Origin of the sequence: Neisseria zoodegmatis (genome assembly GCF_900187305.1) — a bacterium.
In the GTDB taxonomy this organism is placed as follows: Bacteria; Pseudomonadota; Gammaproteobacteria; order Burkholderiales; family Neisseriaceae; genus Neisseria; species Neisseria zoodegmatis.
Genome location: NZ_LT906434.1, coordinates 285382 through 400724, shown reverse-complemented (window position 1 = coordinate 400724; position 115343 = coordinate 285382). Strand labels below are relative to the sequence as shown.

The 115343-nt window shown below is 51.3% G+C and carries 99 protein-coding genes, 4 tRNA genes, 3 rRNA genes, 1 other RNA gene and 1 pseudogene (2 of these 108 only partly in view); 48 read left to right on the top strand and 60 right to left on the bottom strand.

Features of this window, described 5'->3' with window-relative positions:
- The 18 genes from murC to mraZ form a co-directional block, all read right to left on the bottom strand.
- Window positions 1-129, bottom strand: partial view of a UDP-N-acetylmuramate--L-alanine ligase gene (murC, locus tag CKV66_RS01945; RefSeq protein ID WP_085363944.1) — the beginning only. Its footprint begins 1272 nt before the window's first position; only the first 129 of its 1401 coding nucleotides appear in the window; its start codon is at window positions 127-129; the stop codon falls past the left edge of the window.
- A 237-nt stretch (window positions 130-366) separates the two neighbouring features.
- Window positions 367-1434, bottom strand: coding sequence for an undecaprenyldiphospho-muramoylpentapeptide beta-N-acetylglucosaminyltransferase (murG, locus tag CKV66_RS01940; RefSeq protein WP_085363943.1), 1068 nt, complete (start codon window positions 1432-1434; stop codon window positions 367-369).
- A 5-nt stretch (window positions 1435-1439) separates the two neighbouring features.
- Entirely contained in the window at window positions 1440-2600 is a 1161-nt protein-coding gene (ftsW, locus tag CKV66_RS01935) for a putative lipid II flippase FtsW (RefSeq protein ID WP_085363942.1), read from the bottom strand.
- A gap of 136 nt (window positions 2601-2736) precedes the next feature.
- Window positions 2737-3327: a L,D-transpeptidase family protein gene (locus tag CKV66_RS01930; protein ID WP_085363941.1), complete on the bottom strand. Its 591-nt coding sequence runs from the start codon at window positions 3325-3327 to the stop codon at window positions 2737-2739.
- Window positions 3311-3766, bottom strand: coding sequence for a hypothetical protein (locus CKV66_RS01925; protein WP_085363940.1), 456 nt, complete (start codon window positions 3764-3766; stop codon window positions 3311-3313). The genes CKV66_RS01930 and CKV66_RS01925 overlap by 17 nt, the downstream gene beginning before the upstream one ends.
- A gap of 176 nt (window positions 3767-3942) precedes the next feature.
- Window positions 3943-5280 carry a UDP-N-acetylmuramoyl-L-alanine--D-glutamate ligase gene (murD, locus tag CKV66_RS01920; RefSeq protein WP_085363939.1) on the bottom strand — a complete coding sequence of 446 codons (1338 nt, stop codon included), beginning with the start codon at window positions 5278-5280 and terminating at the stop codon, window positions 3943-3945.
- Between the two features lie 149 nt (window positions 5281-5429).
- Complete coding sequence (locus CKV66_RS01915) at window positions 5430-5927, bottom strand: group II truncated hemoglobin (protein WP_085363938.1); 498 nt, start codon at window positions 5925-5927, stop codon at window positions 5430-5432.
- A 16-nt stretch (window positions 5928-5943) separates the two neighbouring features.
- Window positions 5944-7026: a phospho-N-acetylmuramoyl-pentapeptide-transferase gene (gene mraY / locus CKV66_RS01910; RefSeq protein ID WP_085363937.1), complete on the bottom strand. Its 1083-nt coding sequence runs from the start codon at window positions 7024-7026 to the stop codon at window positions 5944-5946.
- Between the two features lie 124 nt (window positions 7027-7150).
- Complete coding sequence (locus CKV66_RS01905; protein ID WP_085363936.1) at window positions 7151-8011, bottom strand: hypothetical protein; 861 nt, start codon at window positions 8009-8011, stop codon at window positions 7151-7153.
- A 56-nt stretch (window positions 8012-8067) separates the two neighbouring features.
- Window positions 8068-8259 carry a hypothetical protein gene (locus tag CKV66_RS01900; protein WP_085363935.1) on the bottom strand — a complete coding sequence of 64 codons (192 nt, stop codon included), beginning with the start codon at window positions 8257-8259 and terminating at the stop codon, window positions 8068-8070.
- 22 nt (window positions 8260-8281) lie between these two features.
- Entirely contained in the window at window positions 8282-9646 is a 1365-nt protein-coding gene (locus tag CKV66_RS01895) for a UDP-N-acetylmuramoyl-tripeptide--D-alanyl-D-alanine ligase (protein ID WP_085363934.1), read from the bottom strand.
- Between the two features lie 174 nt (window positions 9647-9820).
- Window positions 9821-10762, bottom strand: a complete 942-nt coding sequence (locus tag CKV66_RS01890) for an Abi family protein (protein WP_085363933.1) — start codon at window positions 10760-10762, stop codon at window positions 9821-9823.
- Window positions 10763-10831: 69 nt separating this feature from the next.
- The gene (locus CKV66_RS01885) at window positions 10832-11350 is read right to left on the bottom strand and encodes a M23 family metallopeptidase (RefSeq protein WP_197697459.1); all 519 of its coding nucleotides are present in this window, start codon (window positions 11348-11350) and stop codon (window positions 10832-10834) included.
- A gap of 89 nt (window positions 11351-11439) precedes the next feature.
- Complete coding sequence (locus tag CKV66_RS01880) at window positions 11440-12915, bottom strand: UDP-N-acetylmuramoyl-L-alanyl-D-glutamate--2,6-diaminopimelate ligase (protein WP_085363932.1); 1476 nt, start codon at window positions 12913-12915, stop codon at window positions 11440-11442.
- A gap of 12 nt (window positions 12916-12927) precedes the next feature.
- The gene (locus tag CKV66_RS01875; RefSeq protein ID WP_085363931.1) at window positions 12928-14679 is read right to left on the bottom strand and encodes a peptidoglycan D,D-transpeptidase FtsI family protein; all 1752 of its coding nucleotides are present in this window, start codon (window positions 14677-14679) and stop codon (window positions 12928-12930) included.
- 43 nt (window positions 14680-14722) lie between these two features.
- A complete protein-coding gene (ftsL, locus tag CKV66_RS01870; RefSeq protein ID WP_085355564.1) occupies window positions 14723-14983 on the bottom strand; it encodes a cell division protein FtsL in 261 nt (86 codons plus the stop codon).
- Window positions 14984-15019: 36 nt separating this feature from the next.
- Window positions 15020-15982 carry a 16S rRNA (cytosine(1402)-N(4))-methyltransferase RsmH gene (gene rsmH, locus CKV66_RS01865; RefSeq protein ID WP_095197898.1) on the bottom strand — a complete coding sequence of 321 codons (963 nt, stop codon included), beginning with the start codon at window positions 15980-15982 and terminating at the stop codon, window positions 15020-15022.
- Window positions 15983-15984: 2 nt separating this feature from the next.
- Window positions 15985-16440 (bottom strand): division/cell wall cluster transcriptional repressor MraZ, encoded by a 456-nt coding sequence (mraZ, locus tag CKV66_RS01860; RefSeq protein ID WP_085363929.1) that lies wholly within the window; start codon window positions 16438-16440, stop codon window positions 15985-15987.
- 320 nt (window positions 16441-16760) lie between these two features.
- Between mraZ and CKV66_RS01855 the strand changes: the two genes are divergently transcribed.
- From CKV66_RS01855 to CKV66_RS01845, 3 genes are all read left to right on the top strand, one after another.
- Window positions 16761-17909: a class I SAM-dependent methyltransferase gene (locus CKV66_RS01855; protein WP_085363928.1), complete on the top strand. Its 1149-nt coding sequence runs from the start codon at window positions 16761-16763 to the stop codon at window positions 17907-17909.
- A gap of 192 nt (window positions 17910-18101) precedes the next feature.
- Window positions 18102-18178: transfer RNA gene (locus CKV66_RS01850), tRNA-Met, on the top strand.
- A gap of 6 nt (window positions 18179-18184) precedes the next feature.
- Window positions 18185-18260, top strand: a tRNA-Ala gene (locus CKV66_RS01845).
- Window positions 18261-18398: 138 nt separating this feature from the next.
- On the opposite strand, the gene CKV66_RS01840 is transcribed toward CKV66_RS01845, so the two are convergent.
- Window positions 18399-19016: an RDD family protein gene (locus CKV66_RS01840; protein ID WP_157739137.1), complete on the bottom strand. Its 618-nt coding sequence runs from the start codon at window positions 19014-19016 to the stop codon at window positions 18399-18401.
- Window positions 19017-19254: 238 nt separating this feature from the next.
- Between CKV66_RS01840 and asd the strand changes: the two genes are divergently transcribed.
- Window positions 19255-20373 (top strand): aspartate-semialdehyde dehydrogenase, encoded by a 1119-nt coding sequence (gene asd, locus CKV66_RS01835; protein ID WP_085363926.1) that lies wholly within the window; start codon window positions 19255-19257, stop codon window positions 20371-20373.
- A 478-nt stretch (window positions 20374-20851) separates the two neighbouring features.
- Here the strand turns inward: asd and carB are convergent, their stop codons facing one another.
- The 3 genes from carB to CKV66_RS01820 all read right to left on the bottom strand — a co-directional run bounded on the left by carB (window position 20852) and on the right by CKV66_RS01820 (window position 26096).
- Window positions 20852-24061 carry a carbamoyl-phosphate synthase large subunit gene (gene carB / locus CKV66_RS01830; RefSeq protein WP_085363925.1) on the bottom strand — a complete coding sequence of 1070 codons (3210 nt, stop codon included), beginning with the start codon at window positions 24059-24061 and terminating at the stop codon, window positions 20852-20854.
- A 10-nt stretch (window positions 24062-24071) separates the two neighbouring features.
- The gene (locus CKV66_RS01825) at window positions 24072-24557 is read right to left on the bottom strand and encodes a hypothetical protein (protein ID WP_085363924.1); all 486 of its coding nucleotides are present in this window, start codon (window positions 24555-24557) and stop codon (window positions 24072-24074) included.
- Window positions 24558-25253: 696 nt separating this feature from the next.
- Window positions 25254-26096, bottom strand: coding sequence for a PhzF family phenazine biosynthesis protein (locus tag CKV66_RS01820; protein WP_085363923.1), 843 nt, complete (start codon window positions 26094-26096; stop codon window positions 25254-25256).
- A 316-nt stretch (window positions 26097-26412) separates the two neighbouring features.
- Here CKV66_RS01820 and CKV66_RS01815 point away from each other — a divergent pair, with 316 nt between their 5' ends.
- Window positions 26413-27732 (top strand): M16 family metallopeptidase, encoded by a 1320-nt coding sequence (locus CKV66_RS01815; RefSeq protein WP_085363922.1) that lies wholly within the window; start codon window positions 26413-26415, stop codon window positions 27730-27732.
- A 418-nt stretch (window positions 27733-28150) separates the two neighbouring features.
- On the opposite strand, the gene CKV66_RS01810 is transcribed toward CKV66_RS01815, so the two are convergent.
- From CKV66_RS01810 to CKV66_RS01770, 8 genes are all read right to left on the bottom strand, one after another.
- A complete protein-coding gene (locus CKV66_RS01810) occupies window positions 28151-28462 on the bottom strand; it encodes a ComEA family DNA-binding protein (protein ID WP_095197819.1) in 312 nt (103 codons plus the stop codon).
- Between the two features lie 362 nt (window positions 28463-28824).
- Window positions 28825-28937, bottom strand: a 5S ribosomal RNA gene (gene rrf / locus CKV66_RS01805).
- A 138-nt stretch (window positions 28938-29075) separates the two neighbouring features.
- Window positions 29076-31962: ribosomal RNA gene (locus CKV66_RS01800) — 23S ribosomal RNA — on the bottom strand.
- A gap of 328 nt (window positions 31963-32290) precedes the next feature.
- A tRNA-Ala gene (locus tag CKV66_RS01795) sits at window positions 32291-32366 on the bottom strand.
- A 49-nt stretch (window positions 32367-32415) separates the two neighbouring features.
- Window positions 32416-32492: transfer RNA gene (locus CKV66_RS01790), tRNA-Ile, on the bottom strand.
- Between the two features lie 171 nt (window positions 32493-32663).
- Window positions 32664-34204, bottom strand: a 16S ribosomal RNA gene (locus CKV66_RS01785).
- The 16S, 23S and 5S rRNA genes sit together here with 2 tRNA genes alongside, the layout of an rRNA operon.
- A 409-nt stretch (window positions 34205-34613) precedes the next feature.
- Window positions 34614-34940, bottom strand: coding sequence for an FKBP-type peptidyl-prolyl cis-trans isomerase (locus CKV66_RS01775; RefSeq protein WP_085364323.1), 327 nt, complete (start codon window positions 34938-34940; stop codon window positions 34614-34616).
- A 105-nt stretch (window positions 34941-35045) separates the two neighbouring features.
- Window positions 35046-35279, bottom strand: a complete 234-nt coding sequence (locus CKV66_RS01770; protein ID WP_085364324.1) for a DUF2061 domain-containing protein — start codon at window positions 35277-35279, stop codon at window positions 35046-35048.
- A gap of 151 nt (window positions 35280-35430) precedes the next feature.
- Between CKV66_RS01770 and CKV66_RS01765 the strand changes: the two genes are divergently transcribed.
- Window positions 35431-36381 (top strand): D-2-hydroxyacid dehydrogenase, encoded by a 951-nt coding sequence (locus CKV66_RS01765; RefSeq protein WP_085364325.1) that lies wholly within the window; start codon window positions 35431-35433, stop codon window positions 36379-36381.
- Window positions 36382-36473: 92 nt separating this feature from the next.
- Here the strand turns inward: CKV66_RS01765 and CKV66_RS01760 are convergent, their stop codons facing one another.
- The 4 genes from CKV66_RS01760 to CKV66_RS01740 form a co-directional block, all read right to left on the bottom strand.
- Window positions 36474-37454 carry a glycosyltransferase gene (locus tag CKV66_RS01760; protein ID WP_085364326.1) on the bottom strand — a complete coding sequence of 327 codons (981 nt, stop codon included), beginning with the start codon at window positions 37452-37454 and terminating at the stop codon, window positions 36474-36476.
- Window positions 37455-37706: 252 nt separating this feature from the next.
- On the bottom strand, window positions 37707-40286 hold the full coding sequence (mutS, locus tag CKV66_RS01755) for a DNA mismatch repair protein MutS (protein WP_085364327.1): 2580 nt from the start codon (window positions 40284-40286) through the stop codon (window positions 37707-37709).
- A 419-nt stretch (window positions 40287-40705) separates the two neighbouring features.
- Window positions 40706-43192 carry a pilus assembly protein gene (locus CKV66_RS01745; RefSeq protein WP_158087796.1) on the bottom strand — a complete coding sequence of 829 codons (2487 nt, stop codon included), beginning with the start codon at window positions 43190-43192 and terminating at the stop codon, window positions 40706-40708.
- A 1370-nt stretch (window positions 43193-44562) separates the two neighbouring features.
- The gene (locus CKV66_RS01740) at window positions 44563-48507 is read right to left on the bottom strand and encodes a pilus assembly protein (RefSeq protein WP_085364329.1); all 3945 of its coding nucleotides are present in this window, start codon (window positions 48505-48507) and stop codon (window positions 44563-44565) included.
- Window positions 48508-48687: 180 nt separating this feature from the next.
- Here CKV66_RS01740 and CKV66_RS12420 point away from each other — a divergent pair, with 180 nt between their 5' ends.
- Complete coding sequence (locus tag CKV66_RS12420; protein ID WP_231990531.1) at window positions 48688-48876, top strand: lipoprotein signal peptidase; 189 nt, start codon at window positions 48688-48690, stop codon at window positions 48874-48876.
- Between the two features lie 48 nt (window positions 48877-48924).
- Here CKV66_RS12420 and rnpB read toward each other — a convergent pair.
- From rnpB to rsgA, 3 genes are all read right to left on the bottom strand, one after another.
- Window positions 48925-49285: RNase P RNA component class A (gene rnpB, locus CKV66_RS01730), an RNA gene on the bottom strand.
- 81 nt (window positions 49286-49366) lie between these two features.
- Window positions 49367-50104, bottom strand: a complete 738-nt coding sequence (truC, locus tag CKV66_RS01725; RefSeq protein ID WP_085364331.1) for a tRNA pseudouridine(65) synthase TruC — start codon at window positions 50102-50104, stop codon at window positions 49367-49369.
- Between the two features lie 118 nt (window positions 50105-50222).
- Entirely contained in the window at window positions 50223-51089 is an 867-nt protein-coding gene (gene rsgA, locus CKV66_RS01720) for a ribosome small subunit-dependent GTPase A (protein WP_085364332.1), read from the bottom strand.
- A gap of 233 nt (window positions 51090-51322) precedes the next feature.
- Between rsgA and CKV66_RS01715 the strand changes: the two genes are divergently transcribed.
- A complete protein-coding gene (locus CKV66_RS01715; protein ID WP_085364333.1) occupies window positions 51323-52639 on the top strand; it encodes an MFS transporter in 1317 nt (438 codons plus the stop codon).
- Window positions 52640-52811: 172 nt separating this feature from the next.
- On the opposite strand, the gene dksA is transcribed toward CKV66_RS01715, so the two are convergent.
- The 3 genes from dksA to proC all read right to left on the bottom strand — a co-directional run bounded on the left by dksA (window position 52812) and on the right by proC (window position 54786).
- Window positions 52812-53228: an RNA polymerase-binding protein DksA gene (gene dksA, locus CKV66_RS01710; protein ID WP_085364334.1), complete on the bottom strand. Its 417-nt coding sequence runs from the start codon at window positions 53226-53228 to the stop codon at window positions 52812-52814.
- Between the two features lie 201 nt (window positions 53229-53429).
- A complete protein-coding gene (locus CKV66_RS01705) occupies window positions 53430-53987 on the bottom strand; it encodes a YggT family protein (RefSeq protein WP_085355595.1) in 558 nt (185 codons plus the stop codon).
- A gap of 1 nt (window position 53988) precedes the next feature.
- Window positions 53989-54786, bottom strand: a complete 798-nt coding sequence (proC, locus tag CKV66_RS01700) for a pyrroline-5-carboxylate reductase (protein ID WP_085364335.1) — start codon at window positions 54784-54786, stop codon at window positions 53989-53991.
- 250 nt (window positions 54787-55036) lie between these two features.
- Between proC and CKV66_RS01695 the strand changes: the two genes are divergently transcribed.
- Window positions 55037-56899, top strand: a complete 1863-nt coding sequence (locus CKV66_RS01695; RefSeq protein ID WP_085364336.1) for a ribonuclease catalytic domain-containing protein — start codon at window positions 55037-55039, stop codon at window positions 56897-56899.
- Between the two features lie 101 nt (window positions 56900-57000).
- Here the strand turns inward: CKV66_RS01695 and efeB are convergent, their stop codons facing one another.
- From efeB to CKV66_RS01670, 5 genes are all read right to left on the bottom strand, one after another.
- On the bottom strand, window positions 57001-58278 hold the full coding sequence (gene efeB / locus CKV66_RS01690; RefSeq protein WP_085364337.1) for an iron uptake transporter deferrochelatase/peroxidase subunit: 1278 nt from the start codon (window positions 58276-58278) through the stop codon (window positions 57001-57003).
- A 72-nt stretch (window positions 58279-58350) separates the two neighbouring features.
- Window positions 58351-59520, bottom strand: a complete 1170-nt coding sequence (gene efeO / locus CKV66_RS01685) for an iron uptake system protein EfeO (protein WP_085364338.1) — start codon at window positions 59518-59520, stop codon at window positions 58351-58353.
- Window positions 59521-59534: 14 nt separating this feature from the next.
- The gene (gene efeU / locus CKV66_RS01680) at window positions 59535-60371 is read right to left on the bottom strand and encodes an iron uptake transporter permease EfeU (protein WP_085364339.1); all 837 of its coding nucleotides are present in this window, start codon (window positions 60369-60371) and stop codon (window positions 59535-59537) included.
- A 246-nt stretch (window positions 60372-60617) separates the two neighbouring features.
- Window positions 60618-61847, bottom strand: a complete 1230-nt coding sequence (locus CKV66_RS01675; protein ID WP_085364340.1) for a PilT/PilU family type 4a pilus ATPase — start codon at window positions 61845-61847, stop codon at window positions 60618-60620.
- A 32-nt stretch (window positions 61848-61879) separates the two neighbouring features.
- A complete protein-coding gene (locus CKV66_RS01670; RefSeq protein WP_085364341.1) occupies window positions 61880-62920 on the bottom strand; it encodes a type IV pilus twitching motility protein PilT in 1041 nt (346 codons plus the stop codon).
- Between the two features lie 166 nt (window positions 62921-63086).
- On the opposite strand from CKV66_RS01670, the gene CKV66_RS01665 reads away from it, so the two are divergent.
- Complete coding sequence (locus CKV66_RS01665; protein WP_085364342.1) at window positions 63087-63785, top strand: YggS family pyridoxal phosphate-dependent enzyme; 699 nt, start codon at window positions 63087-63089, stop codon at window positions 63783-63785.
- 152 nt (window positions 63786-63937) lie between these two features.
- Here the strand turns inward: CKV66_RS01665 and CKV66_RS01660 are convergent, their stop codons facing one another.
- Window positions 63938-64231, bottom strand: a complete 294-nt coding sequence (locus CKV66_RS01660) for a hypothetical protein (protein ID WP_085364343.1) — start codon at window positions 64229-64231, stop codon at window positions 63938-63940.
- A gap of 129 nt (window positions 64232-64360) precedes the next feature.
- Between CKV66_RS01660 and CKV66_RS01655 the strand changes: the two genes are divergently transcribed.
- Together CKV66_RS01655 and CKV66_RS01650 are read left to right on the top strand one after the other, a co-directional pair.
- Complete coding sequence (locus tag CKV66_RS01655; RefSeq protein ID WP_085364344.1) at window positions 64361-64783, top strand: CopD family protein; 423 nt, start codon at window positions 64361-64363, stop codon at window positions 64781-64783.
- Between the two features lie 13 nt (window positions 64784-64796).
- Complete coding sequence (locus CKV66_RS01650) at window positions 64797-65261, top strand: CYTH domain-containing protein (RefSeq protein ID WP_085364345.1); 465 nt, start codon at window positions 64797-64799, stop codon at window positions 65259-65261.
- A 94-nt stretch (window positions 65262-65355) separates the two neighbouring features.
- Here CKV66_RS01650 and CKV66_RS01645 read toward each other — a convergent pair whose 3' ends face one another.
- Both CKV66_RS01645 and CKV66_RS01640 read right to left on the bottom strand, forming a co-directional pair.
- Complete coding sequence (locus tag CKV66_RS01645) at window positions 65356-65610, bottom strand: hypothetical protein (RefSeq protein WP_085364346.1); 255 nt, start codon at window positions 65608-65610, stop codon at window positions 65356-65358.
- Window positions 65611-65847: 237 nt separating this feature from the next.
- Window positions 65848-66738 carry a DegV family protein gene (locus CKV66_RS01640; RefSeq protein ID WP_157739136.1) on the bottom strand — a complete coding sequence of 297 codons (891 nt, stop codon included), beginning with the start codon at window positions 66736-66738 and terminating at the stop codon, window positions 65848-65850.
- A 317-nt stretch (window positions 66739-67055) separates the two neighbouring features.
- Between CKV66_RS01640 and CKV66_RS01635 the strand changes: the two genes are divergently transcribed.
- The 5 genes and pseudogenes from CKV66_RS01635 to CKV66_RS12780 all read left to right on the top strand — a co-directional run.
- A complete protein-coding gene (locus CKV66_RS01635) occupies window positions 67056-67577 on the top strand; it encodes a dihydrofolate reductase (protein WP_085364348.1) in 522 nt (173 codons plus the stop codon).
- Between the two features lie 150 nt (window positions 67578-67727).
- On the top strand, window positions 67728-67922 hold the full coding sequence (locus tag CKV66_RS01630) for a YgaP family membrane protein (RefSeq protein ID WP_085364349.1): 195 nt from the start codon (window positions 67728-67730) through the stop codon (window positions 67920-67922).
- A gap of 81 nt (window positions 67923-68003) precedes the next feature.
- Window positions 68004-68528 carry a rhodanese family protein gene (locus CKV66_RS01625; RefSeq protein ID WP_085364350.1) on the top strand — a complete coding sequence of 175 codons (525 nt, stop codon included), beginning with the start codon at window positions 68004-68006 and terminating at the stop codon, window positions 68526-68528.
- Between the two features lie 119 nt (window positions 68529-68647).
- Window positions 68648-68962, top strand: a complete 315-nt coding sequence (locus CKV66_RS01620) for an ArsR/SmtB family transcription factor (protein WP_085364351.1) — start codon at window positions 68648-68650, stop codon at window positions 68960-68962.
- A gap of 76 nt (window positions 68963-69038) precedes the next feature.
- A pseudogene (locus CKV66_RS12780) lies at window positions 69039-69173 on the top strand (lipoprotein signal peptidase); the annotation flags it as partial.
- Window positions 69174-69194: 21 nt separating this feature from the next.
- Here CKV66_RS12780 and lpxC read toward each other — a convergent pair.
- On the bottom strand, window positions 69195-70112 hold the full coding sequence (gene lpxC / locus CKV66_RS01610; RefSeq protein WP_085364352.1) for a UDP-3-O-acyl-N-acetylglucosamine deacetylase: 918 nt from the start codon (window positions 70110-70112) through the stop codon (window positions 69195-69197).
- A gap of 509 nt (window positions 70113-70621) precedes the next feature.
- On the opposite strand from lpxC, the gene gap reads away from it, so the two are divergent.
- The 4 genes from gap (at window position 70622) to fghA (ending at window position 74997) form a co-directional block, all read left to right on the top strand.
- Entirely contained in the window at window positions 70622-71626 is a 1005-nt protein-coding gene (gene gap / locus CKV66_RS01605; protein WP_085364353.1) for a type I glyceraldehyde-3-phosphate dehydrogenase, read from the top strand.
- Between the two features lie 351 nt (window positions 71627-71977).
- Window positions 71978-73240, top strand: a complete 1263-nt coding sequence (locus tag CKV66_RS01600; RefSeq protein ID WP_085364359.1) for a M48 family metallopeptidase — start codon at window positions 71978-71980, stop codon at window positions 73238-73240.
- A gap of 120 nt (window positions 73241-73360) precedes the next feature.
- Window positions 73361-74089, top strand: coding sequence for an LOG family protein (locus CKV66_RS01595; RefSeq protein ID WP_085364354.1), 729 nt, complete (start codon window positions 73361-73363; stop codon window positions 74087-74089).
- A gap of 68 nt (window positions 74090-74157) precedes the next feature.
- Window positions 74158-74997 carry an S-formylglutathione hydrolase gene (gene fghA, locus CKV66_RS01590; RefSeq protein WP_085364355.1) on the top strand — a complete coding sequence of 280 codons (840 nt, stop codon included), beginning with the start codon at window positions 74158-74160 and terminating at the stop codon, window positions 74995-74997.
- Between the two features lie 578 nt (window positions 74998-75575).
- On the opposite strand, the gene gnd is transcribed toward fghA, so the two are convergent.
- On the bottom strand, window positions 75576-77024 hold the full coding sequence (gene gnd, locus CKV66_RS01585) for a decarboxylating NADP(+)-dependent phosphogluconate dehydrogenase (protein WP_085364356.1): 1449 nt from the start codon (window positions 77022-77024) through the stop codon (window positions 75576-75578).
- A 411-nt stretch (window positions 77025-77435) separates the two neighbouring features.
- On the opposite strand from gnd, the gene ggt reads away from it, so the two are divergent.
- Complete coding sequence (ggt, locus tag CKV66_RS01580; RefSeq protein ID WP_085364357.1) at window positions 77436-79205, top strand: gamma-glutamyltransferase; 1770 nt, start codon at window positions 77436-77438, stop codon at window positions 79203-79205.
- 288 nt (window positions 79206-79493) lie between these two features.
- On the top strand, window positions 79494-80051 hold the full coding sequence (locus CKV66_RS01575; protein ID WP_085364358.1) for a LysM peptidoglycan-binding domain-containing protein: 558 nt from the start codon (window positions 79494-79496) through the stop codon (window positions 80049-80051).
- 12 nt (window positions 80052-80063) lie between these two features.
- On the opposite strand, the gene CKV66_RS01570 is transcribed toward CKV66_RS01575, so the two are convergent.
- The gene (locus CKV66_RS01570) at window positions 80064-80729 is read right to left on the bottom strand and encodes an IS1595 family transposase (RefSeq protein ID WP_085363631.1); all 666 of its coding nucleotides are present in this window, start codon (window positions 80727-80729) and stop codon (window positions 80064-80066) included.
- Window positions 80730-80786: 57 nt separating this feature from the next.
- Between CKV66_RS01570 and CKV66_RS01565 the strand changes: the two genes are divergently transcribed.
- On the top strand, window positions 80787-81065 hold the full coding sequence (locus CKV66_RS01565) for a hypothetical protein (protein WP_231990507.1): 279 nt from the start codon (window positions 80787-80789) through the stop codon (window positions 81063-81065).
- Window positions 81066-81433: 368 nt separating this feature from the next.
- Here CKV66_RS01565 and CKV66_RS01560 read toward each other — a convergent pair whose 3' ends face one another.
- Together CKV66_RS01560 and CKV66_RS01555 are read right to left on the bottom strand one after the other, a co-directional pair.
- Complete coding sequence (locus tag CKV66_RS01560) at window positions 81434-81940, bottom strand: hypothetical protein (RefSeq protein WP_408633891.1); 507 nt, start codon at window positions 81938-81940, stop codon at window positions 81434-81436.
- Window positions 81941-82028: 88 nt separating this feature from the next.
- On the bottom strand, window positions 82029-82499 hold the full coding sequence (locus tag CKV66_RS01555) for a GNAT family N-acetyltransferase (protein ID WP_085364516.1): 471 nt from the start codon (window positions 82497-82499) through the stop codon (window positions 82029-82031).
- A gap of 166 nt (window positions 82500-82665) precedes the next feature.
- Here CKV66_RS01555 and CKV66_RS01550 point away from each other — a divergent pair, with 166 nt between their 5' ends.
- The 5 genes from CKV66_RS01550 (at window position 82666) to CKV66_RS01530 (ending at window position 88013) form a co-directional block, all read left to right on the top strand.
- A complete protein-coding gene (locus CKV66_RS01550) occupies window positions 82666-83841 on the top strand; it encodes a phosphoglycerate kinase (RefSeq protein WP_085364504.1) in 1176 nt (391 codons plus the stop codon).
- Window positions 83842-84015: 174 nt separating this feature from the next.
- Window positions 84016-84492: a hypothetical protein gene (locus tag CKV66_RS01545; RefSeq protein WP_085364505.1), complete on the top strand. Its 477-nt coding sequence runs from the start codon at window positions 84016-84018 to the stop codon at window positions 84490-84492.
- A 107-nt stretch (window positions 84493-84599) separates the two neighbouring features.
- Window positions 84600-86729, top strand: a complete 2130-nt coding sequence (dinG, locus tag CKV66_RS01540) for an ATP-dependent DNA helicase DinG (protein WP_085364506.1) — start codon at window positions 84600-84602, stop codon at window positions 86727-86729.
- Window positions 86730-86902: 173 nt separating this feature from the next.
- Window positions 86903-87133 carry an exodeoxyribonuclease VII small subunit gene (locus CKV66_RS01535; protein ID WP_054599513.1) on the top strand — a complete coding sequence of 77 codons (231 nt, stop codon included), beginning with the start codon at window positions 86903-86905 and terminating at the stop codon, window positions 87131-87133.
- Window positions 87117-88013 carry a polyprenyl synthetase family protein gene (locus tag CKV66_RS01530; RefSeq protein WP_085364507.1) on the top strand — a complete coding sequence of 299 codons (897 nt, stop codon included), beginning with the start codon at window positions 87117-87119 and terminating at the stop codon, window positions 88011-88013. The genes CKV66_RS01535 and CKV66_RS01530 overlap by 17 nt, the downstream gene beginning before the upstream one ends.
- 245 nt (window positions 88014-88258) lie before the next feature.
- Here the strand turns inward: CKV66_RS01530 and mltA are convergent, their stop codons facing one another.
- Together mltA and CKV66_RS01515 are read right to left on the bottom strand one after the other, a co-directional pair.
- On the bottom strand, window positions 88259-89599 hold the full coding sequence (mltA, locus tag CKV66_RS01525; RefSeq protein ID WP_085364508.1) for a murein transglycosylase A: 1341 nt from the start codon (window positions 89597-89599) through the stop codon (window positions 88259-88261).
- 347 nt (window positions 89600-89946) lie between these two features.
- Entirely contained in the window at window positions 89947-90276 is a 330-nt protein-coding gene (locus tag CKV66_RS01515) for a zinc ribbon domain-containing protein YjdM (RefSeq protein ID WP_085364517.1), read from the bottom strand.
- 226 nt (window positions 90277-90502) lie between these two features.
- Here CKV66_RS01515 and mnmE point away from each other — a divergent pair, with 226 nt between their 5' ends.
- Window positions 90503-91894, top strand: coding sequence for a tRNA uridine-5-carboxymethylaminomethyl(34) synthesis GTPase MnmE (gene mnmE, locus CKV66_RS01510; RefSeq protein WP_085364510.1), 1392 nt, complete (start codon window positions 90503-90505; stop codon window positions 91892-91894).
- A 362-nt stretch (window positions 91895-92256) separates the two neighbouring features.
- On the opposite strand, the gene CKV66_RS01500 is transcribed toward mnmE, so the two are convergent.
- Entirely contained in the window at window positions 92257-93279 is a 1023-nt protein-coding gene (locus CKV66_RS01500; RefSeq protein ID WP_197697458.1) for an NADP-dependent oxidoreductase, read from the bottom strand.
- 485 nt (window positions 93280-93764) lie between these two features.
- On the opposite strand from CKV66_RS01500, the gene CKV66_RS01495 reads away from it, so the two are divergent.
- The 9 genes from CKV66_RS01495 to murA all read left to right on the top strand — a co-directional run bounded on the left by CKV66_RS01495 (window position 93765) and on the right by murA (window position 104784).
- On the top strand, window positions 93765-94934 hold the full coding sequence (locus CKV66_RS01495) for a benzoate/H(+) symporter BenE family transporter (protein WP_085364512.1): 1170 nt from the start codon (window positions 93765-93767) through the stop codon (window positions 94932-94934).
- 246 nt (window positions 94935-95180) lie between these two features.
- On the top strand, window positions 95181-95900 hold the full coding sequence (locus CKV66_RS01490; RefSeq protein ID WP_085364513.1) for an S-methyl-5'-thioinosine phosphorylase: 720 nt from the start codon (window positions 95181-95183) through the stop codon (window positions 95898-95900).
- A gap of 69 nt (window positions 95901-95969) precedes the next feature.
- Window positions 95970-96551: a molybdopterin adenylyltransferase gene (mog, locus tag CKV66_RS01485; protein WP_085364514.1), complete on the top strand. Its 582-nt coding sequence runs from the start codon at window positions 95970-95972 to the stop codon at window positions 96549-96551.
- Between the two features lie 136 nt (window positions 96552-96687).
- Window positions 96688-99156, top strand: a complete 2469-nt coding sequence (locus CKV66_RS01480) for a type VI secretion system Vgr family protein (RefSeq protein ID WP_095197816.1) — start codon at window positions 96688-96690, stop codon at window positions 99154-99156.
- Window positions 99157-99392: 236 nt separating this feature from the next.
- Window positions 99393-100835: a T6SS phospholipase effector Tle1-like catalytic domain-containing protein gene (locus CKV66_RS01470; RefSeq protein ID WP_085364547.1), complete on the top strand. Its 1443-nt coding sequence runs from the start codon at window positions 99393-99395 to the stop codon at window positions 100833-100835.
- A 5-nt stretch (window positions 100836-100840) separates the two neighbouring features.
- A complete protein-coding gene (locus tag CKV66_RS01465; RefSeq protein WP_231990505.1) occupies window positions 100841-102100 on the top strand; it encodes a DUF2931 family protein in 1260 nt (419 codons plus the stop codon).
- A 227-nt stretch (window positions 102101-102327) separates the two neighbouring features.
- A complete protein-coding gene (locus CKV66_RS01460) occupies window positions 102328-102828 on the top strand; it encodes a hypothetical protein (RefSeq protein WP_095197814.1) in 501 nt (166 codons plus the stop codon).
- Window positions 102821-103228 carry a hypothetical protein gene (locus tag CKV66_RS01455; RefSeq protein WP_095197813.1) on the top strand — a complete coding sequence of 136 codons (408 nt, stop codon included), beginning with the start codon at window positions 102821-102823 and terminating at the stop codon, window positions 103226-103228. Before CKV66_RS01460 ends, CKV66_RS01455 begins: the two co-directional genes overlap by 8 nt.
- Window positions 103229-103533: 305 nt before the next feature.
- Complete coding sequence (gene murA / locus CKV66_RS01450) at window positions 103534-104784, top strand: UDP-N-acetylglucosamine 1-carboxyvinyltransferase (RefSeq protein WP_085364485.1); 1251 nt, start codon at window positions 103534-103536, stop codon at window positions 104782-104784.
- Between the two features lie 239 nt (window positions 104785-105023).
- On the opposite strand, the gene CKV66_RS01445 is transcribed toward murA, so the two are convergent.
- Both CKV66_RS01445 and arsC read right to left on the bottom strand, forming a co-directional pair.
- Window positions 105024-105683, bottom strand: a complete 660-nt coding sequence (locus tag CKV66_RS01445; RefSeq protein ID WP_085364484.1) for a YdcF family protein — start codon at window positions 105681-105683, stop codon at window positions 105024-105026.
- A 51-nt stretch (window positions 105684-105734) separates the two neighbouring features.
- Entirely contained in the window at window positions 105735-106091 is a 357-nt protein-coding gene (arsC, locus tag CKV66_RS01440) for an arsenate reductase (glutaredoxin) (RefSeq protein ID WP_085364483.1), read from the bottom strand.
- Between the two features lie 121 nt (window positions 106092-106212).
- Here arsC and CKV66_RS01435 point away from each other — a divergent pair, with 121 nt between their 5' ends.
- Window positions 106213-106695, top strand: coding sequence for a TlpA disulfide reductase family protein (locus tag CKV66_RS01435; RefSeq protein ID WP_085364482.1), 483 nt, complete (start codon window positions 106213-106215; stop codon window positions 106693-106695).
- A gap of 118 nt (window positions 106696-106813) precedes the next feature.
- Here CKV66_RS01435 and tsaA read toward each other — a convergent pair whose 3' ends face one another.
- Window positions 106814-107488: a tRNA (N6-threonylcarbamoyladenosine(37)-N6)-methyltransferase TrmO gene (gene tsaA, locus CKV66_RS01430; RefSeq protein WP_085364481.1), complete on the bottom strand. Its 675-nt coding sequence runs from the start codon at window positions 107486-107488 to the stop codon at window positions 106814-106816.
- A 107-nt stretch (window positions 107489-107595) separates the two neighbouring features.
- Here tsaA and CKV66_RS01425 point away from each other — a divergent pair, with 107 nt between their 5' ends.
- The 8 genes from CKV66_RS01425 (at window position 107596) to CKV66_RS01390 (ending at window position 115182) form a co-directional block, all read left to right on the top strand.
- On the top strand, window positions 107596-108231 hold the full coding sequence (locus CKV66_RS01425; protein ID WP_085364480.1) for a nicotinamidase: 636 nt from the start codon (window positions 107596-107598) through the stop codon (window positions 108229-108231).
- A gap of 59 nt (window positions 108232-108290) precedes the next feature.
- Window positions 108291-109265: a lipopolysaccharide heptosyltransferase I gene (waaC, locus tag CKV66_RS01420; RefSeq protein WP_085364479.1), complete on the top strand. Its 975-nt coding sequence runs from the start codon at window positions 108291-108293 to the stop codon at window positions 109263-109265.
- Between the two features lie 257 nt (window positions 109266-109522).
- A complete protein-coding gene (locus CKV66_RS01415) occupies window positions 109523-110272 on the top strand; it encodes an electron transfer flavoprotein subunit beta/FixA family protein (protein ID WP_085364478.1) in 750 nt (249 codons plus the stop codon).
- 13 nt (window positions 110273-110285) lie between these two features.
- Window positions 110286-111218: an electron transfer flavoprotein subunit alpha/FixB family protein gene (locus CKV66_RS01410; RefSeq protein ID WP_085364477.1), complete on the top strand. Its 933-nt coding sequence runs from the start codon at window positions 110286-110288 to the stop codon at window positions 111216-111218.
- Window positions 111219-111282: 64 nt separating this feature from the next.
- The gene (locus CKV66_RS01405; RefSeq protein WP_085364476.1) at window positions 111283-112335 is read left to right on the top strand and encodes a threonine aldolase family protein; all 1053 of its coding nucleotides are present in this window, start codon (window positions 111283-111285) and stop codon (window positions 112333-112335) included.
- Between the two features lies 1 nt (window position 112336).
- Entirely contained in the window at window positions 112337-112960 is a 624-nt protein-coding gene (locus tag CKV66_RS01400; RefSeq protein ID WP_085364475.1) for an IMPACT family protein, read from the top strand.
- 220 nt (window positions 112961-113180) lie between these two features.
- Window positions 113181-114452 (top strand): phosphoribosylamine--glycine ligase, encoded by a 1272-nt coding sequence (purD, locus tag CKV66_RS01395; RefSeq protein WP_085364474.1) that lies wholly within the window; start codon window positions 113181-113183, stop codon window positions 114450-114452.
- Window positions 114453-114612: 160 nt separating this feature from the next.
- On the top strand, window positions 114613-115182 hold the full coding sequence (locus CKV66_RS01390; RefSeq protein ID WP_085364473.1) for an L-threonylcarbamoyladenylate synthase: 570 nt from the start codon (window positions 114613-114615) through the stop codon (window positions 115180-115182).
- Between the two features lie 88 nt (window positions 115183-115270).
- On the opposite strand, the gene CKV66_RS01385 is transcribed toward CKV66_RS01390, so the two are convergent.
- Window positions 115271-115343, bottom strand: the 3' end of a protein-coding gene (locus tag CKV66_RS01385; protein ID WP_085364472.1) for a TerC family protein. Its footprint extends 905 nt past the window's final position; 73 of the gene's 978 nt are visible here — the last part of the coding sequence; its start codon lies beyond the right edge, outside the window — the gene reads right to left on this strand; the stop codon is at window positions 115271-115273.

The window sequence follows — 115343 nt, the reverse complement described above, 5'->3', positions numbered from 1 at the left end:
CGTTACCGCACTTTGCGCCTGATCGGAACCGGATACGTTAAAACCCAGATTGTGCAGCACTTCGGCAATCCCGCTCATACCCGAACCGCCGATACCCACAAAATGAATATTGTTAACTCTGTTTTTCATGTTGTTGTTATTCCTGAATTTTACATACCGTTTCAGACGGCCTTGCTATTTTATCCCCTGCTTTTCGGCGATGCGGATGCAAGTGTCGTTTTACACGGGAATAAAAAGTTATCATTTTAATGGCCTGCGGCCCGAGAAGCTATGGGTTTAATGTAAAAGGCTGTTCAGGTTGTTTGAAAATATGCAGAAATTTTTTTCAGACGGCCTCAAGAGCAACCACAGGCCGTCTGAAATGAATTACATGGTGGTGGCGATGGCGGTAACGGCCACATCGTCGGCACTGTGCGGCATGGCCAAAGTGCGCGCGTTTTTCGCCCACTCGAGGCAGCGGTCTCTATCCAACGCCCACAATACTTCGGCCAACTTTTCGGCAGTCAGTTGCGACTGCGGAAGCAGCAAACCGGCATCGGCTTTTACCATAAAGCGGGCGTTGGCGGTTTGGTGGTCGTCAACGGCATGTGGATACGGCACCAGCAGCGCGCCCACGCCTGCTGCGGTCAGCTCGGCAATGGTCAGCGCACCGGCACGGCAAATCACCACATCGGCATGTTGGTAAGCGGCAACCATATCGTCGATAAATTCCACGCACTTGGCTTTTACGTTCAGCAAATCGTAATCGCTTTGCAGGCTGCCGAGTTTGCCGCGACCGGCTTGATGATAAATCTGCGGGCGTTCGTTTTCGGTAAGCAGAGCCAAAGCGCGCGGCACGGTTTGGTTCAATACGTCTGCGCCCAAGCTGCCGCCCATTACCAATACTTTCAGACGGCCTTCCCTGCCGGCAAAGCGTTGGGCGGGTTCGGGCAGATTGGCGATGTCTGCACGCACGGGATTGCCGACCAAACCGTCGGGATTGTCAAATGCTTTGGGAAAAGCATACAGCACGCGGCGCGCCCAGCGGGAAAGCTGTTTGTTGGCCAAACCGGCCACGGCGTTTTGCTCGTGAATCACTACGGGAATGCCAGCCAGCTTTGCCGCCACACCGCCGGGGAAAGTTACAAACCCGCCGAAACCGATCACGCAATCGACGCGGTGTTTCTTGATGATTCTCAACGCATCCTGCACGGTTTGAAACAAAGTAAACGGCAGCATCAGTTTGCGCTTGAGGCCGTTGCCGCGCACGCCTTTAATGGCCAGCGTTTCAAGGCGGATATTGTGTTTCGGCACAATCCGCTCTTCCATAGAATCGCGGCTGCCCAGCCAAATCACATGGTGCCCGCGCGAGCGCAGCGATTCCGCCACCGCCAGCGCGGGGAAAATGTGGCCTCCCGTGCCACCTGCCATCAACATAAAGGTTTTTGTTTTCATCGTTTTTACCCCTCGACTTTATAACCGCGCATTTTCAGGCGGTTTTCATAATCCACTCTCAGCAACAGTGCCATACAGGCCAGCATAATGATGACGGCCGAACCGCCGTAAGACATCAGCGGCAAGGTCAGGCCTTTGGTCGGCAGCAGGCCGATGTTCACGCCGATATTGAAAAAGCTTTGAATACCCAACCAGATGCCGATGCCTTTGGCAACGTAAGCACCGAAAAACAGCTCCAAATCGCGCGCCTGCTTGCCGATGGAAAACGCCCGCCACACCAGCCACGCATAGCAGAAAATCAGCACGAAAATGCCGACAAAACCGAACTCTTCGCCAATCACGGCCAAAATAAAGTCGGTATGCGCTTCGGGCAGATAAAAGCGTTTTTCCAAACTCGCGCCCAAACCGACGCCGAACCACTCACCTCGGGCAATCGCCATCAGCGAATGGGTCAACTGGTAGCCTTTGCCGAGCGGGTCTTCCCACGGATTCAGAAACGCCGCCACCCGCGCCATACGGTACGGCGCAACGGCAATCAGCGCCACCATGCTCGCCAAACCGATGCCCACCATCATCATGAACCAGCGCCACGGCAAGCCGGCCAGAAACAGCAACCCCATTGCCACGGCAGTCACCACCACAAACGAACCGAAGTCCGGCTCCAGCATAATCAAGCCCAAGCCGATACCCACCGGCACGGCGGAAAAACCCACTTTCTTAAACTGCTTGAGAATTTCGGCACGACGGGTAAAGAAGCTCGACAGATACAGAATCACCGCCATTTTGAAAATCTCAGTCGGCTGCAGGTTGAACGGCCCCAAATGAATCCAGCGTTTCGCGCCGTTGATTTCGCGCCCCACCACCAGCACGGCCACCAGCAAAACCAAGCTGCCGAGCAGGATAAACGGCGTCATCTTTTTCCAAGTTTTCAGCGGGATTTTCGCCACGGCCAACGCCACGCCTGCGCCTATGCCTAAAAATATGGCTTGGCGGCCGAGATAAAACCATTTGTCGCCGCCGTCGTGCGCGGCATAGGCAATCGAGGCGGAGTAAATCATCATCAGGCTGAACGCCGTCATCAATACCACCATCCACAGCAGCGAATGGTCGAATTTCTGCCCGCTGCGCAGAATTTTACGGTCGAGAATTTTGGATTCGGTAATCATATTGCTTGAATCGTTTCTGTTCTGGATTTAAATATTTCAGACGGCCTCAAACACATCAGGCCGTCTGAACAGATGGCGTCAGCCCCTTATTTCGTTTTTAAAACATTTCCCCCGCACACCGGCAACGCACCGCCGCTTATGGGCGGATGTCGATGGGCGCATTGTAAACCACGCTGCGGTAGAGTTCGTCCACCTCATCATCGGTAACCGCGATGCAGCCGTTGGTCCAGTCGCGCCGCAAATGGTGTCTGCCTATGGCGCCTTTACCGTTGGGCAGGCCGTGGATTTTAATCAGCCCGCCCGACTCTTTGCCCTGTGAGGCGGCGTAAGCTTTATCGGTGGCATTCGGATAAGAGACGCCCAGATTTTTATGATAGCCGCTGTTCGGATTTCGTTCGTTTATCCGGTAAAGACCTTCGGGCGTTTTGCCGTCGCCTTCAAACTGCTTGTGGCCGACGGGATTAAAACCCAGCGACACCGGATAAATTTTCAGCAACTCTTCCCCGTGATACGCCCACATCTGGCGCTTGGCCTTATAAACCACCAAACGGTCGATCACAGCCGAAGCCGGAAGCGGCTCCGAATTACCCACCTTCGGCTTGGCCTCGGCCTCGCCTTCCAGCACGGCGGGCGGCAGCGGTTTCAGCCAGAATAAAAAGACTGCGGCGATGGCAGCCACAAACAACATTCCTAAACAAAGCAGCGTTTTTTTAATTTTTTGACTCATAATTTGGCATTTCAGTAAATACGAGTGTGTGTTTAGGCAGAAAAGCTGAAAGTACCGCTGCACTTAATAAACCTGCCAGACCCAAAACTATCACTCCATAAGAACCAAAAAAGAGCCGACCAAACACCAGCGACACCAATCCCCCAAACAATGCCATTAATAGGCTGCCTTTTCTGCCACGGTGTAACCGAAACGTATAAACCATAAACCACGTCAACAAAGATGGGATAAAGCCGATAATCCAACCTAATATTAAAATATAGACAACAGAAAAATCGAACCATTCCTTATACGAACCCAGCCCAACTATGCTGATTACCAACATAACACCTATTGCACCTATGGGGCCGCCAAACAAGCACATCGGCCATAGCAAAGGCAGATAATTCAACTTATCCGGCACTATTTCTTGATGATCTTGACGACTTGCCTGCTCCACCCGTTTTCCTTTCTGATTAAACCGCTCGAAACCGAGCCGGGATATTCATTATGGGCAAAGCAAGACAGCTCATCATTAGCGTTCAGATAAGCGGTGCGATTTCGGCGCAGGCAAGCACTTTTCCGTACTGCACGTTTTTTCAGACGGCCTCAAACCATCAGGCCGTCTGAAAAACCTCACAACGCCTCAAACGCCTCCACAAACACCTGCGCCCGATGCGCGTAGCCTTTGAACATATCGAAGCTCGCGCAAGCCGGGCTGAGTAAAACGATGTCGCCGCTGTGCGCCAGCTTGTAGGCCGTCTGAACGGCTTCTTCCAGCGTTGCGCAGTCAATCAAGTCCACGCCGCAATCGGCTAAATCGCGGCGGATCAGCGGCGCGTCCTCACCGATCAGCAGCACGGCGCGGGCTTTGTTGTGCAGCGCGGCACGCAGGGGCGTGAAGTCCTGCCCTTTGCCCTGCCCGCCCGCAATCAACACCAGCGGGCTTTGCAAACCGGCAATGGCGGCGGCGGTGGCACCGACATTGGTGCCTTTGCTGTCGTCGATAAACGTGATGCCGTTTTTCTCGCCGATTTTTTCCACGCGGTGCGGCAGGCCTTTAAAGGTTTGAATGTGTTGCAGCAATTCGGTTCGCGGCAGGCCGACGGCTTCGCACAAAGCCAAAGCCGCCAACACGTTTGCCGCGTTGTGCAAGCCTTGCAGGGGAATGGCGGCGGTGTCCAGCAAATCGTTTGCACCGGCTTTCAGACGGCCTGTCTGAACGTCCGCCCAATAATCGGCCTGCCCTTCCAATGAAAACCATTTGATGTCGCGGTTCGGGCGTTTCATGGCGCGGCACATCGCGTCGTCGGCATTGAGCACCTGTACGCCGCTGCCGCGGAAGATTTTGTCTTTGGCATGGGCGTAGTCGAGCAGGTCGTCGTAGCGGTCGAGATGATCTTCGGAAATATTCAGCACCACCGCAGCATCAGCGGCAAGATGGTCGGTATTTTCAAGCTGGAAGCTGGATAACTCGAGCACCCACACGTCCGCCGCTTTGCCGCCGCGCTGCATATAGGCTTCCAACACGGGCGTGCCGATATTGCCCGCCACCACGGTGTCCAGCCCGCATTTTTCGCACAGATAACCGACCAAACTGGTAACGGTGGTTTTGCCGTTGCTACCGGTGATGGCGATGATTTTGTCGCTTTTGCCTTTCAACTCGTGCGCCAAAATTTCCACGTCGCCCAACACCACGCCGCCGCTTTGCTTGAATGCCTCGACTTCAGGCGTGCGCTCGCTGATGCCGGGGCTGAGGGCGAGGATATCAAAGCCGTGTACCAAAGCATCTTTCAGACGGCCTGTATAGCAGCTTAAGCCGTTAAACCGCTGCTTCAATTCCACCTCGCGTTCGGGTTTCAGACAGACATCATAAGCCGCCACCCGTGCGCCCTGCCGCTGCAAAAACGCAATCATCGAAACACCCGTGCCGCCCAAGCCGGCCACTAGGATTTTTTTGTTTTGCCAGTTCATTTTGTTACTCTGAATATGTCCGTCATACTCGGGCTTGACCCGAATATCTTGTTATCTGCAAGGCCGTCTGAAATACCTCTCCCTGATATTTGGGAGATACTCGGGTCAAGCCCGAGTATGACGCGCTATTTTTATATCGATCAATTTTTTCAGACGGCCTCAAAAAACCCTGCTACCCCAAATACCTTCAACACCGCCACCAACTCCGCCAGCCTATCTTCAGGATTCCCCGCCATCGGCGGCATGGGCGGGGCGTATTCCGGTTCGTTTTGATTGCGCATCCAGTCGGCCAACACAAACAGGCGCAGCAACAGAGGTTCCGCCCATTCGGGTTTGACCGACAATTCCTGCAAGGCTTGGGCGAAACAAGCGATCCATTGGTTGCGCGTGTTCATGCTTACGGCAAAAGGAAAATGCCGCTGGCGCAAGCGCGGATGGCCGTGCGCCTGCTCGTACAGCGGCGGGCCGCCTAGCCAGCCGCTTAAAAATTGGAACAGACGTTCGCGGGCATAATCCAGCGTTTCGCCGTGTTGTTCGCGCAGTTCGGCGTATTGCGGCTCCAAGTCCATCAAATCATAGAAGCGGTCGGTCAGTTCCTGCACGCCCGCTTCGCCGCCCAATAAGTTGTAGAGGGTTTGTTGTGTCATATCTTTTCAGACGGCCTCAACGCACTTTCAGCGTGCTCAAACCGATCAGCACCAGCACGATGGTAATGATCCAAAAGCGCACCACGACCTGCGTTTCTTTCCAGCCTTTTTGCTCGTAATGGTGGTGAATCGGCGCCATCAGGAAAATGCGTTTTTTCGTGCGTTTGTACCAGCTCACTTGCAGCATCACCGAAATGGCTTCCACCACAAACAAGCCGCCCATAATCACCAGCACGAACTCTTGGCGGATAATCACCGCCACGGTGCCGAGTGCCGCGCCCAAAGCCAGCGCGCCCACGTCGCCCATAAACACTTGCGCGGGGTAGGCGTTGAACCACAAAAAGCCCAAACATGCGCCACACATGGCCGCGCAGAAAATCACCACTTCATTCGCGCCCGCCACATACGGCTGCTGCAAATAGGCGGCAAATTCGGAGTGGCCGCTGGCGTAGGCAAAAACCGCCAAACCGCCCGCCACCAGCACCACGGGGAAAGCGGCCAAGCCGTCCAAGCCGTCGGTAAGGTTCACGGCGTTGGACGTGCCGACGATGGTGAGATAAGCCAACACCACAAAGCCGAACACGCCCAGCGGCAAGGCGACTTGTTTGAAGAAAGGCACAATCAGAATATTGTTGGCCGAGTTCTGCGCCACATAAAACAGCAGCAAACCTGCGGCCAATGCTACGCCCGACTGCCACACCATTTTGAACCGCGCCGACACGCCGTTCGGGTCTTTATAAACCACCTTGCGCCAATCGTCGTAAAAACCCAGCGCGCCGGTAGCCAGCAGCACCAGCAGCAGAATCCAAATATAGATGTTGCCGAGATTGCCCCACAGCAGGGTAGATACGGTAATCGCGGTGAGAATCAGCGAGCCGCCCATCGTAGGCGTGCCGGTTTTAATCAGATGGGTTTGCGGCCCGTCGTGGCGCACGGCTTGGCCGACTTTCAACTCGGTAAGCTTGCGGATCGTCCACGGGCCGAGCAATAGCGAGAATGCCAATGCGGTTAATGCCGCCATCACGGCGCGGAATGTGGTGTATTGAAAAACGTTCAGCGCGGAAATCCAGTCGCTGAAATGGGCTAACCATAGAAACATGGGGTTTACTTCCTTTTTTGTTTGTTGTCGTGTTTTTGTATTGCTTAGGCCGTCTGAAAATGAATCGCCGAAACATTTCCAATGTGTGTGTATTTAGCGTTAGAAATCATCAGCAACGCCAAATCTATAAAGATACCTGTTGCCAGCAATTACTTTTTACCGTTTCGGTTATACCTTGCTTTTTGTGCTGCTTCTCAAGAATATCACGTGCCCTTTTATTGTAAGGAGGAGCCTTCTGTATTTGGGCAATCAGTGCCGTAGTAGCGCTTTTTGGGTAAGCCCGGCTAAATTGCCGCCAAGCATTTTTGACCTCTTTCGTCAGTTTTTGCCCCGCATCATCGTGGGTGATGCCGGTGTTATCCGCTCCCACTAAAAATGCTTCCTGATAAATCAGATGGGCACAACGGGCTGACCGTTTTTCAGGGCCGGTAGGGTATTTAGTTAAATAATTTTCCCAATCAGCCGTTCGTTTGCCAAGTTGCGACCACGGAATAGCAATTGCGGCATCATTAAACACCAGCTCTTTATCATGCTCGGCAAGCAATTCAATGTAATCGCGGTAAACAGGGCTGACTTTTTTGCTAAAACGCTCTTTGTAATATTTCGGAATCGTGCGGATGTCTGCCAAGCCTTCACCCACATCCCAATATTCCAAATCATACTTCGCTAAACGTTTTTGACGGGCAACGATGGCGGCAGTAGGTTTATATTCATGTATTTTTTCATTATAAATAAAATACTTATCAAGATAGTTCATCAATACATCATGTTCCGATTCCGATAACCTGCCGATAAAGTTCTCCATATTTTTCCGATGGCTGACATACAGCTTGTCTGCCTGCCCGGTTGAAGCATGCTTTATGGCAGCAGCAACACGTTGCTGTTCCGCGCCGATCTGTTGTAATAATTTTTCGGGCAATGGCGCGGAGGCTGCAAAAGCATTCAGCGCCAACAGCAAGCTGCCCAAAAACCATAAACGCATCATTTTATAATCCTTAAAAATAAATAGTGACAAACACTTATTTCAGACGGCATGTACATTTACCTATCGCCATACCTTTCTTTATAGGTATCGCTGTCAATCACACAAATCGGCGCATTGCCCGGATTTCTGCCGCCGCCCATATCCAAACACAGATCTTCATAGAGATAGGCCTGAAAATGCATACCGGCAACAAACGCAACAATCAGCGCCACCGATAATAAAGCAATTTTCACATAACGGTTCATCATAAAATCCCTTTCAGACAGGCATTCAAAAATTTGTTGCCAACAACGCCTCAACCACTTCTTCCATCTTCATAAAGCGCGAGCCTTTTACCAGCACATTCGCCTCTTGCGGCAAATCGTGTGCCAGCACTTGAATCAGCGGGTCTTTGTCGGCGAACCACAGGCCGTTGCCGCCGAAGGTTTCCGCTGCGTGTGCGCTGTCGTTGCCGACAAAATAGGCCGCTTCGATGCCTTTGTTGCGTGCGTATGCGCCCACTTCGGCGTGCATGGCGGCAGTTTCGTCTTCACCGAGTTCGCCCATATCGCCCATCACAAACACGCGCGGGGCGGGGAGTTGGGCGAGTACGTCGATGGCGGCTTTCATGCTGTCGGGGTTGGCGTTGTAGGTATCGTCGAGCACGGTTGCGCCTTTGATGCCTTTTTTGATATTCAGACGGCCTTTGATGTTGGCAAAACCGGCGAGGCCGTCTGAAATTTCTTGCAGGTTCAGTCCGGCTGCTTGGGCGAGTGCGGCGGCGGCCACGGCGTTGTGGACGTTGTGTTTGCCGGGCACGGGCAGTTTGACGGCGGCGCGCTGGTTGCCGCACACCAAATCAAATTCGCAGGAAAGCGGTTTCAACACGATATTTTCCGCATGGATACCGCCCTCTTCCGCACCGAAAGTTTGGCATTTCAAGCCTTGTGTTGCGGCTTGGAAAACAGCGGCATTTGGGTCTTGACAGGGAATCAGGGCGAGGCCGTCTGAATCCAGCCCTTGATAAATCTCGCTTTTGGCTTTGGCAATATCGCCCACGCCGTCGAAACCGCAGCCGACATGGGCGCGCAGGGCGTTGTTGACGAGCGCGACATCGGGCTTGGCAATGCGGGTAAGCTCGGCCAATTCGCCGAAGTGGTTCATGCCCATTTCAATCACGGCATAGCGGTGTGCGGGCGTGAGCTTGAGCAGGGTGAGCGGCAGGCCGATATGGTTGTTGAAATTGCCCGCCGTCGCCAGCACGGCCTCTTCGCCGAAACGGTGGCGCAACACGGCGGCCAGCATTTCTTTAACGGTGGTTTTGCCGGACGAACCGGTGATGCCGAATACAAACGGGTTGATATTTTCCCGCCACGCGCGCGCCAAATCTTGCAGGGATTTGAGCGTATCGGCCACTTTCAACGCACCCGGCAGCACGGCGCAATCTTCGCGCGACACCACGGCCGCAGCCGCGCCTTTTGCCAATACGTCTGCCGCAAAATCATGCGCGTCGAAGCGTTCGCCCGCCAGTGCGAAAAAGACATCGCCGCTTTGAATATCGCGGCTGTCGGTAACGATGCGTTTGACGGTTTGGTTGTCAGACGGCATCGGGAGGTTGAGAGTTTGGCAGATGAAGTTTAGGTCTAAGGGTTTCATGTTGGTTTTAAAGTTATCTTTTCGGTAAAGAATTGCATCTTGAGTCATGTTTTATTTTTCAAACAAACTTATTTTTAAACTTCGCTTTAAACTATTTCGGTTGATTTCACCGTTATTTCAGCGTAAGATTCACTACGAAATGGCTGCTACCTCTGCTTCTGCATGTAGTGGCCTTTATTTTTTCCACAAATCCCATTCCCGATAATTTTCCGGCAATCCGAATGCAGTCAAGCTGATATTTGCCGCCCCTTCGGGAAATTCACACAGCACCTCATCAAACCTATCTGCCCATTTGGAGTTCGGACACAATATTTTCATCATCTGCTGCATGATGCAGAAATAGAAAAACGGACGGTAATTGTCGAGTTTTTTCCAATATTCATCTGCAGAAATCGGAGCCGCCTGTTGAACAATACGGATATTCCACAAGCGGTCATGATGAGCGGCGATATTGCGTATTTCATTCAAACTGCGCAACCACTTCGCAAATACGCCGCCATGTAATGCACCATATTTATGAGCAATGATATTTTGCTCTTGTTGTTTCATCCCCTCGTATAAACGAGACATCGCACCAAAGTCCCACAACCCGCACACTGCCCAAATTGGCAAATGCCCATATTTATGCAAATTATGAACGACACAAGATGTTTTTCTTTGTCGGGCTTTTCTAACCAGCTCTTCCAACCGCTCATACCATTTCTGATACTTGGTCTTACCATTATTAGCCTGAATTGTTTTAGCAAATTTACCGTCGAAACACTCCGGTTTTTCATGAGCCAGCGGGTCTTTTTTACCCAAGATATGCACAATATCCACCCGCACAGCCATTTCGATCCGTTCCAAAGCATCCAATGCCAATAAACGCAGTTTTTTATCAAACAGGTATAGCGATAAAACATTCTCAAAATGACTATCGGGCTGAAAAGTATCCAACAAAATTTGCTCTTGACTATCCCATTGACGGAAAACATGAAAATAGCCGCTCAACCGGTAATACCCGATGAGGCGTAAATATCTTTCCGTCCGTTCTTCATCATCAATAACCAGTCCTCTTGTTTTTAATAATTCGACCTGCTCAGAAAAATCCAACCACGGTTTTATCGGTTCGTACATATTTTCAGACGGCCTTCCGTTATATTATTCTAATATTTATTTCAAATACTTAAATTTATCCAATTCAGATTATCTACTCTGATCAATCAACGGATAAGGATTCACCGCACCGCTTGGCAAATAAACGCCGTAATGCAGATGCGGGCGGGTGTTTTTGGCATTGCCGGTTTTACCGACATAGCCGATAACTTCGCCTGCTTTCACGCGGCGGTAGAGTTTGCGGCTGACGAATTTGTCCAAATGGGCGTAGTAATGCCACGCGCCCGGGCCTTGTATGCCGATCACTTTGCCGCCCAAACGGTTTTTGCCGAGTTTGGTCACGATGCCTGCGGTGGTGCTGCGTACCGGCGTGCCCGTTTTGGCGAAAATATCCACACCTTCGTGTTTGCGGCCGCCGCTACGCGGTGCATGCCAACTGTCGTCGAAAGAATGGCCTTTCACGGGGTTGATCAGGCTTTGCTCGGTGGGCGCGGGCATGGCTCTGAGTGCGGCTAATTCTTGGGTGGGGCGTGCGGTGTGTTTTGTTTGGCAACCCCATAGAAAGATTAAGCCGATAACGCACAATATCTTGCCTGTATATTTCAACATCACGTGGTTAACATCCTTTCTTGCCATTCAGACGGCCTGCTAGCTAGGAAGAGGCCGTCTGAAAGCAAACTTTGTGAGCTTTTCCAAAACTATCTTCCCGCCAAAGCCTTTTGCGCTTCGTCGAAATCGGAAAAATAGTGTTTCTGACCCTGCACGTCCTGATAGGTTTCGTGGCCTTTGCCGGCAATCAGGATGATGTCGTTGGCGGCGGCGTGTTTAACCGCGTATTCGATGGCCGTGCGGCGGTCTGTTTCGACGTGTTCGGGTTGGGGCACGGCGGGGAGGATGTCGTTGATGATGTCGGCCGGCTCTTCCATGCGCGGGTTGTCGCTGGTTACGACGACTTTATCTGCACCGGCCACGGCTGCCGCGCCCATCAGCGGGCGTTTGCCTTTGTCGCGGTTGCCGCCGCAGCCGAACACGCACCACAGGTTTGCGCCTTGCGGTTTGATTTCCTGTAAGGTGGCAAGCGCTTTTTCGAGGGCATCGGGGGTGTGGGCGTAATCGACGACAACCAACGGTTTGCCGGTGTTCATGATGCAGTCCATACGGCCGGTGGCGGGGCAGATTTGGGCAAGCACGCGCAATACTTCGGCCAACGGGTAGCCTGCCGAACACAATACGCCGACGCATGAGGCGAGATTTTGGGCGTTGAAGCGACCAAGCAGGCGAGTTTTGACTTCGCCGCTGCCCCACGGGGTGTCGAGCTGCACGGTCATGCCGTCTGAAGAGGCGGTAAATCGGGTGATGCGGATGTCGGCCTGTTCTGCAAAGCCGTAGCCGTACACGTTTAATTCGGGGCGTTCTGTTTTCAGACGGCCTGCTAATGATGCGCCGAACGGGTCGTCCACATTAATCACAGCGTGTTGCAAACCTTGCCAGTAAAACAGGCGGGATTTGATTTCGCCGTAGGATTCCATGCTGCCGTGGTAGTCGAGATGGTCGCGGGTGAGGTTGGTGAACACGGCCGTCTGAAAAGGCACGCCGTTAACGCGGAATTGGTCGAGGCCGTGGCTGGAGACTTCCATCGCTACGGCTTTTGCGCCTTGTTGTTTGAACTGATACAGCAGGGTTTGCACGGATACGGGGTCGGGCGTGGTGTGGGTGGCTTCCTGCAATTCGCCCCAAAAGCCGTTGCCGACGGTGCCGATGATGGCGCATTTTTCATCCAGCAAATCCGCTGCTTGCGCCAGCCATTGGGTAACGGAGGTTTTGCCGTTGGTACCGGTTACGCCCCAAACTTTGAGGCCGTCTGAAAGATTGCCGTACACTTGGGCGGCTACGATTCCGGCGCGGGTTTTCAGGTTTTTGATGCCTTGATTGGGCACGTTCCATTCGGGATTCCACTCGAATTTGCCGTCGTCGTCCCAAAAAACAAAAGCCGCGCCGTTGGTGATGGCTGCGGGAATATAGGTGCGTCCGTCGGTATATTCGCCTTGGCACGCGATGAATATGTCGCCGGGTTTGATTTTTCGGCTGTCTGAATGCAACAAACGCCCTGCTGCGTTTTCACACAGCAAGGGCGGTAAGTCGGTTTCAGCTAAAGGAACTAAGTCGCTGAACATATTGTTTACTCTTTAATTTTTGGAGGCCGTCTGAACGGGTACATCTTTTAAGGGTTTGGTAGGTGATACGCCGAGAATATTCAGGCTGCCGCTCATAATGCCTTTGAACACGGGGCCGGCCACCACGCCGCCGTAGTAACCGTTGGCCGTCGGTTCGTCCACCGTTACCGCCACAATCACACGCGGTTTGTCGGCAGGGGCGAAGCCGATAAAGGTGGCAACGTGTTTGTCGCTGGCATAACGGCCGTTAACCAGTTTGCGTGCCGTACCGGTTTTCGCGCCGACATCAAAGCCGTCCACCGCACCCATAGTGCCAGTGCCGCCTTTTTCGGTAACGGAAACCATGATGTTACGCACCGCACGGGCGGTTTCGGGTTTGATAACCTGCACGCCTTTGGGCGGAGCCACTTGTTTTTCAAAGCTCACCGGCAGCAGTTCGCCGTCGTTGGTCAGAACAGTGTAGGCACGCGCCAGTTGCAGCAGGCTCAACTGCAAACCGTAGCCGAATGACATGGTAGCCTGCTCAATCGGTTTCCAGTTTTGCCACTTGCGCAACAAGCCCGGGGTTTCGCCGGGGAAGCCCGAATGCATGCGCTGGCCTACGCCCAAGCTCTGATAAAACGTGTACATTTCTTCAGGCTTGAACATGGCCGACAGCTTACTGGTGCCGACGTTGGAAGATTTCTGCATCACGCCGCGCACGTCCAATGAAGGATACACATGGGTGTCGCGCACAGTGGCAGGGCCGATTTTGTAAGGATGGGTGTTGAGAAGGGTGTTCACATTCACCTTGCCGGCATCCAAGGCTTTGGCTATCGGGAAAGGTTTCATGGTCGAACCCGGCTCGATCATATCGGTAACGGCGCGGTTGCGGCGCTGCTCGCTGCCCGCTTCGCCCGGATTGTTCGGGTCGTAGGCGGGGCTGTTCACCAATGCCAAAATCTCACCGGTTTGCGCGTCCAGCACAATGGCGCTGCCCGCTTTGGCACGGTGGTGGTTAACGGCTTTGTTCAGCTCGTCGTAGGCCAGCGTTTGGATGCGTTGGTCGAGCGACATCACCATATCGTGGCCGTTTTGCGGATCGCGGTTGCGCGGAGAATCGAGGCTGTCGACGATATTGCCTTTATTGTCGCGCAGCACCACTTTGGCACCGTTTTTGCCGTGCAAATCGTCTTCGCGCGCCAGCTCCAAACCTTCTTGGCCTTTGCCGTCGATATTGGTAAAGCCGATCACATGGGCAAAAAGGTTGCCCATCGGGTAATGGCGTTTGGATTCTTTTTGGAACGCCAAACCTTTAATGCCCAAAGCGGCCACTTTATCGGCGGTTTCTTTGCTCAATTGGCGTTTCAGATAAATAAAGTCTTTGTCTTTCTTCGCCAAACGCGCTTCGATGGTTTCAACCGGCACGCCGATTAAGGCGGAAAGTTTGGCCAATTGCTCGCCGGTCGGTTGGATATCCATGCCGGAAGGTACGGCATACAGCGATTCGGTGGGTGCGCTCAAAGCCAACGTTGCACCGTTGCGATCGGTAATCGTGCCGCGCGACGCAGGCAGGGTGATGGTACGCACGAAACGTTGGTCGCCCTGATTTTTCAGAAATTCATGTTGGGTGGTTTGCAGATACACGCCTCTGCCCACCAATGCCGCGAAAGCCAATGCCAATCCGCCCAGCACAAAAGCAATCCGCCCGTTGGTAGAAACGGGGTTCTTGGCCTTCGGCTGCTTAGACAGCATCTGCGGCTTATATTCGTTTTTGATTAACATAGCAACTTCTCTTTTTTATTTCAGCAACTTGCCGTGCTGTTATTTACTTCATTTCAATCATGCGGGTGTCTGCTGCGCTCGGAGGCTGTAATTTTTGTTTTTGGGCTGCTTCTTTAATCAATTTATGATTCGACAACTTGGCCTGCTCGAGCTTCAAACGCGCATAATCCTGTTCAAGCTGGATTTCATGCTTTTGCGCTTTATCCAGCGAAATGTAGTATTGGCGCGACTGGTCTTGCACGGTAACCACCGCCAAACCCGACAACAATGCCAACACCAGCAAAATCACATTCAATTTATTCATATTTTTTCAGACGGCCTTCCGACTGCATCTGCCTTTTCAGACGGCCTGTTGTACTTCAAACTTGCCGCTTGTGCGCTCGGCCACACGCAATACGGCCGAACGTGCGCGCGGATTGGCGGCGGTTTCTTCTTTGCTTGGCTTAACCGCCTTGCCCACCGCTTTCAAAGGCGGCTGCGGCAAATCGGCTTCTTTCACCGCCGCCCAACGCGGCAGCTGCGGAGGCTGCGAATACTGCTTGACAAACTGCTTCACAATGCGGTCTTCCAGCGAATGAAACGCAATCACAGCCAGCCTGCCGCCCTCTTTCAGACGGCCTGTAACCTGCGGCAAAACTTCTTTTACTTCTTCAAGCTCACGGTTGATGAAAATCCGAACGGCTTGGAACGTCCGGGTCGCCGGATCTTGACCGCGCTCACGAGTACGGACGTTTTGCGCCACGAGCTGCGCCAGCTTGCGGGTTGTATCGATGGGTGCCGTTTCGCGTTGCGAAACAATGGCGCGCGCAATTTGGCGACTAAACCGCTCTTCACCATAATTCTTAATTACCTCGTGCAATTCCTGTTCGTCGGCTGCGGCAATCCATTCCGCTGCCGACATCCCTCTCGTGGGATCCATACGCATATCCAGCGGCGCATCGAAGCGGAAACTGAATCCGCGCTCCGCTTCGTCTATCTGCGGCGACGAAATGCCCAAGTCAAACAATGCACCGTCGATTTCGGCAATGCCCAGTTCGTCTAAGGCCGTCTGAAAAGTAGCGAAACCGTTGTGCACCACGCTCACGCGTTTGTCTTGCACCGCCAATTCGTTTGCCACCGCAATGGCCTGCGGATCTTTGTCGAAAACCACCAAGCGGCCTTCTTCGCCCAACTTCGACAAAATCAGGCGGGAATGCCCTCCCCTGCCGAATGTGCCGTCCACATAAATACCGTTCGGGCGGATATTCAAAGCATCAACCGCTTCATGCAGCAGCACGGTTACATGCTGTAAAGGTTCACAAATACTCACAGCTGTAAATCCGTTTGGCTTAATTGGAAGGCCAGCTCGTCGGGGTCAATATCCAAAGCCTGATTCATCTCGGCCTCCCAATGTTCGCGACCCCACAGCTCCAAGCGGTTGGCGCGGCCGACCAATGTTACTTCTTTATCGAAATCCACACGGCGGCGCAAATTGGTAGGCAACAGCACGCGGCCGGCGGTATCCAGTTCCAACGTATCGGCATTGTGCAGCAGCAGATTTTGGTAGCGCTGCAAAGTCGGATTGCCCGCCACCTTCAACGACAACAACTGCTCCGCAACCTTGCCCCATTCCGGCTCGGGATAAATCAGCAGGCGGCTGCGCGAATCCAGCGTTGCCACCACGGCCGGTGTGTAATGGCGCAGCAAAAGCTCGCGGAACTTGGCAGGAATCGCCAACCGCCCTTTGCTGTCTATGCTCAACTCGTGAACGCCACCAAACACTTTATCCCACTCCGTCAATAAAATCGGGCAAATCAGACACTTTGACACACATTGCCCCACATGCCCACACTATATGAAATTTTGCAGATACGGTCAAATCGGCTTTTCCGAAAAAATAACCTTTCAGACAAACACTTACCCCTAAAAAAAGTGGCCCGCAGACCGTTTGAAAAAGATATATAAGTGCATAAAACACTACATATAGTGTAGTTCGATTTCATAAACTACTACATTTAGTAAAAACACCACGCAAAACACGCTATTTCTATACGCGCTATAATATGCCCGCTTACGTTTAAAATTTACACTATCTAACATTCATGAACCTGCAATTGCCCGCCCCCTCCGCAACAGCCGCAGCCTCCTCCCAGGCCCTGCAAAATCTGATTGCCGAAGAAATCCGCCAAAACGGTAACTTCATTCCGTTCTCCCGTTTTATGGAACGGGCTCTTTATGCCCCGCACTACGGCTATTACACCGGCGGCGCACACAAAATCGGCGCGGCAGGCGACTTCATTACCGCTCCGACCTTGTCTCTGCTATTCGGCCAAACCTTAGCCCGCCAAATCGCCGCCCTATTGCCGCAAACCGCAGGCAACATCTACGAATTCGGCGCAGGCACGGGCGAGTTGGCTGCCACGCTGCTGCAACAGCTTTCAGACGGCCTTAGCAACTACTACATTATTGAAATATCGAATGAATTAGCCGAACGGCAAAAACAGCATATTCTGAAAAAAGCCCCCCATGCTGTCGAAAAAGTTATCCACCTTACCGAACTTCCCGATACCTTCGACGGCATCATCATCGGCAACGAAGTGCTGGATGCCATGCCTTGCGAAATCATTAAACATGAACACGGCGGCTTTTGGCAGATAGGCGTGTCTTTAGAAAACCAATCGTTTATCCAAACCGCCCGCCCTCTGGTGCAAGAAGAACTGCTCAAAGCCGCCGCGGAATACTTCCCCGCGTCCGAGCCGTACACCAGTGAATTGCACCCCGCCCAACACGCCTTTATCCGCACCCTTGCCGAAAAACTCGTGCGCGGCGCCATGATTTTTGTCGATTATGGTTTCGATGCCGCCCAGTATTACCACCCGCAACGGCACATGGGCACGTTCATCGGCCACTACCGCCACCACACCGTACACGACCCGTTTTTCCACATCGGCCTCACCGACCTGACCGCCCATGTGAACTTTACCGATATCGCTTTGGCAGGCACCGATGCCGGACTGGACTTAATCGGCTACACCACCCAAGCCAATTTTCTGCTCAACCTCGGCATTACCGAAATGCTGGCACAAACCGCCGCGCCCGATTCCGCCGACTATATCCGCGAAACCGCCGCCGTACACAAACTGGTCGGCCAGCATGAAATGGGCGAATTGTTTAAAGTCATCGCCTTCGGGCGCGGCATTGATGTTGACTGGCAAGCCTTTATGTTTGGCGACATCTGTCACAAATTGTGAATACAAAGCGCATACGAGGCCGTCTGAAAAAAGCATGGCAAACAAGCGGCATGTGGTTTTCAGACGGCCCCCATGTTGTTCACACACAATAAATTGATATTTTTTCCTATAAAAATCAAACAAAAACAAAAGAAATACCGCAAATCGGTTGCCTGACCGAAAAAAAACCGTATAATCACGCTTTCACGAAACGGCGAATTAGCTCAGTCGGTTAGAGCAGAGGAATCATAATCCTTGTGTCCGGGGTTCGAGTCCCTGATTCGCCACCAAATTTCGGGGGTATAGCTCAGTTGGTAGAGCGCTTGCATGGCATGCAAGAGGTCAGCGGTTCGATCCCGCTTACCTCCACCACAGAACAAAAAAGACTTGGTTTTTACACCAAGTCTTTTTTATTTGCCGTTTCATTTTCCAGCTCAAATCCACCGTTCAGACAGAACAAATTTCGGGCTAAACGCTCCGGTTCAACCCGAAAATGTCTGCGTGTCGTTTTTATCGTTCCGGCACACGCACCACCACAGTATTGGCAAAATAATCCTGCAAGGTACGGCGGTTTTTCTTAGGCTCAAACATCATGGCTAAACAAACCAGCCACACGATAAACGACAGCGAGTTCGCAATATAATCGGCCACCAAACTGTCCCGCCCCGCTACAAACGCCAGCAAATAAGCCGCAACCGTTGACGCCAGACCCAGCACGATATTAAAGCCGACTTCGCGCACCATCACCGCATACCAAAAGCCGGGATTAGTGCCGTCAGTTTTCAACAAGCGGATTTTCATGATTCTTTTACCGATAGACTGGCCGTGCTTGCTCATCATCCAGCACTGCACAACCGTATAAACCAACAGTACCAACAGGCCGAAGGCGATTCCTATACCTCCCCACTCCACCGTCGCCAGGGCATTTTCCATTTCCTGCTCGCTCATGTCTGCACTGAGCAACGGCATCAACGGCCACAACACAGCAAAGAAAAGCGGCATATAAACCAAAATGGTCAATAAGGTGTTCAAAAGATAAGCAACAATGCGGCTTCCCGCCGAAGCGATTTCCACGTCAACCACTTCCTCGGAAGGCTGATGCACATTGCTGGGATCGTTTTTATTCATATAGAAATGCTCCGTTAAACAGTCAAAAACAAACAAAAAACAGAGAGCCGATAAACTTAACCCGGACATTAGCAATAACAATAAACGCCTCAACAGGCTAAGTTTATGCACTCCGGCTGCATTTTTAACACATTACCACAAAAAAGCCTTTACTTTTATTGCCCTCGGCGTTAAAACGCTACTTTGATAATGTTAACGATTTTGTAAACAATTTTTTTCTTTTGCTAAGGAGCACAGAATGAAAGTAGGATTCGTCGGCTGGCGCGGCATGGTCGGTTCGGTGTTGATGCAGCGCATGCAGGAAGAAAACGATTTCTCACACATCCCCGAAGCCGTATTTTTCACCACCTCCAACGTAGGCGGTGCCGCCCCCGATTTCGGCCAAGCAGCCAAAACCCTTTTGGATGCCAACGATATTAACGAACTGGCCAAAATGGATATCATCGTTACCTGTCAGGGTGGCGATTACACCAAAGCCGTATTCAAACCTTTGCGCGACAGCGGCTGGAACGGCTACTGGATTGATGCAGCCTCTACCCTGCGCATGGAAGACGATGCCGTCATCATTCTCGACCCCGTTAACCGCAACGTTATCGACGAAGCCCTGCAAAAAGGCGTGAAAAACTACGTCGGCGGCAACTGCACCGTATCACTGATGCTGATGGCGCTGGGCGGCTTGTTCCAAAACGGTTTGGTCGAATGGGCCACCAGCATGACTTACCAAGCCGCATCGGGCGCGGGCGCAAAAAACATGCGCGAACTGATTGAAGGCATGGGCGCCATCCACAACGAAGTCAAAGCCGAAGTGGCCGACCCCGCCGGTGCAATTCTCGATATCGACCGCAAAGTATCCGATTTTCTGCGCAGCGACAGCTACCCCAAAGCCAACTTCGGCGTACCGCTCGCCGGCAGCCTGATTCCGTGGATTGATGCCGATTTAGGCAACGGCCAATCGAAAGAAGAATGGAAAGGCGGCGTGGAAACCAACAAAATTCTCGGCCGCAGCAGCAACCCCATCGTTATCGACGGCCTGTGCGTGCGCGTAGGCGCGATGCGCTGCCACAGCCAAGCCATTACATTGAAGCTCACCAAAGACCTGCCGTTGGAAGAAATCGAAAAACTGCTGGCCGAAGCGAACGATTGGGTAAAAGTAATCCCCAACCAAAAAGAAGCCAGCATGACCGAGCTGACCCCCGCCAAAGTAACCGGCACATTAAGCGTACCCGTAGGCCGCATCCGCAAACTGGGCATGGGCGGCGAATACATCAGCGCGTTCACCGTAGGCGATCAGCTGTTATGGGGCGCCGCCGAACCGCTGCGCCGTATGCTGCGGATTGTTTTGGGCAATCTGGATTAATTCTGCTTTGAAACACTAAGCAGTTTGCACAAAAGCAATATTGAGGCCGTCTGAAACCATTTTTCAGACGGCCTCAATACATTCAAAGGCAGGCATCACAAGGTAATGGTCAGTCATGCCTCATCTATTACTATTACCTTGAAGCCAACATTTGTCTTTTCTACACAAGCTGAGAACTTTGCGCAATTCAGGTAAAGCATTAAAACACCTGAGACCGTCTGAAAGTGAGCTTCGCTAAAACCCGCTTAGCGGGTTTCGCCAAAGCAAGCCTAATCACCTTAGGTTAAAACAAGCCGCACCTTTCTCTAAAACATCTTCCGCCCAACAAACAACCTCCGTAGGGACGTTATATATTTCCCCCTACCGTCTATCCTTGCCCAATCCTTTTCAGCATCAACACCGATTTCAAACATGCTTAAGGCCGTCTGAAAACATAAAAATCGTTTCCAGACGGCCTTTATCTTACTGTGTTAACAGTTTATTTCTTCAACCTTCCGTGCAATTCCTGCACGCTGTACACACCGAGGGCATTCATGCTTTTCACGCCTTCGCTCATGGCTTCGCCGCCGGCCACGGTGGTGTATTGCGGCACGCGCTGGGTGAGCGAAGTGCGGCGGATGCTGTGGCTGTCGGCCACAGATTGCACGTCGCTGCCTACGGTGTTGACCACTAAGGCGATTTCGCCGTTTTTAATCGCATCCACAATATGCGGGCGGCCTTCCGGCACTTTGTTCACCACTTGCACGGTTACGCCTTGCTCTTGCAGATAAGCGGCGGTGCCGCGGGTGGCGCATACGCCATAGCCCAGAGCTTGGAAGTTTTTGGCGGTTTTCATGATTAACGGTTTGTCTTCGTCGCGCACGGCGATAAACACTTTTCCGGTGGCAGGCATACGTTCGCCCGCGCCGAGTTGGGCTTTCAGGTAGGCTTCGCCGAAGGTTGCGCCCACGCCCATTACTTCGCCGGTGGAGCGCATTTCGGGGCCGAGAATGGTATCCACACCGGGGAATTTGATGAACGGGAACACGGCTTCTTTCACGGCATAGAAATCCGGAACCACTTCTTTTTCAATGCCTTGCTCTTTCAGGCTGATGCCTGCCATCGCGCGCGCGCCCACTTTGGCCAGCGGCACGGAAGTGGCTTTGGAAACAAACGGCACGGTACGCGAAGCACGCGGGTTCACTTCCAGCACGAACACCACGCCGTCTTGCACGGCAAATTGCACGTTCATCAGGCCGACCACGTTCAGCGCATAAGCCATCGCTTTGGTTTGGCGGCGGATTTCGTCTTGAATCTCTTCGGAAAGCGAGTATGGCGGCAGCGAGCAGCCCGAATCGCCCGAGTGGATACCGGCCTGCTCAACGTGCTGCATGATGCCGCCGATCACCACATCTTTGCCGTCTGAAACGCAATCTACGTCTACTTCGATGGCATTGTTCAAGAAGAAATCGAGCAGCACGGGGCTGTCTTCGGAAACCTGCACGGCTTCGCGCATGTATTTCTGCAACTGTTCGGCAGAATGCACCACCTGCATGGCGCGGCCGCCCAACACATAAGACGGGCGCACCACCAGCGGATAGCCGATTTCTTCGGCCAGCACCAACGCTTCTTCTTCGTTGCGCGCGGTGCGGTTGGGCGGTTGGCGCAAACCCAGATCGTTCAACACTTTTTGGAAGCGTTCGCGGTCTTCGGCGGCGTCAATCGAATCGGCAGACGTGCCGATGATGTTCACGCCGTTTTCCACCAAAGCATTGGCCAGTTTCAGCGGGGTTTGGCCGCCGTAATGCACAATCACGCCCCACGGGTTTTCGGTGCGCACGATTTCCAACACATCTTCCAACGTGAGCGGCTCGAAGTAGAGGCGGTCGGAAGTGTCGAAGTCTGTGGACACGGTTTCGGGGTTGCAGTTCACCATAATGGTTTCAAAACCCGATTCGCGCAGCGCCAGCGCGGCGTGTACGCAGCAATAGTCGAACTCGATACCTTGGCCGATGCGGTTGGGGCCGCCGCCGAGAATCATCACTTTTTTGTTTTCAGACGGCCTCGCTTCGCATTCTTCTTCGTAAGTGGAATAGAGGTAAGCCGTGTCGGATTGGAATTCCGCCGCGCAAGTATCCACGCGCTTGTACACGGGGTGCAGCTTCAGGCCGTAGCGGTGTTCGCGCACTTCTTTTTCGCTCACGTTTAACAATTGTGCCAAACGCTTGTCGGAAAAACCTTTGCGTTTCAAGCGGCGCAGCGTGGCAAAATCCAAATCGTTCAGACGGCCGTCTGAAACCTTTTGCTCTTCTTGAACCAAATCTTCAATCTGCGCCAAGAACCACGGATCAATCGCGCAGATTTCGTGGATTTCTTCCTTGCTGAAACCGGCGCGGAACGCATCGGCCACATACAGAATGCGCTCGGGGCCGGGGTTGGCCAGCTCGCGGCGGATCACGTTTTTATCGTCGCTGCGCGGATTAAAGCCGCACAAACCGGTTTCCAAACCGCGCAGGGCTTTCTGCATCGACTCCTGAATCGTGCGGCCCATCGCCATCACTTCGCCCACCGATTTCATTTGCGTGGTCAAGCGGTCGTCGGCAGCCGGGAATTTCTCAAACGCAAAACGCGGGATTTTGGTAACCACATAGTCAATCGAAGGCTCGAAAGACGCGGGCGTGCGGCCGCCGGTGATGTCGTTGCGCAGTTCGTCCAACGTGAAGCCCACCGCCAGTTTCGCCGCCACTTTCGCAATCGGAAAGCCCGTGGCTTTGGAAGCCAGCGCCGAAGAACGGCTCACGCGCGGATTCATCTCAATCACAATCATCTCGCCGTTTTCAGGGTTGATGGCAAACTGAACGTTCGAGCCGCCCGTGTCCACGCCGATTTCGCGCAGCACTGCCAACGAAGCATTGCGCATGATTTGGTATTCTTTGTCGGTAAGCGTTTGCGCGGGGGCAACCGTAATCGAGTCGCCGGTATGCACGCCCATCGGGTCGAAGTTTTCAATCGAACAGATGATGATGCAGTTGTCGTTTTTATCGCGCACCACCTCCATTTCATACTCTTTCCAGCCCAGCACCGATTGCTCGATCAGCAACTCATGCGTGGGCGAGGCATCGAAACCGCGTTCGCAAATCGCCAAAAACTCGTCTTTATTGTAGGCAATGCCGCCACCCGAACCGCCCATGGTAAACGACGGACGGATCAGCGTAGGAAAGCCCACTTGTTCTTGCGCCGCCAGCGCTTCGTTCATGGTGTGGCACACAAAAGATTTCGGGCAAGAGAGGCCGATTTTTTCCATCGCCTCTTTAAAACGGCCGCGGTCTTCCGCTTTATCGATCGCGTCCTCCGTTGCGCCGATCAACTCGACGTTATATTTCGCCAGCACACCGTTGCGCGCCAAATCCAGCGCACAGTTCAGCGCCGTTTGGCCGCCCATGGTCGGCAGCACCGCATCGGGGCGCTCTTTGGCGATAATTTTTTCCACCGTCTGCCACATAATCGGCTCGATATAGGTAACATCGGCCATTTCGGGGTCTGTCATAATCGTGGCAGGGTTGGAATTGACGAGAATGACTTTATAGCCTTCCTCGCGCAAAGCCTTACACGCTTGCGCGCCGGAATAGTCGAACTCGCAGGCTTGGCCGATCACAATGGGGCCGGCGCCGATGATTAGAATGGATTTTAGGTCGGTACGTTTGGGCATTTGAAATCCTTTAAAATAGTCTCTTTAGATTATTGAGTGTACTTTGAGTGGCAGTATCATTAAATAAGAATATGATATAAATAACTAAAATGAATAAAAAATAAATTGCAAATGATAAGCCTTTTGAATTTTTTAGTTTATCTTTCATTAACCAAACTACGCTTCCAATGATTACTGATAAACATCCTAATACCCAGTGAAAATATGGCACCTCTTTATGGTAAATAAATATAGATATTAAAGACACAATTATCCATATTACTCCTAATATCCCTATTATTGAACCAATTACCATCACAAAGCATGTTGCACTCTTTTGCATTGACTTCCTAATACAAGAATTATCATCACTACTAAGATGATTTAAAATCAAACCAATCAAAGTAATTACAACAATGATGGAATCGAAAAAAGCTTTATCAATAGAAATTAAAAACGATAACCCCATTAATGCTGCAATTAATAAGCATAAGATTATCAATAAAATATTTATCATTTTATCTTCCTATTTCTAGCAAGCTGTAGGCGGGATACCCGTATCCGACAAACCATTTAAGGCCGTCTGAACTATTTTCCTTACATCACTATTCTGTCGGATTCAAGAATCCGGCCTACATCTGAATGAACAATTAAAAGAACCAACCTTAAACATGGCCATATAGTGCCGGTAAGCAAGCGTAGGTCGGATACTCGTATCCGACAAACCATTTAAGGCCATCTGAACCATTTTTCCTTGCAGTGCATTGTCCTAATTGTCGGATTCAAGAATCCGACCTACATTAGGGCAATCTTAAGTACGCGTTTTTTATTTGTACCGCAAACCTCGACAACCGCGTGCGTGCCGTTGGCACACACCCTACTGATTGTTGGTTAAGGCCGTCTGAAAAATTGTTCAGATATGAGATGTTGGATATATGAATACTAAAAGACCGCCATCACAAATTTTAGGCTTTAGTTCCCGAGCCTCAGCTTCCACACACAAGGCTTTCATGCAATACAAGCAACCCATCTGATGCAGCCGTAGGTCGGATACTCGTATCCGACAAACCCTTTAAGGCTGTCTGAACTATTTTTCCTTACGGCACATTTTCCCATTCTGTCGGATTCAAGAATCCGACCTACATCTGAATGAACAATTAAAAGAACCAACCTTAAGCATGGCAAATATAGTGCCGGTCAAATATTCTACAGATTAACGCGGCAGCTTGAATACGCCGCGTCCGACTTCCACCACGCGCCCGCCTACATAAATATTTTCAGATTCGTCCACGCGCAAACTGAGGCGGTTGGGGCGGCCGGTTTGGTCGCCTTGCCGAACGCTGCGACTAAGCGGAAAGGTGCCGCGCGAAAGGTAGTAGGCTCCGAGATTGGCACAAGCGGAACCGGTGCCGCTGTCTTCTAAAATGGTATCGTTTTGTGCGTAAAACATCCGCGCCTGAACGGTGTCGCCTTGTTCGTGCCACAGGTAAATCATGGTGCGCCCCGAATCTGCGCGGCAAACGGCATTGAGTTTGGCGTAGTCGATGCGGGCGTTTTGCAGCGCGGCGGCGGTATAAACTTGCAGCAAAAGCTGCGGCGAACCGCTATCCAGCCAGTAAGCGTGTTCGGCGATTTGCGCCTCGCAAATGCCTGCTGCTTCGGCCAATTCGACACGGGAAGCGCTTGAAGGGCGGCAGGTGTAGCTGCTGATTTTCAGGGTCATCGTGTTGTTTGAGCCGCTTAGGTAAACAGGCTTGGCGCGGGTGTTGAGTACAAAGTTTTCAGGCAGGCCTTGCTGTTGCTGCAACACGGATGCGCTGCCGAGTATGGGATGGCCGGCCAGCGGCAATTCGTGTGCGGGTGTGAAAATCCGCAGATCGGCGGCAGCGGATTCCGAAGGAAAAGCAAACGCGGTTTCACTTAAATTAAATTGGCGGGCAATCTGCTGCATGGTCTCGTCGTCCAGCCCTTCGGCTTGGGGAAAGACAGCCAGAGGGTTGCCGCCGAAGTGGGTTTCGGCAAACACGTTGACCAAAACAAATTCATATTCGCGCATGGCTGTTCCTTAATTTAAACTGTTCAGCAAGTGTAGCAATTTTATACGCCTGAAAAACCAACCGGCCTGCTTTCCCGAAATGTTTGCTTGCATTGATTTTACAAAAAGGCCGTCTGAAATTCAGACAGCCTTAAGTTCTGTGTATGTTTTTCTGCCTGCGTATTTTCCGGCCAAGCGCGATTATACAGTATTTGCGGCGGCTGATGGCGAGCTTGGCTGCATCGGGCTGCCTGAAAGTTTATTTTCAGACGGCCTGCTTGTTTAAAGCAAGGGCAGGGGCTATTATTTCGGGCGATATTTATTTTGAGGACGATTCATGTTACGCCGTATTGTTTTGCTGGCCGCGCTGGCCACCACCACCCCCGCATGGGCGCAAACGCTTTCCCGCACGCTGCCCAACGGCCTGAAAGTGATTGTAAAGGAAGACCGCCGCGCGCCGGTGGCGGTGTCGCAGCTTTGGTATAAAGTGGGCAGTATCGACGAAAAGGAAGGCAAAACCGGCCTGAGCCATGCGCTGGAACACATGATGTTTAAAGGCACGCCCGCCGTGCCTTCGGGCGAATTCAGCCGCCGCGTGTCGGCTTTGGGCGGGCAGAACAATGCCTACACCAACCGCTACGAAACCGTGTATTACGAAAACGTGGCCGCCGCCAATCTGCCCGAAGTGCTGAAAATGGAAGCCGACCGTATGGCAAACCTGAATTTCAGCGATAAAGAATTTATCAACGAAATGAACGTGATACGCGAAGAACGCCGCCAGCGCACCGACGACAGCCCGTTCGGAAAACTATGGGAACATGTGTTTCTCAACAGCTATCGAACTCCCGCCCTGCGCGCGCCGGTAATCGGCTACATGAACGACCTGCACACGCTCAAAGCCGACGATTTGCGCCAATGGTACAAACAATGGTATGCGCCGAACAACGCCACGCTGGTGATTGTGGGCGACGTGAACGCCAAGCAGACTTTGAAAACGGCGGAAAACCTGTTCGGCAACATCCCCGCCAAAACCCTGCCGCCGCGCAACCGCATCAATGAAACCGCCGAACGCGCGCCCGTTTCGGCCGAAACCACTTCCGCCGTTACCCGCCAGCCTGTTATCGCGCTTTCTTACCGCGTGCCCAAACTGGAAAAAACCACCGACAAGCTGCCTTATGCCTTAGACGTGTTGTCGGATATTCTCGGCGGCAACTCGTCGAGCCGCTTGGATAAAAACCTCGTGCGCGGCAAACAGCTCGCCTTGGATATCGGCGTCAACTACGATATGTTCAGCCGTAACATGGCGCTGTTCAGCATCGTCGCCATGCCTGCCGAAGGAACAGACGACAAAGCCCTGCTCGAATCCATCCGCAGCGAAATCAAAAACATTGCCGACAACGGCATCAGCCAAAGCGAACTGGAGAGGGTACACCGCCTGAGCGCCGCTTCAGAAATCTACGCCAAAGATTCCATGACTTCCCAAGCATCGCTGTTGGGCCAGTTGGAAACACGCGGTTTCAAATATAGCGACGAAGCCGAAATCCGCCGCCGTTTGCAAAAAGTAAGCGCCGCCGATGTACAGGCCGCCGCCAAACTGCTCACGCCCCAACGCTCCAGCGTGGTGGTTGTGCGCCCCGAAGTGGCAGCTGCTAAGTAGTTAAGCGGAGGTAAAGCAACCGTAACGCTTTGAGGTGTCTGCAAAGTGCGGCCATTCCTTCTGCCGTTACCGTTTTTCTTTCCCGCCGGTAGGAGATTGAATGTTGGTAACGTCAGTTAAGGAATGGAATCATTCCCGCCTCCTTTATAGCCGTTACGACCTGCTTTCCGGTTATGGGCATCACAGCCACAACGCTCCGGCGGGTTTCAGACGGCCTCCCGCTTCCTGTCTTCGCTTCAAGCGCCTTCCCCAGCACTGTCGTCCTTCTGCCGTTACTTTTTTAACGTTGTCATAACCGACACCGGCATTCTTCCCCCGCCCAAAACGAAGCGGCCGGACACTCCCGCATCCGGCCGCTACCTATGTCTATTTAACCGTCACCGGCATCAACTACCGACGACGGCAATCCCAGCATTAATCAGCGCTTCTCTTTAGCCTTCTCCTTCAGCGCCGGCACCGCCGCTTTGGCCGGCTTCTTACCACCGCTCACCGTTGCTTCATCGCGCAGCTTGGCTAAAATACCCTCGCCGATACCCTTCACATTCTTCAAATCGTCAACACTCTTAAACTGACCGTTGTGCTGACGGTACTCCACAATCGCCGCCGCCTTCGACGGACCGATACCCGGCAGCGCCTTCAATTCCTCCGCCGTCGCCGTATTGATATTCACCGCCGCCAGCGATACCGCCGACCACAACAGAGCCAGCGCACCCGCTAAATATTTCTTCATCTTCTAAATCCTTCTTGATGGTTTTCCGTAACGTGTCATACCTGCGGCCTCTACCAACAGGCAATATACCTCACACTGCCCGCACAGGCAGTCCGAACCATCATAAACAGATTCCCAACACCCTTCAAATACTTTTAACTATAGTTACTATATACATAGAGAACATTGTCTCTCCCCAACAACAAGCTCGTCTTTCCATTACAGCTCTGCTCTCTTTGCTCCGCTACAACCAACCTTCTTCTGTATCCATTCTGCACAAACCTACCGGCAAACCAACCTTCTGAAACACCCATATTCAACTGTCTTGGCAAATCAAAATACTAAAACCCCCGATACGCAAGTATCGGGGGTTCGAAATAAGTGTCTGGCAGTGACCTACTTTCACATGGGTATCCACACTATCATCGGCGCTGAGTCGTTTCACGGTCCTGTTCGGGATGGGAAGGCGTGGGACCAACTCGCTATGGCCGCCAGACGTAAACTGTACAAATCGGTAAGCCGTTATGGAAGCTCGCTTCCACTTATTTATTCTTTAATCAACGGTGATGTGTATCAGCCTCACAAGACTGATGTAAGCTTATTCAAAGAAACTATCCAAAGTCCTTCAAATGATAGAGTCAAGCCTCACGAGCAATTAGTATCGGTTAGCTCCACGCATTGCTGCGCTTCCACACCCGACCTATCAACGTCCTGGTCTCGAACGACTCTTTAGTGCGGTTAAACCGCAAGGGAAGTCTCATCTTCAGGCGAGTTTCGCGCTTAGATGCTTTCAGCGCTTATCTCTTCCGAACTTAGCTACCCGGCGATGCGACTGGCGTCACAACCGGTACACCAGAGGTTCGTCCACTCCGGTCCTCTCGTACTAGGAGCAGCCCCCGTCAAACTTCCAACGCCCACTGCAGATAGGGACCAAACTGTCTCACGACGTTTTAAACCCAGCTCACGTACCACTTTAAATGGCGAACAGCCATACCCTTGGGACCGACTACAGCCCCAGGATGTGATGAGCCGACATCGAGGTGCCAAACTCCGCCGTCGATATGAACTCTTGGGCGGAATCAGCCTGTTATCCCCGGAGTACCTTTTATCCGTTGAGCGATGGCCCTTCCATACAGAACCACCGGATCACTATGTCCTGCTTTCGCACCTGCTCGACTTGTCGGTCTCGCAGTTAAGCTACCTTTTGCCATTGCACTATCAGTCCGATTTCCGACCGGACCTAGGTAACCTTCGAACTCCTCCGTTACTCTTTGGGAGGAGACCGCCCCAGTCAAACTGCCTACCATGCACGGTCCCCGATCCGGATCACGGACCTGGGTTAGAACCTCAAAGCCACCAGGGTGGTATTTCAAGGACGGCTCCACAGAAACTGGCGTCTCTGCTTCTAAGCCTCCCACCTATCCTACACAAGTGACTTCAAAGTCCAATGCAAAGCTACAGTAAAGGTTCACGGGGTCTTTCCGTCTAGCAGCGGGGAGATTGCATCTTCACAACCATTTCAACTTCGCTGAGTCTCGGGAGGAGACAGTGTGGCCATCGTTACGCCATTCGTGCGGGTCGGAACTTACCCGACAAGGAATTTCGCTACCTTAGGACCGTTATAGTTACGGCCGCCGTTTACTGGGGCTTCGATCCGATGCTTGCACATCTTCAATTAACCTTCCAGCACCGGGCAGGCGTCACACCCTATACGTCCACTTTCGTGTTAGCAGAGTGCTGTGTTTTTAATAAACAGTCGCAGCCACCGATTCTCTGCGACCCTCCAATGCTTACAGAGCAAGTCTTTCACATCAAAGGGCATACCTTCTCCCGAAGTTACGGTATCAATTTGCCGAGTTCCTTCTCCCGAGTTCTCTCAAGCGCCTTAGAATTCTCATCCTGCCCACCTGTGTCGGTTTGCGGTACGGTTCAATTCAAACTGAAGCTTAGTGGCTTTTCCTGGAAGCGTGGTATCGGTTACTTCATGTCCGTAGACACTCGTCATCACTTCTCGGTGTTTAAAAGACCCGGATTTGCCTAAGTCTTCCACCTACCGGCTTAAACAAGCTATTCCAACAGCTTGCTAACCTAACCTTCTCCGTCCCCACATCGCATTTGAATCAAGTACGGGAATATTAACCCGTTTCCCATCGACTACGCATTTCTGCCTCGCCTTAGGGGCCGACTCACCCTACGCCGATGAACGTTGCGTAGGAAACCTTGGGCTTTCGGCGAGCGGGCTTTTCACCCGCTTTATCGCTACTCATGTCAACATTCGCACTTCTGATACCTCCAGCAACCTTCTCAAGTCACCTTCATCGGCCTACAGAACGCTCCCCTACCATGCACTAGGTGCATCCGCAGCTTCGGTTACAGATTTGAGCCCCGTTACATCTTCCGCGCAGGACGACTCGACCAGTGAGCTATTACGCTTTCTTTAAATGATGGCTGCTTCTAAGCCAACATCCTGGCTGTCTGGGCCTTCCCACTTCGTTTACCACTTAATCTGTCATTTGGGACCTTAGCTGGCGGTCTGGGTTGTTTCCCTCTCGACAACGGACGTTAGCACCCGCTGTCTGTCTCCCATGATTGCACTTTCCGGTATTCTTAGTTTGCCATGGGTTGGTAAGTCGCAATGACCCCCTAGCCATAACAGTGCTTTACCCCCGGAAGTGATACATGAGGCACTACCTAAATAGTTTTCGGGGAGAACCAGCTATCTCCGAGTTTGTTTAGCCTTTCACCCCTATCCACAGCTCATCCCCGCATTTTGCAACATGCGTGGGTTCGGACCTCCAGTACCTGTTACGGCACCTTCATCCTGGCCATGGATAGATCACTCGGTTTCGGGTCTACACCCAGCAACTCATCGCCCTATTAAGACTCGGTTTCCCTACGCCTCCCCTATCCGGTTAAGCTCGCTACTGAATGTAAGTCGTTGACCCATTATACAAAAGGTACGCAGTCACCCAATTAATAGGCTTCCACTGTTTGTATGCATCAGGTTTCAGGTTCTATTTCACTCCCCTCCCGGGGTTCTTTTCGCCTTTCCCTCACGGTACTGGTTCACTATCGGTCGATGATGAGTATTTAGCCTTGGAGGATGGTCCCCCCATATTCAGACAGGATTCCACGTGTCCCGCCCTACTTGTCGTATACCTAGTACCACTGATGAAATTTCGAATACGGGGCTATCACCCACTATGGCCAAGCTTCCCAGCTTGTTCTTCTATCTCAACAGCTATCATATACAGGCTCCTCCGCGTTCGCTCGCCACTACTTACGGAATCTCGGTTGATTTCTTTTCCTCCGGGTACTTAGATGGTTCAGTTCTCCGGGTTCGCTTCGCTTATCCTATGTATTCAGATAAGGATACCGTACAAAATACGGTGGGTTTCCCCATTCGGACATCACCGGATCATAGCTTTATTGCCAGCTCCCCGATGCTTTTCGCAGGCTTACACGTCCTTCGTCGCCTATCATCGCCAAGGCATCCACCTGATGCACTTATTCACTTGACTCTATCATTTCAAGAACCTCTCTGACTTCGTTGTTTCGGCGTTGACTACCTACCCAACTTGAAGTCTTTACTCTGACAAAGCTTACTGCTTGTTGTGTACCGAACTGTGCCTTTTGTGTTTCACAGTTCAGTCGATACAATCATCACCCAAATACTGCGGCTTACCTGTTACAGTAAGCCAACATTGTCTTTGTTTGTTGATTTCGGCTTTCCAATTTGTTAAAGATCAATGCGTTTTACATGAAACAAACTTTTGTCTCAAACTTCGCAAATTAAAATGAGCTGCGCATTGTAGCAGCTAACTTTAATTTGTAAAGTCTTTAAATGTTTGGTGGAGGCAAACGGGATCGAACCGATGACCCCCTGCTTGCAAAGCAGGTGCTCTACCAACTGAGCTATGCCCCCATACTCTTACTCAAGTATCGATACTGCTTACTCTTGCTTTGAGAATGTCTGGTGGGTCTGGGAGGACTTGAACCTCCGACCCCACGCTTATCAAGCGTGTGCTCTAACCAGCTGAGCTACAAACCCAAGGTCTCTTTGCTTTCCAATATGCCAACAACCATCCTTCTTAATCCGAATAACCTTTTCGGTCATGCTCGGCTTAAAAGTAATTCATGCAGCACATCTTCAAGCTTAAACGCATCTTTAATATCACAGTTTACCGATAAGTGTGAGTGCCTCTCAGCCTCTTTTCTCTAGAAAGGAGGTGATCCAGCCGCAGGTTCCCCTACGGCTACCTTGTTACGACTTCACCCCAGTCATGAAGCATACCGTGGTAAGCGGGCTCCTTGCGGTTACCCTACCTACTTCTGGTATCCCCCACTCCCATGGTGTGACGGGCGGTGTGTACAAGACCCGGGAACGTATTCACCGCAGTATGCTGACCTGCGATTACTAGCGATTCCGACTTCATGCACTCGAGTTGCAGAGTGCAATCCGGACTACGATCGGTTTTGTGGGATTGGCTCCACCTCGCGGCTTGGCTACCCTCTGTACCGACCATTGTATGACGTGTGAAGCCCTGGTCATAAGGGCCATGAGGACTTGACGTCATCCCCACCTTCCTCCGGCTTGTCACCGGCAGTCTCATTAGAGTGCCCAACCAAATGATGGCAACTAATGACAAGGGTTGCGCTCGTTGCGGGACTTAACCCAACATCTCACGACACGAGCTGACGACAGCCATGCAGCACCTGTGTTACGGCTCCCGAAGGCACTCCTCCGTCTCTGGAGGATTCCGTACATGTCAAGACCAGGTAAGGTTCTTCGCGTTGCATCGAATTAATCCACATCATCCACCGCTTGTGCGGGTCCCCGTCAATTCCTTTGAGTTTTAATCTTGCGACCGTACTCCCCAGGCGGTCAATTTCACGCGTTAGCTACGCTACTAAGCAATCAAGTTGCCCAACAGCTAATTGACATCGTTTAGGGCGTGGACTACCAGGGTATCTAATCCTGTTTGCTACCCACGCTTTCGGGCATGAACGTCAGTATTATCCCAGGGGGCTGCCTTCGCCATCGGTATTCCTCCACATCTCTACGCATTTCACTGCTACACGTGGAATTCTACCCCCCTCTGACATACTCTAGTCACCCAGTTTCAAACGCAGTTCCCAGGTTGAGCCCGGGGATTTCACATCTGACTTAAGTAACCGTCTGCGCCCGCTTTACGCCCAGTAATTCCGATTAACGCTCGCACCCTACGTATTACCGCGGCTGCTGGCACGTAGTTAGCCGGTGCTTATTCTTCAGGTACCGTCATCAGTCATGGGTATTAACCACAACCTTTTCTTCCCTGACAAAAGTCCTTTACAACCCGAAGGCCTTCTTCAGACACGCGGCATGGCTGGATCAGGCTTGCGCCCATTGTCCAAAATTCCCCACTGCTGCCTCCCGTAGGAGTCTGGGCCGTGTCTCAGTCCCAGTGTGGCGGATCATCCTCTCAGACCCGCTACTGATCGTCGCCTTGGTAGGCCTTTACCCCACCAACCAGCTAATCAGACATCGGCCGCTCGAATAGCGCAAGGTCCGAAGAGCCCCTGCTTTCCTTCTCAAAGCGTATGCGGTATTAGCCATCCTTTCGGACAGTTATCCCCCACTACTCGGTACGTTCCGATGCATTACTCACCCGTTCGCCACTCGCCACCCAAGAAGCAAGCTTCTCTGTGCTGCCGTCCGACTTGCATGTGTAAAGCATGCCGCCAGCGTTCAATCTGAGCCAGGATCAAACTCTTATGTTCAATCTCTAACTTTTTAACTTCTGGTCTGCTTCAAAGTAACTGACAGACAATGTATAATCTTGTCTCTCTGTTTTTGTCGCAGTGTGAGGCCTAAAGACACTCACACTTATCGGTAATCTGTGTTGTTAAAGAACGGTTGCTGCTGTGTCAGCAGCGAAGAAACCGAACTATACACACCCGCCCGCACCCCCGTCAATAACCACAACGCAAAAAATTACAACGGAAATCACATATCGCTGTTTATTATGGAAATTATTTTAGACAACTTTACCCAACGCTTGCACAATACCGCGAACTTTTAATCTAAACACCAACGCACCATCCTCAATCCAAATGCGCCAAACACTCTAAGGCCGTCTGAAAAAAGAATTTTTCAGACGGCCTTTGGCATTTTAGGCGCTGCCTAATGTTATTCGTACACTTTCAACAACTCAACTTCGAAAATCAATGTGGCATTGGGCGGGATGACTCCGCCTGCTCCGTGGGCGCCGTAGCCCATTTCGGGAGGAATGGTCAGTTTGCGTTTGCCGCCTTCTTTCATTCCGCCGAATCCTTCGTCCCAGCCTTGGATGACTTGGCCTACCCCGAGGGTGATGGTTAGGGGTTGGCGACGGTCGAGGCTGGAGTCAAATTTGGTGCCGTCTTCCAGCCAACCGGTGTAATGTACGGTAATTTCTTTGCCTTTTTCGGCTTCTTTGCCGTGGCCGGTTTGGATGTCTTCAATAATCAGGCTCATGTTTTTCTTTCATTTTTGAGTTTGGTATGGGAAGGCAAAGAATAACACAGGGTTGATTGGGGGAAAACTTTTGCTTGTTTATTGCGCGGGGCGTGTGTTGCTTCGTTATCTGTCTGCGCCTACGCATTGGTGCAGCGGGAAGCGGCTGGCTTCGGAGCGGATGTTTTTCTTACGCTCATAGCGGTTCCATGCTTTTTCGTGGAAATAGAATACGAAGGTATTGGCAATCGGCTCGATAAGGGCTACTGCGCCGGAAATGCCGATACTGCCTGTGAGTATATAAGCCACGCTGAATGCTACGCCGAAGTGTAGAATGGCGAAGGTAATGGTTTTCAACATTGTGTAGTGTCCTTGTTTGATGGCTTGAGGCCGTCTGAAATGGTAATCTTTGCTATCTTAATGATAAGCAGACTCGTTTTGAATTTGATTCTGACAATACATATTTAGCTATTTTTTATCATTTGTATAATTTCAATAGCAAAGGATAATCATGTCTATTTTGAAAATAATCGTCTTGGATCGGGGTACGTTGGTAGAGCGGCCTTTTGCGTTTGATTTTGCCTACGAACTTCAAGAGTATGTTTATACGGAAAATGAAGATGTCGGTGCCCGTATCAAGGGGGCGGATATTGTTGTTACGAATAAAACGGTGATTACTGCGCAACATATTGCCGACAACCCTCAACTGAAGCTGATTGCGGTATCGGCTACGGGTATCAATAATGTGGACGTTGCCGCAGCCAAAACTGCCGGAGTATCTGTGTGCAATATTCGTGATTACGGCAATGATTCGGTTGCCGAACATGCTTTTATGCTGATGATTACTTTGATGCGTAACCTACCTGCTTATCAGCGCGATATGGCGGCGGGCATTTGGGAGCAATCGTCTTTTTTCTGCCATTTCGGCGCACCGATGCGTGATTTGAACGGTAAAACGCTGGCCATATTCGGGCGGGGCGGTATCGGCACGAAGCTGGCGGATTACGCGCGGGCATTCGGGATGAACGTGGTGTTCGGGGAACACAAAAATGCGCAATTCGTGCGCGACGGCTATCTGCCGTTTTACGAAGCATTGCGTTGCGCCGATGCGGTGTCGCTGCATTGCCCACTGAACGAGGAAACCGCGGGGATGATAGGGGAAGCGGAGTTGCAACAGATGAAACCGGGCGCGCTGCTGATTAACTGCGCGCGCGGCGGTTTGGTGGATGAAACGGCTTTAGTGGCTGCGCTGAAATACGGTCAGCTCGGCGGCGCAGGGGTGGATGTGTTAACCGAAGAACCGCCCCGCAACGGCAACCCGCTTCTGAAAGCGCGCCTGCCTCATTTGATTGTGACGCCGCATATGGCTTGGGGCAGCATTGAGGCGCGCAACCGTCTGTTTGATATTCTGACGGAAAACATCAATCGGTTTGTGGCAGGTCGTCCGCAGAATTTGGTTTGAAAAGAGTGCCGCTCTATTAAACCGCGCGAAAACATTAGAGGCCGTCTGAAAACTGATTTCAGACGGCCTCTAAAAATTGACGGGCGAAAAATCTATACAAATTTTCTTAAGAGATTGAACGCGCCGGTTTCAACAGTCAAATTGAGCAGGGATTTGTTTCTAAACAAACTGCACAGCATTCTTACCGGCATGCGGTTATTGAATTTGCTCGGATAATTGGCCATTTTGAAGTCGTAGTCCACATCCTGCAAACGGCTGAAAAATTCCTGTTTGCCCACTTTCAGCTTCAACATGTTGACAATATAAATAAACGAAAACGAATCACGTATTTCTTTCAAGCGGTTATACACGGCGGAATCACGACGGCTTTCTGCCAGCTTGGTATAGCCTTTAACTGCTAAAGCAACATCATCGAGGAATTTTTGATTTTGTGCTCTGTTGCGTTGCGCACGCATGGCCGAATCGGGATTGTCCACATAATCGTAAACCTGTTCGTCGCTCACCATGATTTTGTTGCTTTGGAGCAGATAAGCCAGCACAAACAGCCCGTCTTCAAGATATTTCATGCCTTCGGTAAAGCGCAAGCGGTTGTTTTCAATAATGCTGCGCTTGTAAATATAGCTCCACACATAAGACACAAACGGGAAATCGAGCATGAATTTATCGGTATCGAGCGTTTGATTATGGTTCGAAACGGGATAGCGGCAGTTGAAATGCAGAGCATCAGCGTCTTGCACACATATGCTGTTGAACAAGCCGGCCAATTTGACCGCATCGATATTGTCATCGTGATCCATAAACATCACATATCTGCCGACGACATGATCCAGAGCCTGATTGCGTGCGCGGCTGACTCCGCCGTTTTCGCACTCAATCAGTCGGCAGCAGGCTGCTAACTCTTGATGTGTATTCAGGAAATGATGCAGTTTTTCAGAAGTATCGTCGGTCGAACCGTCGTTCACAATAACGAATTCCACACCTTCAATGGCTTCGTAGAGATTTTTGATATTTCTGCCTAAGTTTTCAATAAACTTCCCACCGTTATAAATAGGAATAATGAAAGACAAATTCATGATGAAAATCCTTGTCACGAGCCGTGAAATCTAGATATCAGATACCTCCGGAAACAGCCGGGAATACATAGGTTTTAAAGCCAAACCACACAGGCTGCCAACTTAGCGGCGGTAGTCTTATTAAGAAGCTTTATCAATAAAAGGACTGGGTTTCAAATGAATAGTTCCTTGTTGATACAGTCGAACACTAAATCATTGTTCGGTCATTATCAACATAACGACCATCCGGTTTTCAGACGGCCTCTATCCATTCTACCCCGCCATTCCTTTCAATTTATATATCCAATCCAAGGCCTCGCGCGGGGTCAGCTCGTCGGGGTTGACCGCCTGCAAGGCTTCCAACGCGGGATTGGGAGCGGCGGGCGGCTCGGGGGGCGTTTCGTTTTCCTCCCATGCCGTATCTTCGTTTTCAGACGGCATCATATTGAAAATATCCATCTGCGGGCGGTTGGCGGCGGCTTGGGCTTCGAGTTCGTTCAAATGCTTGTGGGCGGACTTCAACGCGCGGGCGGGCAGGCCGGCGAGTTTGGCGACGGCGATTCCGTAGCTTTTGCTGGCGGGGCCGGGTTCGATGTGGTGCAGGAACACGATGTCCTGCCCTTCTTCCAATGCCGACAAGTGCATGTTCACGGCGGTGGCATGGGCTTCGGGCAGGCGGGTCAGCTCGAAATAATGGGTGGCAAACAGGCTGAACGATTTGTTTTTCTGAATCAGATGTTCGGCGATGGCTTGCGCGAGAGCGAGGCCGTCGAAGGTGGAGGTGCCGCGGCCGACTTCGTCCATCAACACCAGCGATTGTTCGGTGGCGTGGTGCAGAATGTAGGCGGTTTCGCTCATTTCCACCATGAAGGTCGAGCGGTTGCCGGCCAAATCGTCGGACGCGCCGATACGGGTGAAAATCCGGTCGATAGGGCCGATTTTGGCTGCGTCGGCAGGCACGAACGCGCCGGTGTGTGCCAGCAGCACAATCAAGGCCACTTGGCGCATGTAGGTGGACTTACCGCCCATATTGGGGCCGGTGAGCAGCATCAGGCGGTGTTTGTGGTCGAGGGCGGTGTGGTTGGCGGTGAAGTGGCGCACTTGCTGTTCGACGACGGGATGGCGGCCGTTGTCGATTTCGATTAAGGGGTAATCGGCAAACTCGGGGCAAACGTAACCGCGCTCTTCGCTGTGTTTGGCAAAGGTGGACAACACGTCCAGCGAGGCGGCGGCTTTGGCGGCTTTTTGCAGCTGCGGTAAGGCCGTCTGAAGTTCTTTCAGCAGGGTTTCGTAAAGCTGTTTTTCCAATGCCAACGCCTGCTCTTGCGCAGTCAACACTTTGTCTTCAAAGGTTTTGAGTTCAGGTGTGATAAAACGCTCGGCGTTTTTCAGCGTTTGGCGGCGTTGGTAATCGGCCGGTGCTTGTTCGGCCTGTACTTTGGAAAGTTCGATATAAAAACCGTGCACGCGGTTGAACTCTACTTTTAAGGTAGATAAGCCGGTGCGCTCGCGTTCGCGGGCTTCGAGGGCGAGCAAAAATTCGTCGCCGTGGTTTTGGATATGGCGCAGTTCGTCCAATCCGGCGTGGAAGCCTTCGTTGATCACGCCGCCGTCGCGCAGCCAAACCGAGGGTTCGGGCAGAATCGCGGCTTGCAGTTTTTCGGCAATCGGCAGGGTTTCGGGGAACACGTTTTGCAGGGTTTGCAGCAAACTGCTGCCGCCGGTGGGCAGTTCGGTTTCGGCCAAAACAAACAGGCTGTCGCGCAATGCGGCCAAATCGCGCGGGCGGGCGTTGCCCACAGCGATGCGGGCGGCGATGCGTTCGATGTCGGCAATGTTTTTCAGATGGCCTTGCAGGTCTGCATAATGGTTTTGCAGTTCCAACACCGCCTGCTGACGCGCCTGAATATGGGCGCGGTTGCGCAGCGGATGGTGCAGCCACAAAGCCAGCAGACGGCTGCCCATATGGGTGGCGCAGTCGTCGAGCACGGAAAACAGCGTCGGCGATTTTTTGCCGGTGAGCGTTTGGGTGATTTCCAGATTGCGGCGGGTAGCGGCATCCATGCCGATATATTGGTTTTCGGTTTCGAGCGAGAGTCCGTCGAGATGCTGCGGCAAATGGTTTTGGGTGAGGCGGATATAGTTGAGCAGTGCGCCGGCGGCACCGATGGCGGCGGCATGGTCGTCCAAATTCAAGCCGAAACCGAGCAAATCTTGGCTGCCGAAATAATCGGTCAGCAGCTTGGCGGCGGTATCGGCGGCAAACTGCCAATGGTTCAGCCGCGTGATATTGGCCGCCTGAAGCGGCGGTGCGTTTTTACCGTCGGGCAGCAGAATTTCGGCGGCCTGCAAGCGGGCAAGTTCGTCGGGCAGTTTGTCGGCGGTGGTGAGTTTGACTTTGAATTCGCCGCTTTGCAGCGATGCCCACGCCAAGCCGATGTGCTTTTTGTCGGCACACACGGCTACGATGCGGTTGGTTTCTTTGTCTTCGAGAAACGCGCTGTCGGTGAGCGTGCCGGGGGTAACGATGCGCACCACTTTGCGCTCCACCGGCCCTTTGCCTGCGCCCACTTCGCCGGTTTGCTCGCAAATCGCCACGCTTTTGCCCATTTTCACCAGCCGCGCCAGATACTGTTCGGCGGCATGAAACGGCACGCCCGCCATCTTGATCGGCTCGCCGTTCATCTGCCCGCGCGTGGTCAGTGTGATGTCGAGCAGCTTGGCCGCTTCCACTGCGTCGTTGAGAAACAGCTCGTAAAAGTCGCCCATGCGGTAAAACACCAGCTTGTCGGTGTGGTGCGCTTTGATGTCGAGATATTGCTGCATCATCGGGGAAACGGCGGGTTTGGTCATTTCAGACGGCCTTGTGGTGTGAATCTTGAAGATGCGTATTGTAGCAAACGGGAAAAGGGTTGAGGCCGTCTGAAAAAGCTGGGGCGGTATTCTTACGAGTAGGATAAAAGCGGGAGGAATTATCGGGCTGAGACTTTTGCAAAACCCTCAAATGTAAGTGCAGTTCAAGGGGTAGCAGTACAGCGAGTGCAGACATATCTATAAGATAGGCAAACGAGCGAGCAGCGCACAACGCAGAAATGCGCTACAGATGAGGGTTTGGCAAAGGTCTCGGGCTTTCTGCCTCTGTTTCTTTCAAGGGCATCCAAGCTTGGCGATTGCTTTGTTTATTGATGATTGGGTATATGCCGGGATGAAAAACTTAAGAGGCCGTCTGAAATATTTTCAGACGGCCTGTTGCTCTTACAATTGGGCAGCTTTTAGAAAACCTCGCGCCATGCGATACGTTTCACTGAGGTTTTCGGGCAATAGAATTTCAACACCTCCACACCGGTTTCGCTGCTGCCTACCGGCGCTTCGCAGCTTGTTCTGCGCTCTGCTACCGGTGCGCCGAGTTCGGTGGCTCTGCCGCTTGACGAGCCGCCGAAGATGCTGCGCTCAAAGCCGCCGGACTGAACTTTGATCGAAGCCAAGCTGCCGGCGCGGTATTCGCCGATGTGGTCTAAGTTGTCTCTCATGATGCGCAAAGCCACCGGACGGCTGCCTGATTCGGCATCCAAGGTCATGATGAAACCCGAAGTTTGGGTTGCACCGGTTGCCGTACAGCTTTGTTGTACTTCTTGGACGGGCGGCTGGAAAACGGTTGTGCTGAAGATAACCGTGCCGCCTTTGCTTCTGCTGCCGCCCAAACCGGGTTTATCAACCACGCGTTCGCCGTTAGCCGTTGCCGCGCCTTTTAATTCCATAAACCAGCCGCGCTGCCCGCTTGTTAGACGGCCTCGGCTATCTTCATTCAAAGTGCGGATGGTTTTGCCGTTTACCGTAGCTTGGATAAAGTTGCGGCGGACAAGCTCTGTGCTCGAAGGTGTGAGCGGTGTTACTTCGTCGCCTACATCTTCTTTATCGGTTAAGGCATCTTGAATGCCATACAGCCGCTGCACGCTGTTGTCCTGCAAATCGCTGGCATACAGCTCGCTACCCGTGCCAAACAATACGGTAACGCGTTTGCTTTTCGGATTGCGGTACACTTCCGGCGCGGCGGTAATAGGCTGCGATTCATTGCCTTTGAAAATGATTTCGGCATTCCATTTGGAAGATTCGGCACGGAAATCGAAGCGGTACACGTTGCCGTTTTGATCGCCTGCATAGCCTACGTCAAACACACCGTCGTCGTCGATATCCAATCCGGTTACAGCAGTCAGGCCGCGCGGTGCATTGGTTTTCACGTTATCAGCTTTGCTCAAATTACCTACACTGATGCGCTTGATGATTTTGCCGGGTTCGCTATTGCTGTTAACGCTATTAGGCTCTGTTTTGCCTGCTTCCAAGCCTAAGCTGTCCAATACATAAACCGATGGTGCGGGATAAGTGGGATTGCCGTTCCTATCGCTGCCGTTTGAAGGCGGATTAAAGCCGCTGCCCAATACGGTTGCATAGAAAATATCGTCTTTGCCTGTATAGGAAGCGGCTTTGGCGGCCGTGCTGCCCTTGCGTGCCAAACGTCCGTTAAACGGCTCGCCAAACAAGTGGCCGATTTCAGCATCTGCTTGATGAGCCTTACCTATTTGGGCGGAAGAAGTATCCCACAAAGGCACGCCGAAATAATCGGCCTGGCCGGAAGTGCCGCCGCCGGTTCCCGAGCCTTTCAACCATGAAGGACTATCCGCATCCAAACCTACCACATGACCGCCATTGGTTTTACCGGCGATATTCAACGCATAGGCCGCTCTACCGCCTTCGCCAAGCGTGCCTGTCATAAAGACACGCGTGCGGTCTTTACTTGACGCATAGGTTTCGTACCAACTGATTTGGCCGTTAACCAAATTAACATGCTTCGCACCGCCATAATCTTTTTGAGCCGTTTCTACCAAACGGGTATTAACCGTTTTTTGCCCTTGCTTGGCCATGCCGGGAATATATTGGAATACGTCGGTATAAGCATTGGCAGCTGTATTACCATCCTGCTTTTTGAAGATATGCACCATACCGTCGTTGGAGCCGACCGCTAAATATTTGCGCTCGTTGCCTTGCACACCCATCGCAACCAAATTGCCCAACGAATCGCCCAAGTAGCGGTTTTGGTTGTCTTGATTGCTGTGGTTGCGTACGCGGTAACCCCAAGCAGGATTATCCTCCGTGCCTTCGCGGGTCAGCCAGCTTGCCAGCTTGCGCCATGCGCTCGGGTCGGCATCGGTTAAGCCGAATGTGCTGTTATTAAGGTCTCGTACCGTACCACCGTTACCTGTACGCAGATAGCGCGGGCCGCTTGCCGTACTGATCACACTCACAGACTGATTTGAATCATATGTAGGCAAAGTATATTGGCTGGGGCTGATGGCGCCTGTTTTTTCATTTACCCGATAGAAACGCAGTTGACTCGACCAATCTTCAGTATTCAACGATAAGGTTTCCGCCATATTAATCGGACGGTTTGACGCCGGCGACGAAACACTCGGCGTAACACCGGTAAAAGGTACGGATGCCACGGTGGCATTGGCCACAATTTTATTTAAGGCATCTTTGAGCGCACTGCGCGAAAATGCAGAGAAATACTCGCCACCACCTACGGAAGCGGTATTTTTCAACACCGGAATATCCAAACCTAAGCCGATAGTATAAGTATCGATGGTCTGCTTGCTGAATTTAGGATCGTCAAACGATACGCCTTCTTTATCATTTTTGCTGCTTATCAAGTCTTTTTGGTGGGCAATACCTGCAAAACTCGCAATACCGTATTCACTGTACATGTGACAGGTATTATCTCTAGCACAATTCCGTGTTGATACCTTTCTACACTCGCCTGCAGGCTCATAATTTTTTGAACCACCCTTGTCTTCTTTTGTACAGGAGCTATTATTGGCCTCACTCCGCCATTCCTCCCATTGATTGGTAGCGCGGGGGCCAAACAAAGGATCCTGCTCTAAATAATCGGTAAATTTTAAGAAACTACCGCCCCTTGCATCACGGACAAATCTACTGTTGAAATGGTAACCTTGCCGGTTGTAGCCGTCCGGCTCGCCATCCGATATGTAAACCAAAAGGTTTTTTTGACATCGGTACTCGATAGGCGATTGATAATTTTTACTTTGATTCAATTCCTTATTCGAATCATGGTAAAGCGGTAATCCTAAATAATAACGGACTAATTCATAATAAGACGAAGTTGTCGGTGTCGGACCACCCCATTCCAAGTTTTGGATAGTTTTTTTTAAATCCGTAATATGACCTGACGTCGGATCTTGGATTGGTTTAACAATTTTGGCACCATGCACTCCACCCGGAAAAGTTGCCAATCCCCAACGGAGATGGGGATTATTTTCAATGGCCTCGATAGCCGCAGCTTTCGCAACCTCACCCCTTGTATCCTCGTGCCCTGCCGGAAGGTCTTCTTTCCCTGTTTTAATATTAAATCTCATACTGCCGGACGTATCGACAAACAGTAAAACATTAGGCTTGATTTGCGACTTTCCGCCGGTCATTGACAATGGAACGGCAGGATATGCGCCTTCGACTGCGCCGAAAGCCGGTGGGCAGGCCAAAGCACATGCAACCGCCCAATGAGACGGTTTAACGGAGAAAAGCCTTTTCCGTGCAGAGAGTTTCATGCGTTTTCTTTCTTAGTATTCGATTTAGTGTTTTGATTTTATTAAAATAAACAATAAGTATTTTTTACATTTTCAAGCTTATACAGAAGCTGCCGGGTGGCTTTTAAGTACAAATGTGGACAGGTAGCGGCAAAGTATCTGTACTGCTGATTCCTACTGATGTTTGTCGATTAAATATTTTTTTTGGATATTAACATTCTAAATTTATGCATGTAAATTCTGTTTCAATATATTTTACAAATGAAGTTTAAATAATAAATCCAGTAATAATCATATTAAGTTCAGCTTTTTTGAGTTGGGCGGTTTGGATAGTGTCGTACGGAATAACAAACACACTTAAGGCCGTCTGAAAAATTTTCAGACGGCCTTAAGTGCTTGGATATGATGCATATGTATACGATCGGGTGTGCAATATCGATACGTTGTACGCGAAGCGCCCTCCGAAGTTGACTTGAATGAACGTGTATTTAAGGCCGTCTGAAAATTTTCAGACGGCCTGTTCTGTATGCTGCTTAGAAAATTTCGCGCCAACTGATACGGCTGACTTTATTTTGAAAGCGGTTTAAGCGTTCCTCGTCAGCAGTTTGATTGCTATCGCCATGTGAAATGGCACTATCGTAGGCTTTTGAAATACCGTTGTTTATGGTGATATTTTTGCGTTTGAGCGACAATGAGTTTTCGTTTACCGACATGGCTGCAAGCGTATCGTTTGTATTGAACAAACCGTCGCGGTCGGTATCGAAAACGGGCTTTTTGTAAAGGCCGCCGTTACGCAAATCTACTTCTATCAAGGCGGATTTGCCCGAATTATTGGCGCAAATATTGGCAGCATTTGCCGTATTGATTTTGCTGTTGTCGTTTACTGAAAAAACGAAAAACTGAGCAGTGCGTCCACGGCGTACAAAGGCATCGTCAATGCCGATATAGCTTACAGGCAGTTGCAGGCGCCACCCTTTGTTATTGGCGGCATTTTGGGTGGCACTAAGATAAGTGCGCTGGCCAACGGAAGCCACTGATTGCTCCGTTTTAATCTGCTGCTGAACCAAGCTGCTTTCGGCAATGGTACTGCCATCGGTATCAAACAATCCGTAGGCATAATTTTGCAAACCGGGCTTGGTGCCGTCGGTGGGTTTGAAATATTGGCCTGTATTGAAAACTACGGTATAGCGGCCGCCTGAAAAATGGACATCGGGCGCACCGGTAATGGGCTGGCTGCCGTTAAATAAGGTTTTGACTGTCCAACTGCCACCGGCGGTTTGGTCAATACGGTAAAGTTTACCTGCTTGGTCGCCTACATAAATACGGTCTATATTGCCGTCGCTGTCGGTATCAATGGCTCGGGGCGCACCTACGCCGGATTTACCCAAGGGGATTTTCCAGTAATTACCGTTTTGAATCCATGATCCGCTTTTGTCGGTTTGCAGGATAAAAATATGGCCTCTGTCATTTTTAGCATTGTAACCGCCGCTAACTACGACGGCGGCAATGCTGTCGCTGCCTTTTTTGACTTGTACAGGCACAGGAGCATGTACGGTCAGCCCCAAGTCTTCATCGTGGGTTTTGTTGAATTCCCACAAAATATTGCCCGCATTCGCAGAGTGTCCCGTGCCAAGTTGAGTGGCATCAATGGCGTAAACAGCCTCTCCGCCGCGGCCGGTTGTGCCGATAATCACGGATTTGGCAGTTTTACCTGCCCCTGATGTGCACACTTCCTGCACCACGGGCGTGCCGTCGTTCAAAAAGCTGTGCGTACCTTGCGGATCGGCATATTCTTTCAATTTTGGCAATGCGGTAGAAGGAATATAGGCAAGCTTTTCACTTCCTGTATTGTCTATCACATGCAACATGCCATCATTGGCAGCGAAGGCATAAACGGTTTTGCGTGTTTTGAGAGAGGAAAAATTATCGTACCGGCAACTGCCTACATTTTCAGAAACAGGCGGGGGCAAAATGGCAACTGAGGAGTTAACCACCGTACCAAGCAAGCCGTCGTCGGGACGGGGGCGGAAAACGCCTGCCGGGTTGGTTGTGGTTTTTTCCTTATCGCTCTTACCTAAAACATAATCTTTCAAATTAACGGGCGTATATCCCTCATTGCCTTGCAAACCAAACAAAGTTGCGGCACCTGCTCCTTGTGCGGTATTGGCGAGGCTGTCGATACTGTTACCGTTGAGGGTAAACACTCGACGGCTGTCGGCACTGCTGCGCTTGAGCAATGTGCTTAACTGCCATTGCTTGGAAAAATCGGGCGAACCCGGTCGGGAGTCGGCACTCATGGTGTAGGCAATGACATCACCTTGCCAACCGTGATCGTTTTTCCGATACGAAGATTGTAAAAACAGAGGGGAATGTGCAGTGGTTAAATCTACAATGCCATCCTTAGTTTGCTCCACAGCCAACGAAGTTTGTGAAGGTGTGTCGGAAAGCGCTTCCACATTGTTGAATGCCTTATTGATGGCTTCAATCAGCGATTGGGGAGAGTTGGCAGCGGCGTAATTCCGTGGAACGCCGTCTGAAAAAGCGCCGATAGATGTCGTGCCTCGGGCATCGTTAGTCCAACGGATACGGTCGCTATCTTGTGTGGTCAAGGTAGGTACGGCACCTTCCCGTTCGGCTTTATTGCTGCGGAAACCGCCATACTTGGCAGCCCAGTAAAAAGTATTATAGTTTTTGCCGTTGTGGATATGATGGTTGTTGTATTCCAATACGTCAATCATGATTGACTGTATGTATTGGTTACCTTTGACATCGCTGCGGATATCGTTTGTACGCGCCCAGTAAGCCAAACCTGCAATCGAGCCATAGGAAGCCGCTGCTTCTTTTAAGTTATAAGCGCCCAGCATGCTTGTGCCGGCATCAAACGGATTGTTTTCCTGATTCGCTAAAGCTCTAAGAGACCCCAATGTATTGATTTCATTGTCGTCTGTCGGCGCGTGGTTGTTGTAGATGAAATTGGGTACGTCATTGTCACTATGAGTAAATGTATCGCCGATATACATTATGTAATTGGGTCGGCAAACCACTTGTTTGTCGTCAATTACATTGCCTTTGCTTAAAAGCGGATCGTTCCAATCGGTAATTACCGGAAAACCGTCGATGGCAACGTTTCTTTTATTCTCATCAACAGCTTCATTGTTTTTCAATGTTGAATTGGTGTTCAACCAATTTGTCCACGGGCGGTAATTGCCTTTGTTTCTCAAATAACGTAAACCGGCATAGTAAAGTTCACCCGCCGGATCTTGGACTTTGTATTTGCCGGCATCGCCGAATTTGTTGAGATAGTTGATCACGCCGCTGTTGGTTACATTGGTGTTTTGGGCGTCGCTTTGATCAGGGTTTACGTTGAAAGTACCGTCTTCATTGACTTCATTACCTAAAACGATGTTGTTGTGCGTGGTTTCTCCGCGCAGAAATTTCATCCGTGAACGTAAAACGCCGCCGTCAATATTGTTACCGTTAATATTGGCATAACCGAACACGCCAAAACGGGCGGCTTCGATTTTTTCCTGCATCACCCCGGTAGGCTTGAGTGAGGTTCTACCGCGAGAATCGGTATAAACGCGGCAGTTTTTTTCTTCCAAACCCGGTTTACATACCTGAACCACCACATTGTAGGTTTTTACTGCCTTGCCTTTGGAAGCTATAGGATTATTATTTCTATCCAAACCGTTGCCGCCGATTCTCAATTTAAAACCATTGTTATTGATTTGAATAACATTTTTATTGACTGAGTTGTTCTTTATCGTGAATTCTTTAGAGGGCTTGTCAATGGCACTGACAACATATGACGGCAAAATGTTGCTGATCAGAGCATCATTTTCCAAATAACGCGCTCTTAAACCATATATTCCGTTTTGGTTTGACACGACATTGGCACGTCTCAGCGCTGTGAAATTCAATGTATCGGCGTCAGTGTAGTTGGATTGTTTGGAAGAAGTACCTACCGTGCCGCCTCTGGCACGGTTGCCTCCGGTCATTGCTTGGCGGAAGATGTCGATGGTAGTCATCGTCATCCAGTTTAACGCTTTGCCGCTGAAAAGATTACCGCCGCAGTAACCACGGCTGTCGGCTTGGCGGTCGGGTGTGAAATATCCGTTTTCATCATCGGGAATATCGGGATTGCCAGTATAGCTATAGCACTTTTGGGGATCGAAATAGCCGATGTATTCATTGGCATCAAATTCGTTTTTGTTGATTAAAGGAGTGTTGCCCGCCGCCAAAGAAGCCTGATAAGCCGAGCCTGCGGTGGGGAATTCTACTGAAAGGGCAAGCAGGATATTAGGGGGAAAGCTGGCACCGGTGGCAAGGATGGGGGAAGAGTGAAATTCCGTAGCGGATGACTGCCCTGAAAACGAAGTGTTAGCAGATGCCTGCGCCGAAAGTGTGGCAAGTGCTGCGATGATACAACGCGAAAAAAGCCGGCGGCGCATGTATGCTTTAGGGCTGTGAGAATGCATCTATAATCTTCCTTGCGTAATGTAGTTGACTATTTCTGTTAATATTTATCAATTAAATATTATTTTTAAGCATATTAACACTCGCAATTTATCCATGTAAATTCTATTTCAATATATTTTTCAAATGGAGCTTTAAATTCCGAACAAATCCGATAACTTTCAAATCCACTTTTCAAATTTATCAACCTGAGACCTTTGCAAAACCCCCATCTTCGGCGCATTTCTGCGTTGTGCGCTGCTCGCTCGTTTGCCTATCTATATGATATGTCTGCACTCGCTGTGCTGCTACGCTTTGAACTGCATCCACATCTGAGGGTTTTGCAAAGGTCTCAACCTAGTTATTGGCATGCGGATTACAAAAACATTTGAGGCCGTCTGAAAATTTTTTCAGACGGCCTCAAATGTTTGAATAGGGTGCATACAGGTCGGGCGGTAAGCCGGGTTCTGTCGTCGGACAGCCATTCCTCTAGGCGTACCATTGCTGATGCGCTCCAGCAACCTACCCGAACGCTCGGCGAGCAGCGTCAATGCGTTCTGTTTGGTCTTGCTCCGAATGGGGTTTAGCCTGCTGCGCCTTGTTGCCAAGTGCACGGTGCGCTCTTACCGCACCTTTTCACCCTTACCTGTGCTGCCGAAGCAGCCATCGGCGGTATTGCTTTCTGTTCCACTTTCCGTCGCATTACTGCGCCCGGCCGTTAGCCGGCATTCTGCTCTTCGGAGCCCGGACTTTCCTCCCCGCATGCTTTATGCGATGCGCAGCGGCTGTCTGCCCGGCCTGTATGCGGGGAGGATTATAGCACGGGATACTCGGGTCAAGCCCGAGTATGACGCACTTACTATTTTTTAAAATTCATTTGCTCTAACTGCTTGGGGATATGAGATTTTGCCAGCCAAACACGAGGGCAAGCTGTTGCCATGCTTCGTCGGTGTCGGCGCATACGTTGATTCGGCTGCCGTTTTCGGGGCTGTCGAACGCCAGCGTGCGGGCGTGCAGCATCAGGCGCGTGGTGCCGGTATGGGCGGCGACGGTGCGGTTTTGGGCGTTGTCGCCGTGGGTGGTGTCGCCCACAATCGGGTGGAAAATGTGTTTCATATGGCGGCGCAGTTGGTGTTTGCGGCCGGTGTGCGGTGTCAGCTCCACCCATGAGTAGCGCGATGTGGGGTAGCGGGCGGCGGACGAGAAGGGCTGTTCGCTTTGGGCTAGGCAGCGGTAATCGGTTACGGCGGGTTGCGCGGGCTTATCGGGGTCGGCAAAGGGGTCGGCGATTTTGTCGGCTTCTTCTTTGAGCGGATAGTCGATGCGCCCTTTTCCGTGCAGGTAGCCGCGCACGACTGCCCAATAGGTTTTGCGGACGGTTTTTTCGGTGAATTGTTGTGTAAGGCGGTTGGCGCTTTCGCTGTCGAGCGCAAACAGCAGCACACCCGAGGTGGGGCGGTCGAGGCGGTGGACGGGATACACGCGGCGGCCGATTTGGTCGCGCAGGGTTTGCATGACAAACCGGGTTTCATGGCTGTCGAGCCAGCTGCGGTGTACCAGCATGCCGGCGGGTTTGTTGACGGCGATGCAGCGGCTGTCGCGGTAAAGGATTTCGAGCATGGTTTTGGTTTGAATTGGTGGGTGCGGGTTTGAGGCCGTCTGAAAAAGGCTTGGGGTTAATAGACAAAGTAAGTTGCTTGAACTTGCTTTTTGATTTTTCAGACGGCCTTTATGTGATTCAACGCAGCAGTTCATCGGTAATGCGCTGTAAAAATGCCAGCCGCGATTCGCGGATTTCACCGGCTTCGACGGCGGATTTGACGGCGCAGCCGGGTTCGGCGCGGTGGGTGCAGTTGTGAAAACGGCATTGTCCGGCCAGATGGCGCATGTCGGGGAAGTAATCAAGCAGGCGCGGGGCTTCGAGGTGGAAGAGGCCGAATTCCTGCAAGCCGGGCGAATCGATGAGCTTGGTTTCGGCATTGATGTCGTACAAGCGGGCGTGGGTGGTGGTGTGTTTACCCGAATCGAGCGCGGTGGATATTTCGCCTACGCGCGCGGTTTGGCTGCCGAGCAAGGCGTTGGTTAGGGTGGATTTACCCATGCCGCTTTGTCCGAGAAAAATATTGGTGCAACCCTGCATCAGCGGTTTGAGTGCGTCGGCATGGTCGAGGGCGCAGGTTTCTATCACGGGATAGCCCAGCGATTCGTAAAAATGCAGTTTTTCACGCCAACCGGCGGTTTCGGGCAAATCGGCTTTGTTGACGACTATCACGGCTTCGATGTCGGCGGCTTCGGCGGCCAGCAGAGCGCGTTGCAGCAGGGCTTCGTTGGGCGCGGGCACGGCGGCGGTCACGATAAACAGCTTGTCCACATTGGCGGCAATGAGCTTGGTTTTCCAAGCGTCTTGACGGTAAAGCAGGCTTTCGCGCGGCAGGTAGTCTTCGATAACGGCCTGCTCTCGGTTGATGGGGGTGATGTGCACCCAATCGCCACAGGCAAAATCAACCCGTTTTTTGCGGGTGGTGGCATCGAATGTCAAACCGCTTTGCGTGCGCACGGTGTAGCGGCGGCCGTAGCTGGCGGTAATCTGGGCGTTGTCCGGCATAGGTTTCGGATGGTCGGGATATAAAGCGGCTTATTTTACAGGATTTTATGCGGCAGGCTTGCTCTTAATGAGGCCGTCTGAAAAATTTTCAGACGGCCTGTATTCAAGAATGCGGCGTGTTACAAGCCCCACTGTTTTGTTTTTTACGTTTTCGGCGGCGGCTATCTGTTTACACTTGTCTGCGAATCTGTCAGGCTAGCGCCTCTCGACCTACCCGCCTGAAAGACGCTGCGATGACCGAACAACCCAATAAATTTTATTCGCTTTTTTTCTCGGTATTTTTCCTGTTTGCCGGCTTCGGTCTGTTTTTGAACTCGGCCGGTGTGGAGCTTGCGCAAATGGGTGTGAAAAACACCGCCATCGGTGTGCTCAATGCAGCGTTTTTCGTGGGGGCGGCGTTGAGTGCGATGGCGGCGCACCGCGTGGTATCGGGCGTGGGGCATATCCGCGGATTCAGCGTGTTTGGCGCGGTGTTTGCCATGGCGGCGCTCGGCCATATGATGACCGACAATCTGTGGGTGTGGGGCGCGCTGCGGGTGTTGCTCGGTTTTTGTTATTACAGCCTGCTGATGATTGTGGAAAGCTGGCTGGCCGAGCGCAGCACTTCGGCGGGGCGTGCCAGGGTGTTGGCTTTTTATAATGTGGTGTACTACATATCGTTTACCGTCGGTATCGGCTTGCTGAGTTTCAAGCTATCGAGCCAAGATATCTTTCTTCTTTCGGCGATTATGGTGATGGCGGCGATGCTGCCGGTGGCGCTGACCCGCTTGAAAGCGCCGGAACTGCCGCCGCGCCAACGCATCAGCCTGCCGCGTTTGTTTGCGATTGCGCCGCTGGCGATTGTGGGCAGCTTTACCGCCGGTTTGCTGATGAACGGTTTTTTCACGATGGCGTCGGTGTTTTTGCTGAAACAGGGCTTTGATGTGCGCCAGATTTCGTTTTATCTGATGATTGCGATGGGTACGGGCTTTGCCGTGCAGCTGCCGATTGCGCGCCTGTCCGACCGCTTCGGCCGCCGTACCGCTATCTTTACCTGCTCGTCGGTTTCGGCAGTTGGCGCGCTTGTCGGCATCGTGCTGATGCTGGTGGGTATCGACGCTATTTGGGTGCAGTATTTGGTGGCGGTGTTTTTCGGTATCGGCCTGTTTACTCTTTATGCGTTGAGTGTGGCGCGTGCCAACGACCAGTTGCCGAATGAGATGAACACGGTGGAAGTCAGCCGAAGCCTGCTGTTTAGCTACGGCATGGGTTCTTTGTTTGCGCCGATGATTTTGGGTGTGGTGATGGATCAGGCCGAACGCTATGGTTTTTATGGTTATTTCATTGTTTTTGCTACGTTGCTGGCCGTATTCGCCTCGCGACAAGCTGTGGTACCGGAAGACAAGCGCAGTATGCACGTTAACATGCCTGCTTCGGCCGGCCCGGTGATGGCGGAACTCGACCCGCGTAACGACAGCGGCGTACTCAAACCGTTTAACGAGGAAGAAGCGCAGGCGTATGCGCACGAGCTGGAACGTGAAGCGCAGATGGATAAGCAGTCTGTGCCCTAAGCAAACGTTGCGCTTAACCTGTGCCGGTAAGGCCGTCTGAAAAACATCAACGGGCAAGACAAAAGCGAAGGCCGAACCTTAATTAAAAGGTTCGGCCTTCGCTTTAAATGAAAGAGGTTGCAAGCGCTTTTTCAGACGGCCTCAGCAGCCTGAACTGCCGGTTTGAAATGAATCAATCGGCAAACTGTTTCTTCATTTGCTCGCGGCGCTCTTGCGCTTCTACCGACAGGGTTGCGGTAGGACGCGCCAAAAGGCGCTTCAGGCCGATGGGTTCGCCGGTGTCGCGGCAGAAACCGTAGTCACCTTCGTCGATGCTGCGAATGGAAGCTTGGATTTTGCTCAACAGCTTGCGCTCGCGGTCGCGGGTACGCAGCTCGAGGGCATATTCTTCTTCCTGAGTGGCGCGGTCGGCGGGATCGGGAGCGGATTCGTGCTCTTGCAGATGGCCGGTGGTGGCATTGGCATTGGCGATCAGTTCGTCTTGCAGTTTTACCAACAGCTCACGGAAAAAAGCCAGTTGGTCTGCATTCATGTAGTCGTCTTCAGAGCCGTTCCAATTGAGGATGTCTTGTTCTGTAAGCTTTGCCATGGTAGTTCTTTCTTTCGCTGTTGGACGGTAGGCTTCAATAAAAGCCCGCTTTCAGGCTTGTTGTTGATTTTTCGACAATTTAACCTTTATTTGTGCGGGGGCATCATATCACGGTTTTATGAATATGCCTTATTTTCAGCCTGCGCCGCGCCCGGTGTTTTTGTTCAGACGGCCTCTCTAACGGGTTAACTCATTGATATATCAATTCAACAGCCATAAATTCAATTTGGCGGTCAACTGTGGCAGGATTGCACTTAACCAAAACCACAGCATCAATGCCAGAACGCTGCCGGAAAAGTCGTAGCGTCCGAATTTTAAAAAGACAAAAGGCCGCGACAATGGTTCAAATATTTTATGCAAAGATACTTGTAAAAATGAGTATGGATTTTGAAAACTCAGCACCATTCTCAATACCAAACCCAACAGTAAAACATAAGCAACGGCTTTAAACATGCTTAAAACTGTGAAAAACAGGTTGGCGGCGATCACTTTTATGCCGAACCCGCCCGGCAGCGAGATTAATGAAATCAGCGTAAAAGCGGTGTAATAGAGCAGCACGCAGGCCAAAATGCAGGCGGTATCCCAGCGGCCTAACGGCGGGGCGGCCTTGCGCAGCGGCTTCACCAGCCAATCGGTGGTATGGGTGCAGAATTGGGCAAACGGATGGCGGTAATCGAGCTTCGCCCATTGCAGCAGGCAGCGCGCCAAACACACGATGGCCAGGCCGTCTGAAAACAGAATCAGTAATTTAGACAACATTTCAGACGGCCTCGAATTGGCGGGTAATCTCGCGGGAACGCGCCACGCACGCATCAACACCTTCGCCTATCGCTTCGGCTACCGAGCGGGCTTTAAAAGTTTCCAGCGCGGCAAACGTGGTGCCTCCTTTTGACGTGACATTTTGCTGGAGCACGTTGAAATCTTCGCCGCTGTGTTCGGCCAGCGCAACCGCGCCTTTAAAGGTGGCCAAGCTGAGCTGCTTGGCGGTTTCTTCATCGAAACCCTGCATGACGGCGGCTTTCTTCAAGGCATCGAGCAGATAAAAGACATAGGCGGGGCCGCTGCCGGTAATGCCGGTAACGGCATGCAGCTGGGCTTCGTCTTCCACCACCATCACTTGACCGACGGCCAGCATAATCTGCGCAGCCAGCTGTTTGTCGGCCTCAGTGGCTCCGTCGCCCGCAAACAGGCCGGATACGCCCAAACCGACCCCGCTGGGCGTATTCGGCATCACCCGCACAATACGGCGCGTGCCGTTGAGATAGCGGCTCAAGGTATCGACACTCAATCCGGCCGCCACCGATATGACCAATGCGCCGTTGGTTTCCACACCCGCACACGCCGCCTGCATGTCTTGCGGCTTCACGGCCAACACCAGCACGTCTTCGGCATGAAGCTCGGGCAAGGTTTCCGATACCGGCACGCCCAACTCGCGCGCGAGCCGTTCGCGTTTTTCCGCACCGCGGTTCACAATGTGGACGGCGTATCCGCCCTGTCTTGCCAAACCGCCTGCAATCGCCGCCGCCATATTGCCGCCGCCTAAAAAATAAATGGTCATCGTCCGCTCCTTTCAAACGTGTCGAGCCGCCAGTATATAGCGAAACCGCCTGCCACCGTTACCGCAGCGAGAGATTGCCACTATCACGGCGGAAAATATTTTGGAAAAGGCCGTCTGAACGCCACAACACCGACAAGCCTAAGCGATTCCTGTTAAAATCACGCCTTTTCAGCAATTTGATAAGCCATACACCCGCGCCGTTTTTTCAGACGGCCTCGCGGCGCAAGCTTATCGCCCATCTATTTTATTTATGAACATATTTTACGAAGAATCCGGCCAATTCAAAGTGGCAACCGTCGTTCAGAAAAACGATGCCAACTATCAGGCCGACACCCAGCACGGAAAACGCACCAAAGTCAAAGCCGCCAACGTATTTGTCGAATTCGACACCCCGCTCGACGACTTTCTGAACAAAGCCCAAGCCGAAGCCGCCGACATCGACACCGATTTGCTGTGGGAAGTGTGCGGCGAAGAAGAGTTCACCGCCGAAGCCATCGCCGAAGAGTATTTCGGCCACGCGCCCACCAAAACCGAGCTGGCCGCCACCCTGATCGCCCTCTACGCCGCGCCGATGTACTTCTACAAAAAGGCCAAAGGCGTATTCAAAGCCGCGCCCGAAGAAACCCTCAAGCAGGCGCTGGCCGCCATCGAGCGCAAAAAGCAGCAGGAAGCGCAAATCGAAAGCTGGGCAGATGCCTTGAAACAAGGGCAGATGCCGTCTGAAATCGCCGCCGACTTAAAAACCATCCTGCACGCGCCCGACAAACAGGCGCTCACCTACAAAGCCTTCACCAAAGCCGCCGACGCGCTCAAACTCGCTCCGCTGGCACTCGCCATGCAAACCGGCGGCGTGGCTTCGATTCCGCAGTATCTTTACGACGGCTTTGAAATCAAGCATTTCCCCAAAGGCACCGGCTTTCCCGATGTCGCCGTCCCCGCTTTGGCCGACCTGCCCAAAGCCGACGTGCAGGCATTTTCCATCGACGACGACAGCACCACCGAAGTGGACGATGCCATCAGCGTTACCGATTTAGGCAACGGCAGCAAACGCGTCGGCATCCATATCGCCGCGCCTTCATTGGCCGTCGAGCCCGGCAGCGGCATCGAAGGCATCATCATGGAACGCCAAAGCACCGCCTATTTTCCCGGCGGCAAAATCACCATGCTGCCCGACAACTGGATTGCCTCTTTCAGCCTCGATGCCGGCGCATACCGCCCCGCCGTGAGCATTTATTTCGATGTGGACGCCGATTTCAACATCAGCGCACCCGAACACAAAATCGAAGCCGTTTACATCGCCGAAAACCTGCGTATTCAAGCCATTGAGCCGCATTTCAATACCGAAACCGGTTTGGATGCCGAAGGGCAGGCCATGTTCAACCACCACCGCGATTTAATCTGGCTGCACCAATTTGCCGTCGCCCGCCAAAAAGCCCGCGGCAAATACGAGCCGGAGCGCGCCGTACAATACGATTACAGCATCGAATTGAACGCAGACGGCAGCGTAGGCGTGGCCCGCCGCGAGCGCGGTTCGCCCATCGACACTTTGGTGAGCGAAATGATGATTCTCGCCAACAGCACATGGGCCGAAATGCTCGATGCCAACCACCTGCCCGGCCTGTTCCGCGTGCAGCCCGGCAACAGCAAAGTGCGCATGAGCACCAAATCCGAACCGCACAGCGGCATGGGCGTGCAGCATTACGGCTGGTTTACCTCGCCGCTGCGCCGCGCCGCCGACTACATCAACCAAAAACAGCTTATCAGCCTGATTTCAGACGGCCTGCCGCTGTTTGAACACAACGATGCCGACCTGTTTGCCGCCTTGCGCGATTTCGATTCGGCCTATACCGCCTATGCCGATTTCCAGCGGCAGATGGAAAGCTATTGGAGCTTGGTGTATGTGCAGCAGGAAAACATCAAAGAGCTGAAAGCCACGCTGTTGAAAGAAGACTTGGTGCGTATCGACGGCCTGCCGCTGGTTACCCGCGCCACCGGTATTCCGTTCGACGCGCTGCCCAAATCGCAGATGCTGCTGTCGGTAACGGAAGTGGATGCAGACAAACAGTTTATCGCGCTGAACTACCTGAAAGCGGTCGTACCCAACGCCGCTTAAGCCCTTATCACGATCATCAGTAAAAAGAGGCCGTCTGAAAATTTCAGACGGCCTTATTGGTTTTGACGGCTGGATAGCCAGCTTAATGTTACCAATCACCATCAGGCCGCAAGCAGGCTTTGGCCGAAGAAGCCGCCTTTTTCAACGCCCGGCAGCGTAAAGAAATAGCCGCCGCCGAAGGGGCTGATGTATTCTTCCAGCGGTTCGGTATCGAGCAGTTTTTGCACGAAGATGAAGCCGTCTTCCAGATTGGCCTGATAGCAGATAAACACCAAGCCGACATCGAGTTGGCCGGCTTTGGAGAGGCCGCGCGAATAGTTGTAAGGCCGTCTGAACAGTTGGTGTTTCTTCATAAATTCGGGGTCGCGCGGGTTGGCGACGCGCATGTGGCTGTCTTTGGGAATCACTTTGCCTTCGGGGTCTTTGCCGTAATCGGGAACGTCGTTTTCATATTTCATGCCCAAGGGTGCGCCGCTGTATTTTTCGCGTCCGAAAATACTTTCTTGCTCTTGCAGCGGTGTTCTGTCCCAAAATTCGACGAAATGGCGGATGATGCGCACGGCTTGGTAGCTGCCGTTTTTCGTCCACGCGGGTTCGTCCAAGCTGTTGGCGGCGATGCCCGTCCATAGCACCTGATTGGCGGTTTTGGGGTCGGCTACGTTGGGGTTGGCAGTGCCGTCGTGGAAGCCGAGCAGGTTGCGGGCGGCGGAACCGGGTTCGGATTTGGGTAGGAAGCCGTCTATGCTCCAGCGGATGATGGCGTATTGCACGGTGTTTTTGATGATGTCGCGCAGGGCGTTTTGGCAGGTTTCGGGGGTAAAGGCACAGATTTGCAGGCTGAGGTCGCCGTCGCTCCATTCGGCTTGCAGTTTGTCGTTGAAGAAGTCTTTCATTTCCTGCAGGTGTTTGGGTTTTTTGGCGGCCAGCCCGAAGCGTTGGTCAAACAGGCTGGCTCCGACGCTCAGGGTAACGGTTAGCCCGTCAGGGCGGATGATTTTGCCGAGTATGCCGCTGCCCGAAGGCGGCAGTTTGGCATCGCCGTCTTGCAGTTCGCCTCCTTGGGTTAGGAATTCGACGCGGCTGGTGATGATGCGGAATAGTTTTTCCAATTCTTTCGGGGTTTTGGCGAGCACATCGAAAGCAGCCATGATGCCGAATTGTTGGTGCGGGGTGGTGATGCCTGCCTGATGTTGGCCGTAGCAGTCGTAGCTTTCTGTGGAATGCTGCATGAGTGCGGCTTTCTCTTCGTTGCGGCCTTTTTTCTCGCCCCATGTGAAACCGCCCGCGGCTGCGACAGCACCGGTCGCGGCTGCGGCAACGGCGGCTTTGAGCAAGGTGCGTTTTTCGGGTTGGGTGGGGTTGCGGTGGTGGTTGCTCATGATATTTTGAAGACGATGTTTTCAGACGGCCTGATGTGTCGGGCCGTCTGAAAAGGGTTGATGAAAGAAAAATCAGTTCAGGCCGAGTGTGCCGCGCAGTTTGGCCAATTCTTCGGCCAAGGTGTTGATGGGTGCTTGCAGGGTTTTGCGGTCGGCTTCGCTGAGTTTGTCGTAGGTTTCAAAGCCGTCGGCGGTTTTGTATTTCGCCAGAATGTCGTTCACGGCTTTGAAGTTGGCATCAACGTTATCCAGCAGCGCCTTGTTTTTTTCGGCGATCAGCGGGCGGAATAAATCGACGATTTTTTGTGCGCCTTCCATGTTGGCATTGAAGTCGCTCAAATCGGTGTGGCTGTAACGGTCTTCTTCGCCGCTGATTTTGCTGTTGGCCACTTCTTCAATTAACACGGCCGCGCCGCCGACTACTTTATTGGGCGGGAAGGTCAGCACGTCGATTTCCTGCTTGAGTTTTTTCACGTCTTGTTCGAGTTTGTCGGCCACGGCTTCAACGCCTTTGGTGGTTTTTTCGATCCACAAGGCGTGTTCGATGCGGTGGAAGCCGCTGAAGGCTGGGTCTTTGGGGCCGGCTTTAAAGTCGTCTTCACGCGCGTCGATGGCGGGGTCGAGTTCGTTAAACAGCTCGGCAATCGGCTCGATGCGTTCATAATGGGTGCGGGTGTCGGCAAACATGGCTTTGGCTTTGTCGGTTTCGCCCGCTTTCACGGCGGCAACGAAAGCGGCGGTTTTGCTCACCAGTTGGTCGGCTTCCTGTTGAACATAGGTTTTGTAGTCGGCCAGCGGTTGGGCGAGTTTGGCCATATCCGCTTCGCCGCCCGCCTGTTTGAAGCCGCTGTCGGTTACGGTGAGCTTGCCGCGCGGGTTGTTGAGCAGGCCGCAGGTCATTTCGTATTCGCCGGGCAGCAGGGTAACGGTCATTTTGTCGGCAAGGCCGGGGGCGATGTTTTCACGTTCGTCCACCACCATCACGCCTTTTAAGATTTCCCATTCGAGCTTGCGGCTGCTGTTGTTTTTGATGTTGAACACCACTTCGCCGCTGGGCACGGTGAGTTCCATCGGTTCGCATTTTTCATCGTTAACTGCCATATTGAAACTGCCGTCTTGCGCTTTGGCTTCGGCCGGTGCGCCGGATGCGGGCGCGGCGGTTTTTTCGGCTTCGGGCGGTTGGCAGGCAGTAAGGCCGAGTGCCAGCAGCACGGATAAAGCGGTGATATTCAGTTTCTTCATGTTTTACCTCTTTCTCAATTTACTGGGGATTTTCCAACAGATGCAGCCGGTGAGCTGCTGCGTAAAAACCAATACATCACGGGCACCAAATACAGCAGCCACGCCAAAACCTCGCCTTGGGTCGGGTGGTCGGTGTAGCCGAAGAAGCCGCCGAGCAACACGCCCAGCGGGCTGTCTTCGTGCAGGATGTGGGAAATGTCGAAAACAATGGTTTGCAGCCGGTTCCATACGCCCGCTTCATGCAGCGCGCGCAGCGAACCGGCCAGCAAACCGGCGGCGACGATGATGAGGAACACGCCCGTCCAGCGGAAAAATTTTGCCAAATTCAGGCGCATACCGCCCTGATAAATCAACGCACCGACTACAACCGCCGCCGCCAAACCCAGCACCGCGCCCGCAGGCATTTGCCAGCTCGGGCTTTGCTGGAATACGGCGAGCAGGAAAAACACGCTCTCCAAACCTTCGCGAGCCACCGCCAGAAAAGCCATGCCCACCAATGCCCAGCCTTGGCCGCTGCCGCGATTTAAGGCCGTCTGAACCGAATTGTGCAGATGCTGCTTCATGGAACGCGCCGCTTTCTGCATCCACAGAATCATGTAAGTCAGCATGGCAACGGTCACCAGCCCGATGATGCCGACCACGAATTCCTGCTGCTTTTGCGGAATTTCGCCGGTGGCGGTGTGGATGCCGTAGCCCAACAGCAGGCACATTAATGCGGCGGAAAGCACACCCAGCCACACTTTCGGCATCAAATGGCCGTTGCCCGACTGGTGTAAAAATCCGGCCACAATGCCGACAATCAGTGCGGCTTCAATGCCTTCGCGCAGCATAATCAGGAAAGCAATCAACATAACAATACCCTGAATCGGTTTGATATTTTTTGATGTTGAATGTTATATGGCTTTTAAAGATTAATGCAAATAATTTTTATTTTTAGTTTATTAAGTAATAATGAAGAATATAAAAAGGCCGTCTGAAAAAAGATTTCAGACGGCCTTTGGTGTGTTTCAGTCGATTGAAACGAATGCGTTTTTAATGTGAAGCCGAACAGCCGGCGGGTTGTTGATTCAGACGGCCTCGTCAGCCCTTGCCTGAATTTACATCAGGTTCAAATCGCTGATTCGGTCGTACAGGCGTTCGGGGTTGTCGCCTTCTTCATGCAGCTGGATACGCAGGCGCAAATCGTTGGCGGAATCGGCTTGGCGTAGGGCTTCGTCGTATTCGATTTGGTCTTTGAGATACAGATCGAAGAGGTTTTGGTCGAATGTCTGCATGCCTTCCACGCCGGAGCGTACCATCAGCTCGCGGATGTTCATCAGTTCGCCTTTGAAGATCAAATCCTGCATGGCGGGGGTGTTGAGCAGCAGGTCGATGATGGCGGTGCGTTGGCTGCGTCCTTTTTTGAGGATCAAGCGCTGGCCGATGATGGCGGTCAGGTTCAGAGCCAAATCCATCAATACCTGCGCTTGGCGGTCTTCGGGGTAGAAGTTGATGATACGTTCGATGGCTTGCGCGGCATTGTTGGCGTGCAGCGTGAACACGCACAAGTGACCGGTTTGCGCCAGTTGCAGCGCGTATTCCATACTGGCTTCGCTGCGCACCTCACCGATACACACCACATCCGGCGCCTGACGCATGGCGTTTTGTACGGCCAGCTTCCAGTCGGCGGTATCAATGCCCACTTCGCGCTGGGTAATGATGCAGCGGCGCGGTTGGTAGAGGTATTCGATCGGGTCTTCGATGGTAATGATGTGGCCCGGCACTTTTTGGTTGCGGTGGTCGATCATCGCCGCCATCGAAGTGGATTTACCCGAACCGGTGGGGCCGGCAAGAATCAGCAGGCCGCGGGGTGTGAGGGCGAGTTCTTTGAGTTTTTGCGGCAGGGCGAGTTCGTCAACGGTAGGCACGCGCGGGTTGATGCGGCGCAAAACCATGCCGCTGCGGCCTTGCTCGTGATAAGCGTTCACACGGTAACGGGTGTTGCTGCGCGATTGCACCGAATAGTTGAGTTCCAATTCGCGGTTGAACGTTTCGAGCTGCTCGTCGTTCATGGTCGATTGGATGATTTCGGCGGTGTCTTTGCCGCTCAATGCTTTGTGCGGCATCGGTGTCAGCACGCCGTTGACTTTCATGGCCGGGGGAAAGCCCGCGCTGATGAAAATATCGGAGGCGGTGCGCTGCTCGGCTTCTTGGCACATGCGGTCGAGCAAGGGGTGCAGGTGCGAGCCGATTTCGGCGGGGGTGGGAATGTGCGGCGGCTGGTTTTTTTCTGAATAAGCCTGAACCATTTCCGCCAGCAGATTGTGCAGTTGGTTGGATTCGCTCATGGTGTTTTACCCTTAATTATGTGTTTGTTTCATCATAAAATCAGATCGGAGTTTTGCGATTTGCTGCGCGCGGTTTCCGGGCTGATGGCACCCTGACGCACCAGGTTTTGCAAGGCTTGGTCGAGCGTTTGCATGCCGTGTGCCTGACCGGTTTGCAGGGCGGAGTTGATTTGGGCGATTTTGTTTTCGCGGATCAGGTTGCGCACGGCGGGGGTGGACACCAGAATTTCATGCGCAGCCACGCGGCCGTTGCCGTCGCGGGTTTTCAGCAGGGTTTGCGAAATCACGGCGCGCAGCGATTCGGAAAGCATGGAGCGCACCATCTCTTTTTCGCCGGCCGGGAATACGTCGACGATACGGTCAACGGTTTTGGCGGCGCCGGTGGTGTGCAGAGTACCGAATACCAAGTGGCCGGTTTCGGCGGCGGTGAGGGCGAGGCCGATGGTTTCGGGGTCGCGCATCTCGCCCACCAAAATCACGTCGGGGTCTTCACGCAAGGCGGATTTGAGGGCGTTGGCGAAGCTGTGGGTGTGTTGGTGCAGTTCGCGCTGGTTGATGAGGGATTTTTTGCTGGTGTGCACAAACTCGATAGGGTCTTCGATGGTAAGGATGTGTGCGGGTTGGGTGTCGTTGATGTAGTTGATCATAGCCGCCAGCGTGGTGGATTTACCCGAACCGGTGGGGCCGGTAACCAATACGAGGCCGCGCGGGTTGTCGGCGATTTTTTGGAAAATGCGCGGGGCTTTCAAATCTTCCAGCGTCAGTACGGTGCTGGGAATGGTACGGAATACGGCGGCGGGGCCGCGGTTGGTCATGAATGCGTTAACACGGAAGCGCGCCACGTTGGGCAGCTCGAATGAAAAGTCCACTTCCATGTTTTGCTGATAGACTTTGCGTTGGTAATCGTTCATCACCGAAGTGATCATATTGCCCACTTCGTCGCTGCCCATTTCGGGCAGGTTGATGCGGCGCACGTCGCCGTGTACGCGGATCATCGGGGGCAGGTCTGAGCTGAGGTGTAAGTCGGATGCTTTGTTTTTCACACCAAATGCGAGTAAGTCGGTAATTTGCATAATGTGGCCTTGCTTTTTAAGTTAAAATTTTCTGAGCCGTATGAATGGAAATGTTGACGGCGGGATTTACCAAGCCATTTATTTTAAATAGATAGAGTTGTTAAACCAAGTAAAAATTTAATTATTTTTGCTAACGGGAAAAAAACTGCGGAATATGGAAAGAATCATGACAAGCCTGCAACAGAATTACCGTGAAGTATGCGCAAAAATCCTCGAGGCGGAAGCGGCGGCGCACCGTGAAAACGGCAGCGTGCATTTGGTGGCGGTGAGCAAAACCTTTCCGGCAGACGATATCCGCGAAGTATATGCGGCAGGCGCGCGTGATTTCGGTGAAAACTATATTCAGGAATGGTACGGCAAAACCGAAGAGCTGGCCGATTTGCCCGATATCGTGTGGCATATGATCGGCGATGTGCAGTCCAACAAAACCCGTTTTGTGGCGGAACGTGCGCATTGGGTGCATACGGTGAGCCGTTTGAAAACGGCGCGGCGGCTGAGTGAACAGAGGCCGTCTGAAATGCCGCCGCTGCAAGTGTGTATCGAAGTGAATATCGCAGGCGAGCCGGGCAAGCACGGTGTGGCGCCGGAGGAAGCGGTGGCGCTGGCCTGCGAAACGGCGAAGCTGCCGCGTTTGCAGGTGCGCGGTTTTATGTGTGTGGCCGAAGCAGACGCCGGTGCCGAAGCCCTGCACAATCAGTTTACCCGCATGAAACAGCTTTTGGCCGATTTGAATGCGGCCGGTGTGGCGGCGGATGTGCTGTCGATGGGCATGTCGGCGGATATGGAAGCCGCGATTGCCTGCGGTGCAACGCATGTGCGGGTGGGCAGTGCCATTTTCGGCAAGCGGGATTATTCGGATAAGTAAAGTAGTAGAGATGTTTAAAGGCCGTCTGAAAGCGAGTTTTGTGAGCTTTCAGACGGCCTTTGGTTTAGGGCGTGTCGTTAGAAGGCTTGTGAAGCGGATTTTTGACCAAAAATACCGCCGCAATGCTTTCTAACGACACGCTCTAGGACATATCAGCGTTTCTTCTGATTGGTGTTTTTACTGCCTTTCGGTTTCTTGTCGGCAGCATTCAAGCGTGCGGCAACAAACTCTACCATCAGGTCTTTTTTCTCCCAAAAAAACTTCTGCATTTTTTCGAGCGAATAGATTTTTCTCACCATTGCGGGCAGGCCGTTGTGGATGATGGCGGCGACTTCGCGGTTGAGTTCTTCGCTGTCCATCGCGGTTTTCAGGTCGGTATTGCGCTCATCAAGATAGGCTTGAAGTTCTTTTTTGACGCCGCCGTGAATTTCGAATTGTTTGATCATGTTGTTTTCCCTTATATGTAAAGTGCGGCGGTATTTTAGCAAAAAAGCCCGGCCTGCCTACAAATCTTAACCGTCGGGCGGTGTTTGAGGCTACAATATGTCGGTTATTTTCCAAAGGCCGTCTGAAAAATGTATTTATGGTTCAAACTGCTGCATGTGTTTTTTATCATTTCGTGGTTTGCCGGGCTTTTTTACCTGCCGCGTATTTATGTGAATCTGGCGCAGGTGGAAACAGGCAACCGGGGCGAATATCTGCGTTTGCTCGGTATGGCGCGCCGGCTGTTTAAGTTTATGACGCCGTTGGGCTTGGGCGCGGTAATAACCGGCTTTGTGATTCCCTTTGCCACCGGCTGGTGGGGCATGGGCTGGGTACATACGAAAGTAACGCTGGGCGTGGTTTTGCTGGGCTATCATTTTTACTGCTACCGTTTGCTGCTGGATTTTGAGGATAACCGCAACCGCTATTCGCATAAGTGGTTTCGCGTGTTTAACGAAATTCCGGTGGTAATTATGATTGCTGCTTTGTATCTTGTTGTATTCAAACCGTTTTGAGGCCGTCTGAATCATGACTATCGAAATCGAACGCCGTTTTCTTTTAAAAAACGACAGCTGGCGCGAGGAAGCCGGCGAGCCGGAAATGATGCGACAGGGTTATTTGAGTGTGGATAAGGAATGTACGATCCGCGTGCGGATTGTCGGCCGCAAAGCGTGGCTGACGTTGAAGGGCTATATTTCCGATACTACCCGCAGCGAGTTTGAATATGAAATTCCGGTGGCACACGCGGAGCAGATGATGCAGACGATGTGCCCGTTTAAGCTGGAAAAACACCGCTATAAAATCGAATACCGCGGTTTTACGTTTGAAGTGGACGAATATTTCGGCGACAACGCGCCTTTGGTGGTGGCGGAATTGGAGTTGCCAAGCGAAGGTGTGTCTTTTGAAAAACCCGATTGGCTGGGCGAGGAAATCACGTCGAACGGTAAATTTACCAATGCTTATTTGAGCAAGCATCCTTATTCGCAGTGGTAATCCAACATATTGTTTGTGCCATCTAAAACAGGCCGTCTGAAATCTATTCAGACGGCCTGTTTGTTTGGGAGAAACAGTGAGTAAGATGCCCGTATTAACGGCTTTCGTTACGGCCTAAAGATTGGTAGGCATCGCTTTCGGGGGCAACGTGGTTGGTTGCGGTAAATTTAATACGGTCATCTTTTTTGGCGGTAGGTTTAACGCCGGGGTAATGAACTTCTTGAAGGTTGGCCAAAGGACGGTTTGAGTCGTTGGCGTGGTTCCATTCAGGCAGATCTACACCGCGTGCAGAAGCTAAAGAAGCAGCTGAAAGAGCGATGGCGGCAAAAATGGTACCAGTTTTTTTCATGGTAAATTCCTTTTCCAAGTTAATGTGTTAATTTGAATGAAATACCGACTGATTGCTTAGTCGGCTTTATCGAATGAGTGCATTGTAATGAATCACTATTGGTAGATAAATACAGATTTTGTTGATTATTTGTTTCTTATTAGGAAACATTAAAACGAACGGGCAAAAAACCATAGGCCGTCTGAAAGCATTGTTAAGCAGTTTCATGTTTTTATTTTATGAAATCAACATAATGGATTATTCGGGCAAACGCTCTACAATGCCGATGCCGATGGCATTCAAACCTGCGTAAACGCCTATTGCCGGCGAAATCGGCAGGCCGTTTTCCAAATGAAGGCCGGTTTTTTGATGCAGTTTGGCGGCAAATTGCTGATAAAGCCCGTAGTCGCCGCAATAACCGCCGGATATGACCAGATGAGTGGGGTTTTTATCGGTTGTGATCACCATCAGTGCTTCGATAAGGCGTTCTATCATTTGTTTGTTGTCTTGTATGCTGGCCAAATGCGAAATGCCTTTTGAATTGAGACGCAATATGGTTTTCAAACCCAACCAATCGTTAAATGCTGCGCCCATGCGCATCAAGCCTTCGCTGCGGGCAAGCTGGGTGAGCGATTGCACGCCGAAAATCAATTCGCAGCGCGGTTTGAGCTGTTCCAAATAATCGAGCACTTCGGCGCTGCTTTTACCGGCCGTGAGCAGGCGCAAGGCTTCTAAGGCGAAAAAGCCTTCGGGCATACAGGCGGTGCCGGTGTCGAACACATGGATGGTCAACTCGTCGGCCATTTCTTCGGCAACGGCGCGGATCACGTTGAAACTTTCGCTGAGTTTGCTGCTGATGGTGGTAACAATGGCTTCGTGATAGCCCTGTTTTTTCAGATAGCGAAATGTTTTGCGCAAACATTCTTCGTTGGGCGGAGAGGTGGTCAGCAATTCGTCGGGATGTTCGCGCATCCAATCGAAAAATTCCTCCGCTTTGAGATTGCAGCCGTCGGCATGGCTTTGCCCGTGCATGTGTACCCGCAGGCGCAAAATATCGATCGGGCTGTTGCGATCGAGTACGCTGTCGAGCATGCCGGTGGAAGTGGATAAAACGGCACAACGGTAAAGTGAATACGAACCCGCCATCATGATTTCCTTATTAAAGTTGTTATTAACATTTTGGTAGCAGATCAAGCGGCAGCAGAGGCCGGCGGCAGTTTCACGCAGGCTCTCGGCTACAGAAAAGCATGACACCATTTATTGTATTATGCCGATTATATGATTCCGTATCATTAATAATCGGTTGGAATTAATGATAAGCGGTAATATTTATTTTGTCTATGATAATAATGTTGTTGAAGTCCGTTATCAGATCATTATCTTCACATCTTTTTTTATACTGTTTCAGACGGCCTGTATTGATTACAATGAGGCCGTCTGAAAATCCTATTGACGGATAAACCCACATGCAAAAAATCACCCTGATTGCTGCCCATGCCCACAACAACTGCATCGGCATCAACAATGCCATGCCGTGGCATCTGCCCGAAGATTTCGCCTTTTTCCGCGCGTACACCACCGGCAAGCCCGTGGTGATGGGGCGCAAAACATGGGAATCGCTGCCTAAAAAACCTTTGCCCGGTCGTCGCAATATTGTGATTACACGACAGGCGGATTATGCGGCAGAAGGCGCCGAAACCGTTTCCGGCCTGCACAAAGCATTGGCGCTTTGCGGAGATGTCGAAGAAATCATCATCATGGGCGGCGCGCAGATTTATGCGGAAGCCCTGCCTGTGGCCACCGATTTACGCATCACCGAAATAGATTTAAATGTGGAGGGCGATGCCTTTTTCCCCGCGATTAATTCTGACGAATGGCAGGCAAACCGCGAAGGAAAGCGCACGGCGGAAAACGGTTTGGTTTATGAGTTTGTGCATTACCAACGTATCGGCCGGCCAATCGATCAGCCAAGCAATACCGATGAATAAAATCCGTTGGATATAAGCCGTACCCAACTCAAGAGGCCGTCTGAAATGTTTCAGACAGCCTCTTCTTTAGTTGACAAATATCATTTTTTACATATATAATTTAAATTATATAAATTAAATTTCAAACATTTACACCAACCGGAGAAAAATATGAAACGCAATGTAGGCGGTATCGATAAAATAATCCGCATTGTCGTAGGTGCGGCGTTGATGATTTTGGCCGCTACCGGCACCATAGGCTGGTGGGGCTGGCTGGGGGTGATTCCTTTGGCTACCGGACTGATGTCGAATTGCCTGATTTACACTTTACTGGGCATCAATACCTGTCCGACTGATAAACGATAAAGCAAGGTTATGAGGCCGTCTGAAACGATTGTTCAGACGGCCTCATACTTAATAATAGAAATATAGAAGGAAACACACACCATGAATATCAAGGTCATCACACCCGAACACGTTAAAAGCAAGCTGGCGCAAGGCGCGGTTTTGGTGGATATCCGCCAACCCGACGAATACCGCCGCGAACACATCGGGCAATCCGTTCTGCAACCCTTGGATCAAATCAAACAACAAGGCCTGCCCGAAGCCGCCAAGCAAGCTTCTTGCGTGATCTTTCACTGCAAATCAGGTATGCGCACCCGTAATGCCGCAGACGCATTGGCACAATGTTGCGGTGAAAAAGAAGCGTTTATTTTGGAAAAAGGGCTGGACGGCTGGAAATCCGCCGGTTTCCCCACCGAAATCAACCGCTCTCAACCGCTTGAATTAATGCGGCAGGTACAGATTGCCGCCGGCTCGTTAGCCTTGGCGGGCGCAGTGCTCGGCTGGCTTGTTTCTCCTACTTTTTATCTCTTGTGCGCGTTTGTCGGATTGGGTCTGATTATTGCCGGGCTAACAGGATTTTGCGGTATGGCTCGCTTGCTCATGGTTATGCCGTGGAACCGTCAATAAGCACACCGACTGTGCAAAATCTATTTAAGGCCGTCTGAAAAATCTTTAAAAACGGCATTATTCCGCTATACAATGGTGTCCGATATTGTATTGATGCGAATTAAAGAGAACCAAAATATATGAAAGATATGGTTTCGAAATACCAGGAGGCCACGGCTTTTTTGAAGCTGATGGCCAACACCAACCGCTTAGCCGTATTATGTAGTTTGCAAGACCAACGCCGTAATGTAACCGAGCTGGCCAAAATGGCCGGGCTGCCGCAAGCCGCTATGTCGAGCCAGTTGGCTTTGCTGCGCGAGGCAGGTTTGGTGGATTGTGAAATCCGTCACCGCGAACGTTTGTATTACATTACCGACGAACGCGTTACCGCCACCATCGGATTGCTGTATTCGTTTTTTTGCAGAGAAGATAGTGAAAATCCGGCAAACCCTTAACCTTGATTTGATTGATTTGATTAAAGAGGCCGTCTGAAAATGTTTTCAGACGGCCTCTTTAGTTTGGCCGAGACCTTTGCAAAACCCTCATCTGCGGCGCATTTCTGCGTTGTGCGCTGCTCGCTCGTTTGCCTATCTATATGATATGTCTGCACTCGCTGTGCTGCTACGCCTTGAACTGCATACACATCTGAGGGTTTTGCAAAGGTCTCTTGCTATAAATATTGTTCAATCAAGCTACCGCAGGCAGGCCGTGGAACGCGGCGGGCAAGTCCTCATCGTGCGGAAACTCTACCCATTCGTAGCAGGATTCGTCTGCCAGAATGGCGCGCAGCAGCGCATTGTTGATGGCATGGCCGGATTTGTAGCCTTCAAACGCGCCGATAATCGGGTGGCCGACGATATATAAATCGCCGATGGCATCGAGAATTTTATGGCGCACGAATTCATCGGGATAACGCAAACCTTCGGGGTTCAACACATCGGTGTCGTCGATCACGATGGCGTTGTTGAGGTTGCCGCCCAAACCGAGATTGTGCGAGCGCATCAGTTCCACTTCCTGCATAAAGCCGAAGGTGCGGGCGCGGGCGATTTCGTCGATGTAGGATTTGCCGGCGAAGTCGATTTCAAATGTGGGGCTGCTGCGGTTGAATACGGGGTGGTCGAATTCGATGGTCAGCGTAACTTTAAAGCCGTCGTAAGGGGTGAAGCGCACCCATTTACCGCTTTCTTTTACTTCTACGGGTTTCAGAATCTTTAAAAAGCGTTTTTGTGCTTTTTGATCGACAATGCCCGCGTCTTGCAGCAGATAAATAAACGGCAGGCTTGAGCCGTCCATAATCGGGATTTCGGGAGCGTTCAATTCGATTAAAGTGTTGTCCACACCGTAAGCGGCCAGAGCCGACATGATGTGCTCGATGGTACCGACGCGCACGCCGTGTTCGGTAACCACGGTGGAAGATAAGCGCGTATCGTTGATTAAGTAAGGATTGAGTTTGATGGTTTCGCCCTGAATGCCTTCCAAATCGGTGCGGCGGAAAGAAATGCCGCTGTTTTCAGGGGCGGGATGCAAGGTGAGTGCCACACGTTCGCCGGAATGCAGGCCGACTCCGGTCACATTGATGGATTTCGCCAATGTTCTTTGCAGCATAGGGGTATCCTTTTTTGCCTTTGTTTTCAATATCAATTACTGCCTGATGATACGGTAAAACAGAATCAATAACATAGTATTTTTAATAGTATTTATTTATTGCGGGCTTAAAACGCACAGTATGCCTGCGCTTGCAAATCCGAGCGGCCGGGCTTGTATTCTTTCGGGAAAAAGTGGGTTTGCCGGCATGATGAAAGTTTATTTCAATTTCATCCCGATTAAGCACTTTTGGGCAACAGATTCAACCCTCTTTTATTCAGAACTTATCTCGTTATTTTAATTATAAAAAGCTGAATTATCCACAAAATAGGGCAATACTCATTCAAATCATCATTTTTATTTTAAAATCATATTATTAATCTTTTCAGACGGCCTGTTTAAGCAGGCTGACTTAACTTAAATCAGATTTTGTCCGGTTTTATAAAAATAATGCTAGTAAGTAGTTTTATTTCATGATACAAATAAAGTATTGAAATAATTTTCTACACCGACATTGGAGGAGCAGATAAATGAGCATCAAAGTTGCGATTAATGGTTTCGGCCGCATCGGCCGTTTGGCTCTGCGTCAGATCGTCAAAACCGACGGCATTGAAGTGGTGGCAGTAAACGATTTAACGCCTGCCGATATGTTGCTGCACCTGTTTAAATACGACACAACCCAAGGCCGTTTTCAAGGCAAGGCCGAGTTGAAAGACGACATGATTGTGGTGAACGGTAAGGAAATCAAAGTATTTGCCGACCCCGATCCTGAAAATCTGCCGTGGGGCGAGCTGGGTGTGGATGTGGTGCTGGAATGTACCGGTTTCTTCACCAAGCAGGAAAAAGCCGAAAAACACATTAAAGCAGGCGCGAAAAAAGTGGTGATTTCCGCACCGGGCGGCGATATGAAAACCGTGGTGTACGGCGTGAACCAGCATATTTTGGACGGCAGCGAAACCGTGATTTCCGCCGCTTCCTGCACCACCAACTGCTTGGCGCCGATGGCCAATGTGCTGCAAAAAGAATTCGGCATCGTAGAAGGTTTGATGACCACTATCCACGCCTACACCGGCGACCAAAACACGTTGGATGCGCCGCACCGCAAAAACGATTTCCGCCGCGCCCGTGCCGCTGCTTTAAACATTGTGCCGAACACCACCGGTGCGGCCAAAGCCATCGGTTTGGTGATTCCCGAGCTGAAAGGCAAATTGGACGGCTCTGCGCAACGCGTGCCCGTGGCAACCGGTTCGCTCACCGAATTGGTGTCTGTGTTGGAACGTCCGGTTACGGTTGAAGAAGTGAACGCGGCCATGAAAAAGGCGGAGAGCGATTATTATGCCTACAATGAAGACCCGATTGTGTCTTCAGACGTGATCGGTTTGGAAGCGGGTTCGATGTTTGATGCCACCCAAACCAAAGTGATGACGGTGGGCGACAAACAGCTCGTGAAAACCGTGGCTTGGTACGACAACGAAATGTCTTACACCTGCCAGCTGATCCGTGTGTTGGAACACTTCGCCAAGCTGATTAAATAATCCGATTTACAGATTTACGCTTCATAAAAAATATCATTAATCAACCATCAGGCCGTCTGAAAATTCAGACGGCCTGATTTGTATTTGGGAGAACTTAGCGCGGTTTTAAAAATCCTTTTTCGCAGCCGTCAATCATCATTGCAGCATATCCGACCCGAACGCAGGATAAAAAAAAAAGCCCTTGGAAACAAGGGCGGAAGATTATGTTTTTCCGAAAGGATAAACAGTTATGAAAAGTTGCTGTCGGCTATTATACTTACACGGTTTGTAAAACACCAGTTAAACCCGCCTGTGGGGACGAAGGTGTATATATTACGCTACATTATTGTTTTTATTGAATTTATATCTAAAATGAATAAGCACACACTGTATATTTTGTTTCTTGGTTTTCTCACATTTACTACGTTTTTGCAGTTTTACCTATCCATCCGCCAAAGCCGTGCGGTACTGAAACACCGCAGCCAAGTGCCTGCCGATTTTGCTGATACGGTGTCGCTGGAAGAGCATCAAAAGGCGGCGGACTACACTTTGGCCAAACAGCGTTTTGCGCGCTGCCGCATTGTGTTTGAAGCGTTGCTGCTGCTGGTGTTTACCCTCGGCGGCGGCCTGAATCTGCTGGCGGCGTTGAGCATGAAGTTTTCAGACGGCCCAATGACTCAAGGCGTGCTTCTGATCGGCTTGTTTGCTTTGGTCAACACTTTGATTTCACTGCCGTTGGATGTGTATGCGACGTTTAAGCTGGAAGCGCGTTTCGGCTTCAACCGCAGCAGTGCCGGCACGTTTATCGGCGACCGTGTGAAAGGTTTGCTGTTGGGCGCGGTAATCGGCGTGCCTTTGCTGTATGCGGTGATTTATCTGATGGGCATTACCGGCAGCCTGTGGTGGCTGTGGGTGTGGCTGGTGTGGTTGGGCTTTTCGCTGTTGATGCTGTGGGCGTTTCCCAAATGGATTGCGCCTTTGTTCAATACGTTCAAACCTTTGCCTGAAGGCCGTCTGAAAGAAAAAATCGAACACCTGCTCGGCCGCACGGGCTTTAAGAGCAAGGGCATTTTTGTAATGGACGGCAGCAAACGTTCCGGCCACGGCAATGCTTACTTCACCGGCTTGGGGGCAAACAAGCGCATCGTGTTTTACGATACTTTGCTGGAAGACATGCAGCCCGATGAAGTGGAGGCGGTGTTGGCGCACGAGCTGGGTCATTTCAAGCACAGGCACATCATCAAGCAGATGCTGATTACTTTCGTGCTGGCCTTGGCGGTGCTGTATGTGTTGGGGAAATTGATGCCCGAAGCCGCGTTTTATCAGGGTTTGGGCGTGCATTATCCCAGCCATGCCATGGCTTTGCTGCTGTTTTTGTTGGTGCTGCCGGTGTTTACTTTTCCGTTTGCGCCGCTGGGCAGCCTGATGTCGCGCCGCAATGAATTTGAAGCCGACCGCTATGCCGCGGCAACCGCGTCCGCCCAAGATTTGATTGCGGCTTTGACCAAACTCTACCGCAGTAATGCCGCCAACTTGGTGTCGGACAAATGGTATTCGCGTTTTTACGACTCCCATCCCGGCGCCCGCGAGCGTGTGGCGGCCTTGAAAAAAGCAGCGGCAGCGAAACAGCCGTAGCCGCCGTTTTTGCTTTTGGCCGTGTGTGAGGCCGTCTGAAAGCTGATTTAGTTGCTTTCAGACGGCCTTTTTGTTCATATTCGGTTAAAATAACGGCTTTTTTACCGACAACAAAGCTTTATGAACCTTTATCGAAAACTGCCGGCACCGATTCTGCCCGAAGAAACCCGCCGCGAAATTCAGGCGCGGGAATCGTATCATCTGCTTAAAATCATTTCCGAATTTGTAGAATCGGGCGAAGAGCTGCGGGCAATCCAGCCGGCCGTGAGCATCTACGGCAGCGCGCGCACGCCGGCCGACCATCCCGATTACCTGCTGACCGAACGCTTGGCGCGCAAGTTGTCGGACGCCGGATTTTCGGTGATTTCCGGCGGCGGGCCGGGCATTATGGAAGCCGCCAACAAAGGCGCGTTTGCCGGTAAAAGCCCTGCGGTCGGTTTGAATATTGTGTTGCCGCACGAGCAGACGGCCAACCCTTATCAAAACCTGTCGATTAAATTCCAGCATTTTTTCCCGCGCAAAGTGATGTTTGTGAAACACGCCGTGGCTTATGTGGTAATGCCCGGCGGCTTCGGCACGCTCGACGAATTGTTTGAAAGCCTCACGCTGGTGCAGACCGGCAAAACGCCGAACCGCCCGATTATTCTGGTGGGCACGGCTTTCTGGCAAGGCATGTTGGATTGGATCCGCGAGCAGCTGCTCGCCAACGGCATGATTTCGCCCGAAGACATGGATTTAATCCGCCTGATCGACGATGAAGACGAAATCATCGAAGCAATCTTCGCCCACTACGAAAACCGCCCCGACGGCCTGCTCGATTCGCAAAATACTTGGGAACTCGGCTTATAAGCGCCCGCCTTACCGATGCCGTCTGAACATTTCAGACGGCCTCTTTTCCTTTTGCACATGATTCTACGATGAACGCACCTACACTGATTTCCGCCCATAAAATGTTCAACGGACGCCACGAGCGTTACACCCACCGTTCTCAGTCCACCGGCACCGACATGGCGTTTTCCGTTTACCTGCCGCCGCAGGCACTGCAAGGCTACCGCGTGCCCGTGCTGTATTGGCTGTCGGGCCTGACCTGTACAGACGAAAACTTTTCCGTCAAATCCGGCGCGCAGCGTTTCGCCGCCCATTGGGGCATGGCTTTGGTGATTCCCGACACTTCCCCGCGCGGCGAAGGCGTGCCTGCAGGCAACGGCGAAATCGGCTTGGGCGCGGGCTTTTACCTGAACGCCGTGCAAGAGCCGTGGGCGCAGCATTATCAAATGTATGATTATGTGGCGCACGAACTGCCGCAGCTGATTGAAGCCCATTTTCCCGTGAACGATCAGCGCAGCATTGCCGGACACAGCATGGGCGGACACGGCGCGCTACAAATCGCTTTGAAAAACCCCGGCCGCTACGCCGCCGTGTCTGCCTTCGCCCCGATCGTTAACCCGAGTGCCACGCCTTTGGGGCAGCAGGCGTTTTCGGTTTATTTGGGCGAAGATCAAGCATTATGGGCGCAGTACGACAGCACTGAGCTGGTTAAACACGCCGAACGCACATTGCCGGTGCTGATCGATCAAGGCGATGCCGACCCGTTTTACCCTCGGCAGTTGCAGCCCGAACCATTCGTGTCCGCCGCCCGCGCCAACGGCTTTAACGTGCAGTTTAACCTGCGCAAAGGCTACGACCACGGCTATTACTTTATTGCCAGCTTTATTGATGTGCATATTGAGTTTCATGCCGATGCGTTTGGTTTGTAACTTTGATTGAAACGATGAAGAGGCCCTTAGATTCGAATTTCAAGTGCAACACTCAAAGCCCTATTTACGCGATTGCTTTCATTCTTCTTTCATTACCGATTCCGCACAACACTGATTTGTTCCGGCATCAAACCTTATGAAGCATTGCAAAGGCCGTCTGAAAAGTTTTGCGTTTTTTCAGACGGCCTCTGTATATAGCCGGTGTGTGTTTTTGCATTAAAAACAGTCAAACCATGTTTGAATAGAAAAAAAAGAGGCTAAAACCATTACACCTTAATAATTAAATAATAAAAAGATGATGATATTGATGGATGCAGTCGGTTGTGGATAAACTGGTTTTAAATTGAAAATTCATTTATTTGCGCAAGCTGAAAGTGTCGGGAAAACTGTTGCTGAAACTTGGGCATGATTGTGGATAAATTCATGTGTTATCGGCTTTCTGTGGACGGTTTTGCGCTTATGCACAGTATTCGGGCAATTTTATTACCTGAATTAAACCGGTCTGACTGCTAAAAGTTGAGGCCGTCTGAAAATAAACTTTTTCAGACGGCCTTACCGCTTTTATGGATTAACAAGCATCAAATATCGTAAGTGGTCGATGCCGTATCACCGCCCTTACCCGTCCAATTGGTGTGGAAAAACTCGCCGCGCGGTTTGTCGGTACGCTCGTAAGTGTGTGCACCGAAGTAATCGCGCTGAGCTTGCAGCAGGTTGGCAGGCAGGCGCTCGGAAGTGTAGCCGTCTAAGAAAGTAATCGCCGAGGCCATGCACGGCATGGGAATGCCGCATTCGATGGCTTTGGCCACCACTTTACGCCACGCCGGCAGGCAGTTTTCGAGAATGTTTTTGAAATACGGATCCGAACCCAAGAAAACCAAATCGGGATTAGCTTCGTAAGCATCACGGATATTGCCCAAAAACGCGCTGCGGATGATACAGCCTTCGCGCCACAGCAAAGCAGTTTGACCGTAGTTCAAGGCCCAATCGTTCGCCTCGCTGGCCTCGCGAATCAACATAAAGCCTTGTGCGTAAGAGATAATTTTTGAAGCCAGCAGAGCTTCGCGCAAAGCTTCCACCCATTCGGTTTTGTCGCCTTCCACCGGTTTGATCGTTTTGTTAAACAGTTTTCCGGTTTGGACACGTTGATCTTTAAAAGCCGAAACGCAGCGGGCAAACACCGATTCGGTAATCAGGGTCAGCGGAATGCCTAAATCAAGGGCATTGATGCCCGTCCATTTACCCGTGCCTTTTTGGCCGGCGGTATCGAGAATTTTTTCCACCAGCGGTTCGCCGTTTTCATCTTTGAAACCGAGAATGTCGGCGGTAATCTGAATCAGATAAGAATCCAGCTCGGTGCGGTTCCAAATACCGAAAATTTCGTGCATCTGCGGATAACTCAAACCCAAGCCGTCTTTCATAAATTGATAAGCTTCGCAAATCAGCTGCATATCGCCGTATTCAATGCCGTTGTGTATCATTTTCACGAAATGTCCGGCACCGTCGCGGCCAACCCAATCACAGCACGGCTCGCCTTGCGGCGTTTTGGCAGCAATCGCCTGCAAAATCGGTTTTACATGCGGCCAAGCTTCTTCATTGCCGCCGGGCATAATCGAAGGGCCGTTGCGCGCACCTTCTTCGCCGCCTGAAACACCCGCACCAACGAAACGGATGCCTTTTTCAGCCAGCTCTTTGGTACGGCGGGTGGAGTCGGGGAAATTGGCGTTGCCGCCGTCGATAATAATGTCACCTTGATCCAATAAGGGAACGAGCTGGTCGATAAACTCATCTACCACCGCACCTGCCCTCACCATCAACATGATTTTTCGGGGTTTTTCCAGTTTATCCACCAAATCTTGCAATGAAGTGGCGCCAATAATGTTTGTGCCTTTGGCGGCACCGTTGAGAAAATCATCTACTTTGGAAACAGTACGGTTGAATGCAACGACTTTAAAACCTTTGTCGTTCATATTCAGAATCAGGTTTTGACCCATAACGGCCAAGCCGATGACGCCGATATCGCCTTTCATTATAGGGAATCCTTTTGTTTGTGAAGTTCGTATTGTTTAACTTTAACCGATTAGAGGCCGTTAAACAATGTTTGGATTGAGGCTGGAAAAGGGCTAAAACCATTACAACTTAATAATTAAATAATAAAAAGATGATGATGTTGATGGATGCAGTCGGCTGTGGATAAACCGGTTTTGAATTGTAAATTCATTTACTTGTGCCAGCCGAAAGAGTTGGGAAAACGATTACCGAAGTTTGGGTATAATTGTGGATAAATCCGTGCATTATCGGTTTGTTGTGGATAATTTTACGCTTATGCACAATATTCAAACGGCTTTATCACTTAAATTACACTGGTTTGGGAAACTTAAGGCCGTCTGAAATATCAATACGGAGATACGCAAAAATAAAATTACAGATGGGAGAAAGTAATGAAATTGAAAAACTTATGCAGTTTGCTGGCGGTTTTAACCTTCGCTGCCCACACGCAGGCTGCGCCGTTTGACCAACCTGTCGCCGCCGCTTCGGAGCCTGTGGCCGAACAGCACGCGCCGGAGCAAGGCACGGGGCTGACCGGGCAGCAATTGGTGCAGGCGAAAGAATTTATGGCGGCATCGGCCAATCCGCTGGCTACCGAAGCGGGCTACGATATTTTGAAACGCGGCGGCAGCGCGATCGATGCCATGATTGCCATTCAGACGACCTTAAGCCTGACCGAGCCGCAGTCTTCCGGCTTAGGCGGCGGTGCGTTTTTGGTGTATTGGGACAATAAAGAAAAAAAGCTGACCACGTTTGATGCCCGCGAAACCGCACCGGAAGCGGCAACGGAAAAGCTGTTTTTAGACGAAAACGGCGAACCTTTGAAATTTATGCAGGCCGTGGTCGGCGGTCGTTCGGTCGGCGTGCCGGGCGTACCCAAGCTTTTGGAAGACGTACACAAGCGCTACGGCAAGCTGCCGTGGAAGACTTTGTTTGACAAGCCCATAGAGCTGGCCGAACAAGGCTTTACCGTTTCGCCGCGCATGGCCCGTTCCATCGAGCAAAACCAAGAACATCTGCAACGTCATTCTGATACCGCAGCCTATTTCATGCCCGGCGGCAAACCGCTGGAAGCCGGTACGGTGCTGAAAAACCCCGAGTTTGCCAAAACCGTCAGATTGTTTGCCAAACACGGCAGCGAACCGTTTTACAGCGGCATCCCCGCCATCAATATTGTGAAAACCGTTATTGCCGCCGACAATCCCGGCAGCATCACATTAAATGATTTTAAAAGCTACCGCGTGATCGAGCGCACGCCGGTTTGTGCCCCTTACCGCGAATACGAAATCTGCGGTATGTCCGCGCCCAGCTCCGGCGGTATTGCTTTGGGACAGATTTTCGGCATTCTGCAACATTTCAATATGCCTTCTTTAGGCCCCGACCATGTGATGAGTTGGCGTTTGCTCGGCGATGCTTCGCGTTTGGCGTTTGCCGACCGTGATTATTATGTGGCCGACCCGCAATTTGCCGAGGTTCCCGTTGATGCCATGCTTCATTCGGCCTATCTGAAATTGCGTGCCGGATTGATTGCCAAACAATACGGAGCCTTAAAAGCCGTCAGCCCCGGCGGATTTGCCCGTACTCAAGGAAAAAGCGAAGGCATGGAATTACCGTCCACCAGCCATATCGTGATTGTGGATAAAGACGGTAATGTGGTTTCGATGACCACATCGATTGAAAACGCTTTCGGTTCCACCCTGATGGCCAACGGCTATCTGCTGAATAACGAGCTGACCGATTTTGCGTTTAAACCCGCCAACGAAGAAGGCGAAACCGTCGCCAACAGCGTCGCCGGCGGCAAGCGCCCTCGTTCTTCTATGGCACCGACGATTGTGTTGAAAAACGGCGAACCTTATCTGGCAGTCGGTTCGCCCGGCGGCAGCCGCATCATCGGTTATGTAGCCAAAACCCTTACCGCCCACCTTGATTGGGGCATGAATATCCAACAAGCCATCGATTTGCCGAATATGCTTAACCGTACAGGCACTTACGAGCTGGAACAAAACACAGCCGCTGCTAGCAAAGCTCCCGATTTGGAAAGGTTGGGTTACTCGGTTCAAGTGCGCGATTTGAATTCAGGCGTACAAGGTATCGTTATCCGTGCCGACGGTTTGGAAGGCGGAGCTGATCCGCGTAGAGAAGGTAAAGTGATGGGAGATTAAATCAATAACATCCTATTGATTAAAAAGGCCGTCTGAAAAAACCGCCCGGCTTTTCAGACGGCTTTTTATTTCAGTTATATATCATATAAATATCCACATGGTTTAAAATCGCGCTTATTTGTTTTCAGTAGATTTTGAATCATGCAGACCCAATCCTACCCCCTCAGCTTCTCCCGCTTCAGCGCTTTAATTTTCTGTTTTGACAGTTCATGCGAATAAAGCAGTAATAGTTAGAGTATGTCTAAATAATGTATGACTACAAATAAGCAAAATAGATAAGGAAGAGAAATGATAAAATACCAATTTGAATTTTTAGCTGCCAACGACACTCCATTGGCAGGTTGTAATTATCAGATTATGTGGGGAGCTAAAGAGTTGAAGTCAGGACAGGCGGATTCTAAAGGAATTGCATCGTTTGATTCAGAATTGGTCAATAACAGAAAAATTCGGGTGCGTTTTTGGGCTAAAGGTCAGCCTAAGGATGCAGCTTTTGAGTCCATTGATTTCAGCTGGGTTGAAAATATCGTCACTCAGCCGGTAAAAGCCCCTGTTATTTATGAAATGCCATTAAGAGAGACAGAAAATAAAGATGGCGAAAAAGCAGAGTATCGGCAAGCATATTATGAAGTACAGTCAGGCGATACATGGGAAAAAATTGCACGAGAATGTGAAACCAACGTTTCATTAATTAAATTTATAAACGAGCTATCAGATGACGACTCTGTCTTGCAAAAAGGTCTAATACTACTGCTGCCTAGAGAAGCAAAACGCCCATCGAAGCAGAGAGAAGGGATAAAAGATGAAAATACAAAAACTGTAGAAAAAGCAAATAATTTAAGGGGCTGAAGTAGATTAGCCCTAAATACCACACCAAAGCCGCAAAGTTTTTAACTGCTGCTTTGGTGTCCCGAAGTTAAAACGAAACTCACATTCTTTCAAGAACAGAGGAAAAGATTTTCGGTCGATTCCGTTGTATTTGCGCAAGACACGTTTCGCCTGATTCCAAAAATTCTCAATGCCGTTGATATGGTTGTGTCGGTCGGCAAACTTTTTGCTGTGATTAATCCTGTGATGGTGAAAACCGCTGACATCCAAGCTGACATCCAACACGTCGTAACTGCTCAGGCAGTCCGTATAAACTACGCTATCAGGTGTAATTTTCCTTGTAATAACAGGAAATAAACTTTCCTTTCGGGCATTATTCACTACAACCGTATAAACCTTACCTCCACGTTTAAGGATACCGAAAACCACCACTTTACCTGCTGCTCCCCTACCGCGCTTTCCTTTACGCTTACCGCCGAAATAGCTCTCATCCAATTCTATAGTGCCCTCAAAAACCTGATCTGCTTCCAAAGCCAAATGATGGCTGATAACAAGACGGATTTTACGGTAGAAGAGAATAGCCGTATTGGGCTGAATACCCAAGATATCGGCAGCAGAACGTGCGGTTACTTCCAATACAAAATATTCAAGCAGTTTTCTTTGCAGACTCTTCTTTAACTTACAGTGGGTTATCTTCATTTTGGCAGCCTATCATGACTGCTAATCTACTTCAGCCCCAAAGAAAAAGTTGAAATATTGCCAGATGCTAAATTAAATACTCCTTATTCAACAATCGTTAATTTCTCTGATCAACGTACATATCCTGAAGATCTTGTTTTTAAAATTTCGCCTGCTAATTCTGGGTTGTCAATCAAATCGGTAGATGAAGATATGTATGATACAGTTATTATTTCAGGAACACCTAAAGTCAAACAAGATGTTTTAATTGAAATTTTCTATGTCATAATGGGGTCTGTAGGGTTTTTCGAGAGCCATGAACAGAAAAAATACTATCAAATTAGAGTTAAAGAATAATAATAAAATAAATATCTATAAAATAAAGTTGAAATTTTTGAGATAGATACTAAAAATATTTAGAATTAAAAGTTATTTTTTATTGGTACAAAGTTAATGGTGCAGATTTAGGTATTAAATATGTTATTGTGAATAATAAAGTAAAGAGTATTAGCGTGGGTGAAAAAGAAGAATTACCTTATATGGAAGGTTGTGTGTAATTTTGAAAATGAACTTGTAAAGTGGATCTTCCTGTTCACTTGAAAGTTTATATATTTTTCAATTATAAAATCCCGGTATTTATGCACAGTATCATTTTGAACTGTACGCAAATACCGGGTTATTTTATTGCTATCTAAGTTATGTTTAAGCAATTAGCCTAAAACAAATTACACATTGCCTTTCAGCACGACGCGGCTGTTCCATGTGCCGATGTGGCATTCGTATTGGTCGCCGCCGACGGTTTTTTTGTCGAAGTAGCTGACTACGCGTACGGATTTGCTGTTATGGCGTTGGGCAGTGGATTGGAAGCGTTTTACCGCGCTCAAGAAAGCGCGTTGGCAGGCTTCTTCCGGTGTTTTGCCTACGGCATTGGCTATTTGGCGTGAAACAAGGGTTTTGCCGCCTACGTTGCCGTAGCTTACGCGGATGTTGGGGTTGAGCACTTCTTTAGCTTCGCTTGAATTCAGTGCGGCGCGTGCGGAACACATGTAAACATCGTTTTTGCCTTTGTTGTTGATTTTACGGCCTTCGCCCATGCTACGGCACGAACCGCTGACGGCGGGGCTTTGGGCTTGTGCTTGGTTTTCGTTGGAAGGTGCGGAATTGTTGGCGCAGGCTGACAGGGCAAGGGCTGCGGCACCGGTGAGCAGCAATGCAGAAAAACGTTTGTTCATCATGATGATTCCTTTTGGTTATTTTTGGTTTAACAAGTGTAGTTCTTTCATTATACTGGTTTTTTGTAAAGGCGTATGTGTAAAAGGCTTATAAATCCAGCACCATTACCGAAACCGTTTCGCCGTTCACTTGGCGTTTGTCGGTTTCCCGCCAGCCGTAGCGGGCGTAAAGCGGCTGCATGTCGGGGGTGTAGAGATAGAGTTTGTCGATTTCCAATAGCCGCGCCGCCTGCAAACAGGTTTTTACCAAGGCGCCGCCGGCACCGCAGCCGCGGTGTTCGGGCATCACGAACACGTCGCCCAGCCAGTAGCGCTCTTCGGGGTAATGCTGCAAATCGTATTCTTTCAACGAAGCTGAGCCGAGCAATGCGCCGTGGCCGTTTTCGGCCATCCACACTTTGGGCAGCGGGGCGGCGGCGGTTAGGGCGTGGCGGTAGCGGTCGAGGATTTTCCGCATATCGCTCCACGGCGCGAAATCATGCCATTCGGTGTAAAGCGCACGGGCGAGCGCGTCGATATGGTGGGGGCATTGGTTTAGGGGTTTGATATGGATGGTCATGGCGGAGTGCTTCGGGAGGCCGTCTGAAAACATGATTATACGTTCAGCGTAATCGATTGTAATCATGACACAAATCAACCGTTCAAGTTTCGCGCCTTTACCGCTTTTGCCGCTTCCCGCATAATGCGGCTGATTGGCTTTATTTTATTCAGACAAGGAAACCGACATGGCATTTTTGAAACTGACCGAACAAAACGTACAAGGCAAAACCGTTTTAATCCGTGCCGATATGAATGTGCCGTTTAAAGACGGCAGCATCAGCGACGACACCCGTATCCGTGCATCGATCGCGTCGATTCAATACTGCTTGGACAACGGCGCATCGGTGATTGTGATGTCGCATCTGGGCCGCCCCACCGAAGGCGAATTCAATCCGGAAGACGACGTGGCTCCGGTTGCCGCCCACTTGGGCAAATTGTTGGGCAAAGAAGTCAAAGTGTTGAACGACTGGCGCGAAAACAAACCCGTTTTGGCGGCAGGCGGAGTGGCCATGCTGCAAAACGTGCGCATCAACAAAGGCGAAAAGAAAAACGATTTGGAATTGGGTAAAGCCTACGCCGCGTTGTGCGATGTGTTTGTGAACGACGCATTCGGCACCGCCCACCGCGCCCAAGCCTCTACCGAAGCCGTGGCCCAAGCCGCACCGGTGGCATGCGCCGGCGTGTTGATGGCAAACGAGTTGGACGCATTGGGCAAAGCCCTCAAAGGGCCCGCCCGCCCCTTGGCGGCGATTGTGGCCGGCAGCAAAGTATCGACCAAACTTACCATTCTCGAGAGCTTGGCCGACAAAGTCGACCAATTGATCGTCGGCGGCGGCATCGCCAACACCTTCCTGCTGGCTGCGGGCAAACCCATCGGCAAATCGCTGGCCGAGCATGATTTGGTGGAAGAATCGAAAAAAATCATGGAAAAAATGGCAGCCAAAGGCGGCGTGGTTCCGCTGCCGACCGACGTAGTGGTGGCTAAGGCGTTTGCCGCCGATGCCGAAGCGACGGTAAAAAATATCGACGACGTGGCCGAAGACGACATGATTCTCGACATCGGCCCGCAATCCGCCGCAGCCTTGGCCGAAGCACTGAAAAAAGCCGGTACGGTGGTGTGGAACGGCCCCGTGGGTGTGTTCGAGTTCGACCAATTCGCAGGCGGCACCGAAGTGCTGGCGAAAGCGATTGCCGACAGCAGCGCCTTCTCGATTGCCGGCGGCGGCGACACTTTGGCGGCGATTGCCAAGTTTGGCATTACCGATCAAATCAGCTACATTTCCACCGGCGGCGGTGCGTTCCTTGAGTTTTTGGAAGGCAAAGAGCTGCCTGCCGTGGCGGTTTTGGAAAAACGCGCTTAATCTTTCATTGAGTTTTGAGCATTATCGGGGAAAGGCTGTTGGCTTTTCCTCGATTTTTTTGATGTGTTTATCAGTAAACTATTTCAATATGCTGATCATAAAAAAATTGGGCGTATAATCTTCGGCGCGGTAACGCTTTAATTCAAATGGTTTACAGATTGAGGACGGTTGAAAATGAAAAACGTTTTACTTTACTTGGTGCTCGGCACGGCTGCGGCTTTTGCTTCCGCTTCGGAAATCCATATTGCCGAAAAAATTCCTTATCAAGACGAAAGCCGCATTAATCATCGGATTGTTTCCGAATGTACGGAAATCGGCACGGTCTTGTCTGAATCTGTCGTTAAACATGCTGCTGCCAAAGGCTTAAACGTGGTGCGCAGCACTGCTCCCGAAAATCAGGCCGTTTACGCCAAAATCGAGATCGAATCGGCCATAAGTGCCGGTAGTGCTTTTATCGGCCATTGGAAAGGTATCTCGCTAAGCACTACCCTGTATCAAGATGGCCGGGAAATAGCCCAAAATTCGTTCAAACGCAATTCGACCGGCGGTATGTTCGGCGGTTTCAAAGGCTCATGCTCCGTGCTTTACCGCACCGCCAACGTGTTGGGTAAAGACATTGCGGGCTGGTTGGCTTCGCAAAACCGCCCCTAAGCTGCCCATATGCTAAAGGCCGTCTGAAAACAGGATTTCAGACGGCCTTCTCTATAATCAATGCTAAAATACACCTTTTCTTTTCCAGCGCTTTTCAGACGGCCTCAATGCTCACCGATTTAGAAAAAAACGCCATCCGCGACCATTACCAAAACATCGGCAAAAACCTGCCCAACTTCCGCCCGCGCGCCGCGCAGCGGGAGATGATTGCGGCCATTGCCAACGCCTTTTCGCGCACGCAAACCCGTGCCGAAGGCGAAGAAGCGCCCAAACGCGAAGGCGAGAGCATAGTCGTGATCGAAGGGCCGACCGGCGTGGGCAAAAGTTTGGCTTATCTTCTGGCCGGCGGCATCATGGCGCAAACGCGCGGCAAGCGGCTGATTGTGAGCAGTGCCACCGTTGCCCTGCAAGAGCAGTTGGTTGACCGCGATTTGCCGTTTTTGGTGGAACAAAGCGGCTTGGAATTAACCTTCGCGCTTGCCAAAGGCCGCGGGCGCTATCTCTGCCCCTACAAACTCTACCAGCTCACCCAAAGCAACGCCCAGCAAAACCTGCTCGGCTTCGAAGCCCCCGCCGTGCTGTGGGACAGCAAACCCAAGCCCGAAGAATTGAAGCTGCTGCGCGACATCGCCGACGAATTTTCCGCCCGCCGCTTCAACGGCGACCGCGACACTTGGCCGGAAAAAATCGACGACACCGTTTGGATGAAGGTAAACAACGACAACTACGGCTGCCTCAAAGCCGCCTGCCCCAACCGCCCCGAATGCCCGTTTTATCTCGCCCGCGACACGCTGGAAACCGTTGATGTCGTTGTGGCCAACCACGATTTGCTGATGGTCGATATCAGCATGGGCGGCGGTGTGATTCTGCCCGCTCCCGAAAACAGCTTCTACTGCATCGACGAAGCGCACCACCTGCCCAAAAAAGCCCTGAGCCAGTTTGCCGCCGAGCATTCGTGGAACCAAGCGGTGTGGGCGTTGGAAAAACTGCCCGCCGTTATCGCCAAAATCGCTACCTTAACCGACAAAGCAGAGCTGGCGAACCTTGCCGACGAAGCCGCCGCCGCGCTGCTCGAAAGCCTGCACGAATGGCAGTTCCACTTATCCGAAGAGCCTGAATTGAGGCCGTCTGAAAGCAACGAATCGGTGTGGTTGTGGCAAGACGGCAAAATTCCCGAAGCGTTGGAATTGGCCGTGTCCAACACCGCCATCGCCGCCCGCAGCCTGTATAAACACGCTAACAGCTTGAACGATGCCCTGTCTGCCGCCCGCCGCGACAAAGACCAAAACAGCGCGCAAATCGACCGCCTGAGCACCGAATTCGGCGTATTCCGCGCCCGCATCGAACAAATCACCGCCACATGGGATTTGCTTTCCACCGTGCCCGCCGAAGGCGAAGAACCGCTGGCCAAATGGATAACCCGCCGCCTCGACGACAAAAACGACTACTTTTTCCACGCCAGCCCCATCAGCAGCGCATCCTATTTGGCCAACAACCTGTGGCGGCGCGCCGCCGGTGCCGTGCTCACCTCCGCCACCCTGCAATCGCTCAGCAGCTTCAACCTGATTCTGCGCCAAACCGGCCTGCAATGGCTGCCCGAAACCACCACGCTCGCCCTGCAAAGCCCGTTTGATTTCGACGCGCAGGGCGAATTGTATATCCCGCCCGTACACGCCAGCCCCAAAGACCCCGCCGCGCACACCGCCGCTATCGTAGAATGGCTGCCCAAGCTGATTTCGCCCGCCGAAGCCATCGGCACGCTGGTGCTGTTTTCCTCGCGCAAACAAATGCAGGATGTCGCCCTGCGCCTGCCCGAAGACTACCTGCCGCTTTTGCTCGTACAAGGCGAATTGCCCAAAGCCGTGCTGCTGCAAAAGCATTACCAAGCCATTTCAGACGGCCGCGCCAGCATCATTTTCGGTTTGGACAGTTTCGCCGAAGGTCTCGACCTGCCCGGCGAAGCCTGCGTGCAGGTCATCATCGCCAAACTGCCGTTCTCCATGCCCGACAACCCCATCGAAAAAACCCAAAACCGCTGGATCGAACAGCGCGGCGGCAATCCGTTTATCGAAATCACCGTGCCCGAAGCCAGCATCAAACTGGTGCAGGCCGTCGGGCGGCTGATCCGCACCGAGCAGGACTACGGCCGTGTAACCATACTCGACAACCGCGTGAAAACCCAAAACTACGGCCGTCAAATGCTCGCCTGCCTGCCGCCGTTTAAGCGGATAGGTTAAGCCCGCTTCAGGGCTGGAAGCCGGAAAACCAAAACAGGCCGTCTGAAAAATCTTGCTGTTTTCAGACGGCCTTATAGCAGTATTTCAATTCACGGCATTTGCTTCTCTATAACCACACAATCCATCTACGCAAAAATGTTACAATACCGCCTTTATTCCACAAGCCTAGCGATATGAAAAAATTTGCCGCACCCAAATCGTTTGAAGAAGCCCTGAAACGTTTAGAAACTCTCACCCAAGCCATGCAGAGCAGCGAAATGCCGTTGGAAGACGCGCTGGCCGCCTATCAGGAAGGCAACGAACTGGTGAAATACTGCCAAGCCAAACTGGCCGAAGTAGAGCAGAAACTGCAAGTGCTTGATGCGGGCGAACTGAAGGAGCTGAATCTTGAACAAAGCGAATAATCTGCAAGCATGGCAGCTGAAAGCACAGGCGCAAACCGAACTGGTGCTTGAACGCGTGATGCCGTCTGAAAATATTGTGCCGCACACCCTGCACCAAGCCATGCGTTACGTTACCCTCGGCGGCGGCAAACGCCTGCGCCCGCTGCTGGTGCTGGCCGCTTCCGAATTGGGCGATGCCGATACCGAAGCGGTAGAACAGGCCATGGCGGCGGTAGAACTGATACACGTTTACTCGCTGGTGCACGACGATATGCCCGCAATGGACAACGACAGCCTGCGCCGCGGCAAACCCACCTGCCACGTTCAATATGACGAAGCCACCGCCCTCTTAACCGGCGATGCCCTGCAAACATTGGCCTTTGACGTATTAAGCCGTCCTACCTCTCTACCCGCCGCACGCCAACTGAAAATGACCGCTTTATTGGCACAAGCATCCGGCAGCCTCGGCATGGCAGGCGGGCAGGCCATTGATTTGGCCAACGTAGGCAAACCCATGAACCGGCACGAATTGGAACACATGCACAGCCTGAAAACCGGCGCCCTTATCCGCGCCGCCGTAGGTTTGGGCGCACTGGCCTGCCCCGATTTGAACGACGCAGATTTGCAGCGTTTAGACCAATATGCCGCCAAGCTCGGATTAGCGTTTCAAGTGATAGACGATGTGCTCGACTGCGAAGCCGACACAGCCACACTGGGTAAAACAGCGGGCAAAGACGCAGATAACGACAAGCCGACTTATGTAAAACTGATGGGCTTGGCCAAAGCGCGCCGTTACGCGGAAACGCTGGTGGCCGAAGCGGTGGACATCATTGATGCGTTCGGTGAGAAGGCCGAACATTTGCGGATGCTGGCGCAGTTTGTGGTGGCGCGTAAGAATTGATGTGTAACCCGAATTTATCGGTTTGATTTTTCACGGTACGTCATACTCGGGCTTGACCCAGATATCCGAGATTTCAGTAAGGTTGGGAGATACTCGGGTCAAGCCCGAGTATGACGTGTATTCATTTATTCATTTTTGAGTTGGCGGCCATACGGTTTGACTGGGGCAAAACATAATAAATAATAAAAAGGCCGTCTGAAAATTTCAGACGGCCTCTTTCTATGCTTTACAGCAATTGCCTTTGCTTACGGACGGTATTCCGGCATCACGCCGTTGGGCAGCAGCTGCCATACATAACCGGTGTGCTTCTGCCTGCCTGCCACCGCGCCGGCTTCGTCGCCGTAGCCCCAGAAGTAATCCACGCGCACGGCGCCTTTAATCGCGCTGCCGGTGTCTTGCGCCATAATCAGGCGGTTAAGGGCGTAGTTGTTGACGGGATGGGTGGTGGCCACAAACAGCGGTGCGCCGAGGGTGATGTAGTGGCGGTCAACCGCGCCGGCGTATTCGCCCAAGAGCGGTGTGCCGAGTGCGCCGATGGGGCCGTCGTCGTTACCGGGCAGTTGGCGGAAAAACACATAACTCGGGTTTTGGCCCAAAACTTCGGCCAAACGCTGCGGGTTTTGCTGCATATAGGCTTTGATGCCCTGCATGGTGGTTTGCGCCAAAGTCAGATAGCCCCGGTCGGCCATGTAGCGGCCGATAGATACATAGGGATATTCGTTTTTGTCGGCAAAGCCCAAGCGGATGTAGCGGCCGTCGGGCGTTTTCAGACGGCCTGAACCTTGAATGTGCAGGAAAAACAGTTCTACGGGGTCGTCGGCATAGCCCAAAATCGGTGCTTTGCCGTCGAGTGCGCCGCCGTTGATTTGGGCGCGGGTATAGTAAGGCACGAAGCGGTTGCCGACAAAACGGCCTTTCAAGGCGCGGGTGCGGGCGGTGATGGGGAATTGGCTCAGGTCGGCGGTGTAGGTGCCGTTGGCGTCAATTGCGCCTTTGTTTTGACCGTTGGGGCGGATGCGCACGGTGGTTTTGCTGTTACGCAGTCCGGCCGGCAATTCTACGGACACGAAGTCGTTCGGAATGCCGTACACGGGGAAACGGGCTTTGCGCGTGCTGCGCACATCGCCGTGCAGCACCGGCTCGTAATAGCCCGTTACCGTGCCGCCGAGTTTGCCGTTGCCGCTCACCTGCCACGGCGTGAAATATTGCTCGAAAAAGGCTTTGGCGGCGGCGTTTTGATAAGGCGTTTGGGCGGCCTGACGGCACACGTTTTGCCAGTTCGGATGGGCTTGCAGCTTACCGCAGCCGAGACGGAACGAGCGCAGGCTTTCGGAGAAATTCTGTTCGTTCCATTGCGGCATGGCGTTGTGGGGAACGACCGTGTAGCTGGCGCCGCCGCCGGGCGTGTGCGTGTAGCCTTGCGGAGACGGCGTGCCGGTGGGCATCGGTTCGCCCGGCGTTGCAACGGGCGGCACGGTGCGCGGCGGCTGTTTGGTAATAGACGGCGATTTTTTGGTTCCGCAGGCGGCCAATACGGCGGCGGTAATGCCCAGCAGGGCGAGACGGTAGATATTTGAACGGTTCATAAATTCGATGGTGTGGCAGGCGGCCGGCGGGCGGCCTGTATTTAATAAAAATCAAGCGGTATGAGGCGATAAACTGGTTTTTGCTGCGGCCTTGCTGTGCCTTGCATCCAAAATCAAGTTTATCGGCTGTAAACCGTGCAGACAGTTTTGCGGGCGCTTTGGTTCATTTTGGCGAAGTTCACCAGCTTCGCTTTGGCGAAATCCGTATCGCTTGTTTTCAGACGGCCTCTGGTAAAGATGGCAAGAGGCCGTCTGAAAACGAGCCTCGCAAACTTCGCTACAAACAGCTGCGCGCATTCTAGCACATTGTTTTGCAAAGAAACGTCGGTGCCGATGCCCGAATCCGCTTAGGCTTTTTTCACGAATTCCGATTTCAGGTTCATGGCGCTGCCGTCGATTTTGCAGGCGATGTCGTGGTCGCCTTCCTGCAGGCGGATGCCTTTCACTTTGGTGCCTTGCTTAATCACCATCGAGCTGCCTTTGACTTTCAAATCTTTAATCAGCACGACGGTATCGCCGTCGGTCAGCGGCGTGCCGTTGGCGTCTTTCACCACCGGTGCTTCTTCGGCAGCGGCTTCGCCTTCCTGCCATTCATGGGCGCATTCGGGGCAAACGAACTGCACGCCGTCGTGGTAAGTCAATTCTGAGCCGCATTGCGGGCAGGCGGGTAAGGTCATGGCGGGTTCCTTTTTGTCTTTGTCGTTGTGGTTGGGAATCTGTATCCAACCGCCCTCTTCTGCTTTGTTCGGCGTTAGGCGGTGCGTTTTGGGGCTTGGTACAGGTATTGCTTTGTGTAAAGCCAGCATTATAAGCGATAAGGCAAAAGGCCGTCTGAAACATCTTTTCAGACGGCCTTTTGCTATAATCGCCCCATATATTTCCCGATATTTCCGAGATAAACCCATGTCTGCACCCAGCCCCACCATAGCCGCCATTGCCACCGCCCCCGGGCGCGGCGGTGTCGGCGTTGTCCGCATTTCCGGTAAAAACCTGTTGCCGTTGGCACAACAAATCAGCGGCGGCAAAACGCCCAAGCCGCGCGTTGCCCTTTACACCGACTTTTTGGATTCAGACGGCCAACCCATAGACAACGGCCTGCTGCTCTATTTTGCCGCGCCCGCCAGCTTCACCGGCGAAGACGTGATCGAACTGCAAGGCCACGGCGGGCCGGTGGTGATGGATATGCTGCTGCAACGCTGCCTGCAACTGGGCGCGCGCATGGCCGAACCGGGCGAGTTTACCAAACGCGCTTTTCTCAACAACAAACTCGATTTGGCGCAGGCCGAAAGCGTGGCCGACTTAATCGACGCTTCCAGCCGTTCCGCTGCCCGCATGGCCGTGCGCTCGCTCAAAGGCGCGTTTTCGCAGCACATTCACGCGCTGGTGGACGAATTGATCACCCTGCGGATGCTGGTGGAAGCCACGCTCGATTTTCCCGAAGAAGACATTGATTTTCTCGAAGCCGCCGATGCACGCGGCAAGCTGGCGGAGCTGCAAGGCCGTCTGAAAACCGTGTTGGCCAGCGCCGAACAAGGCGCGATTTTGCGCGAAGGCATGAACGTGGTGCTGGTGGGCGCGCCCAACGTCGGCAAATCCAGCCTGCTCAACGCCCTGGCAGGCGACGACATCGCCATCGTAACCGACATCGCAGGCACCACCCGCGACACCGTGCGCGAACAAATCACCCTCGACGGCGTGCCCGTTCACATCATTGACACCGCCGGCCTGCGCGAAACCGATGACGTGGTGGAAAAAATCGGCATCGAACGCAGCCAAAAAGCCGTAAAAGAGGCCGATGTCGCGCTGATTCTGATTGACCCGCGCGAAGGCATCAACGCCAAAACTCAAACCATTCTCGACAGCCTGCCCGACACCCTCAAGCGTATTGAAATCCACAACAAAACCGACCTCACCGGCGAATCGGTAGGTATGTTTGGGCGAAACTCACAAAGTTCGTTTTCAGACGGCCTCGATACGCAAAGCGGTGCCGATACCTTAATCAAACTTTCCGCCAAAACCGGCGAAGGCTTGGATTTATTGAAACAAGCCCTGTTGCAGGAAATCGGCTGGCAAGGCGAAAGCGAAAGCCTGTTCCTCGCCCGCAGCCGCCACCTCACCGCGCTCTCTGCCGCCGAAGCCGAATTGGAAAACGCCGCCCTGTGCGGCAACAACCAAATCGAGCTGCTGGCCGAACATCTGCGGCTGGCCCAAACCGCCTGCAACGAAATCACCGGAGAATTTACGGCGGATGATTTGTTGGGCGTGATTTTTTCGAGATTCTGTATCGGTAAGTGAGGCAGGATGATGAAGGGTTGAAGGCCGTCTGAACATTTCAGACGGCCTAAGACCTTTGCAAAACCTCCAGATGCGGATGCAGTTCAAGGCGTAGCAGCGCAACAAGCGCAGACATATCATGAAGATAGGCAAGCGAGCGAGCAGCGCGCAACGCAGAAATGCGCTGCAGATGGGGGTTTTGCAAAGGTATCGGCCTTATTTTTTACCGCATGTAAGCCACACACAAAACTGTTTGAGGCCATCTGAAACCAACAGCCGTAGGGCGGGCATCCGTGCCCGCCGCGCTATTCGAACAGGCAAAACCGAATGGCGGGCACGGATGCCCGCCCTACGCATAACAATGTTCAAACAGGCATGGTTTTTCAGACGGCCTGTTCGGGCACCAGCTGTACCACGATTTTGCCTTTTGCCCGTCCGCTTTCGGCATAATCCAATGCGGCTTGGGTTTCGGCAAAAGGGAAGACGCGGTCGATCACGGGCACGATTGCGCCCGCTTCAATCAGCCGGGTAATTTCCGCCAATTGCTTTCCGCTGGCGCGCATAAACAGAAAATCGTAGCGGACACGGTGGCTTTTTTCCAAACGCTGCAACGGCAGGGTGGCGGCGGCAAACAGCCATTGTTTCCATGTCGGCAGCCGCCATTCGCAGGCAAAACGGGCGGTGGGCAGGGCGGAAACGGAAACGATGTGTCCGCCCGGTTTGAGGATGCGGAAAGACTGTTTGAGCGCGTCGCCGCCCAAAGTGTCCAACACCGCATCGTAAGCGTGCAGCACCTCGGCGAAGTTTTCTTCGCGGTAGTTGATGATGTGGTCTGCACCCAAACGCGCCACCAGATCATGTCCGGCGGGGCCGGCGGTGGTGGCGACATAGGCGCCGATGTGTTTGGCCAGCTGGATGGCAAACGTACCCAAACCGCCCGCGCCGGCGTGAATCAGGATTTTGTCGCCCGCTTTCAGGCGCAGGGCTTCGTAAAACGCTTGGTAGGCGGTCAGACCCACCAAGGGAATCGAGGCGGCTTCGGCAAAGCTTAAATTGGCCGGTTTGGCGGCAATATCGTCTTCATGCACGGCGATGTATTCGGCAAAGGTGCCGATGCGCGATTTGGCGGGGCGGCCGTAAACGGCATCGCCTGTTTTGAAGCGTTGCACGGCTTTACCTGTTTTCACCACCGTTCCGGCAAAATCGTTGCCTAAAATCAGCGGCATATCGTAATGCAGCAGGATTTTGACTTTGCCGTCGCGGATTTTGAAATCAATCGGGTTCACGCTGGCGGCATGGATGGCCACCAAAACATCATGGTCGCCGATTTCGGGCATGGGTACGGTACTCGTTTGGAGCGGTGTTTTGCCGTAACGGCTGATGGTCATGGCTTGCATGGTTTGCATCAAAATTCCTTGTTTGACAATTGATTAGAGCGGAGAGCCGTCTGCACGCATGGGCGGGGCGACGGGTAAAGACGGGTATCGGAGAAGACGGCTGTTTTTCAGACGGCCTGTTCCGGCAACCCGTTCAAACGGTTGCCTTGTGCCGACCCCGCGCGCGAGTGGCGATGCCCTGCGTTTGCTCCGGCTGGGAGGCCGTCTGAAAATGAATTCGGGCTTTAGGACACAATAAACTTTTTTCCGCTAACTTGGTAAGCCTAGATTGGGATTTCAGACGGCCTTTCAAGCAGCTTGGTCGGGTTGGGATGTTTTATTGCGGGTTAGCAACCATAGAGAGAATACTTATGTCGGGCAAAACCTTTTGAGGCCGTCTGAAAGCAAACTCACCGAGCCTCGCTAACATCGTTTCCCCTGCCCGCTATTGGGCAAAGGCAGCGGCTTATGTTAATGTTATAGCCCTTTCCGTTAACCATCACACCCGACACATCATGCCCCGTTTTTCTGATTTTACTGCCGCCCACCTTTCCGCCGCGCTGGCGGCATTGCTGGTTTCTTACGGCAGCGCTGCGGTGATTATTTATCAGGCGGCGTTGGCTTTTGGTGCGTCGCAGAATCAGATTATTTCGTGGTTCACTTCTTTGAGCTTGATGTGCGGCATACTCACTATTGTTTTGAGTATCCGTTATAAAGCGCCGGTGATGATTGCGTGGTGTACGCCGGGTGCGGCGGTGTTGGCCGGTATGTCGGGGATTCCGATGCAGGATGCGGTGGCCGGTTTTATCGCGGCGGCGGCGGCGATGTGGATGGTGTCGGCTACGGGCTGGTTTGACCGTTTGGTCAGAATGATTCCGGCCTCGCTGGTGGCAGCGATGCTGGCGGGGATTTTGATTAATTTCGGCAGCAAGGTGTTTGGGGCGATGGAGCATCAAACCGTGCTGGTGTTGATGATGTTGGCGGTGTATTTTTTGAGCAAAATCCGCTTGCCGCGTTACAGTATTTTGCTGATGTTGGTTACCGGTTTCGGCTATGCGGCTTGGGCGGGGTTGCTTGCTACCGACAAACTGGTGTGGCAAAACCCGGTGCTTGAATGGGTGTGGCCGGGCTGGCATGTGGGGCACATTATCAGCGTGAGCGTGCCGCTGTTTATCGCTTCGCTGGCCACGCAAAACGTGCCGGGCATGGCGGTGCTGCGTGCTTACGGATACCAAACGCCTGCCCGCCCGTTGGTGGAAAGCAGCGCTGCGGCCACGGTGTTCACCGCACCTTTGGGCGCGTTTATGATCAATCTTGCGGCCATCAGCTCCGCCATCTGTATGGGCAGCGATGTCGATAAAAATCCCGACAAGCGTTATTTGTCTACCGTGCTGTTGGGCGTGCTTTATCTGCTGATTGCGGCGGCGGGCGGGATGACGGTAGCGCTGTTCAACGTGTTACCGCCCGAATTGCTGGCGGCGCTGGCGGGCATTGCGATTTTCAGTACGCTGCAAGCCAATCTCAGTGGCGCATGGCAAGACGATACTGCCCGTGAGGCGGCGTTGGTTACGCTGTTGGCTTCCGCTTCGGGGATGACGCTTTTCGGCATCGGCAGTGCATTTTGGGGCTTGGTGCTGGGCTTGGCGGTGTATCAGCTTCATAAGAGAACGCATTCCCGTGCTTAAACGGTGCAGCATCGTTTTGAGGCCGTCTGAAAAAATTCAGACGGCCTCATTATTTGCATATAGATAGGCAAACGAGCGGGCAGCGCACAACGCAGAAATGCGCCGCAGATGGGGGGGTAAAGGTCTCGACCTTATTGCTTGTAGCACCAACCGCAAGTTTATTGGCGATATATCGGCGCGAACACACACATCGGCAGGCTAATCCCTTACAATAAAGCCCTTTCATTTCTACCTACGGATTCCGCCATGATAGCCGTTATCGGCGGCAGCGGCCTGACCCGCCTGCCCGAACTCCACATCAACCACCGCCGCATCGTGCGCACGCCCTACGGCCTGACCAGCAGCCCTTTGCTGTTTGGCAAACTGGGCGGCAGCGACATCGTGTTCCTCGCCCGCCACGGCTTAAGCCATTCGCTCGCCCCGCATGAAATCAACTACCGCGCCAATATTTGGGCGCTGCATTCCGTCGGTGCGGACAGCATTATTTCCGTCGCTTCCGTTGCCGCCTTGAGCGAAGACTTCGAGCCGGGTTCGCTCGTGGTGCCCGACGATTTGATCGACTACACCTTCAACCGCAGCAGCACCTTTTTTGAAGGACAATCTCAAGCGGTCGTGCACATAGATTTCTCGTTCCCCTACGACAACGCACTGCGCCAAGCCGTATTGGAGCACGCCGCCGGCCACGGTACGCCGGTGTACGACAAAGCCGTTTACGCCTGCATCCAAGGTCCGCGCCTGCCCACACGCGCCGAAGTGCGCCGCTACCGCGAAGACGGCGCCGACATCATCGGCATGACCGGCATGCCCGAAGCCGTATTGGCCCGCGAACTCGGCTTGCCGTATGTACACCTCTGCGGCGTTACCGGCATCGGCTGCTTTACCGGCAACGGCGGCAGCACCGACTCATGCAGTGTAGAAAACCGCAGCGCCATCGAAAAAATCCGCCGCCTTTTGGTGGATTTGTAAGGCACAAATATCCAGGCACGTTGGGTTACATAAACCCCCGCAGGCCGTCTGAAAAGGAGCTTTCACAAAATGAACCATACACTCGACACCGTCAGAATCGGCTTGCTGTCTGCCAGCGACCGAGCCAGCAGCGGCGTATATCAAGACGAAGGCATCCCCGCACTCAAAACATGGTTGCAGGCCGCCATCAACAACCCGATTAACTTTGCCGAAGCATTGGTTGCCGACGACCAAACCGCCATCGAAGCCGCGCTGTGCCGCATGGCCGATACCGACGGCTGCGACATCATCTTTACCACCGGCGGCACCGGCCCCGCCCCGCGCGACATCACGCCCGAAGCCACATTGGCCGTCATCGACAAAGAAATGCCCGGATTCGGCGAACAGATGCGCCAAATCAGCCTCTACTATGTGCCTACCGCCATCCTTTCCCGCCAAACCGCCGGCATCCGCGGCAAATGCCTGATCGTCAACCTCCCCGGCCGCCCCAAAGCCATCGCCGAAACCCTCGGCGGCGTACGCGATGAAGAAGGCAACATCAAAGTACACGGTTTATTCAGCGCCATTCCCTACTGCATAGACCTGATCGGCGGTGCTTTTATCGAAACCGACGAGGCCGTATGCAAGGCGTTTAGGCCGAAGCAGAAATAATCATTGTTGCGCTTCCGCATAAACTGATTAAGGCCGTCTGAAACGTTTGTTGTTTCAGACGGCCTTTTATTTGAAAAGACTATACATTTTATGTGGTAATAATTAATATGCATGGAAATATCAAGAAAGGATTTTCATGCAGACCCAATCCTACCACCTCAGCTTCTCCCGTTTCAGCCCCTCCCTCTCCGTCGTCTCCTTCACCGCCGCCGAAGCATTGAATACAGCCTACCGTCTCGACATCGAACTCACTTCCGCCGATGCCGATTTGCCGCTGTCGTCCTACATCAACCAAGCGGCCAAGTTTACGGTGACGCCGGTAAGCTCTGATGCGTTGGGGTTGATTGAAGGAATGATCGCGCCCCAAGCGTTGAAGGAATGGAGCGGCATCATCACATCCTGTGAGAAGTTGTCGGTATCGGCGGACGAGACCCGTTACCGCATGGTATTGGAACCCCGCATCGCCGCATTGAAGCACCACCGCACTTCGCGTCTGTTTCAAAACCAAAACGTGCCCGACATTATTTCGTCGCTGTTGAAACACCACGGCTTCTCCGGCGTCGATTTCCGTTTCAATACCTCACGCGAATACGGTGTACGCGAGTATGTGACCCAGTATCAGGAATCCGACTTTGCCTTTCTCAACCGGCTGTGCGAAGAAGAAGGGATTTGGTATGCCTTCGAGCAGAATGCCCAATATGGCGATGTGGCGGTATTCGGTGACGATGCCGCCCATTATTTTCGCAGCCACACTTCCCCCTATCCCTACCGCCCCCACGGCGGGTTGGAGAGCGTTGGCGAGGAAGCGGTGTTTGCCTTACAGGTGAAGCACAATCCCATTCTCGAATCCATCCGCGTCGGCGACTACAACTACCGCGATGCCGATACCGACTTATCGTCCGCAGTAACGGCGAAGGGTACGGAAACCGACAGCAGCGTCTTACTCGGCAGCGACAGCCATTGGGGTTTGCATCAAAAAACACCCGAAGAAGCCCAACTTCAGACGGCCTTACTGCAACAGCTCGACCACAGCCGCCGTATCGTCGCTTCCGGCAGCGGCAACATCACCGCGCTTCGCCCCGGTCTGGTGTTTCAGACGGCCCCGAGCTTCAGCGAAGCACCCAACGGCTGGTTGGCGGTATCGCTCACCCACAGCGGCAGCCGCGACCAAGCATACAGCCATACTTTCACCGCCATTCCCGCCGACAGCATCTTCCGCCCCGAACGCATCACCCCGTTGCCGAAGATCCAAGGCAGCCTTCCCGCCAGAGTCACCAGCCCCGGCAACTACACCTACGCCTATATCGACAATATGGGCCGTTACCGCGTCAAACTGCCGTTCGACCTTGATGAATGGAGTCCGGGCGGAGAAAGCCGTCCCATCCGCTTAGCCAAGCCCTATGCCGGCCCCGACTACGGCCAACACTTCCCGCTGCACGAAGGCACCGAAGTAATGCTGTCGTTCGTACAGGGCAATCCCGACAGGCCCTACATCAGCGGAGTGATGCACGACAGTTCCCACCCCGACCACGTGCCTGCCGATTGGAACACCCGTAACGTCATCCGCACTTGGGCGAATAATAAGCTGCGCATGGAAGACAAACAGGGGCAGGAACACATCAAACTGGCGACCGAATACGGCAAGACCCAACTCAACCTCGGCCATATCGTCGACAGCCAAAGACAGAAACGCGGCGACAACGGCGAAGGCTTTGAGCTGCGTACCGACAGTTGGGGTGCATTGCGGGCGGGGAAAGGTTTGTTCATCAGTGCCGATGCCCAAAATCAGGCGGCGGGACAGGTGTTGGATATGGATGTAGCTTACGCCATATTAGAAGAAATGATGGGGCTTGCACAAGGCTTGAATAAAGCTGCTCAGTCAGCTAAAAGTGAGCTAGCTGAAACAAAAGCCCAGATAGAGCAATTAGAAAACAGCTTAAAAGAACTCAAGCAAGCGGGTATTATTCAGTCTGCTCCGAATGGGATTGCATCAGTAACAAAACAAAGCCAACTCCATACAGCCAATAAACATATTCACCATATCAGTGGCCGGGACACTAATATTAGTGCTGGTAAAAACTTTACTGTTCACGCTGCTGAAAGTGTCAATCTTTTTGCTCAAAATAGTGGTGCCAGATTCCAAGCTAATCGAGGTAAGGTTGCTATACAGGCTCAAAACGATGAACTTCAGTTGAATGCTTTGAAAGATGCTGTAGTAACTAGTAGTGAAGAAAAAGTAATTATTGCAGCTAAAAAAGAAATCCTGCTTACTAGTGGGGGGGGATATATAAAGATTAAAGATGGTAATGTAGAAATAGGATGTCCTAATTTAATACGATTTAGAGCACCATTTAACGTTACTGGAAACCACTCAATGGATTACCCAACAGAAATGCCCAACCCAGGTAATGATGAAATGTTTGTGCTTGTTGATGAATTAGGTAAGCCTATTCCAAATTTTGCTTATAAAATTACCACGACAAGTGGTGAAATTTATAGAGGATTTACCAATAGTAGGGGTGAAGCTATCCGGGTTTATACTGGAAGTAATATTGAAGATATGCTTTTCGAAGCAGATACAAACGAAGATCATGCTGATAAGTAGATAGGCCGAAAGGGTAAGTCATGTCGTGGTTGATGGTTGGAGCAATGTGGGATTCATTTGGTAAATATGTTGCCTTTTTAATAATTAACAGCTATTTGATTGTTAAAATGAACGATAAAATTTATTTCAAATGGAGTGTTGCAGTTTTTTTAATTTTTAATGGCATAATCATCTACCGTCTGCTGAATGAGATTATCCCAAAATACCAATATTGGTTAGGTTAGAAAGGAGTAAACATGGGATTTGAAACAGAGGGAAAATCCTCTCAACAGAGACAAACTGTTCAGGGTCATGCCAGCAGTAACGGGCGGAATCTTTCGCAAGTCCAAGTCCAGGGCAGCACTCTTACGGTTAATGTGTTTTTTGATGGCACTAAAAATAACCTCTATAACATTGAAGATCGTAGAAAAAACACTACTAAATATGCGAACAAAGATAAGGATGACTACGAGAGTTATTTTAATGATTATTCTAATGTTGCTCACTTGTTTAACAGTAGAGCTCGAAGGATTCCTCGAACTAGTTGGGTCTATATTGAAGGCATAGGCACGGGGGCAAACGACATTAATGAGGAGAATCGTAAAAGAATACAGGCCGCGGTCCAGTCACAACAGGCGAGTAAAGAGCAGAGAAGAAAGTTCTACACTGATTCAACCAAAGGCTTTGCTATGGGGAGTGGAAGCACTGGTATTAAGCAGAGAGTTGAGCAATCATTTGAAAAGATTCAAATACAGGTTCGTGGTGATCATGGAACCATTATCCCTGCTATTATTAGGCTCAATGTGTTTGGTTTCAGCCGGGGAGCTGCTGCTGCTCGCTATTTCATCCATTTGGTTAAAAGCCAGCCTCAGCGTTTTAAAGGCTGGAATCTGAAGAGTGCCAATATTACTGTGGGCTTTGTTGGGTTGTTTGATACGGTATCGTCTTATCATCCTGGTATGATGCTTCCTGAATATAAAGTGATTGAGCGCGAGCGAGATTTATTTGAAGATGTTAGCGAACTACATCTGAATTTTTCCCGTGGTTATGCTGATAAAGTGTTTCACATTACGGCGCTTGATGAATACCGCAAATATTTTTCGCTTACCACTATAAGAAGTGCAGTTAAGCAGGGCTTCGGCTTTGAAGTTGCCCTCAACGGTGCTCATGCTGATATTGGAGGTAGCTATCCAAATAACAGTAAAGAATCTTTCATGGCTTCTGGAGATGCTGCAAGCCTTTTGAAAAGATGGTTTGTTAAACAGGGGTTTTATACAGATGAGCAGACGTCTTATAAAGCACAGGTCTCGATTAAAGACGAACATGGGAAAAATTTCTATACTCCCGCTACCTTGTATGTATCCCGCAGCAACGTATCCAATCATTACCACAAAGTTCCCTTTAAAGCTATGAGATTGATGGCGGAAAAATACGCTGTCAATGTACAGTTCGATAAAGATAAAGCTGAAAAGATTGAACAAAGTCCTCACAAGGAAATTCAGAGTTTATTAAATACTACGCCGGCAAAAATTATGCGTGCTGCTACTAATGGTTGGGGGCAATCGATTAATATGGCGTTGCCAGAGAGTTATGCTAAAGCATTTCGTAATAGATTTATCCATTGGTCAGCTAAAAACGAAACAGGCTATGAATTGCGGCTCAAAGATGGCCTACCCTATCGCAAAACACATCAGGGTTAGCATTTATGAAGTTTAGAGGCGCATTAAAAAATTGGCTGTTAAGCAGCGTGGCGATAATTTATTTATTAATAGGCATTATGTATTGGGGTGTTGATGAGGTAAGAAAAATGAATGGATTCTCATGGGGAGTAAGAATGGCTGATGCAACGTTTGTCTATCAGCCAGATAAGAGTTTAGGTTTGGGTGCAGATGCTATTTACGCGACTTCGAAATACAGCACGGATTTTTATCGAAACGATGGCACGATTGTACGTAGTATAGATGGTGGCGGTGGAGCTTGGGGGCGTGGTGATATACCGATGGGAGGTAATCCTCGCTTTGGGTTACTGCCACAGCGATTGGGGCTTACATATTATAGCCAATTTGAAAATAAATTTTATCAGTTGGATGAGCCGCTGCCAACGGAACAGATTAAGGAACTGATGACTAAGGAATTTTTTCATCTTACTATACCCGGTGAAACAACTGCTGATCGGGCTGTTTATGACACTCTCGAAATAGCTATTGCTCCTGACGGTTGGGTAACGCTGAATGCTTTTACTGCTAGTGCCCGTAAAGAGTTGGTTTCTTGGCAGGCTGAACAGGTATTTCCTACAATTGAAGAGGCTAAACAGAGTGGTAACAGCCATTGGGAAAGCAGTTTGCGATACGATTTGGATCCGAAAAACCGAAAAGAATACCTCAATCGTACCATGAGTGATTTCTCTAATTTTTACTATACCTATATGGTTGGTCACAAAAAGATTTCCGCTGAATGGTATAAGCAGATGCAGGTTAAATACCCTTGGTATTTAGATATCGAAGTTGATGGTGGCGAATGGAACGGAGAGTATTATGTAGAGTTTGCTAATACAGAAAAAGGACCGGTAATTGGCAAAGATGCGGTGGTAGAGGCTAAAAACACACTTAAAGCTATACCTACCGCCATTTGGTTTTGGGTCATTGAAAAAGAAACTGGTAAACGTTGGTCGATAAAGCTAAACATGATTGATATACCTGCATGGCAAGATGGTCAATATCTGAACACATACGATGATAAAAGTCTCAATAAACTCTACCGCATATTCCAAACCCAGTTTCCTGGTCGTACTCGAACGAATAATGAGCAGGTACCTGCGTCACATGACTTTGGTGTACTAAAATTGAAATTTAACGGCAGATTGAAGTTGACTGATGCTTATTTAGAAAAAGGAGAGCAAAAAATACATCTTCCGGAGGCAAAGCTTCATCAGGCTTTTGAAACCGGACAAACAGTATATGATTAAATGATAAAAATACAATAATCGCTTACGACATAATTTTAAAAGTTGTACGGTAAAAACATAAAGGCCGTCTGAAATGCTGGTGTTTCAGACGGCCTTATCTGTTACTAAAATGCTGAACAATCGGCTGAAAAGTTACTTATTGATATGCTTTCGTTATAAAATGGGTGGATATAGCCTTCTTCATCAACTACATCTGCCAATGCTTTGAAATAAAGAAATTCGGCGAAATGAAAAATAATTTAATGTTTTATTTATGTTCAATCATTTTAATGAGCTTGATTTTAGCGATATTAAGTTTATTTATAAACGATTCGGGCGGATTATACATACATTCATATTTGGAAAATAGTGATTTGTACAAAATATCAGACCTGCAAGGATCAGGAGAGAGTGATCATGTTTTAATCATAATAGCATCTGTATTTTTACTTGTAGCTAATTCTATTTCATCCATATTTTTCCTTGTAAACAGAAAATTAAGTATTTTATTCATGCTCTTCAGCATGATTATTTCTTTTTGCATCCTGATGTTTATGGAAACGGCAAGTTTCATTGATATCGCTTTCTCAACCGTATATAAAGGAAATAATCTTGCGTTTTCATTATGGTTGATATTATATATTTCTCTGTTTCTAATGTTGCTATTCCCTTTTAAAAGTAAAAATTTTATATTTTGTAAACTGAAAATAAATGATTTTGAGAAGAGTGCAGGAATTGATAATGAATGATTATCAAGAGTCTCATCAATTTAGGATTGAATATAGTCATACTGATGAATCTTTTAATATGTATTTTACAGATAAGAATCAATATATCTTATTGAATAAAAATGAATATAGTGAAATAGAAAAAGAGTTTTATCTTAATGAAATAGGATATTTATTAATTGTAAGAGATTTCATGCTTTGTCCTTTTGAAGCAGGATATTATGTTTTATTATTCAATTTTTCTGGCAAGTTAATAGACCAAACATCATTTGTTAGACCATATTATTCTATGGCAGATATGGATTCTTTAAAGTGGAAAAATAAGAAAAGTTTAATCATCACGCTTTTAGATAATCAAAAATTATATATAAGATTAATTTCTTTTTTTGGATATCGGAAGTTAATTGGGCTATCACTTTAGGTCGTGTTTAATAGTCAATCGATGCCTATTGATTTTCGTTTAGGCTCCACTCTTAGGAATGTAAGGTTATTGCCGTGACATGACAAATTACTTTGCCTAAATAGTAAGAGAGAGCCAGCAATCTTTTTCTTTATCCAAGCGTATTTTTACCAAAAACCTGCCTGTCAAATGTTACCGAGCCGTATTTGAATCAGCCGGAATACTTTATAATTGCACGTTTATTTTTAATTGATTTGAAACACTGACCGCATCGGCCTTGGTTTGCAAATTGCATGTGCCGGTGTTGAATTACCGAAAGAACCACTGTGGATAAACTCAAAATCTCCGCCAACGGCCCGTTAAACGGCGAAATCACCGTATCCGGCGCCAAAAACGCCGCCCTGCCGCTGATGTGCGCAGGCTTGCTCACCGCAGGCACTTTGCGCCTGAAAAACGTACCCATGCTGCGCGACGTGAAAACCACCCAAAAACTGCTGCAAGGCATGGGTGCACGCGTGCTGACCGACAATGTGCACGAATTTGAAATCAACGGCGGCACGGTCAACAACACCGTCGCCCCGTATGAATTGGTCAAAACCATGCGCGCTTCGATTCTGGTGCTCGGCCCCACGCTGGCGCGCTTCGGCGAAGCCCAAGTGAGTTTGCCCGGCGGCTGCGCCATCGGTTCGCGCCCCGTTGACCAACACTTGAAAGGCTTGGAAGCGATGGGCGCGGAAATCACCATCGAACACGGCTACGTAAAAGCCAAAGGCCGTCTGAAAGGCGCGCGCGTGGTGATGGATGTAATTACCGTGGGCGGCACTGAAAACCTGCTGATGGCCGCCACTTTGGCCGAAGGCACCACCATTTTGGAAAACTGCGCCATCGAGCCCGAAGTGGTGGATTTGGCCGAATGCTTGGTTAAAATGGGTGCGAAAATCAGCGGTATCGGCACGCCGACCATGACCGTCGAAGGCGTGAAAGAATTGTACGGTTGCGAGCACAGCGTCGTGCCCGACCGCATTGAAGCAGGCACTTTCCTATGCGCCGTCGCCATGACCGGCGGCAAAGTGGTGTTGCGCAACGCCGCACCGAAAACCATGGAAGTGGTGCTGGATAAACTGGTGGAAGCCGGTGCCGTTATCGAAGCGGGCGACGACTGGATTTCCATCGACATGCAGCAACGCCCCAAAGCCGTCGATATCCGCACCATGCCGCACCCGGGTTTCCCCACCGACATGCAGGCACAGTTTATGGTGATGAATGCCATCGCCGAAGGCACCGGCAAAGTGGTGGAAACCATTTTTGAAAACCGCTTCATGCACGTGCCCGAGTTGAACCGTATGGGCGCGAACATCACCGCCGAAGGCAATACCGCGATTGTGAAAGGCGTGGAAAGATTGTCCGGCGCCACCGTGATGGCCACCGACCTGCGCGCTTCCGCCAGCTTGGTGATGGCGGGCTTGGTGGCCGACGGCGAAACCATCGTTGAGCGCATCTACCACCTCGACCGCGGTTACGAGCATATCGAAACCAAACTCGGCAAAGTGGGCGCGAAAATCGAACGTATTTCGTGATTGCGTTATTAAATGATGAAGTTGCATTGAAGGCCGTCTGAACATTTTCAGACGGCCTTCAATCATGTTTATTGGCTTGCCGGTTTCAATTTTCTGAATTGGCCTGTGGCAAATAAGTTTATTCTTGGATACAAGGCAGTAAGTAGATATAGTGCGGAACTGATTCTATTGCCCGCTTTAAATGGTATGAGGCCGTCTGAAAGTGATTTTTCAGACGGCCTTTTATTGATATTTGGCGTTTACCTCAAACCGAAGAAGCGTAAGACGCTGTTGCCCCAGTGCTCTGCGTAGTAGAGAAACAGGGCGTAGCTTTCTTGAAAGAGAAATTTGGTTTTTTTCTGCGAGGCGGTGTAGCGGCTGGTGGGCGTGCCGGACACGGCGGCGTTTAGTTCGAGGTCTTTGGCAATGGCGGCTGCCCGGGCGGTGTGATAGGGGTCGCTGACGATGATGATGGTGCGGATGCCGTGGTCGCGCAGCAGCGGAACGATGTTGTAGAGGTTGTCGTATGTGTTGCGCGAGGTGTTTTCAAAGAGGATGTCGTGAGCGGGTACGCCTTGTTTGATAGCGTAGCGGCGGCCGACTTCCGCTTCGGTCATGAAGCCTTTTTTGGGCGTGCCGCCGGTGAACACGAGTTTTTCCACGCGCTTGCTTTGATACAGGGCGATGGCGTGATTGATGCGCTCTTGGAACACCGGCGAGGGGCGTTTGTCCCATGCGGCCGCGCCGAGCACAACGGCGGCATCGGCGCGCACGCCGGCGGGCAGGGTTTGGTTGCCGGTGTGGTAAACCGACCAAATACAGCAGGCAAACGAAAACAGCACCAGCAGCAGGCTCAGCATGATGCCGTGCAGCAGGTGGTAGCGTAAGCCGTTGCGGCTTCGGAAAATCGGTATGCTCATAAGGTTTTCGGCTTGCTTGCCGGATGCCTCTGCCTGGCGGCCGGAGGGTGTTTACAATAGGGCTTCAATGTTTTCAAGCGGGCGGCCTACGGCTGCTTTGTTGCCGACAACGGCGATGGGGCGCTCCAGCAAAGCGGGATGTTCGGCGATGGCTTGGAGCAGTTGGTCGTCGGTTAAGTCGGGATTGTTTAAATTCAATTCTTGGTAGAGGGCGTCTTTCACGCGCATCATGCTGCGGGGTGAATCTGCGCCTAATTGTTTGAAAATGCTTTTTAATTCTTCAAATGAAGGCGGCGTGTCGAGATAGTTGACCACTTTGGTTTTCAAACCGCGTACTTGTAACAGGGCGAGTGCGGCACGCGATTTGCTGCAACGGTTGTTATGGTAAAGTGTAACGGCTTCTTGCATGGCAGTTCCTCGGATTTTCATTGGTTTTCTGATTGTAAACCAAGCTTTACAATTTGTCTTGTGTCTGAGGCCGTCTGAAAAGCATAAAATAATGGCGGTTTAATTTTGATAAGGTGCAGAAATGAAAAAGGTATATGCGTTTTTGCTGGCGATGGCTGCTATGATCGGCAGCCATGCGGTTGCGGCTGATTTGCAGAGTTGGAACGACACGGCGCCGCAAAGTACGGCTTCTTTAAAAGCTCCGGTGCGGATTATCAATTTGTGGGCAACTTGGTGCGGGCCTTGTCGCAAAGAAATGCCGGAAATGTCGGCTTGGTACAAAAAACAGAAAAAAGGCAGCGTGGATATGGTGGGCATTGCGCTGGACAGCAGCGACAATATCGGCAAGTTCCTCAAGCAAACGCCGGTCAGCTACCCGATTTGGCGTTATACCGGCAAAGACAGCCGCGGCTTTATGAAGGAGTTTGGCAATACCGTGGGCGGCCTGCCTTTTACAGTGGTGGAAGCGCCGAAATGCGGCTACAAACAGGCGGTATTGGGCGAGGTAACGGCGAAGAAACTGGATGAGGTTTTGAAAGCGGCGCAAACGAAGTGCGGTCGTTGATCGATAAACCGGTTTAAACCGTTATCTTCGTTTTAATGCTGTTAATTGTAGATAAAAGTTACGATTGTATTGAATAATAGAGGCCGTCTGAAAACTGATTTCAGACGGCCTTTGTTTACTATATAGGCAGAACGGCAAGTACAACCGCTTGGTCGCCTTGGATTTGAAATTTCACTTCATATCGGGCAATTTGCATCACATAAATGCGTTCGGGAATGTCTTGATAGGCGGGGCGCGGGTCTTGGGTGATGCTTTGGCTGATCAAGCTTTTCTCGGTGGGTGTCAGCAGGGAATGTTGGCAGTCGTCGTGCCAGATGACGTTGAGTTCTTCAGGTTTGGCATTGGCGAAACCGCCGGCAGCATCGGGCTTGGCTTCGACGAAAGGAATGTAGGGTTTGATGTCGATAACGGGGGTGTTGTCGAGCAAGTCGGCACCGCTACAATACAGGCGCACGGGTTTGCCGGTTTCGATGCGTTCCAATTTGAGGAGCGACAGGCCGAGATGGTTGGGGCGGTGCGGGCTGCGTGTGGCAAAGACGCCCATTTTTTGTTTGCCGCCCAATCGCGGGGGGCGTACCAACGGCGACCAGCCTTCTTCCAAAACGCCGTGAAAAATAAAGCTTATCCACACATAATCAAATGCTTCCAAACCGCGCACGCTGTCGGCATTAAATGTGTCGTTTAATTCGATGCAGACGGTGGCGGCAGGTACTAAGCCGGGCTGGCGGGCTACGCCGAATTTCTGTTTGTATGGGGAACGGACGGTGGCGATGGGCGTGATGGTATATTGCATAGATGCCGTCTGAAAGGCGTTGAAAGGCAGTTATGATAACACTGTTATCGGTTTCAGACGGCCTTTGTTATAATGACGGCTGCCTTTAAGGATTGAGAGCATGAATTATGATTGTGTCGATAGACGTTGACGCGCAAAAAACGTTTTCCCCGTTGTGCCCCGATGAGTTGCCTGTGGTGGAAGGCGATACGATTGTGGCGGAATTGAATGCCCAAGCTGCACTGGCGGATTTGCGTGTGATGACTAAAGACGCACACAGCCCGTCTGCTAAATGGATTGTGCGAGATGCGGCCGATATGCTGAAGCCGACCGGAATGCCGGAAGCGGATTTGACTTGGGTGCCGCACGCCATCGTCGGCACAAAAGGCTATGAATTGCTCGACGGCCTGCCCGCTGCAAAAGACTATGATTATTGCGTATGGAAAGGCGTGGACCCTGAGTTTCATCCTTATGGCGCATGTTTTCATGATATCGGCCAAAAGCTGAGTACGGGCTTGCTGGAATGGCTGCACAGTAAAGGCACGACGATGGTAATCGTTGGCGGATTGGCCACTGATTATTGTGTGAAAACAACGGTTTTGCAGTTAATCGAAGGCGGCAACTGGCAGGTTGTGGTTAACGCCGCTGCGTGTCGCGGCATTGCGCCGGAAACCGTAGAACCGGCGTGGAACGAAATGATGGATGCCGGTGCGATCGTGCTTGAAAACGCAGATGCAATTTCAGATTATATTAAGAAACAATAGCTTATATTTTATTGTGTCATGTTTCACGTGAAACATCTGTTTAAAGGTTGGGTGGAGAGATGAAAGTTTTGCTGGTAAGGCTGTCCAGTATGGGCGACTTGATCCACACGCTTCCTGCGGTGGATGATTTATCACGGATGCTTCCTGATGTGGAATTGCATTGGCTGAGCGAGGCGAGCTTTGCCGATATTGCCCGTTTGCACCCTTTTGTGAAAAACGTACACATAATGCGCTGGCGGCAATGGCGCAAAGAGCTGACGCAATATTCTGTTTGGCAAGAAATAGGCCGTCTGAAAAATGAGCTTCAACGACAACGCTTTGATTTTGTGTTGGATAGCCAAGGATTGATGAAGAGCGCGGTTTTTGCCAAAGTGGCTAATGCACCTGTTAAGGGTTTGGATTTTGGCAGCGCCCGTGAGCGCTGGGCGGCTTTGATGTATAACCAAACCTATGCTGTGCCTAAAGGTCGAAACGCGGTTTGGCGAAACCGTGTTTTGTTTGCGCAAGCGTTTGGCTATACGATGCCGTCTGAACAGCGCTTCGGTTTGGTTGTGCCGCCGGAAGGCAAGCTGGAAGAATTGGCGCCGCAATATTATGTTGCCCTTCATGCAACCAGTCGCGACAGTAAATTATGGCCGCTTGAGCATTGGATAGCATTGCTGCAAAAGCTCCACGATGATGACGGTTTTCCGGTTTACTTGCCGTGGGGAAATGAAACGGAGAAGCTGCGGGCAGAACACATTGCCGCAAAACTGCCTTTTGCGAAAGTGTGCGATAAACTGAATCTGCTTCAGGCTGCCTATCTGTTGAAACACGCTGCGGGCGTGATCGGCGTAGATACAGGGTTGCTGCATTTGGCTAATGCTTTGGATAAACCTGTGGTCGGTATTTATACGGATACAGACCCTGTCAAAACAGGTGTGCAACCTTCCGATTGGGCGGTTAACCTAGGAAATGCCGGCCGTATTCCTTCGGTGGAAGACGTGTATCAAGCTTTGCGTGTTTGTGTTCAGCGTAAGGATGAGGCCGTCTGAAAAATATTGCCGATACGGGATTTAAGATTGCTTGGTTGGCGAAGCAGATTTAAACGCTTAAATGGGATGTCGGGTATAATGGCAGACGTAAAATCGTTATAAAACGGCTGCTTATGCTCAAAAAGTGTTTGCGAGAACTTTATAAAGAAAATCGGTTCAGGCCGTTTTTATAAGAAAGCTTCAAGTAAGATTTTTTATAAAAACCGTTTATTGATTTTCTTGCCGTATGAACAATCCGGCTTGATGAAGGAGTATTCATGAAAGCTTTGGTGGCTGTAAAAAGAGTGGTGGATTACAACGTAAAAGTCCGTGTAAAAGCCGACGGCTCTGATGTGGACATCGGCAACGTAAAGATGTCGATGAATCCGTTTGACGAAATCGCCGTTGAAGAAGCGGTGCGTTTGAAAGAAGCCGGAAAAATCAGCGAAATCGTAGCTGTTTCTTTGGGCGGTAAAAAATGCGAAGAAACCTTGCGCACAGCTTTGGCTATGGGTGCCGATCGCGCCATCCACGTTGAAACCGAAGCCAAACTCGAGCCGCTTGCCGTGGCTAAATTATTGAAAGCAGTTGCAGAAAAAGAAGCGCCGCAACTGCTGTTTCTGGGCAAACAGGCCATTGATGATGATGCCAACCAAACCGCTCAAATGCTGGCCGCTTTATTGAATGCTCCCCAAGGTACTTTTGCATGCAAAGTAGAGTTGGCTGATGGCGAAGTATTGGTAACCCGTGAAATTGATGGCGGCGAAGAAACCGTTGCCTTAAAACTTCCGGCTGTGATTAGCACAGATTTGCGTTTGAATGAGCCGCGTTTCGTAAAACTGCCTAATATCATGGCGGCAAAGAAAAAACCTTTGGAAAAACTTGCGCCTGCGGATTTAAATGTCGATATTCAGCCGAGATTGAATGTGGTTAAAGTGGCAGAGCCTAAACAACGGCAAGCCGGTATCAAAGTCGGCAGCGTTGCCGAGCTGGTTGAAAAACTGAAAAACGAAGCGAAAGTTATCTGAGGGGAGACGTGAAATGAGTATTTTAATTATTGCAGAACACAACAATCAGCAATTAAATCCCGTTACCCTTCATGCAGTTACCGCTGCTTCTAAACTCGGCGACGTGCATCTTTTGGTGGCCGGTCAAGGCGCTGTTTCGGTAGTGGAAGAAGCCAAGCAAATTCAAGGAGTGGCTAAGGTTTTATCGGTGGAGGCAGCCCATTACGCAGAAGGTTTGGCTGAAGAACTTGCTCCGCTGGTTGTGAAACTGGCTGAAAATTACCAGCACATTGGCGCAACGGCTTCTGCTTTCGGCAAAAACCTTTTGCCTCGTGTGGCCGCATTGTTGGATGTGCCTCAAGTTTCGGATTTAACAGAAGTAGTTGATAATAAAACTTTTGTTCGCCCTATTTATGCCGGTAACGCTTTTGAAACCGTTCAAAGCGATGCGGATAAATTGGTTTTAACTTTCAGGGCTACGGCTTTTGATGCGGCAGAAAAAGGCGGCAACGCCGAAGTTGTGAATATTGAAGCTGTGCCTGCACAAAATTTGAGCCGTTTTGTGAACCGTAAACTGGCGCAATCCGACCGCCCCGAGTTGACCCAAGCCAAAGTGGTTGTGTCCGGAGGTCGGGCCTTGGGCAGTGCGGAGCAATTCAATGCGTTGATTACCCCGCTGGCTGATGCTCTCGGCGGTGCCATAGGTGCATCACGCGCTGCGGTGGATGCTGAATACGCACCGAATGCCCTTCAAGTTGGGCAAACCGGTACCGTAGTGGCTCCCCAGCTTTATATTGCCGTCGGCATTTCCGGAGCGATTCAGCACATTGCCGGTATGCAAGACAGCAAAGTGATTGTTGCTATCAACAAAGATCCCGATGCCCCCATTTTTAATATTGCAGATTATGGATTGGTGGGCGATTTGTTTGAGATTGTGCCGCAATTAACCGCCGCATTGAAAAACTAAATGTTTCACGTGAAACAGGCCGTTTGAATAAATTCATACGGCCTTATCTCATTGAAAGCCTGCTATGAAATCGTTGCATCACCCTCATCACATTTCCTTTGCTTCCGACAATTATTCCGGTGTGCTTCCTGAGGTTATGGAAGCATTGTCTGCGGCAAACGGAGGCCATGTCGGGGCTTATGGCAATGATCCCTATACCGAGCATCTGCAAACGCTGATTCGGCAGCATTTCGGCGATACCGCGCAGGTTTTTCCGGTTTTTAACGGTACGGGAGCCAATGTATTGGCTTTGCAGGCATGTCTGCCCCGTTGGGGATCGGTGATATGTGCGGAAACGGCGCATGTTCATCATGATGAAAGTGTGGCACCGCAGGCTGTGGGTGGGTTCAAGCTGTGGACGGTTCCTACTTCCGACGGCAAGCTCGCGCCGGAACGGATTGACCGAGAGGCATATGGTTACGGATTTGAGCATCGCGCCCAGCCATTGGCGGTGAGCATCACGCAATGCACCGAGCTTGGGACGGTATATAGGCCGTCTGAAATCAGCGCGATTAGTGAGTATTGCCGTGAAAAAGGCATGGTGCTGCACATGGATGGTGCGCGGTTGTCTAATGCAGCTGCGTCGTTGGGTGCGTCTTTGCGTGAAATCACAACGGATGCCGGTGTGGATATTGTGTCGTTCGGCGGTACGAAAAACGGCTTGATGTTTGGCGAGTGTGTGATTGTGCTGAATCCTGAAAAAGTTTCAGACGGCCTCAAATATCTGCGCAAATTGAATTTGCAGCTTGCGTCGAAAATGCGCTTTTTGTCCGCCCAGTTTATTGCCCTTCTTTCAGACGGCCTTTGGTTGCGTTCTGCTCAGCACGCCAACGCAATGGCAGCGAGGCTTTCAGACGGCCTCTCGCAGATCGAGGGAGTAGAATTGTTGTGCCCTGCCGAAGCAAATGGCGTATTTGCCCGTTTGCCGCAAGGTGTAGCTGATAAACTGCACGAACAGTTCGTTTTCTATGATTGGGACAACGAGGGAACAGTGCGGCTGATGTGCAGTTTTGATACTCGGGAGGCGGATGTGGATGCTTTGGTAGCAGCCGTTAAAGAAGCCGTAGAGGCCGTCTGAAATGAGCGAAGTTTCCACTTATCAAACCATTGCCGCTCCGGCGCAAGCAGAGTTTAAAGATAAAGGCAGCCGCTTCATCGCCTTTGCTTATCCTGTGCGAACCACAGAAGAAATCAAAACGCATGTAGAAGCTTTGCGCGAAGCCCATCATAAGGCGCGACACTGGTGCTATGCCTACCGTTTGGGAACGGACGGCAATCAATTTCGTGCCAACGATGACGGCGAACCTTCAGGCAGTGCCGGAAGGCCGATTTTGGGGCAGATTGATTCGGCGGGCTTAACCGATGTGTTGATCGTAGTGGTGCGCTATTTCGGCGGCACGCTTTTGGGTGTGCCGGGATTGATTCATGCCTACAAAACCGCGGCTGCGGAAGCATTGCAAGTTGCAGAAGTGGTTGAAAAAAATATCGAAAAAACAGTGTGGCTGCGCTGTGATTATCCGCATTTGAATGACGCCATCCGAATCGCCAAGCAGCATCACGCGGAAGTTGTGGCTCAAGATTTGCAGTTGGATTGCCGTTTAGCGGTTCGGATACCTTTGGCTCATTACGATGCTTGTATTTCAGCTTGGCAGCATACACGGGCTATTGATGTGCAAACTGAGCTTGCGCAAGATATGTCTTAAATGCCTGCAAAATATTGCGGCTTGATTTGATGAGCCAAATGCCGGATTGAGATACTAAACCTCAATTATTTTCTGTCTGCATTCAAGGCCGGGAGAATGCAGCATAAATCTTAGAAAATGAAGATGTTATCGCCATCTTAAGCTGTCGGGCTGCATCAAAATCAGCTATAATTCCGAGCTTCATTTATGCCTGCAAACAAGTGTTAATCAAGGAAACAACATGAAATTACTCGTTATCGGTAGCGGCGGGCGCGAACATGCGCTGGCGTGGAAATTGGCACAAAACCCCAATGTGGAAACCGTATTCGTCGCTCCGGGCAACGCCGGTACAGCTACCGAACCGAAATTGCAGAATTTGGCATTAAGTGCCCATGCCGATTTGATTGATTTTTGCAAACGGGAAAATATCTTTTTTACCTTAGTCGGCCCCGAAGCACCGCTGGCCGCAGGCATCGTAGATGATTTTCGTGCTGCTGGTTTGAGGATTTTCGGCCCTACCCGCTATGCAGCACAGCTGGAAAGTTCCAAAGATTTTGCCAAAGCCTTTATGGCCAAATACGGCATTCCTACTGCCGGTTACCAAACCTTTGAAGATGCTCAAAAAGCCCATCAATATGTGCAGGAAAAAGGCGCCCCGATTGTGATTAAAGCCGACGGGTTGGCTGCCGGCAAAGGCGTTATCGTGGCGATGACCGAAGACGAAGCACACGCCGCGATTGATAATATGTTGCTGGGCAATAAAATGGGCAATGCCGGCGCCCGCGTGGTGATTGAAGATTTTCTGCAAGGCGAGGAAGCCAGCTTTATTGTGATGGTGGATGGCGAAAATGTGTTGCCGATGGCGACCAGTCAAGACCACAAACGCTTGCTCGACAATGACCAAGGCCCCAACACCGGCGGCATGGGGGCATACAGCCCGGCTCCGGTTGTTACGCCGGAAGTTTACCGGCGCGCTATGAATGAAATTATCCTGCCTACTGTGGCCGGCATGAAAGCAGAAGGCTATGAATTTACAGGGTTTTTGTATGCCGGCTTGATGATAGACCAAAGCGGCGCGCCGTTTACCATTGAGTTTAACTGCCGCTTTGGCGACCCTGAAACCCAACCGATTATGAGCCGCCTCAACAGCGATTTGGTTGCGTTGGTCGATCAAGCGATTGACGGCAAACTGGATACCGCTGTGGCGGAATGGAATGATCAAACGGCAGTCGGCGTGGTGTTGGCTGCGGAAAACTATCCCGAAACGCCGAAAAAAGGCGACGTCATCAGTGGCCTTGATGCTGCGAATCAAATCGGCAAAGTATTTCATGCCGGTACGGCTGAAGATGGAAAAGGCAATATCGTAACCAATGGTGGTCGCGTATTATGCGTGGTTGGTTTGGGTTCCGATGTGAAGGCTGCCAAAACCAAAGCATACCAAGCACTTGACCCTATCTGTTTTGAAGGCATGCAATACCGCAAAGATATTGCCGACAAAGCCATCAAACGCTAAATCTTGGTAGCCACCGAACATAAGCCAAGGCATTGCATTCTGTATGCCAATCTCAATGCAGATACGGCCATTATGGGCAGCTTAAAAACTGAAAGGCCGTCTGAAAAATTCAGACGGCCTTATACTTATTACCTGCAAAGGCTTCGAGGATAATCCCAACATGATGAAATATTCCCGCATACTTTCCGCATCGGAACAAAAAAGGCTGCGTGCACATTTGAAGCGCGGAGGGTTGATAGCTTATCCTACCGAATCCTGCTACGGCATCGGCTGCCTGCCGCAACGCTCCACCGCTTTGAAAAAACTGATTCGCGTGAAAAAACGCCCTCAAAACAAAGGTATGATTGTTATCGGCAGTAGTGTGTCGCAGCTTTTGCCTTTATTGGAGAGGCCGTCTGAAAAAGTTATAGCTATGCTGGAATGCGAGTGGCCCGCTCCAACCACTTTCCTGTTGCCCTGCCGAAATCAACCGATATTATTGCGCGGCAAAGGGCGGGAAAAGCTGGCCGTGCGCGTTCCGGCACACCATTCGGCACGGCAGCTTTGCGCCATGCTTTCTACCCCGTTGGTATCTACATCATGCAACCGTTCGGGCGGCCGACCCTGCAAAAGTGAACGCGAAGTGCGCAGGCAGTTTGGACGCAAAGTATGGGTAGTCGGCGGGCGTACCGGTGACTTGAAATCGCCTAGTCACATTATCGATGCGGAAACAGGTAAACGGTTGCGGTAGAGCTTGAGAACATACCGGCAAGCCATAGAAAAAGGCAGATGTTTGATACATCTGCCTTTTTTGCTTTGATTAAACGGTGGAAAACAAATTAATTCATTTTTCTGCGGTTATACATCAGAGAAATCAGTATCGATACTCCCAATGCGCCGAACACCACCGCT

Bases quoted from the DNA above. Each gene is read 5' to 3' on its own strand.
- murG (WP_085363943.1), bottom strand. From the start codon at position 1,434: ATGAAAACAAAAACCTTTATGTTGATGGCAGGTGGCACGGGAGGCCAC.
- ftsW (WP_085363942.1), bottom strand. From the start codon at position 2,600: ATGATTACCGAATCCAAAATTCTCGACCGTAAAATTCTGCGCAGCGGG.
- CKV66_RS01930 (WP_085363941.1), bottom strand. From the start codon at position 3,327: ATGAGTCAAAAAATTAAAAAAACGCTGCTTTGTTTAGGAATGTTGTTT.
- murD (WP_085363939.1), bottom strand. From the start codon at position 5,280: ATGAACTGGCAAAACAAAAAAATCCTAGTGGCCGGCTTGGGCGGCACG.
- CKV66_RS01915 (WP_085363938.1), bottom strand. From the start codon at position 5,927: ATGACACAACAAACCCTCTACAACTTATTGGGCGGCGAAGCGGGCGTG.
- mraY (WP_085363937.1), bottom strand. From the start codon at position 7,026: ATGTTTCTATGGTTAGCCCATTTCAGCGACTGGATTTCCGCGCTGAAC.
- CKV66_RS01905 (WP_085363936.1), bottom strand. From the start codon at position 8,011: ATGATGCGTTTATGGTTTTTGGGCAGCTTGCTGTTGGCGCTGAATGCT.
- CKV66_RS01900 (WP_085363935.1), bottom strand. From the start codon at position 8,259: ATGATGAACCGTTATGTGAAAATTGCTTTATTATCGGTGGCGCTGATT.
- CKV66_RS01895 (WP_085363934.1), bottom strand. From the start codon at position 9,646: ATGAAACCCTTAGACCTAAACTTCATCTGCCAAACTCTCAACCTCCCG.
- CKV66_RS01890 (WP_085363933.1), bottom strand. From the start codon at position 10,762: ATGTACGAACCGATAAAACCGTGGTTGGATTTTTCTGAGCAGGTCGAA.
- CKV66_RS01885 (WP_197697459.1), bottom strand. From the start codon at position 11,350: ATGTTGAAATATACAGGCAAGATATTGTGCGTTATCGGCTTAATCTTT.
- CKV66_RS01880 (WP_085363932.1), bottom strand. From the start codon at position 12,915: ATGTTCAGCGACTTAGTTCCTTTAGCTGAAACCGACTTACCGCCCTTG.
- CKV66_RS01875 (WP_085363931.1), bottom strand. From the start codon at position 14,679: ATGTTAATCAAAAACGAATATAAGCCGCAGATGCTGTCTAAGCAGCCG.
- ftsL (WP_085355564.1), bottom strand. From the start codon at position 14,983: ATGAATAAATTGAATGTGATTTTGCTGGTGTTGGCATTGTTGTCGGGT.
- CKV66_RS01855 (WP_085363928.1), top strand. From the start codon at position 16,761: ATGAACCTGCAATTGCCCGCCCCCTCCGCAACAGCCGCAGCCTCCTCC.
- CKV66_RS01840 (WP_157739137.1), bottom strand. From the start codon at position 19,016: ATGAATAAAAACGATCCCAGCAATGTGCATCAGCCTTCCGAGGAAGTG.
- asd (WP_085363926.1), top strand. From the start codon at position 19,255: ATGAAAGTAGGATTCGTCGGCTGGCGCGGCATGGTCGGTTCGGTGTTG.
- carB (WP_085363925.1), bottom strand. From the start codon at position 24,061: ATGCCCAAACGTACCGACCTAAAATCCATTCTAATCATCGGCGCCGGC.
- CKV66_RS01825 (WP_085363924.1), bottom strand. From the start codon at position 24,557: ATGATAAATATTTTATTGATAATCTTATGCTTATTAATTGCAGCATTA.
- CKV66_RS01820 (WP_085363923.1), bottom strand. From the start codon at position 26,096: ATGCGCGAATATGAATTTGTTTTGGTCAACGTGTTTGCCGAAACCCAC.
- CKV66_RS01815 (WP_085363922.1), top strand. From the start codon at position 26,413: ATGTTACGCCGTATTGTTTTGCTGGCCGCGCTGGCCACCACCACCCCC.
- CKV66_RS01810 (WP_095197819.1), bottom strand. From the start codon at position 28,462: ATGAAGAAATATTTAGCGGGTGCGCTGGCTCTGTTGTGGTCGGCGGTA.
- CKV66_RS01775 (WP_085364323.1), bottom strand. From the start codon at position 34,940: ATGAGCCTGATTATTGAAGACATCCAAACCGGCCACGGCAAAGAAGCC.
- CKV66_RS01770 (WP_085364324.1), bottom strand. From the start codon at position 35,279: ATGTTGAAAACCATTACCTTCGCCATTCTACACTTCGGCGTAGCATTC.
- CKV66_RS01765 (WP_085364325.1), top strand. From the start codon at position 35,431: ATGTCTATTTTGAAAATAATCGTCTTGGATCGGGGTACGTTGGTAGAG.
- CKV66_RS01760 (WP_085364326.1), bottom strand. From the start codon at position 37,454: ATGAATTTGTCTTTCATTATTCCTATTTATAACGGTGGGAAGTTTATT.
- mutS (WP_085364327.1), bottom strand. From the start codon at position 40,286: ATGACCAAACCCGCCGTTTCCCCGATGATGCAGCAATATCTCGACATC.
- CKV66_RS01745 (WP_158087796.1), bottom strand. From the start codon at position 43,192: ATGTACAGTGAATACGGTATTGCGAGTTTTGCAGGTATTGCCCACCAA.
- CKV66_RS01740 (WP_085364329.1), bottom strand. From the start codon at position 48,507: ATGCATTCTCACAGCCCTAAAGCATACATGCGCCGCCGGCTTTTTTCG.
- truC (WP_085364331.1), bottom strand. From the start codon at position 50,104: ATGCTCGAAATCCTTTACCGCGACAGCCGCTGCATCGCCGTCAACAAA.
- rsgA (WP_085364332.1), bottom strand. From the start codon at position 51,089: ATGCCGGACAACGCCCAGATTACCGCCAGCTACGGCCGCCGCTACACC.
- CKV66_RS01715 (WP_085364333.1), top strand. From the start codon at position 51,323: ATGACCGAACAACCCAATAAATTTTATTCGCTTTTTTTCTCGGTATTT.
- dksA (WP_085364334.1), bottom strand. From the start codon at position 53,228: ATGGCAAAGCTTACAGAACAAGACATCCTCAATTGGAACGGCTCTGAA.
- CKV66_RS01705 (WP_085355595.1), bottom strand. From the start codon at position 53,987: ATGTTGTCTAAATTACTGATTCTGTTTTCAGACGGCCTGGCCATCGTG.
- proC (WP_085364335.1), bottom strand. From the start codon at position 54,786: ATGACCATTTATTTTTTAGGCGGCGGCAATATGGCGGCGGCGATTGCA.
- CKV66_RS01695 (WP_085364336.1), top strand. From the start codon at position 55,037: ATGAACATATTTTACGAAGAATCCGGCCAATTCAAAGTGGCAACCGTC.
- efeB (WP_085364337.1), bottom strand. From the start codon at position 58,278: ATGAGCAACCACCACCGCAACCCCACCCAACCCGAAAAACGCACCTTG.
- efeO (WP_085364338.1), bottom strand. From the start codon at position 59,520: ATGAAGAAACTGAATATCACCGCTTTATCCGTGCTGCTGGCACTCGGC.
- efeU (WP_085364339.1), bottom strand. From the start codon at position 60,371: ATGTTGATTGCTTTCCTGATTATGCTGCGCGAAGGCATTGAAGCCGCA.
- CKV66_RS01675 (WP_085364340.1), bottom strand. From the start codon at position 61,847: ATGAGCGAATCCAACCAACTGCACAATCTGCTGGCGGAAATGGTTCAG.
- CKV66_RS01670 (WP_085364341.1), bottom strand. From the start codon at position 62,920: ATGCAAATTACCGACTTACTCGCATTTGGTGTGAAAAACAAAGCATCC.
- CKV66_RS01665 (WP_085364342.1), top strand. From the start codon at position 63,087: ATGACAAGCCTGCAACAGAATTACCGTGAAGTATGCGCAAAAATCCTC.
- CKV66_RS01660 (WP_085364343.1), bottom strand. From the start codon at position 64,231: ATGATCAAACAATTCGAAATTCACGGCGGCGTCAAAAAAGAACTTCAA.
- CKV66_RS01655 (WP_085364344.1), top strand. From the start codon at position 64,361: ATGTATTTATGGTTCAAACTGCTGCATGTGTTTTTTATCATTTCGTGG.
- CKV66_RS01650 (WP_085364345.1), top strand. From the start codon at position 64,797: ATGACTATCGAAATCGAACGCCGTTTTCTTTTAAAAAACGACAGCTGG.
- CKV66_RS01645 (WP_085364346.1), bottom strand. From the start codon at position 65,610: ATGAAAAAAACTGGTACCATTTTTGCCGCCATCGCTCTTTCAGCTGCT.
- CKV66_RS01640 (WP_157739136.1), bottom strand. From the start codon at position 66,738: ATGATGGCGGGTTCGTATTCACTTTACCGTTGTGCCGTTTTATCCACT.
- CKV66_RS01635 (WP_085364348.1), top strand. From the start codon at position 67,056: ATGCAAAAAATCACCCTGATTGCTGCCCATGCCCACAACAACTGCATC.
- CKV66_RS01630 (WP_085364349.1), top strand. From the start codon at position 67,728: ATGAAACGCAATGTAGGCGGTATCGATAAAATAATCCGCATTGTCGTA.
- CKV66_RS01625 (WP_085364350.1), top strand. From the start codon at position 68,004: ATGAATATCAAGGTCATCACACCCGAACACGTTAAAAGCAAGCTGGCG.
- CKV66_RS01620 (WP_085364351.1), top strand. From the start codon at position 68,648: ATGAAAGATATGGTTTCGAAATACCAGGAGGCCACGGCTTTTTTGAAG.
- lpxC (WP_085364352.1), bottom strand. From the start codon at position 70,112: ATGCTGCAAAGAACATTGGCGAAATCCATCAATGTGACCGGAGTCGGC.
- gap (WP_085364353.1), top strand. From the start codon at position 70,622: ATGAGCATCAAAGTTGCGATTAATGGTTTCGGCCGCATCGGCCGTTTG.
- CKV66_RS01600 (WP_085364359.1), top strand. From the start codon at position 71,978: ATGAATAAGCACACACTGTATATTTTGTTTCTTGGTTTTCTCACATTT.
- CKV66_RS01595 (WP_085364354.1), top strand. From the start codon at position 73,361: ATGAACCTTTATCGAAAACTGCCGGCACCGATTCTGCCCGAAGAAACC.
- fghA (WP_085364355.1), top strand. From the start codon at position 74,158: ATGAACGCACCTACACTGATTTCCGCCCATAAAATGTTCAACGGACGC.
- gnd (WP_085364356.1), bottom strand. From the start codon at position 77,024: ATGAAAGGCGATATCGGCGTCATCGGCTTGGCCGTTATGGGTCAAAAC.
- ggt (WP_085364357.1), top strand. From the start codon at position 77,436: ATGAAATTGAAAAACTTATGCAGTTTGCTGGCGGTTTTAACCTTCGCT.
- CKV66_RS01575 (WP_085364358.1), top strand. From the start codon at position 79,494: ATGATAAAATACCAATTTGAATTTTTAGCTGCCAACGACACTCCATTG.
- CKV66_RS01570 (WP_085363631.1), bottom strand. From the start codon at position 80,729: ATGAAGATAACCCACTGTAAGTTAAAGAAGAGTCTGCAAAGAAAACTG.
- CKV66_RS01560 (WP_408633891.1), bottom strand. From the start codon at position 81,940: ATGAACAAACGTTTTTCTGCATTGCTGCTCACCGGTGCCGCAGCCCTT.
- CKV66_RS01555 (WP_085364516.1), bottom strand. From the start codon at position 82,499: ATGACCATCCATATCAAACCCCTAAACCAATGCCCCCACCATATCGAC.
- CKV66_RS01550 (WP_085364504.1), top strand. From the start codon at position 82,666: ATGGCATTTTTGAAACTGACCGAACAAAACGTACAAGGCAAAACCGTT.
- CKV66_RS01545 (WP_085364505.1), top strand. From the start codon at position 84,016: ATGAAAAACGTTTTACTTTACTTGGTGCTCGGCACGGCTGCGGCTTTT.
- dinG (WP_085364506.1), top strand. From the start codon at position 84,600: ATGCTCACCGATTTAGAAAAAAACGCCATCCGCGACCATTACCAAAAC.
- CKV66_RS01535 (WP_054599513.1), top strand. From the start codon at position 86,903: ATGAAAAAATTTGCCGCACCCAAATCGTTTGAAGAAGCCCTGAAACGT.
- mltA (WP_085364508.1), bottom strand. From the start codon at position 89,599: ATGAACCGTTCAAATATCTACCGTCTCGCCCTGCTGGGCATTACCGCC.
- CKV66_RS01515 (WP_085364517.1), bottom strand. From the start codon at position 90,276: ATGACCTTACCCGCCTGCCCGCAATGCGGCTCAGAATTGACTTACCAC.
- mnmE (WP_085364510.1), top strand. From the start codon at position 90,503: ATGTCTGCACCCAGCCCCACCATAGCCGCCATTGCCACCGCCCCCGGG.
- CKV66_RS01500 (WP_197697458.1), bottom strand. From the start codon at position 93,279: ATGCAAACCATGCAAGCCATGACCATCAGCCGTTACGGCAAAACACCG.
- CKV66_RS01495 (WP_085364512.1), top strand. From the start codon at position 93,765: ATGCCCCGTTTTTCTGATTTTACTGCCGCCCACCTTTCCGCCGCGCTG.
- CKV66_RS01490 (WP_085364513.1), top strand. From the start codon at position 95,181: ATGATAGCCGTTATCGGCGGCAGCGGCCTGACCCGCCTGCCCGAACTC.
- mog (WP_085364514.1), top strand. From the start codon at position 95,970: ATGAACCATACACTCGACACCGTCAGAATCGGCTTGCTGTCTGCCAGC.
- CKV66_RS01480 (WP_095197816.1), top strand. From the start codon at position 96,688: ATGCAGACCCAATCCTACCACCTCAGCTTCTCCCGTTTCAGCCCCTCC.
- CKV66_RS01470 (WP_085364547.1), top strand. From the start codon at position 99,393: ATGGGATTTGAAACAGAGGGAAAATCCTCTCAACAGAGACAAACTGTT.
- CKV66_RS01465 (WP_231990505.1), top strand. From the start codon at position 100,841: ATGAAGTTTAGAGGCGCATTAAAAAATTGGCTGTTAAGCAGCGTGGCG.
- CKV66_RS01460 (WP_095197814.1), top strand. From the start codon at position 102,328: ATGAAAAATAATTTAATGTTTTATTTATGTTCAATCATTTTAATGAGC.
- CKV66_RS01455 (WP_095197813.1), top strand. From the start codon at position 102,821: ATGAATGATTATCAAGAGTCTCATCAATTTAGGATTGAATATAGTCAT.
- CKV66_RS01445 (WP_085364484.1), bottom strand. From the start codon at position 105,683: ATGAGCATACCGATTTTCCGAAGCCGCAACGGCTTACGCTACCACCTG.
- arsC (WP_085364483.1), bottom strand. From the start codon at position 106,091: ATGCAAGAAGCCGTTACACTTTACCATAACAACCGTTGCAGCAAATCG.
- CKV66_RS01435 (WP_085364482.1), top strand. From the start codon at position 106,213: ATGAAAAAGGTATATGCGTTTTTGCTGGCGATGGCTGCTATGATCGGC.
- tsaA (WP_085364481.1), bottom strand. From the start codon at position 107,488: ATGCAATATACCATCACGCCCATCGCCACCGTCCGTTCCCCATACAAA.
- CKV66_RS01425 (WP_085364480.1), top strand. From the start codon at position 107,596: ATGATTGTGTCGATAGACGTTGACGCGCAAAAAACGTTTTCCCCGTTG.
- waaC (WP_085364479.1), top strand. From the start codon at position 108,291: ATGAAAGTTTTGCTGGTAAGGCTGTCCAGTATGGGCGACTTGATCCAC.
- CKV66_RS01415 (WP_085364478.1), top strand. From the start codon at position 109,523: ATGAAAGCTTTGGTGGCTGTAAAAAGAGTGGTGGATTACAACGTAAAA.
- CKV66_RS01410 (WP_085364477.1), top strand. From the start codon at position 110,286: ATGAGTATTTTAATTATTGCAGAACACAACAATCAGCAATTAAATCCC.
- CKV66_RS01405 (WP_085364476.1), top strand. From the start codon at position 111,283: ATGAAATCGTTGCATCACCCTCATCACATTTCCTTTGCTTCCGACAAT.
- CKV66_RS01400 (WP_085364475.1), top strand. From the start codon at position 112,337: ATGAGCGAAGTTTCCACTTATCAAACCATTGCCGCTCCGGCGCAAGCA.
- purD (WP_085364474.1), top strand. From the start codon at position 113,181: ATGAAATTACTCGTTATCGGTAGCGGCGGGCGCGAACATGCGCTGGCG.
- CKV66_RS01390 (WP_085364473.1), top strand. From the start codon at position 114,613: ATGATGAAATATTCCCGCATACTTTCCGCATCGGAACAAAAAAGGCTG.